This is a genomic window from Clostridium polynesiense, from assembly GCF_000820705.1.
In the GTDB taxonomy this organism is placed as follows: domain Bacteria; phylum Bacillota; class Clostridia; order Clostridiales; family Clostridiaceae; genus Clostridium_AA; species Clostridium_AA polynesiense.
This window is the reverse complement of record NZ_CCXI01000133.1, coordinates 1-109949: the sequence shown is the minus strand read 5'-3', so window position 1 is coordinate 109949 and position 109949 is coordinate 1. Positions and strand designations below refer to the sequence as shown.

The following is a 109949-nucleotide window of genomic DNA, read 5'->3' as shown; positions in this document are numbered from 1 at the left end:
GGTTTATAGAATACCTATAAGGAATTGAAACTATGTTAATTGTTATGCTTCGAGGAGAATCTTTTCTTGTTTATAGAATACCTATAAGGAATTGAAACATATAACTAGTAAGTAATAACCTATAACCACATACGTTTATAGAATACCTATAAGGAATTGAAACAATATTTCACCTTTACACCTCCTAATTACCTATAGCGTTTATAGAATACCTATAAGGAATTGAAACCCCATAGAACCTTCTAAAGCACCGGTTAATACATTAGGTTTATAGAATACCTATAAGGAATTGAAACAAAAGTAATATTAATTATGGTAACATTACTTTTTAAAAGTTTATAGAATACCTATAAGGAATTGAAACGAGGTTGAAAATTTTCTGAATGAAAATAGGTCATTCGTTTATAGAATACCTATAAGGAATTGAAACTTATTCCATGGATAGAAGCAGTTTTAAAGAACTGGGTTTATAGAATACCTATAAGGAATTGAAACTAGATATTTCTGTATTATACATAATGCAGATTTACGTTTATAGAATACCTATAAGGAATTGAAACTAAAACTCTTCTGCACATTTCCTGCAGATTTTTATCCGTTTATAGAATACCTATAAGGAATTGAAACACAAGCAATTGTTCGGGAGTTTCTTCTTTTTCTAAGTTTATAGAATACCTATAAGGAATTGAAACTCTAAATAATCAAAGGTTAATCTCAAACCGTTTTCTTGTTTATAGAATACCTATAAGGAATTGAAACATTTAAACTTTCTGCATATAGCCACCTTGTAGCTAGTTTATAGAATACCTATAAGGAATTGAAACTTTGTTTCTATATTAAAATCTAACAGTAATCCTGTTAGTTTATAGAATACCTATAAGGAATTGAAACAGATAAGCGAAGCTATAGCACGTTATTATTTATCCTTGTTTATAGAATACCTATAAGGAATTGAAACTCTGTAAAACCATCTGCATATCCTACTTCTGCCATTGTTTATAGAATACCTATAAGGAATTGAAACCACCAATTTGAAGTGTCATAAAGTTTTGTACTCATAGTTTATAGAATACCTATAAGGAATTGAAACTCAATTCTCAAAGAACAGAATATATCACAAATTGATAGTTTATAGAATACCTATAAGGAATTGAAACAATACTAACAATCTTAAAACTATCACTTCTTTGGGAAGTTTATAGAATACCTATAAGGAATTGAAACTTTAATTATGAAATGATATACAATATATAAAAAGGGGGTTTATAGAATACCTATAAGGAATTGAAACCCACAATCACAAATACATTCCCATATAACATAATTTCGTTTATAGAATACCTATAAAGAATTGAAACTATCATGACAATCGAAATCTTCCGTTTCTCCTATATGTTTATAGAATACCTATAAGGAATTGAAACGCAAGTATTGAAGCTAAGGTTTGAGCTTTTTCTCTTGTTTATAGAATACCTATAAGGAATTGAAACTAGGGATAACGTGCTGTTACCCCTATACTGAAGCTGGTTTATAGAATACCTATAAGGAATTGAAACACACTTGGTGGTGCAGCCATAGCTTGGCTGTTTAAATGTTTATAGAATACCTATAAGGAATTGAAACTCCACATTTTCTGCCAATTGCGACTCTAAGCTAACGAATTGATAGAATATCTCGATAACGAATTGGAACTTGTGTCGCATTATCTATCTATTATGGATTATTTATTATGGAACAATACTTATAAGGAATTAATACTAAGAGAGTATACTCATACTTTCAAATAAAAACAAAAGTTTGACTATATTATAACTTCAACAGCATAAATTAAATCTGAAAGCAGGTGAAATCTCACCATGAGAAAAAAGCGAATTAACTACTTGGTATAGTTATATTAACTGATAGTATATTGTACCAAGATAAAAATTATATTTACTGTCAGGATAGCTGGACTGCTTTTCTAATTAAAAAATAAAAGAAAAGAGGATCAGTTATGGAGCAAAATAAATTAAATAAAGCATTAATAAAGGACTTTAAGCCATTATTTCCGAAAAACACTTTAGATAACATTCTCAAAGAATTAGAAAAAAGCTTTTTTGAAGCTTTATATGCTGAAGAGTTTTTTCCATATCTCCGTTTTAAAGATGTTGGAGCAGTGGTATATTATGCAAAAATTATTCAGTGGGAATTTCCAAATTTCTCAGTAGACAATTGTTTTCAAGGATTATTTAGGTTAAATGAAGAGTTAAAGGCTAAAGGATATATAGAGAGCATTGAACACAGATTTATTATTGTGTGCAGAAAGCTAAAATAGCCTGAATTTAATCTAAAAATTTCCCCAGAAATATTAAGCCTTATGTATCTACAATAATGTACAATCCTTCGTTGACATTGCAGGGCTTTGGTATTATAATTTAAAATAATGAAAAACTATGATCAGGAGAAGTAGTTGAATTTGCAGCTTTTAGAGAGCGGTCCCCAGGGTGTAAGGACTGCAGTGAGAATTTAGCGAAAATCACCTGGGAGTTGGTGGCTGAAAATTGCAGTAAGCTTACCCGTAGTCCTGCGTTAAGGGATAGAGCATGATGGTGCTTGAAAATAAGCCTTTCTATTTATGATTAAGCTATTATATTAAATTCTATTGATAGTGTTTTATGAAAGGCATCTCTATAGGTGGTATAGCGAACACAACTTCGTCCTGTTGGATGGAGTTTTTTATTTGCAATTAAAAAGATGATAATAATCTCAGGAAAGGGGTTTGAAGATGTATAAAAAAATTGACAATTCCAGAAGCTTTGTTGATATGGAAAAAGACATAGCGCATTTGTGGAAAGAAAGAAATGTTATTGAAAAAAACTTTGATATGAACAAAGGTGAAAAGAACTTCACTTTCTATGACGGTCCTCCAACTGCTAATGGAAAGCCTCACGTAGGTCATGTTCTTACCAGAGTTATGAAGGATATAATTCCAAGATATAAGGTTATGAAGGGGTATCATGTACTTAGAAAAGCAGGCTGGGATACCCAAGGACTTCCTGTTGAACTTGAAATAGAAAAGAAGCTTGGAATTTCAGGAAAGCCTCAAATAGAGGAGTTTGGTGTTGGAAAGTTCGTTGAGGAATGCAAAGGCAGCGTATTTTCATATGTTAATATGTGGAAGGATATGTCTGAAAAGTTAGCTTATTGGGTTGATATGGAAAATCCTTATGTAACTTATAAGGATGATTATCTTGAATCCGTTTGGTGGGCTCTTAAGCAGATGTGGGATAAGGATCTTTTATATAAGGGGCATAAAATAATTCCTTACTGTCCAAGATGCGGAACAGCTTTATCCTCTCACGAAGTAGCTCAGGGTTATAAGGATGTAAAGGAAGCTACTGCAATAGTTAAATTTAAGGTTAAAGGTGAAGAAAATAAATATATACTAGCATGGACAACAACTCCTTGGACACTTCCAAGTAACGTTGCTCTTGCGGTGAATAAAGCCTATGACTATGTAGAGGTTGTACAAAATGGCGAGCATTTTTATCTTGCTAAAAGCCTTTTAAATATTTTAGATGGAGAGTATGAAATAGTTAAAGAGTTCAAAGGAGAGGCTCTTCTTGGAATGGAATATGAGCAGCTTTTCCCATTCTATACTCCGGAAGAAAAAGCATTTTACATCGTTCATGGAGATTTCGTAACTTTAAGCGATGGTACAGGAATAGTCCATATAGCTCCTGCTTATGGTGAAGACGATAATTTAATAGGTAAAAAATATGGTTTGCCTCTTATAAATTTAGTTGACACAGAAGGAAAATTTGTAGATGCAGTTGAGCCTTTTAAAGGAATGTTCGTTAAAAAAGCTGATCCTAAGATTTTAGAATATATGAAGGAAAAAAATCTCCTGTTTAAATCAGAAAAGTTTACACACTCCTATCCTCACTGCTGGAGATGTGATACTGCACTGCTTTATTATCCAAAAGACAGCTGGTTTGTTAAAATGACCTCTTTAAGGGATAAGCTTTTAGAAAATAATAATAAGATTAACTGGTATCCTGACAACGTAAGAACAGGAAGGTTTGGTAAATTCCTTGAAAATGTTATAGATTGGGGTATATCCAGAGACAGATACTGGGGAACACCTCTTCCTATCTGGGAATGTGACTGCGGTCATAGAGAATGTATAGGCAGTAGAGCAGAATTAGAAGAAAAGGGAATCAATGTTCCAAAGGATATAGAGCTTCATAAGCCTTATATAGATGAAGTTAAGCTTACCTGCCCTAAGTGCGGAAAGCCTATGACAAGAACAGGGGAAGTTATCGATGCATGGTTCGATTCCGGTTCAATGCCTTTTGCACAGTGGCATTATCCCTTTGAAAATAAAGAGATATTTGAAGAAAATTTCCCTGCACAGTTTATATCAGAGGCGGTAGATCAGACCAGAGGATGGTTCTACACCCTGCTGGCAATATCTACAGCTATCTTTGATACAAATCCTTTTGAAAACTGCATAGTTTTAGGTCACGTACTGGATAAGCACGGACTTAAAATGTCAAAGCATAAGGGAAATGTTGTGGATCCTTTTGTAGTTCTTGAAAATCAGGGAGCGGATGCAACCAGATGGCACTTCTATACTGCCAGTGCTCCATGGCTGCCAACAAGATTTTCAGAGGATGATGTAGCAGAAGCAGGAAGAAAATTCTTAAGCACCTTATGGAATGTTTACTCCTTCTATGTGCTGTATGCTGAAATAGATAATTTCAACCCATTGGATTATGCTGATTTTAAATCAGAAAATGTTATGGATAAATGGATAATGTCAAGGCTTAACACCTTGATTAAAACAGTGGATGAGGACCTTAATTCCTATAAGATAACTCAGGCAGCTCTTTCTATTGAGGAGTTTACTGATGAGCTTTCCAACTGGTATGTAAGAAGAAACAGATCAAGATATTGGAGCGAAGAGCTTACAGAGGATAAGATAGGTGCTTATGTAACCTTATATAAAGTGCTTACAACCTTAATTAAAGTTGCTGCACCATTTGTTCCTTTTATCACTGAAGAAATATATCAAAACCTTGTGGTTTCTTTAGATAAGGATGCTGTAGAAAGCATACATCTATGCACATGGCCTGAATATAAGGCTGAGCTTGTGGATGAAGCTTTAGAAGCGGAAATGGAAATGGCATCTAAAATAGTTAAGCTTGGAAGAAGTGCAAGAAACGGAGCTAACATCAAGAACAGACAGCCTCTTTCTAAAATGCTTGTAAGCACTAAGTCTCTTCCTGAATATTACGGAGACATAATAAAGGATGAGCTGAATATTAAGGAAATGCAGTTTGGAGCAGACCTTTCAAAATATGTTAACTTTGAAATTAAGCCTAACCTTCCTGTATTGGGAAAAGCTTATGGTAAGCTTATACCTTCAATAAGAGCTGAAATAGCTAAAAAGAATCAGATGGAATTAGCTCAGAAGGTTCAAAATGGCGGAGCTGAGGTTATAAATGTTCAAGGGCAGGAGATAGAGCTTAACGCTCAAAACCTTCTTGTAACCATGCAGGGACTTGAAGGCTATGCTTTCTCCGGTGAAGGAGAGATCGGTATAGTTCTGGATACTACCATCACTGAAGAGCTTAGAGAAGAAGGACATTTAAGAGAAATAATCTCTAAGGTTCAAAATATGAGAAAGGAAAGCGGTTTTGAGGTTTCAGATAAAATCAATCTTTATGCAGCGGGAAATGAAATGCTCATAGGGGTAATGAAGAAGTTTGAAGACTTTATAAAGAAAGAAACCCTTTCTGTAGAAATATTATATAACAGTGAAGCAGATTATACTGAAGCATCTGTTAATGGTGAAAAACTGGATTTAGCAGTAAAAGTTGTAAAATAAAGGTACAAAACTGTTAGGACTTGGTTGTCCTAACAGTTTTGTATTAATTATTATGGGTTATTTTTTATAAGATTTATAATTGTATATTGTAACTAATAATGTTATAGTTTACTTGTAAAGGTATAGTGATTTTTAGTATAATTATGAACAATAGTAAATTAGTATAGGTAGGAGTTGATAAAATGGCGGCTTCAATAAAAGATGTTGCAAAGGAAGCAGGAGTTTCCATAGCAACGGTTTCCAGAGTATTAAATGATATCGATGTAGTAAATGAAGAAACAAAAAAGAAGGTTCAGGATGCAATACAGAAGTTAGGATACAGACCTAATATTGTAGCTCGAAGCCTGAAGACTCAAAGGACAAAAACTATAGGAATTCTTATACCTGATATATCAAGTCAGTTTTATCCTGAAATAGTAAGAGGTGCTGAAGACGTTTCTAACATTTATGATTATAACGTTATACTTTGTAATTCTGACTTAGATGAAGAAAAAGAAAAAGAATACTTAAGAGTGCTAAAGGAAAAAATGGTTGACGGAGTGCTTTATATGAGCTCTTCTTTAAAACCTGAAATAACAGACCTTATAAGAGAGCTGGATCTTAAGACAGTATTAATAGAGTCCAGTGATGAGGAGGGAATATTCCCAAGCGTTACAATAGATAATGTAAAGGCAGGTTATGATGCTGCTAATTATATTATTAAAAAAGGTAATAAGGATATAGCATACATAGGAGCCTCCAAGGATTCCAGCAATGCCTGGGCACAGAGATATAAGGGTTTTGAAAAGGCAATGAAGGAAAATAACTTGGAAATAAATGAGGATATGGTGTATTTCGGAGATTTAAGAACTGAAACAGGCTATAAAGGCATCAGAAAGATTCTTAAAAAGGCCAGCTCCATAGATGCGGTAATCTGTGCTTCAGACGAAGTTGCTATGGGAGCAATAAATACTCTGAGAGAGCATCAGCTTTCCGTACCTCAGGATGTTGATGTCATAGGCTTTAATAATATTTATTCTGCACAGGTTTATTATCCAAATCTTACAACCGTTGCACAGCCTATGTATGATATGGGCTCCATTGCGATGAGAATGCTTATAAAGCTTATAAATCAAAAGACTATTGAACAGGGACACTATGTTTTAGATCATGAAATAATCGAAAGGGATTCCTGTAAATAAGTATTTAAATATGGGAGCCTGCTAAATAAGTATGAATTTTATATATTAGCAAAATTAACAGCTTGACCTTTGGTTCGGGCTGTTTTTATTAGGGGGTACCTGTGGATTATAAATATACAGTAAGATACAGTAAAAGAAAAACCTTAGCTATTAAGATAAGTGCTGAAGAAGGACTAGTGGTTCTGGCTCCTTATAACTGCAGTAAAAAGTATATAGACAAACTTTTAAAAGAAAAGCAGCAGTGGATTGAGAAAAACTATAAGGATATTTATGAACTTAGAACCTCTATAGGTGATAGAGAAAATATAGAGAAAATTATGTTTTTAGGTAAGGTTTATAATATTAAAATAAGATATTCCTCATTAAAAAAGAGTGCTGCAGCTTTAGAAGGAGATACTGTAACTGTGAGATTATTTGGAGCTCTTGAGTTTAATGAAGAAAACAGGATTAAAGCTTTAAGAACAGTCTTAAGAGCTTGGTATGCAGAGGAAGGGTATGAAATATTACAGCAAAAGACCTCTCGCTATGCAGAGCGCCTTGGAGTTAAATTTAATAAAATAACTATAAAGGATGTAAAAACCCGATGGGGAAGCTGTTCTTCCTTAGGAAATATAAACTATAACATAAGGCTTATAATGATGCCTGAAGATGTTGTAGATTATATAGTCCTTCATGAATTAAGCCATCTTGTTTATATGAATCATTCCAAAGAGTTTTGGAAATATGTAGAGAGCTTTATAACTGATTATAAAAGCAGAGAAGAAAAGCTAAAAAGGTTAAGCAGCAGTGTTAAACTTTACTGGAAATTTTAACTCTGCTGATTAACTCAGCAGAAGGCTTCAATATATGACCTTTTCCTCCGTACCGTCCGTTTTAATGGTGTATATATAGGCTTTTTCTGCAGAGACACCATATCCATTTTCAAATCCCTGCATAAATAATCTGTCCTCTATCTTATATAAAGGATTAATAAAAGGAACTTTGTTTTTATTATAGACATTGGATATAAGCTGACTTTTCTTTTCCTTAATGGAATATTTATAAATAGATGTATTCTCTAAGTAATATATAGAGTTTCCATCAGCAATATAATTTAAAAAGTAACCATTTATATTAAGCTTGATAGTTTCCATCTTACCGCTGCCTACATCTATCCTCTGGATAATGGATCTTGCGGCTGTATTACTTTCCTTGTTAAAATATATAAAGCTGCCATCTATCTGAGTTACCATAAATAGTGGGCCTTTGTAGAGATTTCTTGAGGCCTTGCTATTAAGGTCATAAGCAGTTAAATAGCATTCATAATCCTTGCCGGAGGGCTTTGAATAAGTATAATATAAAATTCCTTCCTTTATTTGCAGAAAACCCATAAATCCGGCTACACCAAATTCGTTTTTTTCTATATCTATAACCACCTGAAGATTGTCACCCTCCATGTTCATGGACACCATATTACCAGCGCCCTGATCATAGAAATACAGCCTTGATTTATATATGGTTAAACTGCTGCAGGGGTTGTCATAAAGTATTTTTTCATCACCTCCGGTTTTTAAGGAGCTTCTCAGTTTTTCCCCATAAAAATAATATAATTTATTACCGAAGGGGATTATTCCTGAAGGAGATAAGTTGCTTATCTTCTGCATAGCCGTGCCGGAAGGCCGGCATTTATAAATTCCAGGCTCATTATTGAAATTACTGAAGTATAGGAAATTTTCGTCTGCTGTCAATTTGCCTCCCATTCTTATATTTGCTGAATGATAATCCGGAAGGCTTTCCTCTTCAGAGGAGGTGATTCCTGTAATTGAAGGATCAACTGCAGTTTTTTCAGTGTTAAGGCCGTTTTTTTCTTCTTCTGTTATGGTCAGCTTATTTTCTTCTGAAGCCTCTGATGGATTGCTGTAAGAGCTGCTCTTAAAGGTATAAATACCTAATAAGGATATAAATAAGGCTGCTGCTGCCAATCCGAAAAATATCCTGTAGTTTTTTAAAGACATATATAAACCTCTCTTAGTACATAAATATATTTAAATCTTATACTACCATTATATCATAACTGTAATTATATTACATTTAATGCTATATTAAGTAAAATAAATAGTTGCATTTGCAACTATTTATGATATATAATAATATAGCTGTGTGAAATATACTTATTAAAATGCAATAATTATAGATAATAATATCATGTATATTGTCAATAAATATAATGGATTAAAATCAGGTGTTAAAATTTTAGGAGAAATAAGTGCAGGATAGAATAAGAGGGGATAAATTTGAGTAAAAACTGCGAATCTGTAGGTAAATACATCTCTATATTATATAGATTATCCGGAATGTATCTTTCCAAGGAGTTTAAAAAACTTAATATAGGAAGCGGACAGTATCTGTTTTTAGCCTTTCTCTACAATCATGAAGGGATAAATCAAGAGGAGCTCAGCACATATTTAAGCATAGATAAAGGAACTACGGCTAAGGCTTTAAGGAAGCTTGAGGAGGAAGGTTATATCACTAAGATTCATGATAGAGAAGATAGAAGGGCTTTTAAGCTTTATATCACTCCTAAGGGATATTCTATAAAAGATGAGTTTTTCGGTATATTGCACAGCTGGAACGATAATCTTTTAAAGGTGCTTTCACAGGAGGAGATAGAAACGTTGAAGTCTTTATTAAAACGAATGATAGAAAATGAATATACAGGAGGTAAAGGTTTATGGACAGACACAATAGATTAGGAGAAGAAAAGATAAGCACACTGCTTTTTCAGTTTTCCACTCCTGCCATAGTAGGGATGCTTGTTAATGCCCTTTATAACATAGTGGACAGGATTTATATAGGTAATATTAAAGATATAGGTAAATATGCAATTACAGGGGTAGGGTTGACGCTTCCCATAACTACAATTATCATGGCTTTTGGTATGCTGGTTGGAATAGGTTCTGCTGCAGCGGTATCCATTAGGCTTGGACGCCATAAAAAGGATGAGGCTGAAGAAATATTAGGAAACGCTTTTATATTGCTGCTGATATTAAGTGTGGTGCTTCCTATCGTGGGACTCACTTTCCTGGATAGTATTTTGAATTCTTTTGGAGCAAGTGCAAATACTTTAGTATATGCAAAGGAATATATAACCATAATATTTTTTGGAACTGTTTTTAGCTTAGTAAGCTTTGGGCTTAATCATTCTGTAAGATCTGACGGAAATCCCAAAATGGCTATGATGACCATGCTTATTGGAGCTGTTTTAAATACTATATTAGACCCTATCTTCATATTTGTATTTGATATGGGAGTAAAGGGTGCTGCAATTGCTACTGTTTTATCCCAGGTTGTCACTACTTTGTGGATATTAAAGTACTTTTTAGGCAGTGATAGCATTTTAAAAATTCGAAGGAAGTATTTTAAATTAAAAAAGAGTGTAATTTTAAGTATTTTTGCTATTGGGATGTCTCCCTTCAGCATGCAGCTTGCAGCAAGTGTTGTTCAGATTACCTCAAACAAAGCTTTAAGTACTTACGGAGGAGAGTATGCTATAGGTGTTATGGCTGTTATCTCCAGTATAGCTATGATATTCCTGATGCCTGTATTTGGAATAAATCAGGGCAGCCAGCCTATAATAGGCTTCAACTACGGCGCAAAAAAGTATGATAGAGTTAAGGAAACCGTTAACTATGCATCCTTTGCAGCAACTGTAATAATGATAATAGGTTTTCTGGTGGTAGAGATTTTCCCTGCTCAGGCTATAGGATTATTTAACAGAGATCAGGAAATTGTACAGATGGGGGTTCAGGGTATAAGGATATACTTATGCATGATTCCTGTTATAGGTGTACAGATTATAGGAACAAATTACTTCCAATCCATCGGTAAAGCAAAAATATCCATGTTTTTAAGCTTATTAAGACAGGTGATTTTATTAATTCCTCTTCTTATAATACTGCCTAAGTATTTTGGCCTTACAGGTGTCTGGATGGCAGGACCTATATCGGACTTAGGATCATCTTTAATAACCTATACCTTATTTTTCAAGGATTTAAAGAAGTTAAGGACTGAAGAAGCAGCAGCCTGATTTATAATTTTAACAAATATATGCTTTATATTCACATGGAATTTACCGATATATTAATTGAAACTCGATTACATTAACAATAAAGAATAATTACCTCTTTGTTATTGACATAAAGATATATAGATAATAAAATTATAAACAATATGATAATTTGCTATGACGGAGAGAAAAATATCTATAAATCGTAATGACAGAGAACTGGGTAAGGTGAGAGCCGGGATTAGATGGGATATGTAATGATCACTCCAGAGCATCCTATGGGAAATAATAAAAGTACCATAGGGCGCAGATCTGCGATAAAGACCAGGATTTAATTATCTAAAGGCAGTTTAATCTGCGAACAAGGGTGGTACCGCGACTATTTTCGCCCCTATGAAGTTTTACTTCATAGGGGTATTTTTATTTACCAAAACAGCAATTTTTAAAATATACAGGATTGGTTTTACTAATATAAGGGAAATAATTACAAAGGAGGATACACTAATGAAACGAGACAATTTTGGCACTAAGCTTGGACTTCTTGCAGCAGCTGCAGGATCTGCAGTAGGTTTGGGAAACATATGGAAGTTTCCCTATATCACTGGGAAAAACGGAGGTGGAGCGTTTATTCTGCTTTACTTAGCCTGTGTAGCTCTGCTGGGTATTCCTGTAATGATCGCTGAGTTTTCTTTAGGTCGTAAAACTCAGGTTAACGCCGTTGATGCATATAAAAACCTTCAAAAAAAGGGATTTTGGCATTATGCAGGAGGACTAGCAGTTTTTACACCTTTTATAATACTTTCATTTTATTCAATAATAGCAGGCTGGGTATTATCATATATTTCAGGATCTGTAAGCGGTAAAGTATTGAATGTAGCTCCTGATCAGGTGAGTACATATTTTGGAGAAGTGGTTTCCGGCACTTATACACCGATGTTTTGGACTATTATAGTTATAATTATTACCACCTCTATTGTTATTGCAGGGGTTCAATCAGGACTTGAAAAATACAGTAAGGTGTTAATGCCTGCACTTTTTGTACTTCTTATAGTGCTAATGTTTCGTTCTGTAACATTAGAAGGCAGTGCAAAAGGTTTAGAGTTTCTTTTTAAACCTGATTTTTCTAAGCTCACAATGATTTCTGTACTGGAGGCATTGGGACAAGCATTTTACTCTTTAAGCCTTGGTATGGGTATAATAATAACTTATGGAAGCTACATAAAAAAAGAGGAAAACCTTATATCCTTATCTGCTCAGGTAGCTCTTACTGATACCTTGGTAGCAATATTAGCAGGAGTTGTAATATTTCCAGCAGTATTTGCCTATGGTTTGGAGCCTGCTGCAGGACCATCGCTGTTATTTATAACTTTGCCTAAGGTTTTTCAGGCAATGCCTTTTGGTCAATTTTTCTGCTTTTTATTCTTTGTTCTTATTGCTATAGCAGCAATTACCTCAACAATTTCACTTTTAGAGGTATCTGTAGCATTTGTAACTGAAAAGTTTAATCTTGGCAGGAAAAAGGCTGCTATAATGATAGCTGTAGGAGTATTTATCTTTTCAATACCAAGCAGTTTATCCTTTGGACCTTTATCCCATGTTACTATATTCGGGAAAAGCATCTTTGATGCAGTTGATTTTGTAGCATCCAATATATTTTTACCCTTAGGAGGAATATTCGTTACTTTATTTGTAGGATATGTATGGGGTATTAAGAATGCTTTAATAGAAATAACCAATGATGGAAAAATAGAATTTAAATTACAGAAGATATTTACTTTCTTAATAAAGATAGCAGCGCCTATAGCTATATTTTTAATATTGTTGTTTTCTACAGGTATAATTAAATAGCTTTTATAATAAATAGAGACCCAGAGCCTTCCGGGTCTTTATTTTTATGGAATTAAGTATTTTATGGGTAAATCTGTTGATTTATTAAAGAAAATTTAATTTGTTTAGGAGGAAGCAAAGATATATAATAACCATATAATGGAAAATAATTAAGAGGTGGTGTAAAATGAATTCAAAAAAACTTACAGCACTAATGCTGTCAGTCAGTGTTGCTTTAGGAGCCGGATGCAGCTACAGGGCATTTGCAAAGGGAAATAATATTACAAAGGGAAATAATATTACAAAGGGAATAGAGCTAATAGAGCTGTCCTCCTTTGAAGAAAGTATTTCCCAGGCACCGGCAGATGTAAGCATTGCAAATGAAGAGAGAATAATTGAAATGCTTAAGAAGGAAGGTAAAATTCCTCAAGATGCTGATTATGCTAAAGCCAGAGAAATCTATATGAGCTATCTGAGAAAGGCCGCTGAAGGTAACAAAAGGATTCCTTTAACTAAAATGGAGAAAAACTTAAAAGCAAAGCAGAGTCAGAAGGTGCAAAAGTATAAATTTGAACAAAGCACTCCGGATACTAATCCAAAGAAGGTTAATGTATTAGTGCTTTTAGTAGACTATAAAGACTACAGTCATAACAAAATACAGCCAGAGGAAACTGACATGTTTTATAAAGACTATAATAAAGAACATTATGAAGCAATGATATTCGGTCAAAATGGCTATAAAGGGCCAAAGGGTGAAAATCTTATATCTATGAGGCAGTATTATGAGCAGCAGTCAGGAGGAAGTTTATTGATAGAGGGGAAGGTAGCAGGCTGGTATACTTCCCCTTATACTGCAAAATATTACGGGGAGCAGATAGGTAATTCCCACGATGCAAGGCCTAGAAGTCTTGTAGCTCATGCTCTTCAGCTGGCTTCAAAGGATCCCGGAATTAATTTTGCAGAATTTGATAAAGAGGACAGATATGATTTAGATGAGGACGGAAACTATGATGAGCCCGATGGAATAATAGACCATCTTATGGTAATCCATGCAGGTGTAGGACAGGAAGCGGGTGGAGGCAGCCTAGGCTCTGATGCTATATGGTCTCATAGATGGAATTTAGGCGGAATATACAAAATACCGGGAACTGATTATAAAGCCTTTGATTATACCATGGAGCCTGAAGACGGAGCTGCAGGAGTTTTTTCTCATGAATTTGGTCATGACTTAGGGCTGCCTGATGAATATGACACTCAATACACCAGTGAACTGGGAGAGCCCATATCTAACTGGTCAATTATGTCTTCAGGAAGCTGGGCAGGAATTATACCTGGAACAGAGCCTACAGGTTTCAGCCCTCTTGCAAAGGAGTTTTTCCAGGCTGTATATGGTGGTAATTGGCAGAAGTCTATAAATATTGATTATAATAAAATCACATCTGCAGGTGTAAGGGTGAATTTGAGACAGGCCAGCGAAGAGGGACAAGTTGTTAGAATAAGTCTTCCAGATAAAGCAACCACTATAACTAAGCCTTTTAGCGGAAAGTATGCATACTTCGGGGATAAAGGTAAGGATGGAGCACCTATATTAACCTCTATGACCACAGAAATAGATTTAACTCAATATACTTCCCCTTCATTACAATTTAAGACCTGGTATGATATTGAACAGGGCTGGGATTTTGCATCAGTACAGGTTAAGGTAAAGGGTACTTCCCAATGGACTTATTTAAAAGGGAATATAACCACCACAGAGCATGATCCTGATGCTGCGGTACAGGTTCCCCATGGAATTACCGGTAATTCAGCAGGCTGGGTGGATGGAATATTCGATTTGAGCAGCTTTTCAGGGAAAAATGTAGAGTTAAAATTCGAATATGCTACAGACAGCTACAGTTATGGTGCAGGGTTCTATTTAGATGATATTAAGGTTATATCAGGAGATAAGGAAATATTCTTTGATGACAGTGAAAAAGGGGCTAAATTCCTGCTTAACGGCTTTAAGTTGGATACAGGAATAGCATACACCCCGCATTATTATTTGGTGGAATGGAGAAACCATCATGGTGTAGACAAAGGACTTGCTCATGTTTCCAGCTTAGGACAGCTAATACCTTATGAGCCAGGTATGGTAGTATGGTATGTTGATAACTATTACGGTGACAACTGGACAGGAATCCACCCCGGAGATGGATATCTTGGAATAGTTGATGCGGACCAAAAAAATATAACTTGGACATTTAATGACGTTACCGCTAAGCCCCTTCTTGCAAGCGGAAAGTATCAAATGAGAGACGCAGCTTTCAGCAAAATGAAGGAAGGTGAAATGCTTGTGGATTTTAGTTCTTTATATGGAAGAAAGGCTGTAGACAGCAATAGATTTAATGAACCAAACTTTGACGACAAGAGAAATTATCTAAACAGCGAGATACCATCACTTGGACGAAATATTCCGAAGCTGGGCTTAAAAATTCAAATATCACATCAGGAAAGAGACAACAGTGGTGCTTCGCTGATAATTAAAAAATAGCTTAGAGCTCATTTAAAGGATGTAATACAGGCATAATAAAAGACCATCAGGAGATATTATTTAGAGATATCTCCAGGTGGTCTTAAATTATTCCCTGAGATTTTAAAAGAGCCTCAAGCTCAGTTACCTTTTCGTTAAGCTTAATGAATTTACTTTTTAAATCCTCTTTAGAAAAGCCATCTTTATCGATATTTTGTTCTAAAGCTTCTACAGCCTCTAAAGCTTCTTCAATTTCCTGCTGAGCTAATTTCATCATATCTTCTTTCATAAGCGGTCTCCTTTTTCGGTGTTTAACTTACCTTTCTATGTTATCACGGTAAAAAATCTTATGCAAGGGAGAAAAAGAAAGACCCAAAAAATATCTGCTTCAGCAAAACTTATATAAAAACATATAAAGAATTAAATAGAAGATTAATTCATATATATTTAATAAGCATGGGAAAATGTTTTGAAGAATTGTGTACAAGCCTTCTTATCAAGAGTTATAGAAAAGGAAAAGAGCTTCAGCTATTTAATCATTTTATTTTATGGAGGAAGTATTATGATAAATTATATATGGTTTTTTATGGTTTTTATAGGCATCTGTGCCGGAATGATTTCCGGAAGGGGAGAAGAAATATCAAAGGCTGTAATAGCATCTGCCGGAGGCACTGTAGAATTGATTATAGGCCTTACAGGACTTATGTGCCTTTGGTGCGGAGTTATGAAAATTGCAGAAAAAAGCGGATTAACAGGAAAAATAGCATTGGTTTTAAAGCCAATTTTGAAGCTTCTTTATAAAGATGCATCCAGAAGAGAAAGTGCTTTAGGTGCTATTGTGATGAATCTTACTGCTAACATGATGGGACTTTCCAATGCAGCTACTCCTTTTGGAATTAAAGCAATGGAGGAGCTTCAAAGGCTTAATGTGAATAAGGAGAGGGCCTCTAATGACATGGTGCTTTTTTTGGTAATGAACGCAGCCTGTCTGCAATTGGTTCCAAGCACTGTAATATCCATCAGAGCAGCCAGCGGTTCACAGTCACCTGGAATAATACTTATACCTGCAATTATATCCACCTTCTGTGCAGCTTTAGTAGGAATTATCTGTGCAAAGGTGCTGGAAAAATACTTTTAAATAAAGCTTATAAGGAGAATTGCCGTGTTTTCATATATATTAAAATCCATTATACCTCTTATAATAGTTTTGATAGTGCTTTATGGTATGGTAAAAGGGAAAAAAGTGTATGAGTGGTTTATTGAAGGAGCAAAAGAGGGGTTAGGAGTATGTACCAGAATTTTTCCTTATCTCCTTGCAATGCTTATTGCAGTAAAAGTATTCCGGGAATCCGGAGCTTTAACTTTATTCAATAAGGCACTGTCCCCGGCGGCGGGACTTATAGGCCTTCCCTCAGAGCTTATCCCTTTAGTGCTAATCAAGCCCTTATCCGGCAGCGGAGCTTTAGGAGTATTCACTGAAATTCTTAAGGAATTTGGACCGGACAGCACTGTTGGTTTAACAGCATCAATAATAATGGGAACTACTGAAACCATATTCTATACTCTCACCGTCTACTATGGCTCTGTGGGAATAAAAAAAATAAGACATACCCTTTGGGCTGCGGTGCTGGCAGATGCTGCAGCTATTATTGCTGCGGTTACTATAGTTAGGCTTTTCTTTGCATAATATAATGTTTCCTTGTTATAATGAAGCTTTTTTAAATAAATCTTAATGATTAGATAAGAAATTCTTAATAATATCTTTAGATATAAAGTGCATAATTATTTTTATAAGATAGAACTAAAAGCACTTTAATATCGTCTAATATTATAGAAGGTATTTTAGGGAAGGGAGTGGGTTATAACATGGAGAATAAAAAGGAATATGCAGATAAAGAATTTACCTACATAGCTAAAGGTATATGTTTTGGATCAGCAGCGGGAGTATTAATAGGAGCTATTTTTACCCATCCCGCTTTTGGAATGACATTAGGAGCCGTAGCAGGAGTAGTTGCGGGAGAGATTTACTATTGGTGCCAGGCACGTGACAAGTGACAAAAATATATTATAAAATTGCCGATACTATTATTTATATGATTTAACACAATAAAGAAAGCATTGTTTACATTCCTTTCCCGTAAACAATGCTTTCTTATTTATGTCAATTATAAAATATAATGGTTAGGCTTGTATCTTATTCTTCTCAACCTCTGCAGGGCGGGCGCCTTTTATAGAGTCTACTATAATAGCTATAGCATTATCTCCTGATACGTTGCAGGCAGTTCCAAAGCTGTCCTGAGTGATGTATAAAGCTATCATAAGTGCAAGCTGAGCTTCAGTGAAGCCTAACATTGTCTGAAGTATTCCTAAAGCAGCCATAACAGCACCTCCTGGTACTCCGGGGGCTGCAACCATTGTTACTCCAAGCATAGCTATGAAGCCCATCATCTGAGGCAGTGTAAAGCTTACGTTGTTAAGCATCATAACTGCAATGGCACAGGCTGTTAAGGTTATGGTGCTTCCGGATAAGTGAATGGTAGCGCAGAGTGGTACAACGAACTCTCGTATTCCTTTACTTACACCATTCTTTTCTGCACATTGAAGGTTTACAGGTATGGTAGCAGCTGAAGACTGGGTACCTATAGCTGTAAGATATCCAGGAATCTGATTTTTTAAGCATTGGAATAAATTCTTTTTACCTATAGCAGATGCAACGATAAATTGTACTACTATTATGGTTAAATGCATTGCTATAACGATGAGGAAAACCTTCCAGAAAACAGAAAGCACCCTTCCAACCTCACCTGCATGAGTCATGTTAGCAAATATACCCATAATGTGGAATGGCAATAATGGAACTATAACCTTTGATATAGTTGCCTCCATTATTTTTTGGAATTCTACTGAAGCGGTGTAAAGAGTCTCGCTTTTCCCCTTAAGAGATGCAATGCCAAGGCCCAGTAAAAAAGCAAGGATAAGTGCTGTCATAACAGGCATTAAAGGTGGCATTTCAAGCTTAAACAGGGAAGCTAAAAGCTTGTCCTCAGGATTCACAGCGTTGCTTAAGGATGAAGTTTTAGAAATAAAGGTTGGGAATAAAGATATTGAAACCACATAAGCAAATAAGCCGGCAATAAGAGTAGAAGCATAGGCTATTACTGTGGTTATTCCCAGCATCTTTCCTGCTCCGGCACCAAGATCTGCAATTCCGGAAACTACAAAACCCAGAATGATAAGAGGAATAGCAAATCCTAAAAAGTTACCAAAGATATGGTTGAAAGTTGCGAGGACCTGTACAACAAAGGCAGGTGCAAAGGCACCAAGGAGTATACCGATAATAATAGCTGCAATGAGCTTTGGTATAAGACCAATTTTTTTCATAAATACAACCCCCTTTTATTTAGACTAATAGTCTTAGTAAAATATTAACATTACAGAATAAGTAAAGCAATCATTTGCCTTGATTATAAAATTGTGGAAAATGGAGAAAAACGCAACAAAATGTAATCGTTTTAAGCAGGAGAGAAAAAAACAGCAAATTTAGGTTTTTTTATTATATAAAAGAATAGATAGCTTTCATATAGTCTGTTATAATATATTAGAAGACAAAAATCAAAATTTGTTTTTAATATACATACTTTAAGTTAAAGGAGGAAATAATAATGGGAAGTAAAGCTTTAGAAAAATTCTTGAAAGAAAATCTTGAGGATCTAAGAAGTAAAGGATTATACAACGAAATAAATTCTTTGCAGGGGGCCAATGGACCCATTATAAAAGTAAATGGTAAAGAACTTATCAATCTTTCTTCTAATAACTACCTAGGACTTGCCAATGATCCTAGAATGAAAAAAGCTTCTTTAGAAGCTACAGAAAAATACGGAGTAGGTGCCGGTGCAGTAAGAACTATAAATGGTACCTTAGAAATTCACGACGAATTAGAAAAAAAGCTGGCAGAATTTAAGCACACTGAAGCAGCTATAGCTTTTCAATCAGGCTTTAACTGTAATGCGGGAGCAATTCAGGCTGTAATGAACAAAAAAGATGCGATATTATCCGATGAGCTTAACCATGCTTCTATAATAGATGGCTGCAGATTATCAGGAGCCAAAATAATAAGATATAAGCACAACGATATGAATGACTTAAGGGAAAAGGCAAAGGAAGCCAGAGAAAGCGGTTTATATGAAAAGCTTATGGTAATTTCCGATGGAGTTTTTTCCATGGATGGAGATGTAGTAGATCTTCCAGGAATGGTTAAGGTAGCAGAAGAATTTGATCTTATAACCTATATCGATGATGCTCACGGTTCAGGGGTTATGGGAAAAGGTGCAGGAACCGTTAAACATTTTGGACTATCCCACAAGGTAGATTTTCAAATGGGTACTCTTTCAAAAGCTATTGGTGTAGTAGGAGGATATGTAGCAGGATCTAAGGATCTTATCGACTGGCTTAAAGTTAGAGCAAGGCCATTTTTATTCTCAACCTCACTTACACCAGCAGCAGCCGGTGCTTGTATCGAAGCATTAAGAATTATGACTGAAAGCACAGAACTTCATGACAAGGTATGGGAAAACGGTAATTACATGAAGGAAGGTCTTAAGAAATTAGGATTTAACATAGGAAACAGTGAAACTCCTATAACTCCATGTATAATCGGAGAAGAAAAGCTTACTCAGGAATTCAGCAGAAGACTTATTGAAGAAGGAGTTTACGCAAAATCCATAGTATTCCCAACTGTACCTTTAGGCACAGGCAGGGTAAGAAATATGCCTACAGCAGCTCACACTAAAGAAATGCTTGATAAGGCACTTTCTATATATGAAAAGGTAGGGAAAGAACTTAAGGTAATAAAATAATATCATAATGGGGGGATTTACAATGAAAAGAATACTTGTAACAGGTTCTCTTGGGCAGATAGGCTCAGAATTAGTAAATCATATGAGAAAGATTTATGGTACTGACAATGTAATAGCTACAGACATAAGAAGACCTGAAAATAATGAAGTGGTATTAGGCGGACCTTTCGAGGAATTAGACGTGCTCAACGCATCAAAAATGGCTGAAGTAGCAAAAAAATATGATGTTGATACTATAGTCCATCTGGCAGCGTTGCTGTCTGCAGTAGCAGAAGCAAAGCCTGTTTTAGCCTGGCAGATAAATATGGGAGGGCTTTTTAATGCTCTTGAGGTTGCAAGGGAGCTTAATTGTAAGTTCTTTACCCCAAGCTCCATAGGAGCCTTTGGTGAAAGTACTCCTAAGGATAACACTCCTCAGGATACTATTCAGAGACCAGGTACTATGTACGGTGTTACAAAGGTTTCAGGAGAACTGCTTTGTGATTATTATTTTAAAAAGTTCGGTGTAGACACTAGAGGGGTAAGATTCCCAGGGCTTATATCCTATGTTGCTCCTCCAGGAGGAGGAACCACAGATTATGCAGTAGATATTTACTATAAGGCACTGCAGGAAAAAAGCTATACCTCCTTTATTGCAGAGGGCACTTATATGGATATGATGTATATGCCTGATGCATTAAATGCTATAGTTACACTTTTGGAAGCGGATCCTTCAAAGCTTAAGCACAGAAATGCCTTTAATATAACTGCTATGAGCTTTGAACCATCCCAAATAGCAGGAGAAATCAAAAAGCATATTCCGGAATTTAAGATGAGCTATGATGTGGATCCTGTTAGACAGGCAATAGCGAACTCATGGCCTAATTCCATCGACTGCACTGCAGCTAAAGAGGAATGGGGCTTTAAAGCGCAGTATGATCTGCCATCTATGACTAAAGATATGCTGGAAAAGCTAAAGATAAAGCTTAACATAAAATAATTTGTAAACAGATTGTTCCATTAATGGTGTTCTGGAGGTTATAATTAATTCAGGATGCCATTAATTTTTATTTTATAGTAAGAAATATTTTGTTTGACATTTTAATTTTTAGGTAGAAGGATGAGGATACAAATGGAAGATAGATTTTATGTAGTTAATGGAGAAATTCTTCAGGATGTTATTAAAAAGGTAGTAGAGGTTAAAGAGCTTCTGCATAAAGGCATGGTGAAGGATATAACTGAAGGGGTTAAGACTGTAGGCATAAGCAGAAGTGCTTATTATAAATATAAAGATAAGGTGTTTCCTCTCACAGAAGGAGCCCAAAGCCAAAAGGCTACCATAGCCCTGCTTATCTCCCATGATCCCGGAGTATTGTCCATGGTTTTAGATACCATTGCAGCTAATAATGGGAATGTCCTTACCATAAATCAGGACTTGCCTATAAACAATTCAGCAAATGTTACCATTACCTTAGATATATCCAGTTTAAATACAGATATCAGGAATGTTATGAATATACTTGGGGAAAACCCCCAGGTCTTGAAAACCAAGCTCATAGCCATGCAGTAAGTTTAATATGATTTATGGATATATTAATCTCACAGTGATATAATAATTTAATAGATATTTTTGCTGTAAAAGGTTTAAATACACAGTCCATAATATTATAAAAATGATTTATAAATAGAGGTGAAGAGGATGAATAAAGAAGTCTTTGAGAAAAACAGGGTAAAACTATTAAACAGGATAAAAGAAAATTCTCTAGTGGTTTTATATTCAGGAAAGTCTGTAAAAAAATCTGCTGACGAGCACTACAGGTTTACTCCTAATAGAAACTTTTACTATCTTACAGGTATAGATGAAGAAGATATCCTTCTTATTCTTGCAAAAATAGACGGAGAGTTTGTAGAAAAACTGTTTATTAAGGAACCTAATCCAGAGCTTGAAAGATGGGTGGGAAAAAGCATAAGAAAAGAAGAGGCAGAAAAGATATCAGGCATAAAGGACATAGCTTATGCAGATACCTTTAACGCTGCTCTTCACAGCTACATTTTCAATAATGAAATAAATGACATATATATGGATCTTGAAAGGGACAGTTATGACAGTTTAGAAAGCATAACAGAAAGATATGCTTTGAAGATTAAAAATAAATATCCACAAGTAACTATAAAAAATATATACAACATCATTGCGGAACTTAGAATGGTAAAGTCTGATGAAGAGGTTGAAGAAATCAAAAAAGCAATAGAAATCACCATTAAAGGTGTTCATGCTTTAATGAATAACGCAAAACCCGGAATGAGAGAATGCGAATTGGAGGCATATTTTGATTTTGTGTGCAAATCAAAGGGAGTTACAGACTATGCTTTTAAAACTATAGCGGCATCAGGGGTTAATGCAACTGTACTCCATTATGTAGATAATAACTGTATGATTGAAGATAATGATTTAGTACTGTTTGATTTAGGAGCTCAGCTGAATTATTATAATGCGGATATTACAAGGACTTTCCCTGCTAACGGCAAGTTTACTGAAAGGCAGAAGGAAGTATACAATGCGGTTTTAAGGGTGAATGAAAGAGTAATTGAGGCTATAAAGCCTGGTGTGAGTTACTTAGAACTTAATAAGCAGTCCAGAGAATGGATAGGAGAAGAATGCGTTAAGCTTGGACTTATAAAAGATAAATCCGAAGTATCAAAGTATTACTGGCATGGAATAGGACATAGTCTTGGCATGGATACCCATGATGTAGGAAAAAGGGACATTAAGTTCCAGCCAGGAATGGTTTGGACAGTAGAGCCCGGTATATATATCGAAGAGGAAAAAATAGGGGTTAGGATAGAAGATGATGTTCTTGTAACTTCAGAGGGAACAGTTAATTTAACTGAGGGCATGATAAAATCCGTAGAAGATATCGAAGCCTTCATGAATAGATAATAATATATAATTTAAGCTGTATTTTGGCATGAGAGGTAGCAAAATGGATTTATTTAAAGGAAGATATGGATTTGATAAGTTATCTACAATAATTTTATTAATAGGAGTTCTGCTGCTCTTATGGAGAGGTACCATTGCCTTTGGAATAATTGCTATAGGCTTTGCCTTTTGGAGGGCTTATTCTAAAGATATATTTACAAGAAAAAGCGAGCTTTATAAATTTGAAGGCTGGATAAGCAGAAGCTTTAAAGGTGGGCAGGGAAATGGCGGCTCTGGAAGCTTCAGAGAAACCTTTAGATATTATAAAGAACAGGCGGAAAAGTATATATATCAGAAAAAGAACTATAAAATAGTGAAGTGTGAAAAATGCGGTCAGAAGCTTAGGCTTCCAAGAGGAAAAGGAAAAATCACAGCCACCTGCAGAAGGTGCGGCTATGAATTTAAAATGAAAACTTGATAAATGCATAAAGGGATAATGGACAAAGAACTCTCCGGATTCTATACCATCATCCCTTTTTTGTGTATGTACCGAGAATTTTAGCGGAGAAGATTGTGCATACAATTTAAATCTTAAAAACATTTTTTTGTTTGACCTTAAAATCATTTTAGTATAAAATAATTTTATTGTAAAATGATTTACGTATGATGGAGGGCTAACAAATGAAAGATATGACAAAGGGAAATGAAGGGAAGCTTATATTTAGCTTTGCACTTCCAATGCTTATAGGGAATGTATTTCAGCAGTTATACAACACTGTAGACAGCATAATAGTAGGAAGATATGTAGGGAAAGAAGCGCTGGCAGCGGTAGGTACAAGCTTTCCTATAGTATTTCTTCTCATTTCTTTAATAGCGGGAATTACTATGGGATCTACCATATTGATATCTCAATATTATGGAGCGAAGGATATGGAAAGAGTTAAAAGCACTATAGATACTACTTATATCTTTTTGTTTTTTGCTTCTATTTCCATCACCGTAATAGGTTTAATAAGCAGTACAGCACTTTTAAAGCTTCTTAAAACCCCGGATGAGGTTTTTGTTCAAGCTAAAAATTATCTGAATATAACCTTTATCGGAATGATAGGAATGTTTGGTTATAATTCCATCAGTGCTATACTGAGGGGGCTGGGGGATTCTAAGACACCTTTAAGGTTTCTTATAATATCTACAGTAATTAATACAATACTGGATATAATATTTGTTATACCTTTAAAAATGGGAGTGGAAGGGGCAGCGTGGGCAACTATAATAGCTCAATTTTGTTCTTTTATATTTGGAATCTACCACTTAAATAAAAATCATGAAATATTTAAATTTAGAATCAAAAATATCAAATTCCATAGGGATATTTTTAATCTTTCCATAAAGATAGGAATACCTTCAGGTATACAGCAGGTTCTGTTTTCAGTGGGAATGATGGCTATGCAGAGTTTGATAAACGGATTTGGTGCTGACACCATGGCTGGCTTTAATGCTGCTTCAAAGGTTGACTCCTTTGCTTCCATGCCAGTAATGAATTTTGGTGCCGCTATATCTACCTTTGTAGGTCAGAATATTGGAGCGGGGAAGACAGAACGGATAAAAAAGGGCTATAGGTCAACAATGATAATGGTTATAGGTATTTCTTTGATGACTTCTGTAGTTATCAATATATTCGGTGAACAGCTAATAGGGCTGTTCAATACAGAGCCTGGGGTTATAAAAGAAGGAAAGGCATATATAGTAAGGGTTGCCTCCTTTTATGCTGTGGTTGGAGCTATGTTTATCACTAACGGAGTTATGCGGGGAGCAGGAGATACTATAGTTCCTATGATAACCTCTTTGTTATCCATGCTGGTTATAAGAGTTCCTGTGGCTTATTTCCTTGCAGAAAGGTTAGGCAGTAATGGTATATGGTGGTCAATTCCTGCAGGATGGGTTATCGGAGCTGCTTTAACCCAATTTTATTATCATTCAGGAAGATGGAAAAAGAAGGCTTTAATAAAAATGAAGCCCATAGATAATTAAAAAATTATTGCAATAGCAATCTGGAATAGTATTATAAATTTAAAAGAGGTGTATCAACTGTGGAAACAAAGGAAACCGCAATGAATATTATCGAATTAGCTATGATATTAAAAAAGCTAATAAGGACTGTCCAAGCTAATATAAATAATAGGAGTTTTTCTGAATCTCAATACAGAACTCTTGCAAAGCTTGAAAAAATGGGGAGGTCTCCGCTTAAGAGGTTAAGCGACAGCATGGCGGTTTCCACCTCAAGTCTCTGCATCATGATGAATAAGCTGCACGAGGAAAATTTAGTGAGGAGAGAAACTGATAGTGAGGATAGAAGAAATACGCTGTATGAGCTCACTGAAGAGGGAAGGAAACTTCTTACAAGTGAAAGAGAAATCATGATAAAAGAGCTTACAAGACTTATTAGTTCTTTAGAAGAGGATAAAAAAAGATCTTTAGTTTATAATCTGAAGGAACTGAAGGAAATATTAGGGGATTTAGAAAAAAATTATAATGATTAGTAATAAATATATAAATGTATATTGTTGGTTTTTAGCTTTAGTTTTTCACCGGTTTCGTTTATAATAATATTGTGAAATATTTATCAGAGTTTCTGAGTAGGAGTAATATAATGATTTACGATGAAAAAATAATTCATAATTATGCAGAGAAAGAAAATTTAGAAAAGGGAAAAAATCTCTACAATAGCGGTGCTGTAGAGGACTTTGTGGTGCAGATTTATTCCACTGAAAATACCTCTATAAACAGGTATTACATAGATACATGGGTTAAATCAAAGGAAAGCAAGTCCTTATACAATGTTCAGATAAGTTTTAACGACAGCAGCGGATTTACAGGTTTCTACTGCGACTGCCCCTACTTTAATGAAAGCTACAGAAGAAAAGGAATATGCCCTCACATATCATCAGTGCTCATAAAGTTTTTTAACGAAAAAATTAATCTTGTTACTGAGGAGAGGAGTACCTTTCAAAGCGTAAAGCTAATAAACAAGCTGGATAAGATGCTTTTAAGCAGTGAGGTTAAAAAAGAGAAACTCAATATAAAAATACATTATTATTATTTCACCTCAGGAAGAATTAAAAGTCATGTTGAGGTTAAGATAGGCATTAACAGATTATATATTGTAAAAGATATGGAAAAATTTTTGGAATGTATTGATGGAGGACCACCTTATAACTTATCCAGCACTTTTACTCTTGATTTAGATAATCAGGAATTTAAAGAGGAGGATAAGAAGCTTATAGATTTATTTAAGGATATCTATGAGTTTAATAAAATAAACAGATTAAGTTCTGATTATGACAGAGGAAGGGTAAAGCTTCTGGAGGGAAGAAAGCTGTTTATTCCTTCGAGACAGGTTCAAAATTTCTTTAAGGCAGTCTCTCATATGGAGATTAAAACCACCATTAACAGTACGGAAATAGGTGAGGTATATTTTTATGAAGAGGATCTGCCGCTGGACTTTTCAGTTTATAAAGAGGAAGAAAACATAGTAGTAAATCCAAAAGGGGAACTTCCATTAAGCCTGGATGATGAAAACAACATTTTCTATTATAAGGAAGGTATATATAAGCCTTCAAAGGAACAGGTAAAACTGTATTTAATTCTCCAGGAGGCCATGGGAAATTCAGAAGAACCTTTGTTTAAAATAAAAAGTTCTGAGGGAGAAAAATATGGATCCTATATGCTGCCCCTTTTAAGGAATATTGGAAAAAATATAGAAATAGATAATGAAATTAAAGATGCTTATATAATTGAAAAGCTGAAAGCAAAAGCCTATATAGATAAAAAGGGAAGCAAAATAAAATGCAGCCTTATCTATAGCTACGGTAACGAAGAAATACATGTTCCTGAGGAAGATAGCAGCAAGGATAACTCTGCTCTCATACTCAGAGATAAATTCAAAGAGAAAAATATTGAAAGACTGATTTCAGAGCTTAACTTTAAAAAGGAAAAACAGTGCTTTATGCTTTCAGGAGAGGAAGATATATTTTATTTTCTGAAAAATGGAGTGGTAAAGCTTCAGGAACTATGCGACATATATTACTCAGAGGATTTTAAAACCCTTAAAATATACGATCATTCTAATATTCAGGCAAAATTAAGCATAAATAAAAATAATCTGCTGCAGATAGACTTTTTTATTAAAGATCTAAATAATAAGGATATAGCTGCGCTGTTTAAAGCTATTAAAAATAACAAGAAATACTTTAAACTGAGTAAAGGAAGCTTTATTGATCTTGAAAATAAAGAACTTAAAAAGCTTGTAGATTTTGTTGAAAATATGGGTATAGAAAAGCCGCAGTTAGAGGAAGGTACTGTTATGCTTCCTTTATATAAAGCCTTTGCTGCACAGCAGATTACAAATTTGGAGAACATAACAAATGTAGCTATGGAGGAAGAGTTAGCCCAAGCCTTAAAGGAAATAAAGAGTTTTAAAGGGCTTGAGACATCTGTTCCTGAGGAGCTTGAAGGAGTTTTGAGGGAATATCAGAAGCTTGGATACACCTGGCTTAAGTATATAGCATACATGAAGTTCGGAGGGATATTAGCAGATGAGATGGGGCTTGGAAAAACCCTTCAGTCTATTGCGTTTCTTCTCTCTGAAAAGCATAAAGGTACCTCGCTAATCGTTGCTCCTACTTCCCTTGTTTATAACTGGAAGGAGGAAATAGAAAAGTTTGCACCTTCACTTAAGGCTGTGATAATAAACGGAACACCGGAAGAGCGTGCAGAGCAGATAATGAATCTTAAAAACTGCGATGTGATAATAACCTCCTACGGTTTACTGAAAAAGGATATAGAGATATATAGAGAGCAGAGTTTTTACTGCTTCATACTGGATGAGGCTCAAAATATAAAGAATCCTTATTCACAAAATGCTGTATGCGCCAAAGAAATAATCAGTGAGGTGAGGTTTGCCCTTACAGGCACTCCAATTGAAAATTCCTTATTGGAGCTATGGTCATTATTCGATTTTATAATGCCCGGATATCTTTTAACCTATAATGGATTTATATCAAAGTTTCAAGGACCTATATCTAAAAATAGCCAAGCGGAGGCTTTAAACAAGCTCAACTCCCTTATAAAGCCTTTTATACTCAGAAGGGTTAAAAAGGATGTAGCCTTAGAGCTTCCACCTAAAATCCATCATAAGGTGTATGTTGATATGACCAAAGAGCAGAAGGAGCTATATATGGCATATCTGGCAGCTGCCAGCAGTAAAATCCGTAAAGAAATAAATATAACAGGCTTTGAAAAAAACAGGATTAAAATATTGGGGGCTCTTACAAGGCTTAGGCAGATATGCTGTGATCCCAGATCCTTTGTGGAGAACTATCAGGGGGAAAGTGCAAAGATTCAGATGCTTATAGAGCTTCTTCAGCAGGCGGTAGAGGAAAAACACAAAGTTTTGGTGTTTTCACAGTTTACTTCGGTTTTAAAAAATATAGGAGCAGAGCTTAAAGATATAGATATTGCTTTCTATTATCTGGATGGAAGCACTTCCTCTGAGGAGAGAATAAACCTTGTAAACAGGTTTAATGAAAGTCATACTACCTCTATTTTTCTAATATCACTTAAGGCAGGAGGTACAGGCCTTAATCTAAACAAAGCTGATATAGTTGTCCATTTTGATCCCTGGTGGAACCCGGCAGTAGAGGATCAGGCTTCTGACAGGGCACACCGTATAGGGCAAAAAAATACCGTTGAAGTTATAAAGCTTATAACTAAAGGGACTATAGAAGAAAAGATATACAGGCTTCAGGAAGGAAAAAGAAGAATAATAAGCAGCGTTTTTCAGGAGGAAAAGCGGGGAGGCTTTATAAAGAGTTTTACTGAAAAGGAGCTTTTAGAACTTATAGGCATTTAAAAACTGCAGGGAGGAAATTTATACGCCTCTCTGCAGTTTAATATTAAAGCCACTTTTTTCTTTTGAAATATATTACCTGTATTATTATCAAAATAACCATAAATATTAATGTTAAAGGATATGCTGCCTTTATTTCCAGCTCAGGCATAAACTTAAAGTTCATACCGTATATGCCGGCAATTAAGGTAAGAGGAGCCATAATAGTTGTTATCACCGTTAAAAACTCCATAGTTTCATTCATTTTGTTTGAAATTTTTGAGTTATAAAGATCCAGGTCCGTTGCCAGGGTATCCATTTCAGTTTCTAAAGTTTCGTAAATTTTAAAGGTATTGTCATGAACTGTCTGAATATATTTAGTGGTGAATTTATCTAATAAATTATAATCATAGCTTATAAGGGCATAGGTTACAGTTCTTAAAGAGGTAACTACCCTTTTAAATTTCATTATCCTTTTTCTGAGTTTTAGGATTTTATTTTGAATATCCTTATCTTTATTTCCTATTAAGCTTATTTCTATCTTTTCCACCAGGCCTTCCAAATCCTCCAGAGCAACGAAGTATTCGTCGCAGACACTGTCTAAAATTATGTATAAAATAGTATCTGTGTTTTTATTAAAGGCCGTGGGATGAGAGGACAGATTCTCCCATATACCATCTATAATATTAGACTTTTCGCTTCCTAAGGAAACTATTATTTTATCATTTATAATGAAATGTTTATTCTGCCAATGAATATGTTCCTTTAAATTTCCATCTTTTAATATAATCATATCTATACTGTAAAATTCAGAATGCTTTTCTACTACAGAGCGTCTCCCGTGGATTTCTCTTGTAATGGGAGACTTAGAATAATCGAAAAATTCCTTTATAATAGAATTGTAATCTTCTTTACTTTCATTTTTCGAATAAGTTATATCTACCCACATTAATTCTGAATTCAAATCCTTAAAACTCTTAAGGAACTCTTCAGTATTTCCAAATTTTTTGGTTTCTATTTTATTTGTGTCCTTAACTTTATATAATGCTCTAATCAAAATACCCCCTCCTTAATAATTATTATATTTTATTTATTTCATCAAAGTGTGGATTAAGTTTTAAATATATATAAATTTATTAAAATTATAAAAAAGTAAGAATTATATTAAATTTAATCCGTATATATTAATGGGGTTATAATAAAAGGAAAGAGCTTTACATATATTGTTAATAAATGTAAAATGTAATTATATTAAAAATGTGTGGTGTGAGTAATGAGAAAAACTAAAGGTTTAGATATAGGTATTTATTTTGGCGGAGCTTTTTCTGCAGGGATATTTTTATTTATCGGATTAAAGCAATGTATTTATTATAAGCTGGATTTAATTATACTCTTCAGCATTTCTATGCTTATGATTTTCTGCGGAACAATATTGTTATATTTATATAATAATAAAATTAAAAATTCCTTATATTTTGCATCCATAATAGTGGTGATGCTTTTTATTTGGTGCCATCTTTTTAACATATATTCTGAGTTTAAAATAAGTCCTTTCCCTCTTATAGGCATATTCATGATATTGATTATGAACAGGCTTATTGCTGATTTTAAGGAAAAAAATATAAAGCTTAAACAAGGTGTTTTAAGCATAATATCTATTTCTTTAATAATTTCAGGATATTGCTATTTTATAGGACCCTGCTTCTCCCATGGGCAAATTTTAAAAAACCAGGTGGTAAAGCATCTGAAGAAGAGAGGGGTAGAGGAAAATGTTAAAAGTATTTTATGCTATCCTGACTACACTATTGTAGTTTTTAAAGATGAAGAGGATATAGAGTACAGATATGAATTCAAGAATGGACGGATTGTTCAGAGGGCATTAAATTTAAGTAATCAGCTCAGCGGATATAAAAATATAGAGAATAAAGAAGTAAGAATAATAAATGAATAACTGAACAGCGCTGTCTTCATCTTTTGTATATTATGATATAATTAAAGGAAAATTAGGGAAAAGATATATATTATAATTATAGAAAGGATGAGGAGTAATGTGGAAGGAATTCAGAGAATTTGCTATTAAAGGCAATGTAGTGGATCTTGCTGTGGGGGTTATAATAGGCGGTGCTTTTAATAAGATAGTAACCTCCTTAGTAGAAAATGTACTTTCACCTCTGCTGGGGCTTTTAATCGGTAAGATAAATCTCAAAGATATAGTACTTTCGCCCTTTGGTGTAGAAGTAAAATTAGGATTGTTTTTTCAAAGCATAATAGATTTTTTAATAATGTCTTTTACTATTTTCCTTATAGTTAAATTTATAAACAGATTGAGAAGACCTAAGAAAGAAGAAGAAAGCAGTGAAGAAGAATCCTTTACAAAAGAGGAAGAGCTTTTAATGGAGATAAGAGATCTATTAAAAGGGCAAGTTCATCCTGCGGATAGTGATAAATAAATTTTATATTATATAAAAAGTTCCTATGTATAGCCTTGCAGGTTAATTACATAGGAACTTTAATTTTTTATATTAAGCTTATTTATTTTTAAAATAATTATATTTTATTATCATGTCAGATATATCTAAAGCCTTGAGAAAATGTTCTCCCTCCTCCTTGGAAGGAGTTAAACCTATCAAAGTTCCATCGTTTAATATAGTATAATTTTTATTTGTGTTTAAAAGATTTTTGCCAATACAGCTTTCAATGTAATTTTCTGAGTCAACCCCCATAAGATAAGCTAAAGTAGGCATAATATCAATTTGGCCGGCATTAATATCGAATTTTTCTCCTTTAAGGGAAGGGTTAAAAATTATAAAGGGAACTTTACCGTGAGGAGAATTACCTACCCAGGGGAATTTTAAATTTGTTTCTTTAATCTCATCTTTATAATACAGTTTATAACCGGAGTGGTCCCCTGTAATAACAAGTACTGTATTTTCTAAAAGAGAGGTTTCTTTAAGCTTTTCTATCAGATAGCTTACTATCTTATCTTCATAATGTATTGATCTTAGATATTTTCCAAAGACTGAAGCTTCTATGTCAGCAGGAAGATTAATACAGGTATCCTCCTCGTTTATATAATCAAAATGAGCATGAGAATCCAGTGTTACAACCTGACCAAAGAAAGGAGTTTTCAGCTTTATTATATTTTGAATAAAGCTGTCGATAATGAGGTAATCATTGGTAGAACTATAAGCTTTTTTATATTTTGAAGGAAAGTTTATAAAATTAATATCCAATACCTTATCAAATCCCAGGTTTTTATCTGCAACTTTAAAGTTCCAGTTTCCTCCTCTTTCCCCGTGAAACATCATTGAAGTATAGCCATATTTTTTTAAAAGCTTTGGCAGAGAGTTATAGCTGTTGTAAGGATAATTTAAAAATGTAGCTCCTCCCCTTACAGGTAAAAGTGAAGTGTTTATCATAAAATCTGCATCGGAGCTTACACCTCCATTAATTTGAGAATAAACATTGGGAAAATAAAAACTGTTTTTTAACAGTTTATTTATGTTAGGAGTAATTTCTTCTCCCATAACTTTTTCCTTTATCATAAAGCTTTCAAAGGCTTCAATTTGTAATATTACGAGGTTTTTGCCTTTAAATAACCCCTTTAATGAATTTGTTTTTATATCCTCTTTATTGGCTTTAAGCCATTTTGAAATTTCTTCCTGATCCTTTTCTGTAATTGAGTATTTTAAAGAGGGTGAAAGAACTGATTTATAAACTCTATAACCTATAGGAGAAGCTTCAAACATAGTGCTGTAAGGTTCCCAGTAAGTTGCAAAAGGTTTGAAATTAGCTTTAGAGTTTGGACTACTGAAAATATTATAATTTAAATAGATGGAAAGTGTGGAAAGAATTATTATTATCACTGCAGAGATAATATTTTTTTTATACTCCTTAAAGGAAATGTTCCAGGAGGAGATCTTTTTCCAAAGCAGGAGAAGTATTATTAAATCTAAAACAAATAATATGTCTTTAAGAGAAAAAAATCTGTTTATATGAAAGCTTATATCCATATAAGGAAGTTCTTTAAATAGTAATTTGAAAGAAAAAAATTTCCCTGTCAATCTCATAAAATAAATATCCAGAAGAAATAAAATTGTAACACAAACGTCTGCTGCTATGTAAAATAATGCTTGTCTTTTTTTAATAAATAGTCCTAGAGAAGCTATGATTAATATAAAAGGCAGATGGGTTAAAAGCATAGTTTTATAAGAATAAATGATTGAATATATACCGCTAAGCTTAATTTTGAAGGAGTTATTATATAAAATTGACAGCATTAATAGATTTTTTAAGGACAGGATTGAAGAAAATATGAGGAAAGGGAGGAAGGAATATAAGTAATAATATAAATAAGCCATGATACACCTCGCCATTAAAGGTTATTAATAATAATTTAACATATTTTTAACCTAAAAGACATATATTTCGTATATTAAATTACAAATATTACAATAAATTCTAGTTGTTTAGCAAAAGTATATCATTTAAGGCTTTTAAATAGACATATATTCTTTAATTAAGTATAATTGTCTTTGTATCTTGGCTATAGGTTTATTAAGTAAAAAGCAGAGAGGATTAAATGATGAATAATATAATAGGCATAGCGGTTTCAATACTGTTCGTTTTTTTAATTATAGGAGCATCAACCATTCTGACTAAAAAAAATATCATAAATGGAGAATTAAGCAGGAAGTTTATTCATATAGGCGTTGCAAACTGGTGGATTATAGCTATGATTTTTTTTGACAGCCCTCTTTATGCCTGCATAGTACCTGGGATTTTTGTTGTAATTAATTATATATCTTACAAGAAAAATGTTTTTAAGGTTATGGAAAGAGATGGTTCAAGAAGGGATTTAGGCACTGTGTATTATGCCATTTCATTGTTTATTCTTTCTTTAATCACCTTTAGACAGGGAAGCGCTCCATATATCGGAGCTATAGGAATACTTATTATGGGTTATGGAGACGGATTAGCGGCTATAGTTGGAGGTTGCTTGGGAAAGCGTGAAATAAAGCTTGAAGGCAGTACTAAAACTCTTGAAGGTACTTTTACCATGTTCCTAGTATCTTTTATAGTAAGCTTTATAATACTTTATAATTATCATCCCTTCTCGTTAATCACAGTAAGTCTCGTACTTGGAGCAGCGGCGGCGTTATTAGAGCTTTTCACACCTGAAGGCTTTGATAATATAACAGTTCCACTTGGGACAAGTTTCTTATATATGATTATTTTCGCGTTAATGTAGGAGGAGAGATGAGAAATTTAATAATAGGTTTTGCTTTTTCAATCTTAATAGCAATAGCAGCTTATAAAAAGAGATCTCTTTCAAGGAGCGGAGCTTTAGCTGCTGCTTTGCTGGGTGGATTAATGTATTATTTCGGAGGAGTTTTAGCTGCTGTTTTACTGGTGGGATTCTTTATATCTTCCAGTCTTCTTACCTTTGCAAAAGGTGACAGGAAAAAGGATATTGAAAAATATAATGAAAAAGGCGGAAGAAGGGATGCTCTCCAGGTTTTTGCTAATGGGGGAGTGGGACTTTTATTTGCAGCACTGTATTATTTCACTAAGAACCCTGCCTATATAATAGGTTGTGCTGTTTCCTTCGGAGAAGCTAATGCGGATACCTGGGCTTCTGAAATAGGAGTGCTCAGTAAAAAAACTCCCATATCAATTCTTACAGGAAAAAGAATGGAAAGAGGAATGTCAGGTGGGGTAAGCTTTTTAGGTACACTGGCAGCATTAGGGGGTTCAGCTTTCATAGCTCTGCTTTTTTCGCTTGTGTACATACTGATTTATGGCTTTGATGGAAAAGTACTTTATAGATTTATTATAATACTTCTATTTGGATTTTTAGGTGCTGTGATAGACAGTGTTTTAGGTGCTTCTATACAGGCTCAGTATTATTGTCAGGAAGAAAACACCATTACAGAAAAAAAGGAATTTAGAGGAAAACCAAACAAACTTATAAAGGGATTTGCTCTTTTTAATAATGATGTGGTTAATATATCCAGCAATATACTTAGTTCTATGATGGTATTTTTAATAATATAAAGTTGACAAGAGCTTAGGTATAGAATATTATGATATTATATTAAATGCTTTGAAGAGAAGAGTAGTAAAGTGGAAGGTCTAAAGAGATCCGGATTAGGTGAAAGCCGGAGGCAGGAAGCTTTATGAACATGGTCTCGGAGCAGATTTCCTGAGCTTTAGGGTTAGGGAAATACGGAGGCAGCCGTTATACTGAAGGGTGATGGAAACTGGAAATATTCCGGTAGAGTCACTTATGGAGTTATCTTTTGCGAAAAAGATAAGAAGTAGAGTGGTAGCGCGAATAATACGCCTCTATACGGGAATATTTCCGTATAGAGGCTTTTTTAATTAAGAAATTAAGTCAGGAGGAATAAGAATGTGTAAAAAACCTTATTATATTACCACCCCCCATCTATTATCCGTCAGCAAATCTTCATATAGGTAATACCTATACCACTGTGGCAGCAGATGCAATGGCTAGATTTAAAAGATTAAAGGGTTATGATGTAATGTTCCTTACCGGTACCGATGAGCATGGACAAAAAATTCAGAGAATAGCTGAAGAAAAAGGAGTTACACCTAAAGCTTATGTAGATGAAATAGTGGCAGGTATAAAGGACTTATGGAAGCTCATGAACATAAGCTACGATAAGTTCATTAGGACAACAGACGATTATCATGTGAAAACAGTGCAGGAGATATTCAAAAAGCTCTACGATCAGGGAGATATCTATAAAAGCTCCTACGAAGGCTGGTATTGCACTCCCTGTGAGTCTTTCTGGACAGAAACCCAGCTTGTAGACGGCAAATGCCCTGACTGCGGAAGACCTGTGGAAAAGGCTAAGGAAGAAGCTTACTTCTTTAAAATGAGCAAGTATGCAGATAGGCTAATAGATTACATTGAAAAGCATCCTGATTTTATTCAGCCTGAATCCAGAAAAAATGAAATGGTAAATAACTTTTTAAAACCAGGACTTCAGGATTTATGCGTATCAAGAACCAGCTTTGATTGGGGGATACCTGTAAGCTTTGATGAGGATCATGTAGTTTATGTATGGATAGATGCTCTATCAAACTATATCACAGCTTTAGGCTACGGAAGCGATAATACTGAGCTTTATGAAAAGTACTGGCCTGCGGATGTACACTTAATAGGAAAAGACATATTAAGATTCCATACTATATATTGGCCAATTATGCTTATGGCTTTAGACATACCTCTTCCAAAGCAGGTATTCGGACATGGATGGTTATTAGTGGACGGAGGTAAGATGTCTAAATCCAAAGGCAATGTGGTAGATCCTGTTACACTGGTAGAGCATTTTGGTGTAGACGCGGTAAGGTACTATCTTTTAAGAGAGATTCCTTTCGGTTCTGATGGGCTATTTACCAATGAATTATTTATAAAGAAAATCAATTCTGATTTAGCAAATGATTTGGGGAATCTCTTATCCAGAACCGTAACTATGGTTGAGAAGTATTTTGAAGGGGTAGTTCCTGCTCCTACTGCAAAGGAAGCCATAGATGACGAGCTTATAAATCTGGCTCTTATAACCCCTGTAAAAGTGGAGAAGGCTGTAGATAAGCTTAAGCTGCCTGAGGCATTAGATGCAATCTGGGAACTGGTGGGAAGAGCTAATAAATATATAGATGAAACTACACCATGGATACTTGCTAAGGATGAAAGCAACAAGGAAAGATTGGGAACGGTATTGTATAACCTCATAGAATCTTTAAGGTTTGCTTCAGTGCTTCTTTCTGCTTTCCTTCCTGAAACCAGCGAAAAAATTAATAACCAGATTAACAGCGAGCTAATCTCCTGGGATAGCTTGGCTGCATTTGATGGAACCTCAGCAGGAAAGAAGGTTAAAAGAGGTGATACCCTTTTCCCAAGGATAGATGTAAATGCAAAGATTAAGGAGCTTGAAGAGCTCAGCTCAGCGGGTAAAGAGGAGGAAAAAGCGTCAATGGAGCCTATTAAAGAAGAAATAACCATAGATGATTTTGACAAAATCGATTTAAGGGTGGTAAAAGTTCTAAGCTGTGAGCCTGTTAAAGGAGCCAAAAAGCTTTTAAAACTCAAGGTTGACTTAGGTGGAGAAGAAAGACAGGTAGTTTCCGGAATAGCTCAGTATTATAAGCCGGAAGAATTAGTAGGGAAAAATGTGATTTTAGTTGCCAATCTAAAGCCTGTAAAGCTTAGAGGAGAACTATCTCAGGGAATGATCTTAGCTGCTGCTACAGATGATGATTCAGTGCTTTATGCGGTGGATCCGGGAAATCTCCCTTCAGGAAGTCAGGTAAGATAATAAATTGCAAAAACATGCTTATATAAAATATAGGCATGTTTTTTTTATGAATATATTAACATTATTTTGTAAAAGATAAATTACCGCTAGTTATGTAAAATTCATTTACAGGAAGGTGATTTCATGAGTAAAACTATATTAAGGTGTTTGTTGGGAAGCTTTGCCATAAGTATAGCAGCACTTTTAATAAGTTCCCTTGCGGTTACTCCTGCGGTATTTATTTCAGTCTTTATTCCAAGCGGCTCTAAATTCATTAAATTGTTCTATTTTTTTACTGCTATTTTAATTTTTCTTGGAGCTTTAATATCCTATTATCTTTTAGGAATAAATCTAAAAAAAAGCATTAACTGCTCTAGGGGTATAACTGCCCTTTATCTTATGGCGGTACTGAATCTAATACTTGTATTATTAACCTTTAATCTTGAAAGTGTAAATCCTGCTTTATCAAAGCTTTCATTTAATATATTCCTGCTATTTAATGTTCCGGCAGTAAGCATTCTTTGTTTTCTAAAGGAAGCTTTTTCTTTAAAATACGGAGTTTTTTATTCGCTTTTACCTGCAGTTATAATGTATTTGGGATTAAAGAAGGCTTAAGAGTTTAAAGCGTCCTCTAAGGCATCTGCATCCAGTATGCGGATGTTTTCTTTGTCATATTCGATGATGCCTTCTTCCTTCATCTTTATTAATTCTCGGGATAAGGATGGACGCTCAACTCCCAGCTTTTCTGCCCAATCCTTCTTAGACATATTCAGCCTTATGTTATTGGAGCCTGTATCTTTATAATTTGTATATAAATAGTCGCATATTTTCTGCCTTAAGCTTTTAAGTCCTATCTGCTTCAGTTTAGAGCTTAATGCCACAGCCTTATTGGAAAGGATCCGTAAAATAGTGTTTAAAAAGTCGGCATTTTCCCTGCACAGTCTTTCTACATAAGCTTTAGTTATATGAAGTACTGTACTGTTTTTTTTGCTTATAACATCCATAGGATAAAAGTTCTTATCTCCAAAGAGAAGATTTTCACCAAAGACTTCTCCTTCATTAAGATTAGAAACCGTCAAAACTTTCCCTGAAGGCTCCAGCTTTTGTATTTCCACTTCACCTTGAAGTACTAGACTGAGATTTGTGCACTTATCTCCTTCAGAGTAAATCACATCCTCGGATTCATAGTATGAAATTTTAACAAAGCTGCTTTTTAAAAGTGCTTCAAGGCTCTCTCTGCAAAAGGCCTTGAACAGCTTTGAACCCTGCATTATATTTATATATATATCAATATTATGATTTTTCAAATCTTCACACCTCTTTGAAGGGATTATATATTTTGTAATAAATTGTATTCATATAACAATAATATACAATATAATCATTGAACTGAACAGTACAAATATCTATAATGGTTAAATGAGAATACAGTGTTTTATTAAGGGAAAGGATGAGAAAATTGAAGTATATAATAGGAGCTGCTGTGGGAGCGGTGATAGGATATATAACCAACTGGCTGGCTATAAAGATGCTTTTTAAGCCTTACAATGAAAAGAGGGTGATGGGCATGAAGATTCCCTTTACTCCAGGGCTTATACCAAAGGAACAGAGAAGGATAGCAAAAAGCGTAGGAGATGCTGTAGGGGAACATCTACTCACTGAAGAAACCATAACCAATGCTTTATCTGGCGATACTATGAAGCAGCATATAAGGATTTGGGTTCATGAAAAGATACAGCTGCTTTCACAGGATAGTGAGAAGATAAAAGATGTACTTTCTAAACTTCTTAAGGATTCTTATAATGAATTAAAAACTGCATTAATCATTCATTTTAAGAATTATATAATATCAAAGCTTAGAAGCGAAAAAACAGTAGAGCTTGCTGAAGAAGCAATACATAGAAAGCTGAAGGGTATGCTGAGTAAAAGCAGTGGAGAATTAATACTGTATATTGAGAAAACAGGAGCTTTAGAAAAGCTTGAAAACAACATAGAAGATTTGAAAGATGGTGAGGGTTTTCAACATTTTATTTTAAATATGATAAAAGAAAAAGGGAAGGATTTATCTAAAAGTAAAAAAAGTCTGAAGGATTTAATTCCCAAGGAGCTTTGGCAGGGAATGAATTCCTACATATATAACTCACGGTACAGCATAGCATCAGAAATCAGCATAATGCTTAAACAGCCTGATATGCAGAGGCAGTTAAGCATGTTTTTAGAAGACTCTATAGAAAGCAATTTTAATCCATTAATTGCAAAGTTTATAAGCGTAGATATGATTTTAGGAAAGCTTACAGGGTTTATAGAGGATTACCTTCATAAGGAAGAAGGAGCGGAAAATATCTCCTCTGCAATAATAAGCTTTATGGATAGAGCGGCAGATAAAGATATAGAGGATATATTTAAAGAAATACCTGAAGATACTATGGAAGATATATACTCTCTATTATATGATACCATTAGGGATAAAGCTTTAAGCGGTGAGGTTATACATCAGGGATTAAACCGGATTAAAGAAGACATAAAGGAAAAAGGAAGCTTGGGGGATTTAATTAAAAGTTTTTCAGAAAGCTGGATTGAAGATATAAATGCTTATATTAAAAGCAGCATTAAAGAGCTTCTGTACTCTGAGGAGATAGATAAAGCTGCAGGATATATCGTGGAGGAAACCATAAAGAATTTAGAAATGGTTGAAATAAAATCATTATTTCAGAAGGAGCAGGAGAAAATAGAAGCTTATAGCTTTGATATCATATGTAATGGAGTAAATAGATTTATTGAAAAGGAAGCGCCTTCAATAATAAAGGTCATTGACATACCTGCCATTGTAGAGGATCAGATAAATTCCTTCCAGGTAGATTATGCAGAAAAAATAATATTAGATATTGCTCATAAGGAGCTTAATGCCATCACCTGGCTGGGAGCTCTTTTAGGAGGAATACTGGGGATTTTATCACCGATTTTAGCTAATATATATTAATAACTTATAAGAAGGGATATACAAAAATCATTTAAAGCTTACTTTTAATATTAATTTATTAATAACATATAAAAAAGGGATGTGACAAATCATATATATGATTTGCCATATCCCTTTAAAATTCTATGCAAAAACTACTTTATAATCAAAGCTTATTCAGCTTTAGTTACATTTATAGCCTGCTCTCCTTTAGAGCCTTCAGTTACATCGAATTTAACAGAATCTCCTTCATTAAGAGATTTAAAACCATCTCCATCTATTCCTGAATAGTGAACGAAGATGTCCTTGCCCTCTTCAGTAGTGATAAACCCATAACCTTTTTGGGCATTGAACCATTTAACTTTACCTAACATTTGAATACCTCCATATTACTGTAAATATTTCTTACAAACTATATTCTACCTCAAGAACCATATATTATTCATAACTTTAAGAAAAATAAACAATAATTTCAAAAAGTGTTCACATATACGGGTTTCCAAAGAAAACCTATGTGGTATAATATGAATTATCATATTTAGGGAAAGACTCTGTGAGGTGATTTAATGGAAGAAAATAATCTGCTTATTTTTGACTCTCATGCACATTATGATGATGAGTCCTTTCAGGAGGATAGAGATTCCCTTCTGCCTTATTTAAAAAGTAAAGGCATAGTTGGAATTTTAAATTGCGGATCTACACTTCAGGGAACAAGAGATTCTTATAAGTTAGCAGAAAAATATGACTTTGTATATGCTGCTGTAGGTATCCACCCGGAGGAAGCTTATGAATTAAATGAAGAATCCCTGAAAGAAATAAGAAATATGGCTGAAAATTTTAAGGTCAAGGCTATAGGAGAAATAGGTCTTGATTACTACTGGGAAGAGAATCCTCCAAAGGAGGTTCAGAAAGATGCCTTCAAAGCTCAGATGAAGCTTGCAGAAGAGCTGGATCTTCCGGTGGTTATACATGACAGAGATGCTCATGGAGATACTTTAGAGATAATAAAAGAATTCCCCAAGGTAAAAGGCGTTCTTCACTGCTTTTCAGGCAGTGCTGAATTTGCAATGGAATGTGTTAAACTTGGATATTATATAGGATTTACAGGAGTAGTAACCTTTAAAAATGCACGTAAGGTAATAGAGGCAGCGGAGGCGGTACCTATTGACAGAATATTAGTAGAGACCGATGCTCCTTACATGGCTCCAGTTCCTTATAGAGGGAAAAGAAATCAATCGGATTTTATCCTGCATATAATAGAGAAAATTGCTGACATTAAAGGGAGAACTCCTGAGGAAATCAGCGGTATTACTATTGAAAATACAAAAAGGTTGCTAAATATATAATTATATTGTATTATATAACATATATTTACAGTTATGGTATAAATTAATTAAAAAGTGGTAACAATATTATTGTACTAGGTATATTTACCTTACTTTACTAATATAATTATATATTAGTAAGCTGGGACTTTTTATCTGGTAATCCCCCCAAAAAATAATAAAGACTGTACACTGCTATCATTTATATTTATAGACATTTTCTTATGCACATAGCTGCATTTACTACAGTCTAATTCAATAGCAAGGGTGAAAATTTGACACGATTGTCTAATTTACGATATAATTCAATGGTCACTCTTGCCAGAGGGAGGTAATTCAATGGAAAAATTGAAAAAATATTTCAATAAACATTTTTCCAACGGTCCTAAGGCAACATTTATTATAACATTAATCGCAGCATCATTAGTACTATTTGTCTTCAACATGAGAAAGACTATAGCAGTAAACATAGACGGAGAAGAGAAAACCATAGTAACATATAAAAGGACTGTTGCAGGGGCGTTACAGGATAACGGTATAATTTTAGGTCCGCTAGACAAAGTACACCCGGGTATAGATGCTCTTATACGAGATATCAACGAGGTTGTTATTGAGAGAGCTGTGAATATATCTGTGGAGGTAGATGGAAAGAACCTGAAAATTCTAACCAATGAGGACAGTCTGAAAGAATCACTGGAAAAGGAAGGTATATCTTTAAAAGAAGAAGATAGAGTCCAACCTACGCTTTCAACCAAACCGGAAGAAGGCATGAACGTAGTTATTACTAGAGTCAATACTGAATTCATTAAGACCATTGCAGCAATTGACTACACCACCGAGGTAAAAAAGGATAATGAACTTGAAAAAGGAAAGAGCAAAGTTCTTCAGGAAGGTGTTCCTGGTGAAAAAGAAATAACCACAAAGGTGGTTTATGAAAATGGCAGGGAAGTAAGTAGAGATATGGTAGAAGAAAAGACCATTAAAACCCCTGTGAATAAGGTGGTATCAGAAGGTGCAATGGTTGCTGTAGTTGCGTCTAGAGGAGGAGTTCCAAGCAATGTTAATATAAGTAACACCTCTTTAGGCAAGAAGGTTATTACAGTTAAAGCTACAGCATATTGGGCAGGAGATGACGGCGGCACAGTAACAGCTACAGGTACAGTACCTGTTAGGGTACCCTCAGGATGGAGCACCATAGCCGTAGATCCAAGAGTTATTCCTCTTGGTACAAAAGTTTTTGTAGAAGGTTATGGATACGCCATCGCTCAGGATACAGGCGGAGCTATTAAAGGAAACAGGATCGATGTATTCCTAAGCAACGCCAGCCAGGTTTACTCCTGGGGAGTAAGAACAGTAAATGTTCATATTCTTGGTAAATAACTATTATGAGATAGAGGCAGCAGAATAAGCTGCCTCTATTGTATTTTATCGAAAATATTGACAAATACTTTATAAAAAGATTAAAGTATATAAAGACTTATTTCTGTGGGAAAGGGAGTAATTTTGTTGATCAAAGAAGTCATTGTGGTAGAAGGCAGAGATGATGTAACTGCGGTAAAAAGAGCGGTAGAAGCTGAGTGCATAGCTGTAGGAGGCTTTGGAATAAATGCTAAGGTTATAGAGAGAATTAAGGAAGCTCAAAGAAGAAAAGGGGTTATCATACTTACGGATCCTGATTTTGCCGGGGAAAAAATCAGAAGGATAATTTCTAAAAGGGTTTCTGGAATCAAGCATGCTTACATATCTCAGAAGGAAGGTATTAAAGATGGGGATATAGGTGTAGAAAATGCCTCTCCTGAAGCTATATTGAGAGCTTTGAATAATGCAAAGATTACAGTAGAAGAAAAACAGGAGTTATTTACCCTGCAGGATCTGATTTATTTTGGGCTATCCGGGGATAATAATGCCAAGGAAAGAAGAGACTTTATAGGTAGAGAACTGGGGATAGGATGCTGCAATTCAAGACAGTTTCTCTCCAGATTAAATAATTATGGAATACCAAAGGAAGAATTTAAAGCGGCGTTAAAAAAACTAGAGGAAAAAGAGAAGGGTGAGTAGCTATGGATATAACCACATTAGATTTAGTAAAAAAGTATAATTTTAAATTCAGTAAGAGTTTAGGACAGAATTTCCTTGTAGAGGACTCGGTGCTTAGAGATATAGTAGCAGGCGCGGAGGTTTCTGCTGAGGACCATGTTATAGAAATAGGACCGGGAGTAGGTACTTTAACCAGGGAGCTCTTAAAAAGGGCAAAAAAAGTTACTGCCATAGAGCTTGACTCTGATCTTATATCCATACTCACAAAGGAACTGGGAGACAATGAAAAGTTCACCCTTATTCATAAAGATGCCCTTAAGGTGGATTTTAATGATATAATTGAAGATGGAGAAAGTGTTAAGCTGGTGGCAAACCTTCCATATTATGTCACTACCCCTATAATCACCGGACTTCTTAATAAAGGATACAATTTTAAATCTCTTACTATAATGATACAAAAAGAAGTGGCTGAAAGGATTAATGCTGAACCAAGGACTAAGGAATATGGTGCGCTGACTTTGCTTGTTCAGTATCACTGCAGTACTGAGATAATAAGAAAGGTATCTCCTAACTGCTTTATTCCAAGACCAAAGGTGGATTCCATAGTAATAAGGTTGGATAAGCTTCCTGAACCAAGAGTTCAGGTGGAGGATGAAAAGCTGTTTTTTAGAGTAATAAGGGAGTCCTTTAACATGAGGAGAAAAACACTATCTAATGCGCTAAAAGCTTTAAAGCTTCCTAAGGAAACTTTGGATAAAGCTTTTGAAGAAAGTGATATAGACTCCAGACGAAGGGGAGAAACCCTTTCTATAGAGGAATTTGCTGCACTGGCTAACAGCATATATAAATTGGTACAAAAATAAATTTATATGTGTTTATAATATATGCTTTAGGATAAAGCTCTTTAAAGAGTTTTAAATACAACTATACAGGAATGATATAGAAAAAAGGCTGTGCGGATTATTTCTGTACGGTTTTTTTATGCTTTAAATTAATCATTAATAATTCTAATTTTTATATAACTTAGGAGGGATACACATGAATAATGTGAAGTTGGTGATATTTGATATGGACGGTCTTATGCTGGATACAGAAAGGCTAGCCATAGATGCCAGTCTTAGAGCTGCAAAGGAAAAGGGATATGAAGTAAAAAAGGAATATTTAATTGAAACCATAGGATGTAATGAAAAGGATTCTCTGGTTATTATGAAAGGGCATTTAGGGCAAGATTTTCCTTGGGAAGAGGTTAGAACCCATACCAGAAAATTATTCGAAGAAGCCTTAGACAGGGAGGGAGTCCCTTTAAAGGAGGGTCTTATAGATCTTTTAGATTTTATAGATGAAAAAGGAATAGCAAAGGTAGTAGCTACCTCCACTTCAAGAAACCGTGCGGAAAAACTCCTTGCCAGCGCCGGAATACTTGACAGATTTGATGACATGATATGTGGTGATGAGGTGGAAAAGGGAAAGCCGGAGCCTGAAATTTTTTTGAAAGCCTGCAAAAAAGCAAATGCAGCACCGGAGGAGTCTATTATCTTAGAAGATTCTATAAATGGATTGCTGGCTGCAAGCAGAGCGGGGATAAGATGCGTTTTAATACCTGATCTTATAGAGCCTACAAAAGAAAATGAAGCTTTAGCTTATGCCAAGGTTAAAAATTTATTGGAGGTTATGAAGCTTGAATTTTAATTAAATAATTTATTTATCCATTTATTTGTGCCTGGGAAAAATTAGTCTTTTTTATTTTACTGATTCATATACTATAAAGAATAAATATATGTGGAGGGACTATAACTTGGCACATAGTAAGTTGTATAGAAACTTTTTGATATTACAAGAAGACGAAAAAGGATATTCAGTATCCTCTGACAAGCCTCTATCCGCCTATGCAAAAGTTGAAGGTAAGGGAGATAAGTGTAAAATAACCTTTTATGCTCAAAATTTAAAGAAGGATAATAATTATCATATGTTCCTTATATGCAGCAAGAAGGGTGTTAAGCAGATTATTGATCTGGGCGCAATGAACATAAATGAGCAGGGCAGAGCGGAAATTAGCAGTGAATATAATATGAATGATATAGCCAATACCACTATAGGGGTGGAAAAGATATCCGGAGCAGCTATAGTGAAGCTATCTGGAAGCAATGTAACAGTTGTAATGTACGGATTTATGTCCGGAGAAAAAATACCAGAGGATTGGAAGAAGTTTAATATACTCAATTTACAGCTTCCTAAAGAAACTGCTCCGGAAGCTCCTGCAGGCACTGGGAAAAACTTAAAAGAAGAAGCTCCTATATCAGAGTCTATGGAGGAGCTGCAGAGGACCGATGAACTTACAGGGATTCCGGAAGTTGAAAATATAATAGAGGATCAAGTGAGATCAGAACCTTCAAAGCAGGAGGTAACTGAAGCTCAGGAAGAGCCTGTATCCCTTCCTGATGAAAAAGCGGAGGTGCAAGAAACCTCAACCTCTCCTGAGATAAATGAAGAAGATAAAGAAAAATCTTCCTCTCCTGAAGAAAAGGAAGCTGAGTATCAAACCTCCACCTTTGATGCAAGGAAAGAAAATAAGGAAGAGCAATCCTTCCTCCATGGGAAAGAAGCAGAAGAGGAAGAGACCTCATCTCCTGTTCAAAGTGAAGAAGAACCCATAGATGCTCCAGAAGAAGTTTCTGAAAATAAGCCTGCAATGAGACAGGATAAGAATAATAATGAAGCTGAAAAAATTATAGATGCTTCCAAAGAAGAAAATACTGAGCCTTGTGAATCTGAAAGAATTGGAGAACGTGATGAAAATGTTCACGGATCTTCCTTGGTAGATGAATATTTAAGCAGCTATAACCTGGTTTCAGAGAAACGGGAAGTTAATGAGGATAAGAAGATTAATGAAGCAAGAAGCTTTATGGAAGCAAATGAATTTGAAAAATATGAAAAAATTATAGAAGAAAGTAAGATTGTATTTGACGATAAAGTTAATCCATATGCTGAAAAGGAGGAAGAAAAGGAAAGTCAGTTTATACTAAGAGGAAGTGTAGGTGAATTTTTCGAGTCCGTGGCAGAAGGCTTTGAACCAATTAAGGAGGCCTTCAGGGAGATTAAATACTGTAAGTGGTATAAGATAAATGTTGATAATTTTGATACCTTGTGCAATATCTCAAATTATAATAAATATACCATAGTTTACTATCCAATGATGAATTACTATCCCTATATTAAAAAGTATGGATATTTTACATTAGGGTACAAGTGTGATCCTTCTGGAAAGATGAAATATCTGGTATATGGAATACCTGGAAAGAAGGATAAATCAGAACAGCCTTATGGAGGAAAGTCAGGCTTTGTTACCTGGGTTCCAGATAAGGACATGAAAGATGGTATGGGATTCTGGCTTATGTTTTATGACTTTAAGAATTCTGTCATTGTTGTGCCTATGAAATAATAAATATAGTAGTGCGGTAGAGTAAAATGACTGCACTACTATTTATTATAATATTTACTTACTTTAAAAAGGGGTGCTGTGGATGAAGTTAAAAGTAAACAGAAAGCAGTTAGGAGTAACTCTTATATTAATAGGTCTTATGATAGTCTTATTTTCTTCTCAAAAAATCTTCGAAATCAGGTTTAAAGAAGCTGCTCTTATAAACACAGATATGAGTGTTATGAAGGTCATTAAAGGAATAGAGGGAAAAATTAACTATAAACTTCCGGAAAATTGGGAAGTTAAGGACAGAAAATATCCTGATGATACTATTTTATACCATACTGAATATAAGTCTCCTGACAGCGTTATAAATGGATATATATCGGTTTTTGAAGGAAATGAAGATGTAAATAAAGCTGTGGAAAAGGACAAGAAGCTCCTGCAGTCTATTTATGCTGTAAAAGATTATACAGCCTACAGGATAACCATGAATAAACGGGATGTATTAAAGGTTCAATATGATTTCAAATCTCAAAAGTCGGAAGAATACACAGCTCAGGAATATTATATGAAGTATGAAGACTATACAGTTAAGTTTGCTTTTTATGTGGTAAAAGATAAATACAAAGAAAATATGGTTGTAGCTTTTAACGCAGTGGTAGAAAGTTTCGGGATAAAATAAATCAGAATTTCTTCAAAAACTGCATACTTCGTAAGGTTGCTTAATGATTTTTTAAGTATTATAATTTAATATGACTGATTAAAATAAACAGATTAAATAAAAGAGGCTTAAGCTTCTTTTTTTTGTCAGATTCATTTTGTCTTCTGAAGTTTGTCAGGTGCCAGGCACCTGACAAACTTCAGAAGACAAACTCTAAAAATTAAGGTGAGGCGGAGTATATTATGAGACCAGTATTATTTAGGATTTTTGGCATTGAAGTATACGGATATGGATTAATGATAGCTTTAGGAATAATCTCAGGAATATTATTGTTAAACTATAGGGCTAAGAAAAGAGGCTATAATGAGGATAATATTTTGAATATGGCTTTATTAGCTGTTGCAGGCGGAATATTAGGAGGAAAGCTGCTTTATATAATTACAGATTACAAAGCAGTGCTTCAGAATCCTTCAATGATTATTAAAAATTTTGGTGAAGGTTTTGTAATATACGGAGCTATTATGGGCGGTGGAATTGCAGTTTATTTATACTGCAGAACAAAACATTGGAATATATATAAAATCCTTGACCTTGCTGTACCCAGTGTAGCTATAGGGCAGGGATTCGGCAGGATTGGATGCTTTTTTGCAGGCTGCTGCTATGGGGCGCCTACAAATTCACCTTTAAGTTGTGAATTTCCGGCAGGAGGCTTTGCTCCAGCGGGGATACATCTTCACCCCACCCAGATATATTCTTCTGTTTTTAATTTTCTTTTGGCTTTTTTTCTTTTATGGTATGATAATAAGAAGGAAAGAAAAGGAAGAACCTTTTCGCTATACTTAATCATTTACAGTATAGGAAGATTTTTGATAGAAATAATAAGGAATGATCCTAGAGGAAGCGTAGGTGTCTTCTCAACATCTCAATTTATTGCCATATTTACATTATTATTAGGAATAATAGTATTTTATATTACCAGAAATAAAGGGAGCGAATTAAGCGTTGAAGAAAAATAAACTATTTTTGTTATCCATTATGCTTGTGGCCCTTATACTTAGCGGCTGTGACACCATAGATAAAGCAAGGGTATGGTTAAAACTGAAAAACAACGATTTTGAGTATATAAAGCAGGGAAAAGTAGAAAAAATAGTAATACAAAGCACCAGGGACAGCGGCTTTAGGTTTGTGGTTACGGATAAAAGCACCATAAGGGATTTATATGGACTTTTATCTACAGGCAAGGAAGTGGAGTCAAATGTACCTTTAGATCCAGATTACATCTTTGAATTCCAAGAGTCCTCAGATAAAATTCACAAATTCAATTATGTTGCCGGCCTTAACACTAAGGACGTAGGAAACTTCTATAATGAGGAAAAATCTTATAGGGTTAATAAGAGGCTGGACAATGATATTATAAGAAATATGTATACCTTAAGAAAGCCCAGAGATTTTGATGATATATACTACGGTTCTATTTTAAAATTTATAAATCTGTATGGAAAAAGCTTTAATCCCTCAGGAACAAAAAGTGTTGGCGTTAACCTTAAAGATGATGTAGAAAGTGCAAAGTATATACTATCCCTGGAACTAGAAGATTTTAAATATAATCTGAACAATGCTATGAAGGGTGCAGTTCTTGCCGGAGATAATAAGGAAGAATTTGATATTTTAATTTCTGTAAAAACACAGGGCTATAAAACTTCAATTTATAAGAGTATAATAACATTGTATGATAAAAGCGAAGGTACTGAACTTAAATATTATGTTCTTGGAAAGCATGAAAATAGAGAATGGAACATACAGATATTCGAGTCCAGACCTGAAAAATGGTAAATCTAGAGGTGATAGAATGGGAAATTGTTCAACATGTCCTTCCAGTTCAAAATGTTCTATACAAAACAAGGACAAATGTGGTAAGATGCTGCCTAAATATGGCACCATTAAAAATATAATAGGAGTGATAAGCGGTAAAGGCGGAGTAGGGAAATCCACGGTTACCGGAATAATTGCTTCTAAACTAAGCAAAGCAGGTTACAAAGTAGGGGTGTTAGACGCTGATATCACCGGGCCTTCTATGCCTAGGTTTTTCGGTATAAACTATGAAAGAGCTGATATGATACCTTTAGACGAAAAAGGAACTCAATTTAAGTTTGAACCTGTAGTTTCTGAGCTTGGAATAAAGGTTATTTCCATGAATCTACTTACTCAGGTGGAGGATCAGCCTGTAATTTGGAGAGGACCTGTAATAAACGGCGTATTGAACCAGATGTATACAGATACTGTCTGGGGAGAAATAGATTATCTTTTAGTAGATATGCCTCCTGGTACAGGAGATACAGCATTGACAGTAATGCAGAATTTTCCTATAAATAGTGTAGTGATAGTTTCAACTCCTCAGGACATGGTATCTATGATAGTTAAAAAAGTGGTAACCATGGCTGAAAAACTATCAATTCCAATAAAAGGCGTAGTAGAAAATATGTCATATATCCAGTGCGGCAGTTGTGGAGAAAAGATGAGAGTTTTCAGCAAGAAATCTGCAGCGGAGCATGCTGCATATCTTGATATACCGCTTTTGGCAGAGCTTCCAATAAATCTTGATCTAGCTGAAGCACTTGAAGAAGGAAGAACTGAAAGCTATGCGGCCCTTAATCCAGATTATGATACTTTGGCATCCAGCATTTTAAGATAATACTGAATAAAAATATGCCATAGAGTTATAATAAATATGTTATAAAGCGAAAGGAGGTCCTTGTATGAAAGCAATTGTAGATAAGGATACATGTATAGGCTGTGGACTTTGTCCTGCTATTTCCCCTGAAGTTTTTGACATGCAAGATGATGGCAAAGCAGGTGTAATTGTGGATGAAGTTCCATCAGGAAGTGAAGATTCTGCAAAGGAAGCTGAAAGCAGCTGTCCTGTAAATGCCATTTCTGTTGAATAATATCTTTGGCAAATAATATATACATCTACAATTAATCATATTTCAAAATATATTATTTTATTTAGTAGGATATTTACTGGTTAAGATAAAACTGCTGACTATTAATAGTTATTAATAGTCAGCAGTTTTTGTTTTTTTATACCCATCAGCTGCTTTGTTAATTATTCCTATCCCTCTTCAAAAGTCATATATCTTCTTTTACGGCGATATAATATATTGTTACCATATAAAGTAAGCGCCCCAGGGGTAGTTCCATTATATGGAACTACCCCTGGGGCGCTTACTTTATTTGTCAGGGATATTTGGAGGAGGTTAGTGAAGGTTTGGGAGAAGAAGATAAAAGTAGGGCTGAAATAAATAATACTATTCCAAAGGGAAATAACATCAATGATATAAGTAACATCAATAACATTCCTAATATTCATCAAATAATAAAGTCAGCAGGTGAAAACCTTGAGCTCATTAAAGAGCTTTTAGATAATATCGTTAAGGTTGGAGTGCATTCCAGCAGCAGTAGTAAGAGTACAGAAGCGGAAAGCGGTAGTACCGGAGCTGCAGAAAGCACCTCCGGTTCTGGTACTGTTGTACAGGAAAATACCTTAGATGAGATAAATGATGCCCTATCGAAGAGCGACATATTATTAAGAACTTTAAATTCTATAAAAACTGAGCTGTGCAGGATAAATTTAGACTTTTGTGAAAGAGAGTATTATACAAACTGCATATTGCCGCTGCTCAGTATATTGAATCAGCTGTCTATAGTATCTATTGATCTAGCATCCTCAGTTAACATACTTACCAGTTCATGTATAGTATTCAGAAAAGAGTCCAGGTTGGAGGATACCATTAAACTTGTATACAGCATAAACAAGAAGTGCGGAGAGATTTATGATGTGTTAAGTGGAAGAATAGACGCTCTACTTTATGATGGATGCTGTAACAAATAATTCAATTAAATTTATATCTTTGGTTATTGACAATCTTTGGTAATGTATTTATAATGAATAGCATACGTGAATATAATGCTATGAGGTAGAGGTGCGGATTTTATAAGTATCTTCGCAGAGGTAAGCACAATGAAGCGGAGAAAAAGGGAAATTTCGTCGGAGTGTCACAGTAAATGCTTTCTTACTATGATGCTGGTTCTGTACAGAATATGTATAGTAACTGTCACAAATATATACATTTGTGGAGAGCTATCCTGGAATATGTGTGAAAATGCAGACTCTGGATTAAGCTACCAGAGTTTTTTTGTTTTATTCAGCCTTTTCACCTTGACGCCTCTTGGATATTCACAAAGACAAGGGGGAGAAAAAATGAAAAGACACAAATTACTTATTCCATCACTAGTTGTATTAATGCTGTTTTTATTTCAGGTAGCAGCTTATGCTGCTGCAGCTGCGGATACTGCCGAGGTTAATGCAGGCAGATTAGGTATTCTTACCTTGATTCCTCCACTGGTAGCTATTATTCTTGCCTTTATAACAAAAAATGTTGTCATATCTTTATTTATAGGAGTTCTCAGCGGTTCCTTCCTTATCCAAATTCAAGGGCAGAATTTATTTATGGCTATTTTTCAATCCTTTTTGGATTTTACTCAAAGGGTTCTAAGTGCTTTGTCCGATCCGTGGAATGCCGGTATAATACTTCAGTGCATGAGCATTGGAGGGATAATAGCTCTGGTTACAAAGATGGGAGGAGCAAAAGCAATTGCTGAATCTCTTGCAAAAAAAGCTAAAACACCGGTAAGCGCTCAAATTGTTACCTGGATTTTAGGGCTTTTGGTATTTTTTGATGACTATGCTAACTCTCTTATAGTTGGACCCATAATGCGACCGGTTACTGATAAGATGAAGATTTCAAGAGAAAAGCTTTCCTTTATAATAGATGCTACCGCAGCACCTGTTGCAGGGATAGCTATAATTTCAACATGGATAGGATATGAGCTCAGTCTTATAAAGGATGCCTTTTCATCAAGCCTTGGACAAGAAGTTGATGCTTTTGGACTATTTATTCAAACTATTCCCTACAGATTTTATAACATACTCATCCTTATTTTTATACCTGTAACTGCTATACTACTTAGAGAATTCGGACCTATGCATAAAGCTGAAGTAAGGGCAAGGGTTACAGGAAAACTTTTAAGAGATGGCGCTAAGCCTATGGTATCCGAAGAGGCTACAAATGTTGAAGCAAAGGAGGGTATTAAACTTTCTGTATGGAATGCAATAATTCCCATAGGCGTGCTTATTTTAGGTGCCTTTGCCGGCTTTTATTATAATGGATACAAGGCTATAATGGCGGGAGAAGACCAGATTTTAAAAGCAGCTTTCGCCGCTTCACCTTATTCTTTGAGAGGAATTCAGCAGGCCTTTAGCAATTCGGATGCTTCAGTAGTACTATTTCAGGCTGCTCTTCTTGCAAGTATAGTTGCTATAATAATGGCAGTAAGCAAAAAAATACTTACCTTAAGCGAAGCTATAGATACATGGATATCTGGGATGAAATCCTTAGTGATAACGGGAGTTATACTTATACTTGCATGGTCTTTAAGCGGAGTTATAAAGGATCTTGGTACAGCAAGCTACTTAGTATCTATTTTAAAGTTTGTACTTCCTCCATTTTTGCTACCTACATTAATATTTGTTTTAGCATCTATTATTTCTTTTGCCACAGGAACCTCCTATGGCACTATGGGAATACTTATGCCCTTAACAATACCTCTTGCTCATGCCATATCACCGGATATGAACTATATAATAATGGCTGCAGGAGCGGTACTGACAGGGGCAATATTTGGAGATCATTGCTCACCAATATCTGATACCACAATATTGTCCTCCATGGGAGCTGCCTGTGACCATTTAGACCATACCAAGACACAGATTTATTATTCTTTATCCGTGGCAGCAATCACAATTTTCTTTGGTTATATACCGGTAGGTCTTGGAGTTCCTGTGTATTTGGTGCTTCCTGGTTCAATAATAATGATGATATTATTTATATTAATAGTAGGCAAGCCTGTGGAAAAGAGTGCAGAAAAATATAAGAGTGAGTTAAAAGAAAAGGCTATTTCTTGAGAGACCGGAAGTGAGAAGTAAGAGTATAGAGGATAATAGATAATTGGGATGGTAAATTATTATTTTTAATTAATATAAGAACCCTGGATAAGCTGTTAATAATTAGGCTTCCCAGGGTTTTTTATTACTGTTATTAGGTTTTTGAATAGACTGTTAGTTTGGAGAAACTGCTATGTGCTTTAACCTTTTTATTGGAAGTAGTGCAAATACTGCTAGGGTTATAATAAGTTCAGGAAGAAGATAGCTTCCGTTGTAGATAATGGAATAGATTAATGGATTCTGTCCTCCTGCATAATCAGCAAAGAATACCACTCCGGATAACAGATGGCTTATAAATCTTGCAAAGATTCCTACGGTACAGCCTACATAGGAATTTTTAAAATATCCTGCTACTCCCAAAAGCATAAAGGGAAGAGGATAATCTAAAAGAACCTGAATAGGGTGCATGATGAAAGGACCAGTTATTAAGTTAATCAATCCATAAACGAAACCTGTTAAGAATCCAACTTCAGGACCGTATATCAATGAAATCATGAGGATAGGCACCATACTTGCAAGGGTGACGCTTCCTCCCTGAGGCATTTTATATACGCTTATAGTTCCTAAAACAGTAGATAGTGCTACTGTAAGGGCCATAAATGCCATAAGTCTTGGGGTAAATTTCACCTTCTTGGTTTTTAACAAAACAGCTATAAGTACTATGATAGCAAGCAAAGTTATGATAGTGCTTGGACTCTCCATTATACTTGATAGTTTACCTGGAATATCTTGAAACATTTCCTGCAGTTTTAGAAATGCTTCCGAAAAGCTTTGAAACATATATTAATAAACCTCCTTGTGGTGCGCTGGTTTTCAGAAAAATAAAAAAGCCATATCCTTAAGTAAGGGATATGGCTATTAATTCAAGTAAATAACGCTTCCCTACGCTGGTACTATCCAGATCAGGTAAAAGGGTTAATGATTTCTCATCTCTCAGCCGCTGGCACCCCTAGCACACCTTATTATTTTATACATACATTTTAGCATTTATATCATTTAAAATCAATATAGGGATTTTCTATAAAAAAAGTATTTAATGTAGACTAAAGAGAATACTATCAGTTGAAAACATTATGCTAGAAAAAATCTACTATTTTATTATTTACCATTCTGTCTCTGGCAGCAGAGTTTGTAATTCCTGGAGGAGTAGAAAACGGTATGTTTACATCGTCTCCTATCCTTGTATTCTGAGGAAGGCTGCTTACAGATATATTCATAGTTGTACCGTCTCCAAAGGTTATAAAAGCATCTGTTTTATTCATTTCTGTGACCTTGCCCTTCATTGTAAAAATCCACCTCCGTATTAAGTGAAATAATTACAACTATTGTTAGCCAAAAATTGCACAAATATTCATTATATATCAATAAAGATCCTTATATATTATCTTAAAAACCTCTAGAGCTTCTTCTATTTTAGTCTGAAGAAGAGCTTTTCTGTTTTCAAACTCCTGTTTTCCTTCGCTGGTTAAAGAATATATCTTTTGAAACTTTTTCTCAGGATCATCCCATTGGCCCGTAACCCAGTTAAATTTCTCAAACTTTTTAAGAAGAGGGTATATTCCCCCTGTGCTGGGTACCCACATGCCTTCCGTTCTTTCTCCGATTTTATGGGATATATCATTACCATTAGTAGGGCCTAAACTTAAAATATAAAGCACATATATTGGAAGGAGACCTTTAGTAAAAACCTGACCCACTGCTTCTTTTTCTTTTTTAACTTTTTTTAGGGCTTCAAGTTTTTGCTTATATTCTTCATAAAGTCTCTTTTCTTCAGCTTTTATATTTTTATCATTTAAAAAGCGTTGATTCATGGTCTATTCTTCCTCTTTTATAATAAGACCTATCAACCCAGGTCCGGTGTGAACTCCTAAGGCAGGACCGATCTGAGCCATACCCATGAGGGTGATGTTATCCAACCTTTTCAGTGTTTCAAAAAATCTCCTTGCTTCCTCAGGAGCACCTCCGTGGAGAAGCCAAACTGAACATTTAACTTTGTGTAAATATTCCTTTAAAATTTCTGTTAGCTTTGATAATGCTTGTTTTTTTCCTCTGGTTTTGGAATAATTATGATATATACCATCATCATTAACGTGAATAATAGGTTTAATATTAAGCAGGTCCCCTATGGTTCCTGTAACTTTACCGATTCTTCCGCCTTTTTTCAGATACTCCAAGGTTTCGATAGTAAAATAAGCATGGATTTTCTTTCTTAACCTAGGCAATGCTTCTAAGATATCGTCAAAGCTTTTGCCTTCTTTTATCATATCAGCGCAGGCTAGTGCCATGGCGCCCTGCCCCATGCTAAGGGTTTTGGTATCATAAACAGCACTTATAAGCTTAGGATGATTTTCACACATTAAGCGCATACTGTTGTAGGTCCCTGATAATCCAGAGGAAATCATTAAGGCTATAACGTGGGTATATCCTTTGTTTTCTATTTCCGTTAAAACATCTTCTATTATCTGCATACTAGGCAGAGAGGTAGAGGGAATTTCTTCTTCTAATCTGTCGTATACCTCCTGAGGTTCAACAGTAACTCTATCCAGATATTCTTTATCTTTATATATTATCCTGAAGGGGAGAAGGTAGATGTTGTATCTTTCCAAGGTTTCTTTATCTAGATCACATCCGCTGTCTGTAATTAATGCAATTTTCTCCATATTTTATACCTCCTTAATAAATATAATTTAATTATAGCACAAGTGATAATTCTATCAATAGTGATACATATCACTATTGATACTATTTTATTAAATGTTAATATACATTATAATATAAGTTGGAGGCGATGCACTTGAATGACTTTTCTTTTCTATTTATAATTGCTCTTACGATCCTGTGTTCCTATCTTGCTTTTCGAACAATATCCCTAAAAAAAGAACTTGATGAAATGGAAAGATTAAAAAAAGAAATATATAATTTAGGTGAAAATATGAGTGCTGTAGACAGCAAGGAAGAAGCTTTTGAACTTATTTTGGACTCAGCGTTGAGCATTATAGAAAAGGTTAATAAAGGCAGTATTTTAATGCGGGATGATGACGGACTATTCAGATTCAAAGCCTTTAGAGGTTATCCTGATGACCTTAGGAATATTGTGCTGAAGCTGGAGGAAATATATTTATATAAGTGCAATAAGTTTGACGATACTGCAATCATAACTAATCCGTCTAACTTTAATAGAGGCTTTCTTCATAAGGAAAAATACGATGAATTTAAAAGCTCAGGAGAACTTGATAATATACATTCGGTTTTAAGTTCACCAATAAAGATAGAGGGAGAACTTATAGGAATAATAAATATAGACTCTATGGATTCCTCGGTAACCTTTAATCAGGACGATATTAAGATGATGAAGCATATTAAAAATGAATTAGAGCTGTCTCTTAAAAATTTTTTAGCACAGGAACAATATAGATATAGAGCTTCTCATGATGAACTTACCGATTTATACAATAGAAGGATACTTAAGGATTTTTTGAATAGAGAAATAGCAAAAGCTAATAAGGAAAAAATTTACTCTCAGCTGGTACTTATAGATTTAGATAAATTCAAAAGCATCAATGACACATACGGACATGAAACAGGAGACAAGGCTTTATTGAGGTTTGCTGAAGCTTTAAAGGAAATTTCAGCATCTTCAGATATATGTGCAAGGATGTCCGGTGATGAGTTTGTTATAATATTTTCTGATTTACCTGTAGAGAAAGCGGAAGAAAAGCTTGAGATTCTCAAGGATAAGCTTGCCTCAAGGGAGGAAGAGGTCCCTGGTATTGAATTCAGCTACGGAATTATATCAATAACCCCTGAAACACGGAGTACTGCAGAAAGTCTTTTTAAATCGGCAGATAAAAAAATGTATTATTATAAAAATAAAAAAGGTAAGCATTAAAAATAGGGTTTGTAAAGGCAAATCCTATTTTTAATGCTTATTTTAAATAATTTTTCTGATTTTCAGTGCTTTGATTATAAATAAGGCTAATGAGCCGCCTATTATCGCTGTAACCAGTTGGATAGACCCCATAGCTACGGTTAAATTTTGTGCAGCCTTGGCAGGTATAGGCAGGGCAAGGAAAAAGACTAGCTTGGCAGCAGAAAAAAATAAAAATGAAAATTTTAAAAGAGAACCGCCTAAAATTCCCATATACATTCCCCACTGTCCCTTACGGCTAAAATAGTGGAAAAAAGCTGTAAGAATAATGTTTCCTATAGCTATAAAAGGCAGAAAAGGCCCTAAAAGCGGGTTTAACTGTCCTGTTAAAAATGCTAAAAGAGGAGTAAGAGCAGATACGATAATTGCATAATATAAACCGCAGATATAAGCGGCAAGAATAAGTACACCGTTAACTACGGAACCCACAAAAATCTGGCTGATATTTGGGAATATTCTTCCCAGGGATTGAGCAATTAATGCGATAGTTAAGAAAAAAGCACTGAGAACAATTTTTTTTGTATTATTTTCCTTCATGGTTTTCCCCTCCTGATTTAGTAATAAGCCATATACGATTATACATCAAATGTGCTTAAATCTTCAATCTCCGTTAATCACAACCATATGCTTATTGTCTATTATATGCCACCAGGTATTGCCTTTAGAGAGCACAAGAGGATTTCCGTTATTATCTTCTAATAGAGTTTCTGAAGTTTCTTTGGTTTTTTTCCACTTTATTTTTTTATATCTTCCCTTTGTAATTAAGAAGCCTTCTCCTTCACCTATAAGATTAATATTTAAATGTACTCCATCCTTCTGCAGGGATATATCGGTTTTTTGTATTACTATGTTGTCAGCGCTTATGATCTTTCCACTGTCTCTATCGGCAGAAGCAGTGTCATCCATAGATTTAAAATACTTACCCTCCTTATATATATAAGAGGTGGAGTAGTTTTTATTAGGTTTAATTATAACTTCTTTAGCAGAAGGGAGAGAGGAATTATCCAAATTATCATCGCTGAATTTCAATGAGCAGTGAGGTTCTTTAATATATTTTTTTTCTGTAATTAAGCTTTTGAGCTTTGATGAGGAGGTGTATAAATTATGAGGAGCCTTTCTTGTATTATCCCTCCAATAGGAGTTTCCAAAGGCAAATTCATTCAAGGTCTTTACATCTTGTTTGGATATCATTTCAAGAGCCTCTTCGCTTCCTCCGCAATGAGCGATAGGCAGTGAGTATTCCTTTGCTATATCAACAAAATAAGGTCTAGCACTCCTTATAGGTCCTATAACTTCAGCACTGTTATCGTAATATAGAGCTACAAACCTTGGAATTCCACCTTCAGCCATGGTTTCAAAAACTATAGAAGCCTCTGAAAGCCCGGATTGAGGTCTTGAGGCTTTAGAATTTTCAATTACAGCCATATATGGTATAAGATTATCAGCAGTTAGGTTGACTTCTTTCCCTGTATAGGGAGATATTACATTTTTGCTTTGCACTTCATGGGAAAAGCTGGTTTTATCTTTTTCTCCTTCCATTTCAGAAGTTTCTTTTTCCCTGGAGTTTATATCCTCTTTTTTTGAATTGAATATGCTGCAGCTGCAGAATAAAATTGCTGTAAGCAGCATTATAATCGTTGAAAATTTCTTCATGGTCTCCTCCTTATTTAAATTATTTTATACCTAAGTTATATGCAGGATAATCCTTTGTAATTACTTTTGAATTTTAGTGAGTTCTAAGTAAAAAATTAACAAGGATATAAAAAACACTAAAAAATGAAGATAGTTATACGTAAAATAAACTAGTATCGTTTTTATAAGAAATATAAAATTGTACAAGAAAAGATTGTGAGTTATAATTAACCGGACACAATATATAGTGATAGGGAGGTTGACGAAGTGCTACATGTTGTAAAAAGGGATGGGAGAAAGGTAAAGTTTAATTCTACTAAAATCACTGATGCCATTAAAAAAGCAGGGGAGGAAATAGGAAATAGCTTTAAGGAAAGTGAAGCGGTAGATATAACCCAAAAAGTTATTAGACAGATTGAAAAAGACGATAAAGAAAATATTACAGTAGAAGAGATTCAAAACTATGTAGAAGAAGCACTTAGAGAAAATGATTATAAGGATGTGGCTCATGCTTATGACAGCTACAGGAAGGAAAGAACAAGAGTAAGGGAGATAAAGTCTGACCTGATGAAGGCTATAGAGCTTATTGGTGTAGAAACGGACAGAGATAACGCAAATGTGGGAAATAACTTTAGTTCAAAGCTTCTTAGGATTGCCAGCGAGTCTAATAAGTGGCATAACCTTGCTGCTATGCCTAAACACTTATCAAGAGCTCATGAGGTTGGAGATGTTTATTATCACGATTTAGACAGTTATAATTTGACTACAAATTGTTTACATATACCTACAGGAGAAATTCTTCAGGGAGGTTTTAACACCGGCTATGGAACTATAAACAAGCCTAAAAGGATAGAGTCAGCAGCTGAATTGTCCTGTATACTGCTTCAATCAACTCAGAATGATATGTTCGGAGGCCAATCCCATCCGGACTTTGATAATGATATGGGAGCTTTTGTTGAACCCACAAGACAGGAAATAAAAAATGAATTTTTAGACATGGGATTAGAGGAAAATCAGATTAGAGAACTGGTGGAGAAAAGGCTTAGAAAATCAATTAAACAGGCTATGCAGGGGATAGTATACAACTTAAATACTATGCATTCAAGAGCAGGCTCTCAAGTACCTTTCAGTTCCATCAATTTAGGAATACCAAATTCTCAGGATTCAGCTTTAATATGCGAAATATTCCTAGAGGAGTATGAAAAGGGGTTAGGTATGGGTGAGCAGCCTATATTCCCTAATATTATCTTCAGAGTTAAGGAAGGGGTAAATAGAGAAGAAGGAGATCCTTACCACTATCTCTTCAAGCTTGCCTGCCGTGTAGCAGCAAAAAGGATGAACCCAACCTTTATGAATCTGGATGCAGATTTCAATAAGAGCTACTATGACAGAGGATATCTTCCTGCTACCATGGGATGCAGGACTTATGTAATGTCTAATGTAAACGGGGAACCGGGGGTTAAAGGAAGAGGTAATATTGCTCCTGCAACCATAAATCTTCCAAGACTAGGTATACTTTCTAAAGGAAATGAAGAAAAGTTTTTTAAACTTTTAGAAAATAGACTGAACCTTGCTAAAGAAGCTTTAATGCACAGATATGGTGTATTGAAAAATCTAAAGGTTAAAGACCTTCCTTTTGTTGCCGGTCAGGGGCTGATGAAGGGTTCGGAGAATTTAAGCCCTGAAGATTCCATAGAACCTATATTAAAGCAGGGTACATGGAGTATAGGATTTATAGGTCTTGCGGAAACCCTTAAAGCGCTCACCGGAAAGCATCATGGAGAAGATGATAATTCCAGAAAGCTGGGAGTAAAGATAGTATCCTATATCCGTCAGTTTACAGACAATCTTACTGAAGAAACAAGGCTTAACTGGAGCACTTACGCTACCCCGGCAGAAGGATTAAGCGGAAGATTTATAGCTCAGGATAAAAAGGTTTTTGGGGTGATTGAAGGAGTAACGGATAAAGATTATTACACTAATTCCTACCATATACCTGTAGGCTTTCCTATATCTATAAAGGATAAAATAGATATAGAAGCTCCTTATCATAAGCTCTGCAATGCCGGGCACATAAGCTACGTTGAAGTTGATGATATGCCTGGAGAAGAGGATATAATGGGAATTTTAAACTATGCATACAAGCATACAAATATAAGTTATATAGGGATAAATTTCCATATAAGGTACTGTAAAAGATGCGGAAACTTCCTCCACAGCAATGAAGCTAAATGTTCAAACTGCGGAAGTGATGAGATCCAGGGTATATCGAGAGTTACAGGATATTTAAGCTTGGATGAAAGATTCGGACCTGGAAAAAGTGCTGAAAGAGAAGACAGGATGTCACATACACAAAATAAAAAGAATTACATAGTATAAACTTCAAAAAACAGAGGCCTTTAAATCATCTATGGATACTTATACAGTAAAAAAACTGGAATTAAAAGTATCCAGAAGATGATTTAATTAGCCTCTGTTTTTTATAAATATTTAAAAACATTTTAAATTATATTTAATTTATATATTAAATTATGGTAAAATAAAATGGATATACAAGCTTAATTAGTAAATATTTTGAGTTTTTGGTGTAGGAGGAGTAATTATGTCTAAAAATGCTAAAAACAGAAAGATAGTTATTATATTAATAGCTATGTTTGCTTCAATATGTTTGTTCATAATACACTTTAATATTGTTGCAGGAAAGAATATTAAAATAGGTTGGAAGAATCATTCTATAAATAATGAGATTTCAGCATCCTACGCTTTTTACACAGGAAAAGAATATAGAACTTTAAGATTTGAAGAAGGAGATACTATTACCTTTGAATTCTGCAGCAAAGCAGAAGTAGGAAAGATATCTCTATGTCTATTAGATAGTAGAGGTAAAATTGTAAAGGTTTTTCCTGATTGCTCAAAGGGACGTGAGCTGGTAGTTATAAATAATACTGATTATTATACTATATTGGTAGAAGGACTCACAACCAAAGGGTATTATAAAATATCCTGGGAAAGGTTTGGTGAAAAATTAACGTCCTATTAAAGTATAAAAGTAGATTGATAAATATCCATTTTTTAATATTTCTCCATAGGAGAGTATTTATGATTTAGCTGTGCTGTGATAGAGTTATAGTAAAGGATTATCTTGGAAGCTGAATTCAATGAAATGGAGAGAATAATATTGGAAATTTACTTTAAAAAGGAAATAGGAGATATTATTGATATATTTGATGCCCTATATATGGTAGTAAACATGGAAAAAACAGAAGGAATTGTACCCAGTGATTTAAAGGATCGGGACGAGGAAGTACATAAATATTTAAACAGCATTAAAGTTAAAAGTACACTGAATATGGAAAAGGTGAATTTTTATTATAAAGAGTATCAAACCATCAGAGAGAGTTTTACTATCTTTCGTTTGTTCATAAATTCTTTATATGATAAGAAGAATAAGGAAACAGAGTCTATTAAATACAACTTTACCCAAAAGACTGAAAAAGAAATACTAAAGGGAATTTATTATGAGATTCTAAGATATATTGAAAGCAAATATAATGTGAAAAACTCAGAAAATAAGAAAAATCCATCTAAAGATGATATCGTTGAGATTATAAAGCAGTTGGAAATTCCTGCGGAAGCTAAGTGGAATCTTTTTTTGGTGGTTGATAATCCTGTACTTTACTATGATGATTTCTGTAGGCTAATGGAGCAGTATTTACCTTATCATGAGAAATTCCATAGAAAGATGAAGGAAAGAAAAGAAGAGTTTAATGATTATATAAAGCATGAGCTTAAAAATAGGGGAGAAGAATTCATAAAAGAAATCAAAATTGTTGAAGAACTTAAAAATTTCCAGGACATATATATAAGTACCATTATGATGAGATATGGAAGTATTCTTTATGAGATTAAAGACAATAATTTATACATTAATCTTGGCCTGAGATACAGGGATACCTTAAGAAAATATAGAGGTAAAAGCAAAAGAGAGTATATAATCAGTATAATGAAATCTTTAGGAGATGAAAGCAGATTTAAAATATTAACTTTATTAAAAGAGAAGGCTCTTTATGGTCAGGAGCTTGCTGAGAAAATGGGGCTGACCACTGCAACTATTTCTCATCATATGAATTATCTTCATGGAACCGGACTGGTGACTGTAGATAAGATTGACAATAAAGTTTATTATAAACTGAATGAAGAATCCATACAAAACTTTATAGTTAACTTTAAAGAAGAGTTTAATATAAAGTAAAAGCTGCTTTATTTAGCAGCTTTTATTACTAATGCATAACTTTCGTCCTTTATATAAGGATTTTCTTTAAAGTCTCCATAAAGATTTATATCTTTAAATCCGGCATCCTCTAACATATTTATTAAACTCTCGCTTTGAAGAGGCAGAAGGGGAATGCTGTTTTCATAAATTTTTGTGATTTCATCCTCTACTATGGATAACTTAGTGTTAAAATAAATAATTGATTTATTCTCACTGGAAGCATATTCTCTGGTAAAGGATAATCCCTTTTCTGAGTACTTAATTGTAGGAAGTGATTTAATATTATATTTTAGTATTCTATCGTAGTTGATTATTTGCAAGAGTAGGAAGCCATCTTTTAAAAGCATTTCATGGAGAACTTTAAGAAGCTCTTTTATATGGGTTTCATCTGTAAGATGGACAATAGAATTTCCTATGCAGTAAATAGTATTAAACTTATCATTAAAAACCCTTCTGACGTCCCTCATATCCGCAGCTTTTACCCTTATATCAAGCCTCTTATGCCGAGCTTTTTTCATTAAAGAGTCAATCATTGCATTATCTAGATCTAATCCGTAAACCTCATAGCCCTTTTCTGACAGAGCTAAGGCATAATTTCCACTTCCACAGGCTAAGTCTAAAACTTTGGAACCCCTCGGAGTAAAAGCCTCTATAAAGCTTTGAGCTGCAGGATTCAAGGGGAATACTATGTCATATACTCTGCTTAATTCTTCATAAAATCCCATATCCATTCTCCTTTGAAAATTTGATAGTATTTTCTTTATTATACCCATAAAAGGCTATATGTGCAGTAACCTCTGTTACCGAAATCAAGCTTTTAAAGTATGTAAATATAATAGGCAAGGGAATAAATAAAAGAATGTTGACAAGGGGGTAAAAGGGGATTATTATATTATTGTAATTAGATATATATCTAATTAATAAAATGTTTTAATCTAATTAGATTAAAATTAAGTTATTTGAGATTATAATATAAATTGCTACTAACCCTCATGTAATTCTGCATAGGGGTTATTAACCCGACTAAGTGAGATTTTATGGTACCCCCCTAAAATTCATCAATCGGGTTTTTTTTATTTTAAAAAGCAATGCAGTTATATTAAGGCTATAAATTCATATTTAAAGAACTTTTATTAAATTTAATTATTTAAATATTCAGTAAATAACCCTTAAAATGTAGTATAATCGTGTTATAGATATGTATTTTAACTATATTAATGATTAATGAATATAATATATTTTTCGGCAGCAGGGGGTGGAATAAATGAAAATGTACATAGGAATAACGGAGCAGGAATGGTATGAAAACCTAAAGGACACAGATTTTAATGAGATTAATTTTTGGAAATTAGCAGGGAACTTTAATTTTAAAGCTTTGGATCAAGGTGATATGTTTTTATTTAAGCTCCACAGTCCAAATAATTACATCGTGGGAGGAGGTTTTTTTGAGTTATACGACATACTTCCTTCCTTTACTGTTTGGGATATATTTAAAGAGAAAAATGGAGTTAAAAGCTTAATGGAACTTGAACAGAAAGCAGCGGTATACAGCAGCCTTGCAGTTAGTGATAATAAGCTTAAAAATCTAGGGTGTATAGTGCTTTCTAAACCTTTTTTTCTACAGGAAAGTGACTGGATACCTATACCGGAGGATTGGAATATAAATATAGGTCACGGAAAACTCTACAATACTTTTAAAGGTATGGGAAAAGAACTTTTCATGCAGCTGGAAGAAAAGATTAATATGATGGAGGATAAAGGGACTAAAAAAAGTAAAATTCCCTCAGGCTTTAGTGTAAAAAATAAAAATAACCCGCCAGAGGGAGAAGGTGCGTTTAAGATAAGAATAACAGAGTCATATCATAAGAGTTGTGCTATCACAGGATACAAGGTACTTCCGGCTTTAGAAGCGGGATATATAAAACCTTTAAATTCAGGAGGTACAAATAACCTAGACAATGGAATATTTTTAAGAAAAGATTTATATACATTGTTTAATATGGGGTATATAACTATTGACGATAACTATGAAATACATATAAGCTGCAGGCTTAAAGAAGATTTTTCTGGAGGAAACGCATATTATAAGTATAACGGTAAGACTTTAAGGGTTCTCCCGGATAAATTTTTTGAGCTTCCAAACAAAAGTAATCTGAGATGGCATATGGAAAATGTGTTTTTGAAATAAAAAAGCAGACTATCATATACTTTTGAAAGTTAATAATAGTAATAAAGGTCAGCAGAGATAGCTTAGCTAATCTTGTTGGCCTTTTATTGCGCATGCAACAGTACCTACTATTCAATAAAAATAAAAAAGAATAATTTTTATTTTAAATTAATCTGTATTAACAAGAAGTTAAAAAACTTTGATAATTTAATAAAATTAACAAATTAATAATTAATAAGTATAATAAATGCATTACAAAATCATATTAATGAAATAAGTGTATACTTATTGATAATTTAGAAATATTTAATTCTGTTCCCTCTTGGTATTTTACTGATGATATAATGAGGTCATAGTAAAAAGTTTTCGATATTATATATTAATAAATAATAATTAATAAGAAGTTTGCTTTATTAATTATTAAAGTACAGTCATTATGTAAACGATATCTAAGGTTTTTGTTTAAAGTTTACTGGGTAAATATAAATTATATATAAGCTTCCGAACAATTGTATGGTTAAGTTCACAGAGGATGCCGCGTTTAAAGGAGGGGGATTAAAAGGAAAAGGTATTTATGAGAAAGATTATTATGAGGGGGAAAGAATAGTGATAAAAAGAGTTAATAAACGAGTTTTTTCTTTAATTCTTGTTTCTTTAATGTCTGTTGCAGCTTTATCCGGCTGTGGATCTAAAGCTGATAATAAAGGCGGGAAAGATAATAAAGGAGAAATGGGTACCGTTACAACAGGTAATAAATATAATAATGCTTTTATAGAAGGTGAAAAAAGTACAGAAAAGAATGTATTAAGCACAGTAATTGAGTTTGAACCGCCACCATCAGTACAAGGGAATCCTTATGCTAAGTCAGGTCCTAACTGGTCTTATTTACCTTTAATTTATGACTATTTAGCTGATTACTCACCTTTACCGGAAAGAACCTTTAAACCTTCGCTTTTAGAAAAGTACACTTATGAAGATGGTTTACTGGATATGACACTAAAGCCGGGGTTAAAATGGAGCGATGGCAGTGATCTTACCGCTGAAGATGTGGTTAATACCTTTTATATGTATCTTGGAAGATCACCTATGTGGAACTATATAGAGAAAGTAGACGTAAAAGATAATAATATTAAACTGAAAATGAAAACTAAAAGTGAGCTGGTATTAAATATGGTATTTGCTATTCCAATATCCTCTCCAAGAAAGATATATGGAAAATGGGCGGATAGATATAAGGAAGTAATTGAAAATTATAGGGAAATAGATCCTAGAACAGGAAATTATGTATGGCCAAAGGCTAAGGAAAAGATTACGGAAATTAACAATGATCTGTTGAAATATCTTCCTAACCTCACTGAAATTCCTGTATCCGGTCCTTATTATGCTAAAACTGTAAATACTACAGAAATTTTGTTTGCCGTTAATGAGAATTACAGAATAAAGCCTGAAATTGAGGAAATTAGAGGTTTAAGAGAGGCTAATACACAGACGTATTCCATAGCTGTATTAGACAAGCAGTTTGATATTGAAAATGCTGGCTTAAGTCCTGAATTGCACGAAGAGGTAGTGAAGAAATTCAAAGATGAAATAAGAATGTTCCTTTCACCTGCCTTTGCATCTATAGGATACTCCTTTAATGTAAATAAGTATCCTACAAATATTCCTGAGGTTAGAAAAGCTATCAGCAATGCTATAAACAGAGAAACAATAGCTCCTATTTCTGAACCTGGATCCCTTGTAGGAGATCCTAAAAACTCAGGGCTTTTACCTTCAATAGTTTCCAAGTTTAGTGATGATAATTTTTATAAATCTCTAGATGACCACGGATATAATCTTGAAAAAGCAGAAAAACACTTAAAGTCTATAGGATGGACTAGGAATAAAGATGGGAAATGGGTAGACGATAAAGGTCAGATGCCTGAAATAGAAATTGTTGTTGTAGGCGGCTGGGCAGCCTTTATGATTAGTGGTGAAGCCATAACTACTATGCTTAAGGAATTTGGACTTAATGCTATATTTAGGCCTATGGAGGAAGCGGCAGCTTGGGAATATGCTGATTCAGGGAAGTCTCACATGGTAGCGGATTTCTTTGGAGGAGTATCTACTTATAATCATCCTTATGAATCTTATAACGGCTTAGGGTACTATGGCAAAAGAATGGGAATAACCAGTGAGCCTGGAAAACCACAAATTTTTACAAACCCTGTTACAAAAGAGGAATTTAATTATACAGAAAAAATAGCAGAGCTCTTCAATGCACAGGGAGAAGAAGAGACCAAAAAGGTAACACAAGAATTTATGAAATTCTACAATGATTATGTATTTAATGTATCTCTTATTGAAAAATATAGGGTTACAAGAGTGTATGATACAAAGCTTTCCATGGCAGAAGCGCCAGTAGGCGAGGCTTTGAAGGATTTCTACTGGTCCTCACATTTAAATAATGCAATAGCAAAAATGGTGAGAGATAAAAAGATATATTTTGTAAAATAATCAGATATAATCTAATAATGAACTGATACTAAATTTAAATCCTATTTAGATTTTTATCTAAATAGGATTTGCTTTTTAAAATTAATGTGTATCTTTATATTTAAAATAATACAGATAGTGAACCTTAGTGTATCAATTAAAAATGATAAAATTTGCTATATAAGAAAAATATGATAAACATTAAAGCGAAAAAATACTATATTGGCAATATAATTTTAAAATTAATGTTAATTAATTATAAATTTTCTGTAATATGGACTTTGCTTGTGTAAATGTTTACCATGGTAGTATACAAAATTATAACAAAACTACAATTTAATGAAACTATTGCAGTGACGGAGGATAAAAATGAAGTATATTGTGGGAATTGACGGTGGAGGTACTAAAACCAAGCTTATAGTAATGGATACTGAGGAAAAGGTGCAGTTTTCTTGTATAGGAGGTCCCTGTAATATACTTTCCAGCGGTTATGATACTGTAAAGCAGTCTATAGAAATGGTTTTACAGGAAGGAATTATAGATAACGGATTAAGCTTTGATGATTGTATAGGTATGTGTATAGGAGCAGCAGGTGGAGCCCGTGACAGCGTTAAATCTCAACTTGAAGAGATAGTAAGGAATTTAGGGTATAAAGGGAATTTACAGATTACCCATGATGGAGAAATATCCTTAATAGCTGGATCTAGAGGAGAGGCGGCACTTCTTCTAATTGCAGGAACAGGAGCTATTTGCTATGGGAGAAACAAGCAGGGTGATGCGGTCAGGGTAAGCGGCTGGGGTCATATCATAGGAGATGAAGGCAGTGCCTACAGCCTGGGAATAAAAATTGTTAAAGCAGTGATGAAGGCTTATGACGGCAGAGGAGAAAAAACAGCATTGAAGGAACTCTTGTTTAAAGTATTACAGATTAACAGTGAAGAAGAAGTAATTATGAAAATATACGGAGAACAGAGCAATAAAGAGCACATTGCAGCTTTAGCGGTTCTTATTGAGGACGGATTAAAATTAAAAGATGCTGTTTCTATAAAAATTGCTGATGAAACCATAGATGAACTTGTTTATACGGTTTTACCTGCTGCAAAGAAGCTTGGCTTCATGGACAGCGGAGAAAGTTTCAAAGTTATTATAGATGGAAGTGTGCTTGTAAATAATGACTATATACGAGAAGGATTTACTAAAAAGATTCAAAGTATATTTAAAAACGCTTGTGTATCAATAACTGGACAAGATGCTGCTTCTGGAGCGGCCATTAAAATCTTAAAAGGAATATAGGTGGTTTTATGGATAAAGTTATTCTTGCAATTGATAGAAAAGCTGAAATACAAAGTGTATTAAAAAATAAAAGGATTGGATTAATAACTAATCCTACAGGCATGAATTCAAGGTATGAAAGCACTATAGATGTTTTTAAGGACGAATTGAATTTAAAGGCTTTATATTCTCCGGAGCACGGAGTAAGAGGAGACATTCAGGCAGGTGAAAAGGTAAGCAGTTATGTTGATAAACGCTCAGGAGTACCGGTATTCAGTCTCTATGGAGAAAGTAAAAGGCCTTCTAAAGAGATGCTGGCTGACATAGATGTGATGGTAATAGACATACAGGATGCAGGCTCGAGATTTTATACATATATCTACACAATGGCTTACTGCATGATGGGCTGTAAAGAGCAGGGAAAGGAATTCGTAGTGTTAGACAGGCCTAATCCTATTAACGGTATAGAGGTAGAAGGTGGATTAATAGAGGAAGGTTTTACCTCCTTTATAGGTTTATATCCTATACCTCAAAGATATGGATTAACTATAGGTGAGCTTGCAATGCTTTTCAATGAAGAGTTTGGTATAAACTGCCATCTGACAGTTATCCCAATGGATGGCTGGAGAAGAGAAATGTATTTTGAAGACACCGATCTTCCATGGATAATGCCATCACCTAATATGCCTACTTTAAATACTGCATTGGTATACAATGGAACATGTATCTTTGAAGGAACCAATATTTCAGAAGGAAGAGGCACTACAAAGCCTTTTGAAATAGTAGGAGCACCATGGATAGATGCTCATGAACTTTCCCGAAAAATGAACTTAGAAAATCTTCCTGGGGTAAAGTTTAGACCTGTATACTTCACCCCAACCTTTTCAAAGCACAAAGATGTGATGTGTGGCGGGGTAGAGCTAATAATAAATGACAAAGAAAGCTTCAAGCCAGTTTTAACCGGTGTAACCCTCCTTGAAAAGATTAAATCTTCTGATGAAGAAAAGTTCTGCTTTTTAGAGGCTTATTCGAAAAGTGGACGCCCCATGATAGACTATAATACCGGCAGCAGCTTAATAAGGAAAGGAATTTTAACACCTTTGGAATGCTACAGAAGGTGGCTGGAAGAAACAAAGCACTTTAAAGCTATAAAGGAAAAGTATCATATTTATTGATTTTAATTGTGGTGCCAGGCACCTGACAAGTGACAAATAATTATATAGTTACTATTTAGTTTTAATATAAGAATATTAAGGGGGTTATGTGGGTGGATTTAAAAAGAAAAATAGGTCAGCTTATAGTTGCAGGCTTTGAAGGGACAACGGTAACGGAAGAAATAAGAGAGCTTATAACAAAATATCACGTGGGAAATATAATTTTGTTTGAAAGAAATTGTAAAAATCCAAAGCAGGTTTTTGAACTGACTAAGAAGCTCCAAAAGATAGCCATAGAAAGCAACGGAGTGCCTCTATTTATAAGTATAGATCAAGAAAATGGAATGGTTGCAAGAATGTACAGCGGAGTTACTCATTTTCCGGGAAATATGGCTCAAGGTGCTGCAGACAACCTTGATTACAGCTATAAGATAGGCAGATATACCGGTGAAGGCTTAAATGCTTTAGGAATCAATTTTAATCTTGCTCCCAGTTTAGATGTAAATAATAATCCTAAGAATCCTGTAATAGGAGTGAGAAGTTTTGGAGATATCCCAGAAAAAGTGGCGGATTTAGGATGTGAAACCATTAAGGGAATGCAGGATGCAGGTATAATCGCTACTGCAAAACATTTCCCAGGTCATGGAGATACAGAAGTTGATTCTCACCTTGGATTACCTATTGTAAATCATGGCAAAGAAAGGCTTAGTTCCGTAGAGCTTTATCCCTTTAAAAAAGCTGTAGAAGCAGGGGTAAAAGCTATAATGACAGCTCATATAGTTTTTCCGGCATATGAAAAAGAAAATATTCCAGCTACTCTTTCCAGTAATATTTTAAAAGGTCTTTTGAGGGATGAACTTAAATTTGATGGTTTAATAATTACAGATTGTATGGAAATGAAAGCTATAGATGACAATTTTACTTCTGAGGAGGCTGCTCCTATGGCAGTAAAGGCAGGAGCTGATTTGATTTGCATATCCCATACTTTTGAAAAGCAGGCAGGCTCTATAAAGAGAATATATGAAAAGGTAAATGCCGGTGAAATCCCCATGGAGGTCATTGATGACAGGGTTAACAGAATATTAAAGGCGAAAAGTAATCTTAATTATAAAAATTTCATAGAAAAAGAATATGTAGATATAAAAAACCAGATGGATAAAGAAGAACATTTACTTTTAGCAAAAGAAGCCAGTGAAAAATCCATAACTCTTATGAAAAATGATAAGGTTATACCTTTGAATGGGAAAAATATACTTGTTATATCTCCAAAAGTAAAGGTTATCACCGGAGTTGAAGGAAAAAGAGAGGATTTGAACTTTGGAAAGATTTTAAGGGAATCGTTACCTCAACTAGATATATGTAATTATGAAATACCCATGGAGCCCAGTGATGAGGTAATTGACGGCTTATCAGAGAAATGCGGAGGTTATGACACAGTAATCCTCTGCACCGTTAATGGAAGTATATTTAAAAAGCAGCTTAATTTAGCTAAAAAACTACGAGGGGAAGAAAGAAATATTATACTCATAGTCATGAGAAATCCCTATGATTTTACAGAACTTTCTTGGGTAGACGGATGTCTTATGTCTTATGAATACACTAAGAATTCAGTAAACAGCTTGATAAAGGTATTAAAGGGAGAAATCAAGGCAGAGGGAAGGCTTCCTGTGAATTTACAGTAAAAATTATAAATATTTATTAGTTATGGAGAGGATGAAATAAATGAAAAAGCTGCTTATGACTGTTTTGACAATACTTATATCAGTAGTAGTAGTATTTGTAGTTATTGATGCTATGCCGGGAGATCCGGTAGATATTTTGGCAGGGGAAATTGTAAGAACAGAAAATCTTCCTTATGATCAGGCTTATCAAAGGGCTATAGCTACTTTGAATTATGACCCCAATATGCCTTCTTCAGAGAGATTTGTTCAGTATATGAAGGGAATACTAACAGGTAATTTGGGAACTTCAATGTCTTATAAAAAGCCTGTAATAGAAATAATAAAGGGAGCTCTTCCCTGGACCCTGCTGGTACTTACTATGTCCCTGACTCTTTCTTTCGTGGTAGGTGTGCTGCTTGGGATATATGTCGCCTGGAAACAGAAAAAATCAATTAATGCTGCTTTAACGGTGTATCAATCAATATTTGGATCCATTCCCGATTATATAGTGGCATATCTTCTTGTGTTCCTTTTTGCGGTTACTCTAGGACTGCTGCCTTCAAAGGGAGCCTATAGCTCAGGAGTAAAGCCGGGGTTTAACATGGCTTTTATATTAAATGTGCTTAAGCACACTATACTTCCTGTTATGTCATACTTTATGACTACAGTAGCCACATGGACAATTGCAATGAGAGCTAACTCATTAAATGTCTTAGGAGAAGATTATATCTCTTATGCTAATGTTAGAGGATTATCAAACAGGAGAATACTTGTACACTATTTAGGAAGAAATGCTATTTTACCTATGATAACTACCCTTGCAATCACTTTTGGATTAATGTTCGGAGGTTCACCCCTTATAGAAAATTTATTTCTATATCCCGGTGTAGGGTACTATTTAACCATGGCATTATCAAGAAGAGATTTTCCACTTATGCAGGGAATGTTTTTCATAATCATAATTATGGTTGTACTTTCTAGTTTGTTGGCAGAATTTTTATATAAGGTATTAAATCCGAGACTAAGGGAGAGATAAATATGAGTGAAATGCATCAAAGAGTAGTTATTGAACAAAAAAAATACAAAGTAAGCTACAGTCAAGGTATACAAGCATTTTTTAAGAGTATTTGGGGTAATAAATTATCCAGAATAGGATTCATTATACTGGCAGCATTTTTGTTGATTTCCATATTTGCTCCTATGTTTTTAGAAAGTCCTAAGTCTGATTATATGAACAGGCTTCAGGCTCCTTCCGTAGCGCATCCTTTAGGAACGGATTTTGCAGGCAAGGATACATTGGTGCAGCTTCTTTTAGGCTCCAGAGACGTTCTTCTGGTAGCGGCATATACAGCGGTTTTTGCTATAAGTTTTGCCTGTGTAATAGGAATAGTATCAGGACTCTTTGGCGGTAAAATAGATGAAATATTGATGATGTTTACAAATATCGTCCTAACTATACCAAGCTTCCCGGTAACCATGATATTATCCATGGCTATAGCAATAGATAATCAGCTGACCTTTGGTTTGGTTCTTTCCCTGTGGTCCTGGGCTGGGCTGGCAAAAGCTATCAGATCTCAGGTGCTTATTATAAAACATAAAGAATTTATAGAAGCCAGCAGGATAATGGGATTATCAAATTTCAGAATAATAGTTAACGACATTCTGCCTAATATAGTTTCTTATATTGCGGTTAACTTTATATCCATTATGAAAGGTGCAATATTAGCCAGCGTAGGTTTGATGTATTTAGGCCTTGTACCTTTTAAAGGAAATCATTGGGGGATGATGATAAATATTTCCCTGTCACAAACTGGTGCATTGCTGGGATCCAGCTCAATGGTTTATTTTTTGGCACCGGTGGTAAGTATAGTTCTGTTCCAGCTAGGCTGTTATCTCTTTGCTACTGGCTTAGATGAAGCATTAAATCCGAGATTAAGAGCTTAGGAGGTATAAAATGAAACCGATTTTAGAAATAAAAAATCTTTCTGTAGATTTTAAAGTAAATGATAAAGCATTAAGAGCTGTTGATGATTTATCAATGACTATATATAGAGGAGATATCGTTGGAATAATAGGAGAAAGCGGAAGCGGTAAATCCACATTAGCATCAGGCATATTAAAAACCGTTAGAGCACCAGGTAAAGTATCTCAGGGAGAAATAATATATCATACCCCTGATGGAGAAAAGGTTGATTTATTAAAGCTTAGCAGCAAGGAATATGCAAAATACAGATGGACAAATATTACCACGGTTTTTCAGGCTGCGCAAAATGTACTGAATCCATCTTTAAAAATCAAAGAGCATTTTTTAGAAACTGCATGGGCACACGACAACAGTTTATCTGATGCTGAAATAATGGAAAAAGCTAAAGAATTAATGAAAAGTGTGCGTTTAGAAGAAAGAGTTTTAGAAAGTTACCCTCATCAGCTCAGCGGTGGAATGAAGCAGAGAACCATAATAGCTCTAAGCCTTCTTTTAGAACCGGATTTGCTGATACTTGATGAGCCCACTACTGCATTGGATGTTATTACGCAATGGTACATAATTGACATTTTAAGGAAGATACATGATAAAACAAATATCACCATGATATTTCTTACCCATGATGTATCAATAATAGGTTCCGTTGTAAACAGGTTAGCAGTAATGTATGCAGGACAGTTAGTTGAATATGGGGATGTAGAAAGCTTGTTTTTTGATCCTACCCATCCTTATACCTATGGATTAATGCATGCTATACCATCCTTAAGAGATGATATGTCTAAAAGAAGAGCTATACCTGGGTATCCTCCTAATATGCTGAATCTTCCTCATATGTGCAGATTTACTCCAAGATGTCCTATAGCACAGGCTGGTAAGTGTGAGGGAATAAAAGAAAAGACGGATGTTATGTATAATTCGAAAGATAGTCAGTTTACGAGATGCTATTCATGGGAGAAGGTGAAAGAACTATGAGTTTAATGGAACTAAAAGATATAAGCATGGATTTTAAAGGCAGGGGCAAGGAAAAAATCGGAGCCCTTGTAGGTGTAAATCTTGATATAAAAGAAGGAGAAATAATTGCTGTAGTAGGAGAGAGCGGATGCGGCAAAACAACCTTAGGTAAGATAATAGCAGGAGTTCATGAGCCTACTGAGGGAGAACTTCTTTTTAAAGGTAAAAATATTAAAAGTCTGAACAAAAAGGAATTTAGAGAGTATAGGCTTGGAGTTCAAATGGTGCATCAGGATTCTTATGCAGCCTTAAATCCTAACAAGACTATTTTTCAATCTTTATCTCTTCCTTTATTTCAGCATAAGCTGGCAAAAAATAATGTTGAAGCAGTGAATATACTAACAGAATATTTTGAGGAGGTAGGACTTACTCCTGCAGATCAGTTTTTAGAAAAATATCCTCATCAGCTTAGCGGAGGGCAGAGGCAGAGAATATTGCTGGCAAGAGCTCTTTCTATGAAGCCTAAGCTCATTGTAGCTGACGAGCCTGTTTCAATGGTAGATGTATCCTTAAGGATATCGCTTTTGAATCTTATGACTAAGATGAATGAAAAGTATAAAATCAGTTTTATATATATAACCCATGATTTAGGAACTGCAAGATATATAGCTTCCCATGGGAGGATAGTGGTTATGTACCTTGGAAGAATGATAGAAACTAACCAAATCAGAGAGGCTATAGAAAGTCCTAAACACCCATATTTTCACGCTTTAATCAGTGCTGTTCCTGAAGCTAATCCAAAGCTTAGAAGCGAATTTATAAAGAAGCTTCCTTTAAGATCCCTGGATATGCCAAGCTTGTTGGACTTGCCTACCGGATGTAAATTTCATCCTAGGTGCCCATATTTCGATGACAGATGTATCCAGGAGGAGCCTGTATTAAGGGAATTCAAAGGGGGAAGAGTTGCATGTCATCACGCAGAAAAGGTTCTGGAGATAACAAGCAAAGAGGACTAGATATAAGGGTAATAACAAAGTATTTAAATATAATTGGAGCTATGTCAGGAGCACTTCTCATAATAAGCTTAATATCATTTTTTGCAGCTAGAGATATAGTAGAAGCAAATGTTGTATATCTCATGATTATTATTTTTAACTTATTAATAGTAATAGGAGTATGGATAGTTCCTAAAATACTTTTAAGGTATTTTGAAAAAATAAGCAGCAGAGAAAAGTTAAATAAAGAAAATGAGGGGGGAAAGCAATGAACATTTATAAGATGCAGGAATCTGATTTTCAGGAAGTTTTAAATCTTTGGAATGAAGAAAGGCATAATAATAGATTTCTCCATAAAAAGTTTAACAAGGAAGCTTTTATAAATAAATTTGTCAGCGACGAAAGTTCATTGACTAAAATTAATTATGTTTATAAGGAAAATGAAAAAATAGTAGGATTTATTAATGGCTGCTATAAAAATGAAGGTGATACAGGATATATAACCTTCGTCTTAGTGAAGGAGGAATACTTAAGAAGAGGCATAGGATCAGAGCTTGTTAATAAGCTTGAAGAGCGCTTTAAAAGTGTAGAGAGTATTAAAAAGATGGAAATCACCTTTTTTAATCCTATAAATCTTGAGTGGATTGTACCTGGAACGGCAGACCAGGATCATCCTAATGCTCCGGGACTTGACTTAAGCTCTCCGTCATATATTTTCTTTAAAAATATGCGTTTTAAGGATGTAGTAAATCAAAATTCCTACTACAGGCTTCTAGATGGTTTTGAATACAGCAGTGATATAGCGGAAAGGGAAAAGGCTTTACATGAAAAGGATATACATATAACCTATTACGATAAAAGCAAGCATTACGGTTTTGAAGAACTATTTAGGGATTTAGATAATCCTTTGTGGGAAGAAGCTGTAATGAGTAATGTTGAAAAAGGTGACAGTGCAAATCCTGTACTTATTGTAGAGCACAAAGGGAAAATATGCGGCTTTACAGGTCCTTTAACGGTTCAGGAAAGCAAAAGAGGATACTTTGCAGGGATAGGAATACACTCTGAATACAGAAAGCACGGAGCAGGAAAGGTACTTTTCTCTGCGCTGTGTAAAGGCCTAAAGGACGCAGGAGCAGAATATATGACCTTATTTACCGGAGATAATAATCCGGCGAGAAATATATATGAATCTGCAGGCTTCAAAATTGTAAGAAGCTGGGCAATAATGAGAAAGGAGTTTAAGTAAAATGGCAGATAAAAGAATTGTTATGGCTATAGGAGGCCATGTAGGGGATATGGAATTAACAGCAGGAGGAACACTTGCTACAATGGCTCTTCAGGGTCATAAGATAATTACTGTAGCATTAACTGCAGGAGAAAGAGGTAACCCTCCTACAATGACAGATAAAGAATATAGAGTGCAGAAAATACAGGAAGCGGAGAAATTTGCAGAAATGCTTGGAGGGGAAGCTGTAGTTTTAGAGCACCTGGATGGTGAACTTCCTGATAATAAAGAAGTAAGGCTTCAGGTAGCTGATTTAATCAGAAAATATAAGCCTAATGTTTTAATAACTCACTGGAAAAACAGCATGCACAAGGACCATGCTTTAACCCACAGAATTGTAAATGATGCTCAGTTTTTTGCTGGTCTTCCTGCATTGGAAAGAGAAAATCCCGCTCATTTTGCGGCAGGTCCATACTATGCAGAAAATTGGGAGGATCCAACAGATTTCAAACCTTATGTATATTCACTTATTTCCGACGAAGGTTTTAAACTTTGGTCAGAAGCTATAAATCATCACTGGTTTGCATTAAACAGCAGCTCATACAAATACAAGGAGTATTATTCTCATTTAAAAGCTGCAAGGGGAATTGAAGCTAGGAAAAAATATGCGGAAACCTTTGATATAGACCCAATACAAAAGAGAATAATAAAAGAAGGACTGTAAAAATTGACTAAAAGGTTTATAAAAACTGAGAAAATTTTTGAAGAAGCACAAAAGTGTGGGGTATTCCCAGGAGGTATACTTTCCATAGGAAACTCCACAGAAGAATTATACAGAAACTGTATAGGTTATAAAAGCTTATATCCAGAAAAAGATTTTGTGACGGAAGAAACTTTGTTTGATATGGCTTCATTAACGAAGATAATGTCCACTACCATGGTAGCTTTACGATTTATAGAAGAAGGCCTTATGACCTTAGGAGATACCTTAGAACTGTATTTTACAAATGTACCTGAAGATAAAAAACAGATAACCATACATAACCTTATGACTCACACAGCAGGACTTTCAGCTGTAATGCCTATATACTCTACAGCTTCCTCACCGGAGGGAGCTGCAGATAGCATATTGAAGCATCCCTTAGAATATGTTCCCGGGGAAAAGGTGGTTTACAGCTGTCTGGGATATATTCTTTTGGGTAAAATTCTGGAGATTATAGGCAGTCAGGATTTAGCAGGTTTAAGTTCAAAGTATGTATTTGAACCTTTAAATATGAAAAGTACCGGATATAACCCCAAGTCAGTGAATATAGCCTCCACAGAATTCCTTAAAGATAAAAATCTTTATTTAAAAGGGGTAGTTCATGATGAAAATGCAAGATACCTTGGAGGGATTTCCGGAAATGCAGGAGTGTTTTCTAATATAAAGGACATGAACACTTTTGCACAGATGTTGTCTAATGAAGGAGGGATAAAAGAAAAAAGCTTTATAGGTAAAAATACCTTTCGTATGAGTATTCATAATTATACCAGGGAACTTGAAGAGCAGCGAGGATTAGGCTTCAGTTTAAAAACTATGAAAAGTATAAATCACCCTTCTGGAGATTTATTCTCAGAGGGATCCTTTGGACATACAGGCTTTACTGGAACGTCTCTATGGGTGGATAAGGAAACCGGGATGTATGTAATACTTTTAACAAACAGAGTTCATCCAACCAGAGACAATATAGATATTATAAGGTTTAGAAGATTGCTGCATAATTGCATAATTACGGAATATTTGAGCTGATATTAAGGAGGTAACAACTATGAAAATAAAAATTAAATCGCTAATCGCCGGAGCTATTTCTTTAAGTTTAATGACTACAGTTTTAGCAGGTTGTACACAGGGTTCAAAAGAAGGAACCACGGAATTAAAAAATACTAAGCTTAAGCTTGAGGGGCAGCCGGTTAAAAACGATAAGGTTTTAACTACACTTATAAATGTGCAATCACCGCCGGCTTTTAATGGTAATCCTTATGATGTGGCAGGTCTGGATTGGTCAGTTCAGCCTCTTGTATATGATTATCTTGCAGATTTCTCACCTTTCCCAAGCAACACTTATAAAGAATCTCTTTTAGAAAGCTATAAGCAAGAGGGAAAAGTTCTAACTATGAAGCTTAAAAAGGATCTTAAATGGAGTGATGGAAGTCCGCTTACCTCAGAAGACATTATGACAAACTACTATGTTAACGTAGGTAAGAGTGCTATATGGACCTTTGCAGAGAAAATAGAAAAGATAGATGATCTTACTGTTAGAATTACCTTTGTTAATGAAAGCCCGCTAGCATTAAAATTAGCTTTTGCTTTGCCTATCATGTCTCCCGCTAAGGAGTTCGGCAAATGGGCAGCACAATATAAGGTTATTGCGGATACCCAAAGGGTTTTAAAATCAAATACCAATACATATGATTATACTCCTGAAGGACAAGCCAAGCTTACAGAGATAAATAACGATTTATTAGCATACAAGCCAGACCCAACAAAGGTTATAGCTTCCGGTCCATATGTTATAAGCGGAGTAACTACCTCTGAGGTAACCTTTAAGAAAAATCCTCACTACAGAATAGATGTTAAGATAGAAACCGTAAGAGGTCTGAGACCTGGAAGTGCCGAGGCTTTCTCAACTTCCATACTTGAACAGCAGTATACCATGGAAAACGGTGGATTGAGCCCAGATACTTCTAAACAGGTAGATTCAAGATATAAAGACACTATGAGAAAGATATACATCCCAGAATTATCACAGATAGGTTTTGTTTTTAATACCGCAAAATATCCTGTCAACATTCCTGAAGTTAGAAAAGCTATAACCATGGCTACAAACAGAGAAACCTTGGTAAATATTGCTGAACCGGGAAGTTTCTTAAGCGATACAAGAAACTCCGGATTAATGCCTTCATTGATTAAAAATTATACTAACGAAGGTTTTATAGATACTCTTCCTGATTATAAATATGATACAGATAAAGCAGCTAAGCTTTTAGAGTCTATTGGCTGGAAAAAGAATAATGCTGGAATATGGACCAACGAAAAGGGAGAAGAAGTACCTATTGAAATTGCAACAATAAACTCTTGGCCATCCTTAATGATGACTTCTGAGGCTATGGCTAGTATGCTTTCAGAATTTGGTTTCAAAGTGAACTTTAAGCCTATGGAAGGCGGTACTATATGGAGCTATTTAAGCAGCCCTGATGCTATGATAGGAAGCACTTTCTTAGGGGCAGCAGGAACCTATGCTCATCCTTGGGAAGCCTTTAATAATATATTAACCTCTACAAGAGTAGGATTCCCTAAAATAGAACCGGGACAGGACAGAATCGTTAAAGCACCTACCAGCGGTAAGGAATACAATGTTACTCAGATGCTTAGACAGTTATTTGCATCTAAGGATGAGAAAGAAACTAAGAAATTAACAGAAGAATTAATGACCCTTCTTAATGATATAAGCGTATTTATGCCTGTAATTGAAAAGTCTGCTCCTTTCAGAATATATGATCCTTCTTTAAGTCTTGCAGATGGTAAGGCTGGAGAAATACAAGAGAGTTACTATTATTTCGGAACTATGAATCAGGTATTAAGCAAGCTCATTAAAGACGGAGAAATATATTACGTGGACGAAAAGAAATAACTTTAAAATATACAGCTTAGTTATAAAATAGCTAAGCTGTATATACTTAATAAATTATTTCCGGAAAGGAATTATGAAATGGATAATATTTTAGCCCTAGACATTGGAGGAACCTTTATTAAATATGGACTGTTCTCAAAAAAGGGAGAACAGAAATTTACCGGTAAGGAAGCTACTGAAAAGGAGCCTGAAAGGTTTTTAAAGCAGCTTATAAATATTATAAAAAATATAGAAAGCACTGAAGAATTCGAAGGAGTAACCTTAAGCATCGGAGGCTTTATAGATCCTGCTACCGGAGAAAACACAGATTTCAGCGTAGGTAAGAATTTTACAACCTTTAATTTAAAGGGTGAACTTAAGAAAAGAACAGGTTATAACATATCCATAGAAAATGATGCCAATTGCGCAGCTTTGGCTGAGCTTTGGATGGGCTCAGGCAAAGGAGTTAAGGATTTCATAATGGTTACTTTAGGCACCGGTATAGGAGGAGCAATAGTTACAGAAGGAAGGCTTCTTCGAGGAAAAAGTTTTAAGGCAGGAGAGTTTGGACTTGTATATGTTCTTAAAAATAAATCCTCTGAAGGAGAAAGCTATGAGCCTGCTACAGCTACCGGCACTCTCGTAAAAAGGGTAAGAAAAATATTAGATAAAGAAATAGATGGAGAGTATATATTTAACAACCTGGAGAACGAAATAATTAATAAGGTCTATAAGGAATGGATTAATAAAATTTCTCTGCTTATAGGAGGTTTATGTATATGTATGGATCCTGAAAAGCTTCTTATAGGAGGGGGAGTAAGCTCTCAAAGCAGGCTTATTGAGGATATTGAAAAAGAAGCCCTGAAAATATATCCTCATTTAAAAGGATATACCTCTATAGAAGCCTGCAGCTTAAAGAATAATGCAGGAATGATTGGAGCTGTATACAACTATATCAACGAATATGAGGAAATCATATAAATATTTCGGAGGTGAAGATATAAATGTCATTAAAAATTGTAACCATAGGAGGGGGATCCAGTTATACCCCTGAGCTTGTAGAAGGATTTATTAAAAGGTACCATGAACTTCCAATAGAAGAACTTTGGCTTGTAGATTGTGAAGCGGGAAAAGAAAAGCTTGAAATAGTGGGTAATCTGGCTAAGAGAATGGTAGAAAAAGCAGGAGTACCTATTAAGATATTTTTAACCCTTAATAGGAGAGAAGCTTTAAAGGGTGCTGATTTTGTTACTACTCAGATGAGAGTAGGTCTTCTGGATGCCAGGGTTAAGGATGAGAGAATCCCATTAAGCCATGGACTTCTTGGACAAGAAACTAATGGTGCAGGAGGTCTGTTTAAAGGACTTAGAACTATACCGGTGATTTTAGATATATGCAAAGATATGGAAGAGTTATGTCCTAACGCATGGCTTATTAACTTTACTAATCCTGCAGGTATGGTTACTGAGGCTGTGAACAGATATAGCAGCATAAAGAGAGTTATTGGCTTATGCAATGTACCTATTGATATGCATACAGCTATTGCAAATATATTAAATGCAGATAAGAGCAAGGTAAAGGTAACCTTTGGAGGACTAAATCATATGGTGTTTGCTACCTCTGTATTTTTAGATGGAGAAGATGTTACATCTCAAGTTCTAAGTAAATGGGGAAAACAAAGTATGAATAATATAACTGGAACAGAATGGAACAATGCCTTTGTAAAGGAACTTGGAGTAATTCCTTCCCCTTATCAGAGATATTACTTTATGGCAAAGGAAACCTTAGAAGAAGCAGTTAAGAAGTATGAGGAAAACGGTACCCGAGCAGAAAAAGTAAAAGAAATGGAAGAAGAGCTTTTCGAAATGTATAAGGACACTGAATTAAAGGAAAAGCCAAAGCTTCTGGAAAAAAGAGGAGGCGCTTATTACAGTGATGCAGCCTGCAGTTTAATATCTTCTATTTATAACGATAAAGGAGATATCCAGGTAGTTAATACTGTAAACAGAGGGGCACTTTCAGATTTAGATCCTGATGAAGTAGCAGAAGTCAGCGCTGTAATAACAAAGGAAGGGCCTATTCCAATAACCATAGGCAAACTGCCTAAAGCGGTAAAAGGATTGGTTCAGCAGATTAAATCCTTTGAGGTTGCAGCCTGCGAGGCGGCGGTTACAGGAGATTACAATAAAGCGCTTCTTGCTATGATAATTAATCCTTTAGTAGCTTCCCAAAGATATGGAAATATAGTTTTAGATGAGCTTTTAGAGGCTCATAAGGAATATCTTCCGAATTTTTTTGAAACACGAAAATAAATACTGATTTTAATAAGGTGATAGTTTATGGTATATGATAAGGTTTATGACGTGCTCAAAGAAGAATGTCGTAAACAATTAGTTCATGGAGAAATTAAAGGTGTATCTGCTGCTGAAATTGCAGATAAGCTAGGAATGGTGAGGTCAAATGTGGTAAGGGCTTTCAGACAGCTTATAGATATGAATATGATTTATAAAGTGAATGGAAGACCTGTGCTTTATTACGTAGACTCCAGCGTTATACTATATGAGCTAAAGTCCAAGGATGAAAATATAAGCTTGTCTAATCATATAGACGATTTTCTTACTTCAAGAACAAAAAGGCTTCATTATAAGGGGTACTATGAAGAAGAAATAAAATATAAGCTTATTGATGAAGTAGAAAACTATATAAACAATTATTTTGATGTGTTTCAAAGCAAGCAGAAGGTAGATAAAAAGATAAAGGAACTTGCTGAGGTTAAATATATTATAGGTGTGGATGGCGGAGGTTCAGCGACTGAAGCCATTGCCTACACCTTGGAAGGTGAGGAAATAACCCACGGGATTTCCGGCTTCGGTAATATTGTAATAAATAAAGAGGAAGGACTAAAAAATATAGAAATTGCAATCCTTCAGTGTATGCAGAACCTCAGGCCGAGCAATTGTGTACATATTTATGCAGGCCTTGCCGGGGCTTATACAGGAAATAATAAAGAAGTTATTCAAAAATATTTAGAAATCAGATTTCCTGCTTCAGTAACGGTTATAAGTGATGCGGATTTAGCTTTTAATGCGTTATTAAAAGGAGAAGAAGGGATATTAACCATTGCAGGTACAGGTTCTATTTCCTTTGGAATCCATAACAATGAATACATAAGAGCAGGAGGCTGGGGGAATCTTATAAGCGATAGAGGCAGCGGCTATCATATTGCTATAAATGCATTTAAACAAATAATAGCAGAAAAGGATGCCGGTGCGGCTCCTTCCTACCTAAGCAGGGAAATTATGAGAGCATTAAATATAGAAAGCATCTCTGACGTTATAGATTATGTTCATACAGCAAATAAAAGCAGCATTTCTGCTCTAGTTCCTACTATTGTTAAAGCAGCGGATAAAAATGATAAAAGAGCAGTTTCGCTATTGAGGAAAGCCAGCAGGGATTTAGCGGATCTGACTATTAAGGTTTATAAGAGAATGGGCAGTCCTGATAATGTAAAAATTGCAATCCGAGGCGGTATCCTCACTAAGATACCGGTTATTAAGAGAGACTTTATAAAATACTTAGATAGTGAAATAACTGAATTTACTATTATTGAGGAGGATGTTTCTCCTGCAAAAGGAGCTTACTTTATTTTCTGCAAGGAAGCTTCTCAGAAAAAGCTGAAAAATAAATAAAGGCTGCAAACTACTAATACAAATAAAAATCATAGATAACTGAGATGAAGCTTAGTTATCTATGATTTTATTTTGATAATATTTATATGTTATAGTATATTTCAGCACTGTCTATTTCGCTGTCATCTTCATCCAGTATATAAGAGCCTGCAAGATAGGAGTGTAAAACTGCTTCTATATAGCTTCTGTAGTTTTCATCCTCCTTAGGAAGGGCGATAGCCGCTGAGATTTTTGTGTGATTTTCCGGTGCTATTAAAGCTACAAGTTTACGAATAGCATCATTAAGTTCTTTTCCTTGTAAATCTTCCAGCTCCTTGGGTGAGATATCATTATTATTTAAGTGAACTGACACAATTTTTTTGTTTTTATCTAGTTCAACCTGAATTTTGCCTTGAGAATCCAGTGATATTGTGGCATATACTTTATGTCTGGGAAAGTACAGCCAGCCGGAAATACCGATTATCATGACAAGTACCAAAGCTAAAGCATTTAACTTATAAGTACTGTTAAAGAATAAAAGGGGTTTAGTTTTTTTCTCATATAAGTCTTCCTCTAACACGTAAATTTTATCGCCTATGGCGAGCCCTTTCTTCTTTTTTACCTTAACAACGCTTCCATCATCGGTAATACCAAGGCAGTACTTGCTCTTTGTTTCCATTACTATTACCTTATACATGACGAGTACCTCGATTCTTTTTAAAGCCGTCTGATTAGTAGATAATCTAATTGCAGATTAGTTGTTAAATATATTGTCATCTGTTTAAGGTTCTGCTTTTCCAATGATAACTCTGATATTCAGTTGTAAGGATTATGAGGATAACCTATTAAGTGCTTTTATGCAGCTTCGTTTTGAGCCAGTATATTGACGCTGTCTATTCCCTCAAGTGAAAACATTCTTCTTATGATAAAATTATCCTTTCTTTCCGGAAGTATCGCTTCATATACCAGTTCGAAGGAGTCATCCATAACATTTTTTGCTCTTATATGATTGTTTTCATCCACATGGTCGATAATCTGCTGAAGAAGGTCTAAATCTGCTCTGCTTCCTCTTATAACCACCAGCATAGGCTTTTCGGTTTCTAAATCCTTTCTGCTGGTTAAAATCATAAACACCGCCATGGCAAGGGAACCTGCAATGCCTATAAGATAGGACCCGGTAGCAGATGCAATACCTATTGCCATGCTCCAAAAGATGAAGCCCATATCTCTTGGATCCTTAATATTAGTTCGAAATCTTACTATAGATAAGGAACCCAGCATTCCCAGTGAAAGCGCCAAGTTGGATTGGATTAAATCCATAAACACAGTAGAAATAAATGCTATCATCACTAGGGTTATGGAAAACTTTTTGCTGTAATAAATTTTTGAATGTGAATGCTTATAGGCAGCAGTCATAATAGCTGCCAGCAGAAAAGTAACCGCAAAGCTTATTAATATATCTATCCCTTGGGGACGTTTTACTATCATATTTAATAAATCTTCCATCTGTTTGTTATAACTGCCCATTTTAATTCTCCTTACTTTGCTTGAATTTTTGAAAATTTAACAGGGGTTATGGTTTTTCCGTCGCAAATGAAATCTACTGCAAGAAAGTCTCCCTCTGAAACAAAAATTTCTGTTTTCATGGCTTGGAGCCTTCCAATGATTTTATTTGAAAGGGAATTTGAGTCTTCTTCTTTATTACCTGTTAATATTGCATATTTAGGATTAACTGCACTTAAAAATCCCTGAGAAGAGGCGTCATCCTTTCCGTGATGTCCTGTTTTCAACACATCTGCATCTAAGGCTGTACCAGATTTGAATATATCCATTTCCTCTAAAAACTGAGCATCTCCCATCATTAAAAAGGAATTATCTCCGTAAGTTATTTTAAGCACCATACTGTTATTGTTAGCTTCTGTTGAGTCTAAGCTTATAGGGCCTAATACTTCAGCTTTTACAGGAATTTCACTTTCAGAAAGAATAATCTCATCTCCTGCCTTTACCTTTTTTAAAGTACTGTTATATTTAGAAGCTAGATCTTCTAAATTGGCTTTTTTGTAGGAGACAGTATCCAGTTCAGATACATATATAGAATCAACCTTCATGTCTTCTAATAAATACTGAACGCCTCCTATATGATCCTTATGTCCGTGGCTTAGCAATATTCCATCTAATTTATTTATGCCTTTTTCCTGTAGAAGCTGCTTGATAACGGGATATTTGTCCTTTTTTCCTGTGTCTATCATATAGTTTTTTCCATCAGGGGTTGAAATAAGAAAGGCATCACCCTTTCCCACATTTATAAAAGATACAGACAGATAGTCTTTTTTAGCCACAGGTTTAAATTCCTCCTTGGAAGTGTCTTTGCCTGAGCTGCAGCCAGTAAGCATTAAGATTACTGTGAGCATAATTGTTAAAAGTATTTTTATGTTTTTCATAACAGCCTCCGTATTATGCTACCTTAGTATCTGGAGCAAGAATGTTTATTCCCTGAATGCCTTCTACACTCCATAATTGAGATAGTATTTCTTTTTCTTCAGATTCCTTTAATTTAATTTCATATACCAGTTCAAAGGATTCTTGAGATATATTTTTTGCCATCATCCTGGTCTTACCTTTTATAGAAGACATAAGATCCGTTATTTCATCCATGTCCGCTTTACTTCCCCTTATTACAAGGGTGATAGCATCACGAAAAGATTTTGCTGCGCTGGTTGCCAGCATGAAGGCCGACAATAATAGGGTGCTTACTGTTCCCATTAAGAAGGCACCTGTAGCTGATGATATTCCAATACTGATGCTCCAAAATACAAAGCCAATATCCCTGGGGTCCTTTGTGTTAGTTCTGAACCTGCAAATGGAAAGTGAACCTAGAACGCCTAGGGATAAAAGTACATTGCTTTGAATTAAATTCAGAAGCACTGTAGAAATTAAAGATAGCATTATAAGAGTAGTATTAAATTTTTTATTATAGCTTAAGGAATCATGGCATAAACGATATACAAAATACATAACTGCTGATAAGGCTAAAGCAAAAATCATGCTCAATAAAAAAGACTTAACGGTAGGAGCAGTATTTAATGCTTCTGTTGTATTTATATTTGTAATATACTGAAATAATTTACTCATAAAAAAACCTCCAAATTATTAACAATAATACTGTTTTAATATTTTTCTAGATGATCCGAATTTGCTGGGTGGTTTCATGGATAAGTCGCATCGCTTAAATACCTCCTGCAGCTGTTCAAATAAGAATCTGTCATACTTTATCTCCAAAATTGATTTATCAGGAGATAAGACTTCCTTGAAATTAATATTATTTGAGAATATATCAAAAGAGGAGTCACAGAAACGCAGATGGTTGTCTAAGGTTACTCTAGTATTAAAATTCGGATGAGTATAAGCCCTTCTGTGATACTCAATAAGAGAAACCGGTCTGTAGCATTGAGCACACATAAGTCCATAGCCATACTCAGCTACGGGAGAATCATAATTTAAAAGTACGCTGTAATTTCCCTTTAACAATTCTTTAGCATCACCACTGCTTATGGTAACGCTTTCCTTAAGTTGGTGGTCATAAACCTTTCTTTTCACCTCAAACTTTGCTTTTGTATCTGAAGTGTCGTAGATACGAAGGCGAATCCTCTTTTTTTCTATGGCTCCGTTTACCTTATCCCAATAATCGTTATTGCATATACCATCAAAATAAACGCTCCTTACTCTATAGCCGTTGTAATCTCCGTAGCTGTCCGGGATCAAAAGCTTATCCAAAGCGTTTAGAAGGTAAAGCCTGTCTTCAAGGGAAACCATAAATTTTTTCTCTTTTCTTGCAACGGTCAAAACTGGGGTCCCTTTCCTTCCCATATATTCATCATTCCTTTCTCTTCCCTTCTACTACACAATACCTGGAGTTTTTTTAGTTTGGGTACCTTTTTGGAACAAAAAAAGAATATTCTTTAATTTTTACGACTTTTATGTATTAAAATGTCATAAATATGAACTTGAGAATATATTTTTACTGATTAGTCTATTAACTGAAGGTACAGTGAGAAGGAAGGAAAATTAAGGTATATCTTGAGGTCTTTTGATATAATAAGAGTGTAAATCAAATACAGTAAATAACTGGGCTGGTAAAATAAGAACAAGAGCTGCTGATTAACTATACATACAATTTAATAAAAGTATAAAATGAGGATTAATTATAAAAGAAGGAGAAGAGATATGAAAGGCATGGTACATCACATTGAACTGTATGTAAGGAATTTAAAGGAAAGTATAGAGTTCTGGGACTGGCTTTTAAAGGAGCTGGGATATGAGGAATACCAGAAATGGGATAAAGGGATAAGCTATAAGCTTCAGGACACATACCTTGTGTTGGTACAGGCTGAGGAAAGGTTTTTAGACATACCATACAATAGATGCAGGGCAGGCTTAAATCACCTTGCTTTTCACGGAGGAAGCCCGCTGTTTGTGGATGAAATTACAATGAAGCTGAAGAAAAAAGGCGTTAAAATCCTTTATGAAGATAAACACCCCCATGCAGGGGGAGAAGATCATTATGCTGTGTATTTTGAATCCCCTGAGAGAATGAAGGTGGAGGTAGTGGGAGAATAGAAAGGATTTAAATAACATAAAAGGAGAGATAAACTATGGAAGAAAAATGGTTAAATTGGGCAAAAAGGCTTCAGTCAATAGCACAGGCAGGACTTACCTATTCAAAGGATAAATATGATTTAGAAAGGTTTCAGCAGATACGAGATTTATCCGTAGAAATACTAAATGAATATACTGAAGCAGGCAGTGAAAAGATAAGAGACTTATTTTGTAATGAAACAGGATATCAAACTCCTAAGGTGGATGTAAGGTCTGCTATTTTTAAAGATAATAAAATCTTGCTAGTGAAGGAAAGCATAGACGGCTTATGGTCTCTTCCTGGAGGATGGGCAGAAATGAACCTGTCCATAAAGGAAAATGCTGTTAAAGAAGCTAAAGAGGAGGCTGGAGTAAATATTGTTCCTCTACGGCTCATCGCAGTTCAGGACAGAAGCAGACATAATAAACCTCCTTTTCCATATGGATGTTATAAGGTTTTTGTGCTTTGTGAGCTTATAGACGGTGAGTTTCAAAGTAATATAGAAACAGAGGAAAGCGGATTCTTTTCCCTGGAAAGCCTTCCGCCTTTATCAAGAGGTAGAAACACTGAAAAGCAGATAGAAATGTGCTTTGATTCATTGAAAAGCCCTCATCAGGAAGTTCTGTTTGATTAGTTGTTTCTAACATAAGGAAAAAGTTAAGAAGCATACTTGGTGTTTTTTATCTGTATATGAAAAGATTAATATGAAAAATTGTAGTATAATTACATTAATGGAATTGTTTCTATGGGTGAGGGGGGATTCATTTGCTACAGGGATTTAACGTAGAAAATTTAGTAATACTTTTTGCAGCAGTTTTTATTTTGTACCTTGCTTTTAAATTTTTAAAAGGAATTTTAAAGCTTATAATTACTGTGATTTTAATATTTACAGTGGGAATAAGTCTCTACAATATTTTTATAGTTCAAAAGCCATTAAGCTATGAAATAGACAGGTATAAGACAGACTTAGCATACTTCAAAAGTATGAGCAGCATTAATAAGGAAGCTTTTAATGCACTTAAAGAAATAAAGGAAAATAAAAACATACCTGAAAATGCAGATAAACTTAAGGAATTGGAAAAGCGGGCAGAAGGACTAAATCACAGCAGGGAAAGCAGTTTTATTCACAATGGGTATATAGTAAACTTTAAAAAGCTTACAGCTGCTGCGGAGGCCTACAAAACTGCAGGTGCTTCAATGGAGTACCTTGAAGAATTAAGCGCTATGTCGGATGATATTAATATAAAGCTGAAGGATATACTTTTCCCTAAAGAAAAACATTAAAACAGCAAATTTTAAGTTAAGAATGTAGAAAGGAGAGATTTATATGAAAATATATATAAGTGCTGATATTGAAGGTGTTACAGGGGCGACCAGCTGGAGTGAAGCAGAAAAGAATCATAATGATTACGGAGTTTTTTCCGATCAGATGACAAAAGAGGTTAGAGCTGCCTGTGAAGGTGCCTTTGCCGCAGGGGCTAAAGAGGTTTACGTTAAGGATGCTCATGACAGTGCAAGAAATATAAATATGAATGGATTGCCTGAATATGCTGTACTTCAGAGAGGATGGGCAGGAAATCCTATGTGCATGGTGAGCGGCTTGGATGAAAGTTTTGACGGGGCACTTTTTATAGGGTATCACTCAAGAGGAGGCAGCGGAGACAGCCCTTTAGCCCATACACTGGATACTAATCTTGAATATATTAAAATCAACGGGAGATATGCCAGTGAATTTTTAATCAATGCATATGCTGCGGCACTTTATGGAGTACCGGTGGTGTTTTTAAGTGGAGATAAAGGCTTGACAGAGGAAGTTAATGAGGTAAATAAGAACATTAAAACCCTTGCAGTAAAGGAAGGCATAGGAAACAGTACAATAAACATTCATCCTGACAAGGCTGTACGGCTTATTAAGGAAGAAACTGAATCAGCACTAAAAGGAGATTACAGCTTGAGCAAAATAACTCTTCCTGAGAATTTTGAAATAGAAATTGGTTACGGCAGGCATCAGACTGCTTATAGAAATTCCTTCTATCCCGGTGCTTATCTTGCTTCTCCAAAGGTAATAAACTACAGCACAAAGGATTATTATGAAGTGCTTAGATTATTTCATTTTTTAACATAGACAGGATTAAAGACTTTTAATCAGCACTGGCAAAGCAGGCTGCAGATAAAGGAGAAGTATTAAGAAAAAATGAGCAGTGTTATTATGACTTTAATTATTGGATTTTTATTTGGATATATTGCATTAAAGATTAAAATACCTGCGGGAGCCATGGTGGGAGCCATGTTTTCCATAGCGATATTCAATATTATAACGGGAGATGCAGCTTTATCTCAGGATGTTAAGATATTAACTCAAATGGCTGCAGGAGCTTTTATAGGTTCAGGAATAACCAGTAAGGATATATCGGGCCTTAAAAAAATAATTGTACCGGCAATTTTAATGGTACTGGGAATAGTATTTTTAAATCTTTTTATGGGATATTTAATGCATAAGATAACAGGAATAGATTTAATAACTTCTCTTTTTGCCTGTGCACCGGGAGGAATAGTGGACATGACCCTTGTAAGCAGCGATTTGGGTGCTGACACCCCAAAGGTTGCAGTGCTGCAGCTTGTGAGGTTTATAAGCGTTATGACCATTATACCTGCAGTGGTTAAAATAATTGCTAAAATTCGCAGCAGGAGAAAAAGGGAAGTTTATGATGAGGGTGCTTTAGAAATAGTTAAAAGCAATAGGGATGACAAAAGGGATAGTTTTACATATAAAGAAAAGGCAGCCTGTGTTTTAAGGACCCTGGCTATAGCGTTTGCAGCAGGTATCATAGGATATATAAGTAAAATCCCTGCCGGAGCCCTAACCTTTTCTATGATCTCCGCGGCAGCTTATAATATAACCACCAATAAAGCTTATATGCCTATACCTCTCAGAAGGATTACTCAGATATTGGCAGGAATACTTGTAGGAGAAAGAATGAATTATGGAGATTTAATTGCTCTAAAGGCTGTGATGTTTCCTGCATTACTATTAATCCTAGGAATAATTACAGTAAACTTACTCCTTGCTTTATTTATCAATAGAATCAGCTCTATAGACATTATTACAGCTCTTTTTGCCTGTACTCCCGGCGGAGTGGCAGATATGGCATTGATTGCAGAAGAGCTGGGAGCGGATGGACCTAAGGTCACTGTGCTGCAGCTTTGCAGATATGTTTGTGTTATAGCGTTATTTCCTATAATTATCAAATTTATAATTACATAAATTTATATTACAAACTCGTAGCCTATGCCCCATACTGTCTTTATGTAACGGGGCTTGCTAGGGTTATCCTCTATCTTATTTCTCAAATACTTTATGTACACCATCATACTGTTGTCATCAAAGTCCTGATCGTTCCAGATATATTTGTATATTTCCTCCTTTGAAAATACCCTATTGGGATTCTCCATAAAGAATTTCATTATCTTCATCTCTTTTGATGATAATGCTATTTCTTTATTATTTTTATATAATTTATAGTTATTTATATCGAATTTAAAATCACCTTGAATTATATAATTAGAGCTTAACTCTTCCTTTAAAAGCTCCTTGTGCCTCTTGATAAGAGATTTTATCAAAGCTGAAAGCACAGAAGGGCTGAAGGGCTTGGTTATATAATTGTCTGCACCTATTTCCAGACCTCTTATTATATCCTCATCCTCTTTTTTACCGCTGAGGAACACTATAGGAAGCTGGATGTCATATTTTCTAATTCTTTTAGCCACTTCATAGCCGGAAATATCCTCTAATAAAATATCCAGTATAATCAAATCTACCTTATACTTGGTGAAAATCTCAAAGGCCTCCTTACCTGTGGAAGCTTCATAAACTATCATATTTTCTTCTGTGAATATCTTTTTAATCAATTTTCTTACCGGCTCTTCATCCTCTACTATAAGAAGTTTAGCTGTATCCACGTATATCTCCCCCTGCATAAGTAAAGTGATAAAATATTAACGTTTTCATATTTGATTATATCATATACAATAATAGATAGTAATGGTAATAATGTAAAAACCTTTAAGGGAAAATTATAAGATCAATGTCTTTGGGGGAATAAATTTTGATAAAGAAAACCAAATTGAGAAATAAGATTATTAAGATATCAGTATATTCTTTATTGCTGGTGATAATATTCATACTGAATTTTCAGGTTTATAAGCAGTATAGAGAAATAATAGTAGAAAAGCAGCTTCAAAATATGCTGGGACTTTCCCAGGCCGTTTCAAGAGGAATAAAGCTTTATACCGACAGTATTATAGACAGCATGAGGGTTGTAACCTTAGATGAAAGCTTTAAATACAACTCTATGGAAGAGGGGCAGTCTATTATAAGCAAGGAATATTCAGACAAGCTTAAAGACTTTTATTCGGCAGAAAGAGGAAATATTGATAAATTGTATTTTTTAAACGAGAAGGGCAGCATTATTGCAGAATATCCACAAAGAACCTCTTTTATAAATAACGATTTTTATAAAGAGGTGGAGGCTGCTTCAAAAACAAAGAAGACCTATATAGGAATGGAACAGTACGATGGAAGCAACAATGTTTTTAAATTTAATATATATGAGCCTGTAATCCGTGAGGAAAAGGTTGTGGGGGTTATGGCGGTGACCATAAGCATGGAAACCATTTATGATAAATTAATAAGTCCCACTAAAATAGGAGAAAAAGGCTATGTTATGGTGAAAAATCATGAAGGTATAATAATAATGCATCCGGTAATGGAGCAGGTAGGTATGGATGTTATCGATACAAGAAAGCAGCTCCACCCTAACCTGGATTTCAAGGAGCTTGAAAATCTTATTGAACATCAGCTTAATAAGGAGGAAGGAACGGCGGTATACGACTCCTATTGGTGGGGGGACAAGATGCTTAAAAAGGTTACCAAGCTAAATGCATATACCCCTTTGGACATAGGAAACAGATTTTGGGTTATAGCAACTACTATGTCTTATAATGAGATACAGGGACCAATAACGGAATTTTTATTTAAGGTTCTTGGAATCACCGGCCTGATGGCTGTGATAGTTTATATGTTTATATATGATTTGATAAAAACAAAAAAATATAAAGAAGAGCTTATAAAAGAAACGGAATATCTTAAAAACCTCAATGAACTTTCGGAGCAGCTTCGAAAGAAGGAGGGGGAACTTTATCATTCCAATAAACTTAATATGATAGGAACTCTTGCAGGAGGGATCGCCCATGATATAAACAATCTTATGACTCCCATCCTTGGATATTCAGAATTTATACTTATGAGAATGCCTAAGGATAACGAATATTTTGAAGAAGTTGAAGAAATATATAAAGCTTCAGTAAAAGGAAAAGAATTAACGCAGCAGATATTATCCTTTACAAGAAGCGAAAAGGTAAAATCCAAGGTAGAAGCAGTGAATATTAAGGAGAGCGTAATGGAATCTATAACACTGGTTAAGTCAGTGCTTCCTAAGAAGATAACCATAAATGAGAAGCTTGAGGACTGTGGATACATAATGGCTAACTTCACACAGATACATCAAATAATTTTTAATCTCTGCACTAATGCCTACCAGGCAGTGGATAAAAGACAGGGTGTAATAAATATAACCTTAAGAAAGCTGGAACTTCAGGAGATAGAAAGTCTTAATAAAAAGCTCAGCAGAGAAAAGAGTTATTTAGAGCTTACAATTCAGGATAACGGACGAGGGATGGAGGAAGAGGTTAAATCCAGGATATTTGATCCCTTCTATACCACTAAAGCAAGAGGAGAAGGAACAGGACTAGGGCTATTTGTAGTGCACAATATTCTGGAAAAGTACGGAGGAAGCATAGAGGTTTACAGCAAGCCGGGAGAAGGCAGCAGCTTTAAAATATATCTTCCTTTGGCCTCTGAAGATGAAATGCAAGAATCTGTTTCTGCTGAATTAGAAGAAAATTTCCATGTGACTAAAAAGAAGATTCTCATAGTAGATGACAATAAAAATATTTTAAAGCTTTTGAAGAAGGAACTGTCTTTTAAAGGTTATGAAATAATAACTGAAACAGATAGTAAAAAGGCACTGGCAGCATTTGAAAGTCAGTATGACAGCATAGACCTGGTAATAACAGATTACATTATGCCAAAATATAATGGAATTGAACTTGCAGAAAAAATGAAAAATATCAAAAGCAGTATAGGTATAGTTTTATTGACAGGATACATCGAAGAGGGTGAAAAAATAAACCTTTCGGAGGATATTATAGATGCACATATATCCAAGCCTATTGCATTGGAAGAACTTTTAAGGGTGATACAGAAAATATTTAAAAAAAGCTTATAATTAAAAAGTTCTTAAAATATTTTAATGCTATTTTAAGAACTTTTTAAGATTTGAAAAAAAGAACACTAAAAAAACACTGTTTATAGGCAAAAAAGGAAAAACTTTATTGCTATGGAAATACCCCCTATTTATAATTAAGATAGTTAGCTAACTATTAGAATTTTCCATTTTAAAACGTTTACAAACAATATGGAAGGGTGTTTTATTATGTTAACTTTTTTAGGTTACGGTATAGTAATTACTTTTATGATAGTAATAATGGCAAAAAAGATGTCAGCCATGACTTCTCTTATACTTATACCAGTAGTGTTCGCTGCAATAGGGGGATTTGGATTAAAAGATATAGGTAAGTTCTGTAAGGCTGGTATCGGAAGCGTAGCGCCTACAGCGGCAATGCTCCTTTTTGCAATAATGTTCTTTGGATTAATGATAAATGCAGGATTATTTGATCCTCTTGTAAACTGGGCTATAAAGAAGACTAAGGGAGACCCAGTTAGAATACTAGTGGCAACTGCGATATTAGCGGCTGTTATTTCTTTAGACGGAGACGGAACTACAACAACTATGATCTGCTGTACAGCTTTAGTTCCAATTTATAAAAAGCTTGATCTTAAACTTCTTTATCTTGCAACTATAATAATACTTCAAAATTCCATTATGAATCTTCTTCCATGGGGAGGACCAACAGCTAGAGTTATGTCAGCCCTTAAACTTGATGGAGGAGAAATATTAAGACCTTTGGTTCCAGGTATGATAATTGCAGCTATATATGTAGTTGGAGTTGCCTATATACTTGGAAGAAAAGAGCGTAAGAGACTTGGTCATAAATTCGTTGATGAGACTGCAATAGCAGAAATTGCAGCAGCATCACAAGCTGAACTTTCAGAAGAAGATGCTGCTTTAAAGAGACCAAAGCTTATATGGGTAAATTTAATCTTAACTTTATTGGTTGTTTTCTTACTGGTAGAAGGAACACTTCCAGCAGTGGTTATTTTTGAAATCGGTACAGCTCTGGCACTGATAATTAATTATAAATCATTAAAATTACAAAGAGAGCTTATTGAAAATCATGCAGGAAGCGCTATACAGGTTATTATAATGGTGCTTGCAGCAGGTATATTTATGGGAATATTAACAGGTTCAGGTATGGCCGAGGCTATTGCACTCAGCATGACTAAACTAATACCTGAAGGACTGGCAGCAAGATTCCCTCTTATCACTGCTATTATAAGCATACCTGGTACATTCCTGCTGTCAAATGATGCTTTCTACTATGGAGTACTTCCTATATTAGCAGAAACCGGTGCAGCTTATGGTTTTACATCACTTCAAATCGGTGTTGCTTCAGTTATGGGACAAGCATTCCACCTATTAAGTCCATTGGTAGCATTTATATACTTGTTACTCCAGTTAACAGAAGTGGACATGGGAGAATGGCAGAGATTTTCTGCTAAATGGGCAATAGGAGTATTTGTAATATTCGTTGGTGCAGCAGTAGCTACAGGAGCTTTTCCTCTATAGTAAAGTTTTAACTTGTTCATATTATTACTGTTATGTGAGGTGAAAAAGTTCCTTAGGGGACTTTTTTACCTCTTTGCTTAACTGGAAAAATTTACACCTGAGTATAGATAAGATTTTAAAAAGGATAAATAATTTTAAATCAGGAGGGAATAAACATCCATGGAATATATGGACAAGATTTCAAAAAAAATCAGTTTTAATGAGGATAAGCCTCTTAAGGAAATACTTTATGAATGCCTTAAGGATAATATTATAAAAGGTGTTATACCTGTGGGTCAGAGAATAGTAGAAAAATCTCTGGCGGATAAACTCAATATAAGCAGAACTCCGGTGAGAGAAGCTTTAAAAAGGCTGGAGCAGGAGGAAATAGTAGAATATGTCCACGGAAAAGGGATTATTGTAAAAAATATTACGGAAGAAGAAGTTGTGGAAATATATAAGATAAGAAAAAATCTGGAGGTATTGGCGGCTGTAAATGCCATGGAAAATATTTCAAAGGAAGAGATAGAAAATATTGAAAGACTTCTGAATTTAACTGAAGAGAAGGATAAACAGGGAGATATTAAGGAAGTTATCAGACTCTTTGCAAAGTTTAACCAAAAAATATATGAAGCCAGCAGAATGAAACGGCTCACCTCGATGATTACCAAATTAAAGGAATACCATGAAAGGTTCAGAGATATTTCTATGGCTGAAAACTCCAGAAGGGAAAAAGGTCTTATTGAGCATAGAGAAATCCTAAAAGCCATAGGGGAAAAGGATTATGAGCGGATTGAAGATATGATATCCAGGCATTTGGATAAATCCATGTGCCTAGTGTTAAAAGAACTAAGGGAACAGAAAAAGATCCTCAGTGCAGACAAAAATGATAAGGAAAATGTGAAAAATGGAATATGAAATCATAGAAAAACGAATGTTCCTTGATGATATAGAGGATAGAAAAGCCTTAGAGCTGCTTTTAACTGAGGAAGGAATAAAACTTGATAAAAACCTGGAGTATACCGTAGGAATATATTCTGGTGAAAGGCTTATAGGCACAGGTTCTTTTTTTAAGAACACTTTAAGATGCCTGGCGGTAAGCAGAGAATACCAGGGACTGGGACTTATGAACAGGATAGCTTCTCATCTGATGAACGAAGAATATCAAAGAGGGTATACACATATATTCTTATACACTAAAGGCGGTGCGGCTGAGACCTTTAAAGACATGGGCTTTTATGAGATAGAAAGAATTAAAGATGTACTGGTGTTTATGGAAAACAGGAAAAATGGAATAAGGGAATATGCAGAAGGGCTATATGCGGATAAAGTTGTCGGTGACAGCATAGCTTCCATTGTAGTTAATGCAAATCCTTTTACTTTGGGACATCAGTATTTAATAGAAAAAGCTGCATCAGAAAATGATGTGCTTCATGTCTTTGTAGTTTCGGAAGAGGCCTCTGTGGTTCCTGCTTCCGTAAGGTATGAACTGGTTAAGCAGGGAACAAAGCATCTTAAAAATGTAGTCCTTCATAAGTCAGGTGACTATATTATATCTCATGCCAGCTTCCCCTCCTATTTCATAAAGGAGGAGGAGAGTGTGGTAAGGCTTCATGCAGAGCTGGATATCAGAATATTTGCTGACTATATTGCTAAATCCTTAGGGATAAGAAGGAGATATGTAGGTGAGGAACCCTTTGATGAGGTTACTAGAACCTATAATGAAGTTATGAAGGAAAGCCTTGAAGAAAGAGGTATAGAATGCATAATAATCCCCAGATTTTTAAAGTATGGTGAAGCGGTAAGTGCTTCAAGGGTAAGAAGATATATAAGGGAAAATAACCTGGAAAGCATAAAAGACTTGGTACCTTATACTACCTATGACTATTTTAAGTCACGGGAAGGAAAGGCTTTAATTGAAAAAATAAAGAAGAATCATGGAAGACATTAGGAGGGGAAGAAAATGAAAGCTGTAAAAAGCTCAATGGCAGGGACTTTAGAGTCCAGTGATATTCAAATTACCATCGAGCCCATGAATAATCAGGGCATTGTTATAGAATTAAAAAGTTCCGTAGAAAAGCAGTTTGGAAAGCAGATAAGAAGCACTATAACTGAAACTTTAGAAGGTTTAAAAATGAATGGGGTTAAAGTGATTGCTATAGATAAAGGAGCACTGGATTGTACAATAAAGGCCAGGGTTCAGTGTGCAGCTTACAGAGCTGCAGAAATACAACAGGGTTATGATTGGGAGGGGATTGAGTAATGGAACGTTTAAGAAGGACTATGATGTTCGTTCCGGGAAGCAATCCTGGAATGGTAAAGGAAGCATATATATATAAAGCTGACTGCATAATGTTTGATCTTGAAGATGCTGTAGCTTTGTCAGAAAAGGATTCAGCAAGATTTTTAGTATACAATGCCTTAAAGAGCGTAGATTACGGCAGCACAGAGCTTGTAGTCAGGATAAATGCTTTAGATACGCCTTACGGAAGAGAAGATATAGAAGCAATGGTGAGGGCGGGAGTTCATGTGATAAGACTTCCAAAGACAGAAAAGAAAGAAGATATATTAGAAGTGGAAAGAGAGATAGAAAAAGTGGAGAAAAGCTGCGGCAGGGAAGTTGGAAGTACTAAAATGATGGCAGCAATCGAAAGCCCTTTAGGCATTATTAATGCTTATGACATAGCCTCTTCAAGCTCAAGACTCATAGCAATGGCTTTAGGAGCAGAGGATTTCGTAACCAATATGAAAACCAGGAGATATCCTAACGGTCAGGAACTCTTTGCAGCAAGAAGCCAAATCATTCTTGCAGCAAGGGCTGCAGGGATTTATGCCATAGACACTGTATATACCGAGGTGGATAATGAACAGGGCTTCAGAGAGGAAGTTGAACTTATAAAGCAGCTTGGCTTCGATGGAAAATCTGTTATAAATCCAAGGCAGATCAAGCCTGTGCATGAAATATATACTCCTTCAGATAAAGAGATTAAAAAATCCGTAGATATTATAAGAGCAGCAAGAGAGGCAGAAGAAAGAGGATTGGGAGTTATAGCCTTAAATGGAAAGATGATAGACAAACCTATTATAGATAGAGCAGAGAGATTACTGCAGCTGGCAGAGGCTGCAGGAGTGTATAAGGAGGGCATATAAATGAAAAACAGCATAGGAAGAGAGATTCCGGAAGAAGTATTAAATGGAAAGCCTCTATTTCAAGGCGCCTTTTCCAGAATGGGAGAAGTTAAAAGGACAGCTCCCAGAGTTATGCCCGGAAAGCCTCAGGATAGCAAGCTTTTAGAAAGCTTAGAAGAAGCGGTAATGAAAAGCGGATTAAAAGATGGCATGACTATTTCCTTTCACCACCATTTTAGGGAAGGGGATTATATATTAAATAAGGTAGTAGATATTATTGCGGACATGGGTATAAAGAATCTTACCCTGGCTTCCAGCTCATTAGGAAGCATCTATAAAAAGTTGATTCCCCATATAAAAAATGGAGTGATTACAAAGATAACCACCAGCGGTTTAAGAGGAGATCTTGGCGATGAAATATCCAGGGGACTAATGAAGGAACCGGTGATAATAAGATCCCATGGAGGGAGGGCAAGAGCTATTGAAAGCGGTGAAATAGAAATAGATGTAGCATTTTTAGGAGCTCCTTCCTGCGATGAATATGGTAATGCCAGCGGTACAGGAGGAAAAGCAAACTGTGGCTCCTTGGGTTATTCTATGGTAGATGCCGATTATGCACATAAGGTGATCATGATTACTGATTGCATAGTACCTTTCCCTAATATGCCTGCCAGCATTCCTCAGAATAAGGTGGATTATGTGGTTAAGGTAGAGGAAATAGGAAACCCTTCAGGAATTGTATCCGGTGCTACCAGATACACAAAAAATCCTAAGGAACTGCTTATAGCGGAATTTGCCAGTAAGGTTATTACTAAATCTCCTTATTTTAAAGATAATTTTTCACTGCAGACAGGGACCGGAGGTTCCACTCTTGCAGTAAGCAGGTTTATAAGAGATGAAATGTTAAAAAAGAATATTAAAGCAAGCTTTGCCCTCGGTGGAATAACAAAACAGATGATAGAAATGCATGAAGAAGGACTGATTAAAAATATTTTCGATGTACAGGATTTTGATTTAACAGCAGTAGAGTCTATTTCCAGAAGTCCTATGCATCATGAAATAGATGCCTCCTTCTATGCTAATCCCCACAACAAGGGATGCATAGCAAATAACCTTGATGTAGTAGTGCTATCAGCCTTAGAAATAGATACAGACTTCAACGTAAATGTAATGACAGGTTCCGATGGAGTATTGAGAGGTGCTTCAGGAGGACACTGTGATACAGCAGCCTGTGCTAAATTGACTGTAATAGTATCTCCCCTTGTAAGAGGAAGGATTCCCTGCGTGGTGGAGGAGGTAAATACCGTTATCACTCCAGGAGAAAGCATAGACGTTTTGGTTACAGAGATAGGTATTGCAATAAATCCTTTAAGACAGGATTTAATGGAGATTTATAAAAATGGAGATATACCTGTATTCACCATAGAAGAGCTTAAGGAAAAAGCCTTGAGCATTGTAGGGATACCAGAAAAAATTCAGTATGAGGATGATGTGGTGGCACTGGTAGAATACAGAGACGGAAGCATAATAGATGTAGTTAGAAAAGTGAAATAAAGGAGGTTTTTAAGTGAGTATATACTTTCAAGGTCTAGAACAGAGTCTTGAGGACATATTAAAGAGCAGGGAAGAAAGATCAAGACATCAAAGAAATCTTATAGAAGGGTTTGGCAAAACTTTATTATCCTTTAAATTAAATATCCCCGGACCGGTAAAGAATAACTCACTTATAAAATCTGTTTTTCATGAAGGGATTAAGGAAATAAAGAGTTCTATCGAAAAGTTAAAGGTAAATATTATATTGGAAGAAACGGTTTATAAAAACAGCGGACCTGAGTTTTATGCTGTGGCTGATATGAAGGCTGATGAATTAAAGTTTTCAGCAGTTAGAATAGAAGAAAACCATCCTTTAGGAAGAGTCTTTGATTTTGATATATGGGACAATACAGGAAAGCAGCTTTCCAGAAGTGATTTAGGTTTTCAGGGAAGAAGGTGCTTCCTCTGTGAGGAGGAGGCCTTTAACTGTGCAAGAAGCAGAAAACACAGTATAGAAGAAATGATAAGCAGCATTGAAAGCAGAGCTTTAAAATATTTTGGAGAAAACTCTAATAAACAGGCTCTGCTACCACTTACCAAGGAGTGATTAATGGTGGATAAAGTAAAGATAACTGAAACAGCATTAAGGGATGGACATCAATCTCTTATTGCTACCAGATTAAGTACGGAAGAAATAATACCTATTTTAGAAAAAATGGATGAGGCAGGATACTATTCACTGGAGATTTGGGGTGGAGCTACCTTTGACGCCTCTTTAAGATTTCTTAAGGAGGATCCCTGGGAAAGACTGAGAAAAATAAGAAGGGTGGTTAAGAAAACTAAGCTTCAAATGCTTCTGAGAGGGCAGAATCTTCTAGGTTATAAGCATTATGCTGATGATGTTGTGGAGGCTTTCATAGAAAAATCTATAGAAAATGGAATAGACATAATAAGGGTATTTGATGCTTTAAATGATGTGAGAAACCTGGAAACCTCTATTAGAGCTGTTAAGAAATTCGGTGGTCATTGCCAGTGCGCCTTAAGTTATACTATAAGCCCTGTACATACTACAGATTATTATATAAACCTGGCAAAGAAAATGCAGGAATTAGGGGCCCATTCTATATGTATTAAGGATATGGCGGGGATATTAACTCCCTATACAGCTTATGAATTAGTTTCGGAGCTTAAAAAGGTTATAGATATTCCTATAGAGCTTCACACCCATAGTACCAGCGGAATTGCATCCATGACTTATCTTAAAGCGGTGGAAGCGGGAGTAGACATAATAGATACAGCTATATCACCTTTTGGAGAAGGAACTTCTCAGCCATCAACTGAATCTCTTGCGGTTACCCTGAGCCAGGGAAGCAGAGGCACTGATTTAAATTTGGATCTGTTAAATGACATTGCGGAATATTTCAAGCCTATAAAAGAAAAGTACAGAGAAAATGGAATATTAAATCCTAAAGTTATGGATGTAGAGCCTAAGACTCTTACTTATCAGGTTCCCGGAGGCATGCTTTCAAATCTTTTATCCCAGCTTAAGCAGCAGGGGGCGCTAGACAAATATGAAGAAGTGCTTAGAGAAATACCAAGAGTAAGGGAGGATTTAGGTTATCCGCCTTTAGTTACCCCTTTAAGTCAGATGGTTGGAACTCAGGCGGTATTTAATGTGCTTTCAGGTCAGAGATATAAAATGGTGCCCAAGGAGATAAAGGAATATGTAAAAGGATTGTATGGAAAATCACCTGCACCTATTAAAGAAGAAATAAGAAGTAAGATTATAGGGGATGAGGAAGTCATAACCGTAAGACCTGCAGATTTAATAAAACCTGAAATAGAAAAGGCTAGGGACGAGATTGGAGAAATAGCAGAATCCTTTGAAGATGTGCTTTCTTATATTTTATTTCCTCAGGTGGCAAAGAGCTTTTTTGAATACAGGACAAAAGGAGAGCATCTCACTGAAGAGGTTGAGACTAAGGAAGATAAGGGTGTAATGCACTATATTACTGTAACTATGTAGAATAAGGATGGTGAAAAAGTGGGATTTTTAAGCAGCTTAAGCAGGCTTTTCAATAAAGAAGAAATAGATGATAAGCCTGAAGAAATATCTATATTAAAAAAGGAAGAATATGAGATAGATGAAGAGGATAGGCTGGTGGTTGCTCTGGCGGCTTCTATCATGGCAGGAAAGGATAAGCCTGATTCCTATTTTCACATTTCAAAGATGACCAGAATAAAATAACGGATTTATCAGCTTGGAAGGAGATAAATAATGAAAAAATATATTATAAAGCTAAATGGAAAAACCTATGAAGTAGAAATGGAAGAGGTAACGGCAGAGCAAAGTGCAGCTTTGGAGAATGAGAAAGCATCATCAGTAAAGAATACTGAAGCAGCTCCTCAAAAGGGAGAAGTAAACGGATCAGGATTAGTTATGGATGCTCCTATGCCTGGCAACATCATAGAGGTTTCTGTAAAGCAAGGCGACAGAGTTAAAAAGGGAGACCTGCTTGTAATATTAGAAGCTATGAAGATGGAAAATGAAATAGTATCGCCGGTAGATGGAACTGTGGTTAATATAGGTGTAACTAAAGGACAAACTGTAAACCCTGGGGATACACTTGTGGAGATAGCTTAATAGGCTCAGGAGGGAGAATTGTATATGGAAATATTAATACAAGGGATTGCATCACTTACCATGAAGCAGATTATAATGTGGATTATAGGTGGAATTTTAATTTATTTAGCTATAGAAAAGGAATATGAACCGGCTCTGCTTTTGCCTATGGGATTTGGAGCCATGCTGGTAAACTTCCCGGGAACAGGAGTGCTTACACAGATTATTGGAGGAACCAAGGTAGAAGGAATATTAGACTTCCTATTTGCCGGTGGTATAGCTACTGAAATGTTTCCTCTTTTAATATTCATAGGTATTGGAGCGATGATAGACTTCGGGCCTCTTCTGCAAAACCCATTCATGCTGCTTTTCGGAGCTGCTGCTCAATTTGGGATATTCTTTACCATATGCGTTGCAGGACTTTTTGGCGGCTTCAACATAAGAGAGGCGGCCTCCATTGGAATTATAGGGGCAGCAGACGGACCTACTTCAATTTTTGTAACCAGCCAGCTGGCAAAGAATCTTATAGGACCAGTTACTATTGCAGCTTATTCCTATATGGCTCTTGTACCTATAATTCAGCCTTTTGCCATAAAGCTGGTAACTACTAAAAAAGAGCGTCAAATAAAAATGAAATATGAAGCTGCAGGGGTATCTAAAGCTACTAAAATTTTGTTTCCTATAGTGATTACCATAGTTGCAGGATTAATAGCTCCTATATCTCTTCCATTAATCGGTTTTTTAATGTTTGGTAATTTATTAAGAGAATGCGGTGTGTTGGACAGATTGTCCAGTACAGCTCAAAATGAGCTGGTTAATATAGTTACCATACTTCTTGGCATAACTATAGCAACTAAAATGACCGGGGAGGAGTTTATTCAATTTAAAACCCTTCTCATCATAGGCTTTGGACTTATTGCTTTCATTTTTGATACCATCGGAGGAGTTGTTTTTGCTAAAATAATCAATATATTTAAAAAGGCAGCAGGAAAGCCCCTTATAAATCCTATGATAGGAGCAGCAGGAATATCTGCTTTCCCAATGTCTGCAAGGGTTATACAGAAGATGGCTCAGAAGGAGGATCCTCAAAACTTTGTGCTTATGTATGCTGTAGGAGCTAATGTGGCAGGGCAGATAGCCTCTGTTATAGCCGGAGGACTTATCCTTGCTTACTTTGTTTAAAACTAATTTTACTACTTTAGAAATGAGGAATCAAAATGAATATAAACAATAATCTCCCTGTATTCTATGAAGGCTTAAAGATAATGGTCTTCGGCATGACAGGAATCTTTCTTGTACTTTCCCTGCTATTTGCAGCCATAAAAGCTTTATTGAAAATTTTTCCAAGTGCCAGGCACCTGACAAGTGACAAAAGTCATGGAAATAAATAATAATTTGGGTTTTATATGGTAAAATATTCATTTGTATAGTATAATTCAAATTAATAAGCAGAATAATAGAATATATTTCTGATAAAGGAATGAATGCTATTATGAGAAAAAATGAATTTAAGGAATTTACCATAAAAGACTGTATAAAGTCAAATATAGTTTCATCAGTTATATTTGCAGGAATGTTAGTGGGGTTATATTTTATCAGCAGTTTAATAATTAAAGCGGCCAGATATAGAGCTGTGGTTCAAGGAAAAGACAGCGGATGGTCATTTTTAGGAGTATTAATTTTAGGAATTCTTATAATAGGGTTAATAATGATAATTTATTCCTCTTTAATCCCTATGTTTATAAATATCTATCCTAAATTTATGGATAATTTAAAGTCTCTTATATTGATATCAGCAATAAATATATTTTTTTCCTATACGGTATATAGAGCTTTAGGAAAAAAATTATCCTTGATTTATGCTGTGTTTTCTTTAGGAGGAATGGTTACAGTTTTGTTGGTAAGATATAACAGCATAAAGAATGCAAAAGGTGAATAAATATATATTGAATTAAATATTGAGGATTGTTACTGGTAAAGCAGGCAAGACCTAAAAGTTCGGGGAAATATCTTTGTATAGGATAAATCCGTTCTTTTAGGTCTTTTATTATATAAAGGCTTATATTGAAGTCAATGCATAATAAAAATATTAAAGGAGTGTTATGCGGATGAACAGAGAGCAAGAGCTTTTAAACAGGGCACATAAGGAAATTAACGAAAATAAGAAGCTGGTAGAGAAAGACTGCTTTAGGCAGAAATATCATATTCAGCCTCCTGTAGGATTTTTAAATGACCCTAATGGCTTTATTGAATTCAATGGAGAGTATCACGTTTTTTATCAATTCAACCCTTTTTATCCTGGGGAAAAGATGGTGTATTGGGCTCATGTAAAAAGCAGAGATCTGATTAACTGGGAGGAGCTTCCCATAGCTTTAGCTCCTAGTGAGTGGTACGAAAAAAATGGCTGCTATTCAGGATCAGCAGTAAAGAATAAAGGTGTTTTGACTCTTATGTATACAGGTAATGTACTGGACGAGGAAAGGAACAGAGAAGCATATCAGTGCTTGGCTGAAAGTACTGATGGTGTGAAGTTTATTAAACACAGCAGCAATCCTGTTATAGATAAGCAGCCCTCAGGATTTACAGCTCATTTCAGAGACCCTAAGCTGTGGCAAAAGAATGGTTTGTGGTATATGGTGATAGGTGCACAAACGGATAAAGAAGAAGGAAGGGTACTTTTATATAAATCCAGGGATTTATTGAATTGGGATTTTGTAGGGGCAACTGCAGGAAGCAATATGGAAGGCTTAGAGGATTTCGGCTATATGTGGGAATGCCCTAATTTATTCAATATGGAAGATAAGGATATATTAATCTGCTGCCCTCAGGGGGTAGAGCCTCAGGGGTTATTATACAATAATCTCTTTCAATGCGGATATCTGGCGGGAAAGCTGGATTACAGCAGCGGTGTGCTGAAGCATAAAGGATTTACAGAAATGGACAGAGGCTTTGAATTTTATGCTCCTCAAATTACCGAGGACAGTAAAAACAGAGTTCTATTAATAGGATGGATGGGAATGCCGGGAGATGTACATCCCACTGAAAAATTCAGATGGATGCACTGCTTGACAATACCACGAGAGCTGAAGCTGATAGGGGAAAAGCTCCATCAAAGTCCTGTAGAGGAATTGAAAAGTTTGAGAAAGGAGGAAATCGCTTATAATCATGTAACTATCACAGATGAGGAAATTCAGCTGGAGAATATATCAGGAAATAACTTCGAGCTGGAAATAATAATTGAGGAGATAGATGCTGAAGAGTTCGGAATAAAGCTCAGAACCTCCAAAAGTAAAGATGAATACACACTTTTGAATTACAGCAGAGACAAAAAACTCATTATCCTAGATAGAAATAAAAGTGGAAAAAATCTTAAGGGTATCAGGGGCTGCAGACTTTCTAATGAACTTAAGAGCTTGAGAATATTTTCAGATAATTCCTCTGTTGAAATATTTGTTAATAATGGCGAGGAAGTATTTACCAGCAGGGTGTTTCCTGATATGCTGAGTACAGATATTTGGTTTTTATCCAATAATGGAAGGGTAAACATAAAATCCGTAAGAAAATGGGAGATATAAAAGCGATGAAAGGATGGGGAAATCATTGCATAATAAGGTGATGTCAGGATGTGATGGGGTTGAGGGTAAAGAAGGTATTTAACAACAATGCTTTATTAGTAGAGGATAATGGAGCTGAAAAAATTGTAATGGGATCGGGCATTGGTTTTCAGAAAAAAGTAAAAGATATAGTGCCCATAGAAAGAATTGAAAAAATATTTGAACCTAAAGAAGAAAAGGAATACGAGGCTTTTAAAAAGATACTGGAAACCATACCTACTGAGCACATAAGAATTGCAGAAAAAATAATTAACTATGCAGAAGAAAAGCTTGAAACAAGGCTTAAAGAACATATCCATATAGTGCTTGCGGATCATATTTCCTTTGCTTTAGAAAGGATTTCTTCAGGATTAAATATTAAAAACAAGCTTCTTAATGAGATTGCACTATTATATAAAAAGGAATTTGAAATTGGTAAATGGGCTGTAGAAATAATCAATGAGGAGCTTAGTACAAAGCTTCCCATAGATGAGGCTGGATATATTGCTCTTCACATTCACGCCGTATATACCAACAGCACTTTGGAGGAATCTATAGATGCAGCTAAAATAATAAGAGACATGATAGATATAATCCAGGGTGAAATGAATATAGATATAGATAAAGACATATTATCTTATGAAAGGCTTGTTACTCATCTCCGCTTTGCACTTCAAAGGAAAGAGGACAATAAGGAATTTCATGATTTGGATTTAGAACTTATACTTATGATTAAGGAAAAATATACACAATCCTATGCTTGTGCAGTTAAAATAAGAGATTTTTTAAAGGATTCTTATAATATTTATTTTGATGAAACAGAGTTATGCTATATATCTCTTCACATTGAAAGAATAAGAAAAAAACCTTAATATTACCTTGGAAATACTAAAGATTCAAGAAAATCCTTACTGTTGGATTTATTTTTACCTAGGTTAAATATAATTAAATGTTCACATATTATTTATTGATATAATATGGAAAATATGATATCATTTTCATATAAAATAAATATTCGGATTGTTACTGGTAATGCAGGCAAGACCAAAAATATCAAAGAGCGTTCTTTGAATTTTTGGTCTTTTTTTATTTATCAGTACAGTTATTAAGAACTTATTATTAAAGGTAAATCATTAAAAAATATTATAAGGGAGGTAATAGGTTATGACGTCAAGAGAATTAGCTGAAAAAATACTTCAGAACGTAGGAGGAAAGGAAAATATTGATGCAGTTACTCACTGTGCCACAAGATTAAGATTAACTTTAAAGGATAATAAAAAAGCAGATACTGAAGCGATTAAAAATCTGGATAAGGTAGTTACTGCCTTGGTAAGAAGCGAACAGTTTCAGGTAATACTTGGAGTGGGATTAGTTGATGAAGTATATAAGGAAATGATTGAGCTGATGGGCGGTTTTGAAACTAATACCACTGAGAAAAAAGCATATCCTAAAGGTATTAAAGGAGTTATGAAAAGGTTATCTAATATATTTGTTCCTTTAATACCGGCACTGGTAGGCGGCGGTATGCTAATGGGAGTGAATCACCTTTTAAAAACCTTCGGTGTTGTAAGTGAGACCAATGAGATTTCCCAGCTTTTAGGACTGTTTTCAAGTTCACCCTTTGTGTTCTTATATATACTGGTAGGATATACAGCAGCAAAAGAATTTGGAGGAACACCTATTTTAGGA

The 109949-nt window shown here is 34.9% G+C and carries 101 protein-coding genes, 1 pseudogene, 1 CRISPR repeat array, 2 riboswitches and 3 other annotated features; of the genes and pseudogenes, 82 read left to right on the top strand and 20 right to left on the bottom strand.

The window, feature by feature from the left end; all coding sequences use genetic code 11:
• Position 1: 1 nt before the first annotated feature.
• Positions 2-1623: direct repeats of the CRISPR family, unit length 30 nt; unit sequence GTTTATAGAATACCTATAAGGAATTGAAAC.
• A 370-nt stretch (positions 1624-1993) separates the two neighbouring features.
• From TA89_RS13560 to TA89_RS13545, 4 genes are all read left to right on the top strand, one after another.
• Positions 1994-2314: a hypothetical protein gene (locus TA89_RS13560; RefSeq protein WP_242850147.1), complete on the top strand. Its 321-nt coding sequence runs from the start codon at positions 1994-1996 to the stop codon at positions 2312-2314.
• Positions 2315-2423: 109 nt separating this feature from the next.
• Positions 2424-2704 (top strand) — a binding site (T-box leader).
• A 60-nt stretch (positions 2705-2764) separates the two neighbouring features.
• Positions 2765-5872: an isoleucine--tRNA ligase gene (gene ileS, locus TA89_RS13555; RefSeq protein ID WP_040214115.1), complete on the top strand. Its 3108-nt coding sequence runs from the start codon at positions 2765-2767 to the stop codon at positions 5870-5872.
• 182 nt (positions 5873-6054) lie between these two features.
• The gene (locus tag TA89_RS13550) at positions 6055-7053 is read left to right on the top strand and encodes a LacI family DNA-binding transcriptional regulator (RefSeq protein WP_040214114.1); all 999 of its coding nucleotides are present in this window, start codon (positions 6055-6057) and stop codon (positions 7051-7053) included.
• A 101-nt stretch (positions 7054-7154) separates the two neighbouring features.
• The gene (locus TA89_RS13545) at positions 7155-7865 is read left to right on the top strand and encodes a M48 family metallopeptidase (RefSeq protein WP_040214113.1); all 711 of its coding nucleotides are present in this window, start codon (positions 7155-7157) and stop codon (positions 7863-7865) included.
• Positions 7866-7892: 27 nt separating this feature from the next.
• Here the strand turns inward: TA89_RS13545 and TA89_RS13540 are convergent, their stop codons facing one another.
• Entirely contained in the window at positions 7893-9047 is a 1155-nt protein-coding gene (locus tag TA89_RS13540; protein ID WP_040214110.1) for a DUF5050 domain-containing protein, read from the bottom strand.
• A gap of 279 nt (positions 9048-9326) precedes the next feature.
• Between TA89_RS13540 and TA89_RS13535 the strand changes: the two genes are divergently transcribed.
• The 4 genes from TA89_RS13535 to TA89_RS13520 all read left to right on the top strand — a co-directional run bounded on the left by TA89_RS13535 (position 9327) and on the right by TA89_RS13520 (position 15455).
• Positions 9327-9785 (top strand): MarR family winged helix-turn-helix transcriptional regulator, encoded by a 459-nt coding sequence (locus TA89_RS13535; RefSeq protein ID WP_052447509.1) that lies wholly within the window; start codon positions 9327-9329, stop codon positions 9783-9785.
• Positions 9764-11119, top strand: a complete 1356-nt coding sequence (locus tag TA89_RS13530; protein ID WP_040214108.1) for an MATE family efflux transporter — start codon at positions 9764-9766, stop codon at positions 11117-11119. Before TA89_RS13535 ends, TA89_RS13530 begins: the two co-directional genes overlap by 22 nt.
• A 147-nt stretch (positions 11120-11266) precedes the next feature.
• Positions 11267-11494 (top strand) — a binding site (T-box leader).
• A gap of 108 nt (positions 11495-11602) precedes the next feature.
• A complete protein-coding gene (locus TA89_RS13525; protein ID WP_040214135.1) occupies positions 11603-12946 on the top strand; it encodes a sodium-dependent transporter in 1344 nt (447 codons plus the stop codon).
• Between the two features lie 166 nt (positions 12947-13112).
• Complete coding sequence (locus TA89_RS13520; RefSeq protein ID WP_052447508.1) at positions 13113-15455, top strand: immune inhibitor A domain-containing protein; 2343 nt, start codon at positions 13113-13115, stop codon at positions 15453-15455.
• 82 nt (positions 15456-15537) lie between these two features.
• Here the strand turns inward: TA89_RS13520 and TA89_RS13515 are convergent, their stop codons facing one another.
• Positions 15538-15723: a hypothetical protein gene (locus tag TA89_RS13515; RefSeq protein WP_040214105.1), complete on the bottom strand. Its 186-nt coding sequence runs from the start codon at positions 15721-15723 to the stop codon at positions 15538-15540.
• Positions 15724-15996: 273 nt separating this feature from the next.
• Here TA89_RS13515 and TA89_RS13510 point away from each other — a divergent pair, with 273 nt between their 5' ends.
• The 3 genes from TA89_RS13510 (at position 15997) to TA89_RS13500 (ending at position 17489) form a co-directional block, all read left to right on the top strand.
• Positions 15997-16572 (top strand): nucleoside recognition domain-containing protein, encoded by a 576-nt coding sequence (locus TA89_RS13510; RefSeq protein WP_040214104.1) that lies wholly within the window; start codon positions 15997-15999, stop codon positions 16570-16572.
• A gap of 24 nt (positions 16573-16596) precedes the next feature.
• Positions 16597-17121, top strand: coding sequence for a spore maturation protein (locus tag TA89_RS13505; protein WP_040214103.1), 525 nt, complete (start codon positions 16597-16599; stop codon positions 17119-17121).
• A 179-nt stretch (positions 17122-17300) separates the two neighbouring features.
• The gene (locus TA89_RS13500) at positions 17301-17489 is read left to right on the top strand and encodes a hypothetical protein (RefSeq protein ID WP_040214101.1); all 189 of its coding nucleotides are present in this window, start codon (positions 17301-17303) and stop codon (positions 17487-17489) included.
• Between the two features lie 126 nt (positions 17490-17615).
• Here TA89_RS13500 and TA89_RS13495 read toward each other — a convergent pair whose 3' ends face one another.
• The gene (locus tag TA89_RS13495; protein WP_040214099.1) at positions 17616-18815 is read right to left on the bottom strand and encodes a dicarboxylate/amino acid:cation symporter; all 1200 of its coding nucleotides are present in this window, start codon (positions 18813-18815) and stop codon (positions 17616-17618) included.
• 281 nt (positions 18816-19096) lie between these two features.
• Between TA89_RS13495 and TA89_RS13490 the strand changes: the two genes are divergently transcribed.
• From TA89_RS13490 to TA89_RS13455, 8 genes are all read left to right on the top strand, one after another.
• Entirely contained in the window at positions 19097-20290 is a 1194-nt protein-coding gene (locus TA89_RS13490; protein ID WP_040214098.1) for a glycine C-acetyltransferase, read from the top strand.
• Positions 20291-20312: 22 nt separating this feature from the next.
• On the top strand, positions 20313-21269 hold the full coding sequence (locus tag TA89_RS13485; RefSeq protein WP_040214097.1) for an L-threonine 3-dehydrogenase: 957 nt from the start codon (positions 20313-20315) through the stop codon (positions 21267-21269).
• A 132-nt stretch (positions 21270-21401) separates the two neighbouring features.
• Positions 21402-21839, top strand: coding sequence for an ACT domain-containing protein (locus tag TA89_RS13480; RefSeq protein ID WP_052447507.1), 438 nt, complete (start codon positions 21402-21404; stop codon positions 21837-21839).
• A gap of 129 nt (positions 21840-21968) precedes the next feature.
• A complete protein-coding gene (locus TA89_RS13475) occupies positions 21969-23210 on the top strand; it encodes an aminopeptidase P family protein (protein WP_040214095.1) in 1242 nt (413 codons plus the stop codon).
• Positions 23211-23253: 43 nt separating this feature from the next.
• Positions 23254-23667 carry a hypothetical protein gene (locus TA89_RS13470; RefSeq protein WP_040214094.1) on the top strand — a complete coding sequence of 138 codons (414 nt, stop codon included), beginning with the start codon at positions 23254-23256 and terminating at the stop codon, positions 23665-23667.
• Positions 23668-23870: 203 nt separating this feature from the next.
• The gene (locus TA89_RS13465) at positions 23871-25220 is read left to right on the top strand and encodes an MATE family efflux transporter (RefSeq protein WP_040214093.1); all 1350 of its coding nucleotides are present in this window, start codon (positions 23871-23873) and stop codon (positions 25218-25220) included.
• Positions 25221-25279: 59 nt separating this feature from the next.
• Positions 25280-25729: a MarR family winged helix-turn-helix transcriptional regulator gene (locus TA89_RS17790; protein WP_052447506.1), complete on the top strand. Its 450-nt coding sequence runs from the start codon at positions 25280-25282 to the stop codon at positions 25727-25729.
• A 110-nt stretch (positions 25730-25839) separates the two neighbouring features.
• Positions 25840-29100 (top strand): SNF2 helicase associated domain-containing protein, encoded by a 3261-nt coding sequence (locus tag TA89_RS13455; protein ID WP_040214091.1) that lies wholly within the window; start codon positions 25840-25842, stop codon positions 29098-29100.
• A 43-nt stretch (positions 29101-29143) separates the two neighbouring features.
• On the opposite strand, the gene corA is transcribed toward TA89_RS13455, so the two are convergent.
• Entirely contained in the window at positions 29144-30133 is a 990-nt protein-coding gene (gene corA, locus TA89_RS13450; protein WP_040214089.1) for a magnesium/cobalt transporter CorA, read from the bottom strand.
• Positions 30134-30349: 216 nt separating this feature from the next.
• Between corA and TA89_RS13445 the strand changes: the two genes are divergently transcribed.
• Both TA89_RS13445 and mscL read left to right on the top strand, forming a co-directional pair.
• Positions 30350-31027 (top strand): hypothetical protein, encoded by a 678-nt coding sequence (locus TA89_RS13445; protein WP_040214088.1) that lies wholly within the window; start codon positions 30350-30352, stop codon positions 31025-31027.
• A 97-nt stretch (positions 31028-31124) separates the two neighbouring features.
• Positions 31125-31526 carry a large conductance mechanosensitive channel protein MscL gene (gene mscL / locus TA89_RS13440; RefSeq protein WP_040214086.1) on the top strand — a complete coding sequence of 134 codons (402 nt, stop codon included), beginning with the start codon at positions 31125-31127 and terminating at the stop codon, positions 31524-31526.
• A 78-nt stretch (positions 31527-31604) separates the two neighbouring features.
• Here the strand turns inward: mscL and TA89_RS13435 are convergent, their stop codons facing one another.
• Positions 31605-33278, bottom strand: coding sequence for an LTA synthase family protein (locus TA89_RS13435; protein ID WP_187119310.1), 1674 nt, complete (start codon positions 33276-33278; stop codon positions 31605-31607).
• A gap of 380 nt (positions 33279-33658) precedes the next feature.
• Between TA89_RS13435 and TA89_RS13430 the strand changes: the two genes are divergently transcribed.
• The 4 genes and pseudogenes from TA89_RS13430 (at position 33659) to TA89_RS13415 (ending at position 38015) form a co-directional block, all read left to right on the top strand.
• Entirely contained in the window at positions 33659-34327 is a 669-nt protein-coding gene (locus TA89_RS13430) for a diacylglycerol/polyprenol kinase family protein (protein ID WP_147590136.1), read from the top strand.
• A gap of 8 nt (positions 34328-34335) precedes the next feature.
• Entirely contained in the window at positions 34336-35133 is a 798-nt protein-coding gene (locus TA89_RS13425) for a DUF92 domain-containing protein (RefSeq protein WP_040214081.1), read from the top strand.
• Between the two features lie 40 nt (positions 35134-35173).
• Positions 35174-35429 (top strand) — a binding site (T-box leader).
• Between the two features lie 59 nt (positions 35430-35488).
• Positions 35489-37421, top strand: a pseudogene (metG, locus tag TA89_RS13420) (methionine--tRNA ligase).
• A gap of 123 nt (positions 37422-37544) precedes the next feature.
• Positions 37545-38015 (top strand): hypothetical protein, encoded by a 471-nt coding sequence (locus TA89_RS13415; protein WP_040214079.1) that lies wholly within the window; start codon positions 37545-37547, stop codon positions 38013-38015.
• On the opposite strand, the gene TA89_RS13410 is transcribed toward TA89_RS13415, so the two are convergent.
• Positions 38012-38707 (bottom strand): Crp/Fnr family transcriptional regulator, encoded by a 696-nt coding sequence (locus TA89_RS13410; protein ID WP_242850146.1) that lies wholly within the window; start codon positions 38705-38707, stop codon positions 38012-38014. The genes TA89_RS13415 and TA89_RS13410 overlap by 4 nt on opposite strands.
• A 152-nt stretch (positions 38708-38859) precedes the next feature.
• On the opposite strand from TA89_RS13410, the gene TA89_RS13405 reads away from it, so the two are divergent.
• Positions 38860-40380 carry a DUF445 family protein gene (locus tag TA89_RS13405; protein WP_040214077.1) on the top strand — a complete coding sequence of 507 codons (1521 nt, stop codon included), beginning with the start codon at positions 38860-38862 and terminating at the stop codon, positions 40378-40380.
• Positions 40381-40532: 152 nt separating this feature from the next.
• Here the strand turns inward: TA89_RS13405 and TA89_RS13400 are convergent, their stop codons facing one another.
• Positions 40533-40733, bottom strand: a complete 201-nt coding sequence (locus TA89_RS13400) for a cold-shock protein (RefSeq protein ID WP_040214074.1) — start codon at positions 40731-40733, stop codon at positions 40533-40535.
• A gap of 192 nt (positions 40734-40925) precedes the next feature.
• Here TA89_RS13400 and TA89_RS13395 point away from each other — a divergent pair, with 192 nt between their 5' ends.
• From TA89_RS13395 to TA89_RS13335, 13 genes are all read left to right on the top strand, one after another.
• On the top strand, positions 40926-41705 hold the full coding sequence (locus TA89_RS13395) for a TatD family hydrolase (protein ID WP_040214072.1): 780 nt from the start codon (positions 40926-40928) through the stop codon (positions 41703-41705).
• Between the two features lie 318 nt (positions 41706-42023).
• On the top strand, positions 42024-43064 hold the full coding sequence (locus tag TA89_RS13390; protein ID WP_040214071.1) for a 3D domain-containing protein: 1041 nt from the start codon (positions 42024-42026) through the stop codon (positions 43062-43064).
• 126 nt (positions 43065-43190) lie between these two features.
• Positions 43191-43742, top strand: a complete 552-nt coding sequence (gene rnmV, locus TA89_RS13385; protein ID WP_040214069.1) for a ribonuclease M5 — start codon at positions 43191-43193, stop codon at positions 43740-43742.
• Between the two features lie 2 nt (positions 43743-43744).
• Positions 43745-44584 carry a 16S rRNA (adenine(1518)-N(6)/adenine(1519)-N(6))-dimethyltransferase RsmA gene (gene rsmA / locus TA89_RS13380; RefSeq protein ID WP_040214068.1) on the top strand — a complete coding sequence of 280 codons (840 nt, stop codon included), beginning with the start codon at positions 43745-43747 and terminating at the stop codon, positions 44582-44584.
• Between the two features lie 175 nt (positions 44585-44759).
• Positions 44760-45410 carry an HAD family hydrolase gene (locus TA89_RS13375; protein WP_040214066.1) on the top strand — a complete coding sequence of 217 codons (651 nt, stop codon included), beginning with the start codon at positions 44760-44762 and terminating at the stop codon, positions 45408-45410.
• Between the two features lie 106 nt (positions 45411-45516).
• The gene (locus tag TA89_RS13370; RefSeq protein WP_040214065.1) at positions 45517-47160 is read left to right on the top strand and encodes a hypothetical protein; all 1644 of its coding nucleotides are present in this window, start codon (positions 45517-45519) and stop codon (positions 47158-47160) included.
• 82 nt (positions 47161-47242) lie between these two features.
• Positions 47243-47824 carry a hypothetical protein gene (locus tag TA89_RS13365; RefSeq protein ID WP_040214064.1) on the top strand — a complete coding sequence of 194 codons (582 nt, stop codon included), beginning with the start codon at positions 47243-47245 and terminating at the stop codon, positions 47822-47824.
• A gap of 221 nt (positions 47825-48045) precedes the next feature.
• Complete coding sequence (locus TA89_RS13360) at positions 48046-48819, top strand: prolipoprotein diacylglyceryl transferase (RefSeq protein ID WP_040214061.1); 774 nt, start codon at positions 48046-48048, stop codon at positions 48817-48819.
• Entirely contained in the window at positions 48806-49636 is an 831-nt protein-coding gene (locus tag TA89_RS13355) for a YhfM domain-containing protein (RefSeq protein ID WP_040214058.1), read from the top strand. The genes TA89_RS13360 and TA89_RS13355 overlap by 14 nt, the downstream gene beginning before the upstream one ends.
• 16 nt (positions 49637-49652) lie before the next feature.
• Entirely contained in the window at positions 49653-50495 is an 843-nt protein-coding gene (locus TA89_RS13350) for an Mrp/NBP35 family ATP-binding protein (protein WP_040214056.1), read from the top strand.
• Between the two features lie 64 nt (positions 50496-50559).
• On the top strand, positions 50560-50748 hold the full coding sequence (locus TA89_RS13345; protein WP_040214054.1) for a ferredoxin: 189 nt from the start codon (positions 50560-50562) through the stop codon (positions 50746-50748).
• 302 nt (positions 50749-51050) lie between these two features.
• The gene (locus TA89_RS17785) at positions 51051-51695 is read left to right on the top strand and encodes a hypothetical protein (protein WP_147590135.1); all 645 of its coding nucleotides are present in this window, start codon (positions 51051-51053) and stop codon (positions 51693-51695) included.
• A gap of 78 nt (positions 51696-51773) precedes the next feature.
• Positions 51774-51955, top strand: a riboswitch (Lysine riboswitch).
• A 109-nt stretch (positions 51956-52064) separates the two neighbouring features.
• The gene (locus TA89_RS13335) at positions 52065-53828 is read left to right on the top strand and encodes a Na+/H+ antiporter NhaC family protein (RefSeq protein ID WP_040214052.1); all 1764 of its coding nucleotides are present in this window, start codon (positions 52065-52067) and stop codon (positions 53826-53828) included.
• 153 nt (positions 53829-53981) lie between these two features.
• On the opposite strand, the gene thiT is transcribed toward TA89_RS13335, so the two are convergent.
• The 4 genes from thiT to TA89_RS13315 form a co-directional block, all read right to left on the bottom strand.
• Entirely contained in the window at positions 53982-54647 is a 666-nt protein-coding gene (thiT, locus tag TA89_RS13330; protein WP_040214051.1) for an energy-coupled thiamine transporter ThiT, read from the bottom strand.
• 82 nt (positions 54648-54729) lie between these two features.
• A riboswitch (TPP riboswitch) is annotated at positions 54730-54828 on the bottom strand.
• Between the two features lie 115 nt (positions 54829-54943).
• A complete protein-coding gene (locus TA89_RS13325) occupies positions 54944-55150 on the bottom strand; it encodes a hypothetical protein (protein ID WP_040214049.1) in 207 nt (68 codons plus the stop codon).
• Positions 55151-55228: 78 nt separating this feature from the next.
• Positions 55229-55678, bottom strand: a complete 450-nt coding sequence (locus TA89_RS13320) for a PadR family transcriptional regulator (protein ID WP_040214047.1) — start codon at positions 55676-55678, stop codon at positions 55229-55231.
• A 3-nt stretch (positions 55679-55681) separates the two neighbouring features.
• Positions 55682-56527: a DegV family protein gene (locus tag TA89_RS13315; protein WP_040214046.1), complete on the bottom strand. Its 846-nt coding sequence runs from the start codon at positions 56525-56527 to the stop codon at positions 55682-55684.
• Positions 56528-56661: 134 nt separating this feature from the next.
• On the opposite strand from TA89_RS13315, the gene TA89_RS13310 reads away from it, so the two are divergent.
• On the top strand, positions 56662-57756 hold the full coding sequence (locus TA89_RS13310; RefSeq protein ID WP_040214045.1) for a sensor domain-containing diguanylate cyclase: 1095 nt from the start codon (positions 56662-56664) through the stop codon (positions 57754-57756).
• Positions 57757-57798: 42 nt separating this feature from the next.
• On the opposite strand, the gene TA89_RS13305 is transcribed toward TA89_RS13310, so the two are convergent.
• Both TA89_RS13305 and TA89_RS13300 read right to left on the bottom strand, forming a co-directional pair.
• A complete protein-coding gene (locus tag TA89_RS13305) occupies positions 57799-58332 on the bottom strand; it encodes an ECF transporter S component (protein WP_040214044.1) in 534 nt (177 codons plus the stop codon).
• Positions 58333-58395: 63 nt separating this feature from the next.
• Entirely contained in the window at positions 58396-59448 is a 1053-nt protein-coding gene (locus TA89_RS13300) for a DUF3048 domain-containing protein (RefSeq protein ID WP_040214043.1), read from the bottom strand.
• Between the two features lie 246 nt (positions 59449-59694).
• On the opposite strand from TA89_RS13300, the gene nrdD reads away from it, so the two are divergent.
• The 3 genes from nrdD (at position 59695) to TA89_RS13285 (ending at position 63679) form a co-directional block, all read left to right on the top strand.
• Positions 59695-61806, top strand: coding sequence for an anaerobic ribonucleoside-triphosphate reductase (nrdD, locus tag TA89_RS13295; protein WP_040214042.1), 2112 nt, complete (start codon positions 59695-59697; stop codon positions 61804-61806).
• A gap of 223 nt (positions 61807-62029) precedes the next feature.
• The gene (locus tag TA89_RS13290) at positions 62030-62467 is read left to right on the top strand and encodes a hypothetical protein (RefSeq protein WP_040214039.1); all 438 of its coding nucleotides are present in this window, start codon (positions 62030-62032) and stop codon (positions 62465-62467) included.
• A 138-nt stretch (positions 62468-62605) separates the two neighbouring features.
• Complete coding sequence (locus TA89_RS13285) at positions 62606-63679, top strand: ArsR/SmtB family transcription factor (RefSeq protein ID WP_040214037.1); 1074 nt, start codon at positions 62606-62608, stop codon at positions 63677-63679.
• Between the two features lie 8 nt (positions 63680-63687).
• On the opposite strand, the gene TA89_RS13280 is transcribed toward TA89_RS13285, so the two are convergent.
• Positions 63688-64473, bottom strand: a complete 786-nt coding sequence (locus TA89_RS13280) for a class I SAM-dependent methyltransferase (RefSeq protein ID WP_082023948.1) — start codon at positions 64471-64473, stop codon at positions 63688-63690.
• Between the two features lie 491 nt (positions 64474-64964).
• Here TA89_RS13280 and TA89_RS13275 point away from each other — a divergent pair, with 491 nt between their 5' ends.
• The 17 genes from TA89_RS13275 to TA89_RS13195 all read left to right on the top strand — a co-directional run bounded on the left by TA89_RS13275 (position 64965) and on the right by TA89_RS13195 (position 84920).
• The gene (locus TA89_RS13275) at positions 64965-65888 is read left to right on the top strand and encodes an HNH endonuclease (RefSeq protein ID WP_040214035.1); all 924 of its coding nucleotides are present in this window, start codon (positions 64965-64967) and stop codon (positions 65886-65888) included.
• Positions 65889-66473: 585 nt separating this feature from the next.
• Positions 66474-68360 carry an ABC transporter substrate-binding protein gene (locus TA89_RS13270; RefSeq protein ID WP_187119309.1) on the top strand — a complete coding sequence of 629 codons (1887 nt, stop codon included), beginning with the start codon at positions 66474-66476 and terminating at the stop codon, positions 68358-68360.
• Positions 68361-68708: 348 nt separating this feature from the next.
• A complete protein-coding gene (locus TA89_RS13265; protein ID WP_040214033.1) occupies positions 68709-69632 on the top strand; it encodes a BadF/BadG/BcrA/BcrD ATPase family protein in 924 nt (307 codons plus the stop codon).
• 8 nt (positions 69633-69640) lie between these two features.
• The gene (locus TA89_RS13260) at positions 69641-70786 is read left to right on the top strand and encodes an exo-beta-N-acetylmuramidase NamZ family protein (RefSeq protein ID WP_040214031.1); all 1146 of its coding nucleotides are present in this window, start codon (positions 69641-69643) and stop codon (positions 70784-70786) included.
• A 92-nt stretch (positions 70787-70878) separates the two neighbouring features.
• Positions 70879-72447, top strand: coding sequence for a glycoside hydrolase family 3 protein (locus TA89_RS13255; RefSeq protein ID WP_052447504.1), 1569 nt, complete (start codon positions 70879-70881; stop codon positions 72445-72447).
• 40 nt (positions 72448-72487) lie between these two features.
• Positions 72488-73462: an ABC transporter permease gene (locus TA89_RS13250; RefSeq protein ID WP_040214027.1), complete on the top strand. Its 975-nt coding sequence runs from the start codon at positions 72488-72490 to the stop codon at positions 73460-73462.
• Positions 73463-73464: 2 nt separating this feature from the next.
• Positions 73465-74370 carry an ABC transporter permease gene (locus TA89_RS13245; RefSeq protein WP_082023947.1) on the top strand — a complete coding sequence of 302 codons (906 nt, stop codon included), beginning with the start codon at positions 73465-73467 and terminating at the stop codon, positions 74368-74370.
• Between the two features lie 10 nt (positions 74371-74380).
• A complete protein-coding gene (locus tag TA89_RS13240; protein WP_040214026.1) occupies positions 74381-75382 on the top strand; it encodes an ABC transporter ATP-binding protein in 1002 nt (333 codons plus the stop codon).
• Complete coding sequence (locus TA89_RS13235; protein ID WP_040214025.1) at positions 75379-76377, top strand: ABC transporter ATP-binding protein; 999 nt, start codon at positions 75379-75381, stop codon at positions 76375-76377. The genes TA89_RS13240 and TA89_RS13235 overlap by 4 nt, the downstream gene beginning before the upstream one ends.
• Positions 76329-76628 (top strand): hypothetical protein, encoded by a 300-nt coding sequence (locus tag TA89_RS13230; RefSeq protein ID WP_040214024.1) that lies wholly within the window; start codon positions 76329-76331, stop codon positions 76626-76628. The genes TA89_RS13235 and TA89_RS13230 overlap by 49 nt, the downstream gene beginning before the upstream one ends.
• On the top strand, positions 76625-77602 hold the full coding sequence (locus tag TA89_RS13225) for a GNAT family N-acetyltransferase (protein ID WP_040214023.1): 978 nt from the start codon (positions 76625-76627) through the stop codon (positions 77600-77602). Before TA89_RS13230 ends, TA89_RS13225 begins: the two co-directional genes overlap by 4 nt.
• A 1-nt stretch (position 77603) precedes the next feature.
• Positions 77604-78305: a PIG-L deacetylase family protein gene (locus tag TA89_RS13220; RefSeq protein ID WP_040214021.1), complete on the top strand. Its 702-nt coding sequence runs from the start codon at positions 77604-77606 to the stop codon at positions 78303-78305.
• Positions 78306-78308: 3 nt separating this feature from the next.
• Positions 78309-79370, top strand: a complete 1062-nt coding sequence (locus TA89_RS13215; RefSeq protein ID WP_040214020.1) for a serine hydrolase domain-containing protein — start codon at positions 78309-78311, stop codon at positions 79368-79370.
• Between the two features lie 19 nt (positions 79371-79389).
• Positions 79390-81252, top strand: coding sequence for an ABC transporter substrate-binding protein (locus TA89_RS13210; RefSeq protein WP_040214018.1), 1863 nt, complete (start codon positions 79390-79392; stop codon positions 81250-81252).
• A 78-nt stretch (positions 81253-81330) separates the two neighbouring features.
• A complete protein-coding gene (locus TA89_RS13205) occupies positions 81331-82212 on the top strand; it encodes an ROK family protein (protein ID WP_040214017.1) in 882 nt (293 codons plus the stop codon).
• A gap of 23 nt (positions 82213-82235) precedes the next feature.
• Positions 82236-83543, top strand: coding sequence for a 6-phospho-beta-glucosidase (locus TA89_RS13200; RefSeq protein ID WP_040214015.1), 1308 nt, complete (start codon positions 82236-82238; stop codon positions 83541-83543).
• A gap of 27 nt (positions 83544-83570) precedes the next feature.
• Entirely contained in the window at positions 83571-84920 is a 1350-nt protein-coding gene (locus TA89_RS13195; RefSeq protein WP_052447503.1) for an N-acetylglucosamine kinase, read from the top strand.
• An 82-nt stretch (positions 84921-85002) separates the two neighbouring features.
• Here the strand turns inward: TA89_RS13195 and TA89_RS13190 are convergent, their stop codons facing one another.
• From TA89_RS13190 to TA89_RS13170, 5 genes are all read right to left on the bottom strand, one after another.
• Positions 85003-85596 (bottom strand): anti-sigma factor domain-containing protein, encoded by a 594-nt coding sequence (locus tag TA89_RS13190; protein WP_040214014.1) that lies wholly within the window; start codon positions 85594-85596, stop codon positions 85003-85005.
• Between the two features lie 158 nt (positions 85597-85754).
• Entirely contained in the window at positions 85755-86426 is a 672-nt protein-coding gene (locus TA89_RS13185) for a DUF4956 domain-containing protein (protein WP_242850145.1), read from the bottom strand.
• Between the two features lie 11 nt (positions 86427-86437).
• Complete coding sequence (locus TA89_RS13180) at positions 86438-87340, bottom strand: ComEC/Rec2 family competence protein (protein WP_040214013.1); 903 nt, start codon at positions 87338-87340, stop codon at positions 86438-86440.
• A gap of 13 nt (positions 87341-87353) precedes the next feature.
• On the bottom strand, positions 87354-88031 hold the full coding sequence (locus TA89_RS13175) for a DUF4956 domain-containing protein (protein ID WP_052447502.1): 678 nt from the start codon (positions 88029-88031) through the stop codon (positions 87354-87356).
• A gap of 18 nt (positions 88032-88049) precedes the next feature.
• Positions 88050-88766 (bottom strand): polyphosphate polymerase domain-containing protein, encoded by a 717-nt coding sequence (locus tag TA89_RS13170; RefSeq protein WP_040214010.1) that lies wholly within the window; start codon positions 88764-88766, stop codon positions 88050-88052.
• Between the two features lie 357 nt (positions 88767-89123).
• Between TA89_RS13170 and TA89_RS13165 the strand changes: the two genes are divergently transcribed.
• The 5 genes from TA89_RS13165 to TA89_RS13145 all read left to right on the top strand — a co-directional run bounded on the left by TA89_RS13165 (position 89124) and on the right by TA89_RS13145 (position 92800).
• The gene (locus TA89_RS13165) at positions 89124-89516 is read left to right on the top strand and encodes a VOC family protein (RefSeq protein ID WP_040214008.1); all 393 of its coding nucleotides are present in this window, start codon (positions 89124-89126) and stop codon (positions 89514-89516) included.
• Positions 89517-89551: 35 nt separating this feature from the next.
• The gene (locus TA89_RS13160; RefSeq protein WP_040214007.1) at positions 89552-90169 is read left to right on the top strand and encodes an NUDIX hydrolase N-terminal domain-containing protein; all 618 of its coding nucleotides are present in this window, start codon (positions 89552-89554) and stop codon (positions 90167-90169) included.
• 131 nt (positions 90170-90300) lie between these two features.
• Positions 90301-90819 carry a hypothetical protein gene (locus tag TA89_RS13155; RefSeq protein WP_040214006.1) on the top strand — a complete coding sequence of 173 codons (519 nt, stop codon included), beginning with the start codon at positions 90301-90303 and terminating at the stop codon, positions 90817-90819.
• A 43-nt stretch (positions 90820-90862) separates the two neighbouring features.
• Complete coding sequence (locus TA89_RS13150) at positions 90863-91660, top strand: M55 family metallopeptidase (protein WP_040214005.1); 798 nt, start codon at positions 90863-90865, stop codon at positions 91658-91660.
• Positions 91661-91729: 69 nt separating this feature from the next.
• Positions 91730-92800 (top strand): AbrB family transcriptional regulator, encoded by a 1071-nt coding sequence (locus tag TA89_RS13145; protein ID WP_040214003.1) that lies wholly within the window; start codon positions 91730-91732, stop codon positions 92798-92800.
• 2 nt (positions 92801-92802) lie between these two features.
• On the opposite strand, the gene TA89_RS13140 is transcribed toward TA89_RS13145, so the two are convergent.
• Positions 92803-93495 carry a response regulator transcription factor gene (locus tag TA89_RS13140; RefSeq protein ID WP_040214002.1) on the bottom strand — a complete coding sequence of 231 codons (693 nt, stop codon included), beginning with the start codon at positions 93493-93495 and terminating at the stop codon, positions 92803-92805.
• A 146-nt stretch (positions 93496-93641) separates the two neighbouring features.
• Between TA89_RS13140 and TA89_RS13135 the strand changes: the two genes are divergently transcribed.
• From TA89_RS13135 to TA89_RS13060, 17 genes are all read left to right on the top strand, one after another.
• On the top strand, positions 93642-95882 hold the full coding sequence (locus TA89_RS13135; RefSeq protein ID WP_242850144.1) for an ATP-binding protein: 2241 nt from the start codon (positions 93642-93644) through the stop codon (positions 95880-95882).
• A 207-nt stretch (positions 95883-96089) separates the two neighbouring features.
• Positions 96090-97403 carry a CitMHS family transporter gene (locus TA89_RS13130; protein ID WP_082023946.1) on the top strand — a complete coding sequence of 438 codons (1314 nt, stop codon included), beginning with the start codon at positions 96090-96092 and terminating at the stop codon, positions 97401-97403.
• 159 nt (positions 97404-97562) lie between these two features.
• Positions 97563-98300 (top strand): GntR family transcriptional regulator, encoded by a 738-nt coding sequence (locus TA89_RS13125; protein ID WP_040213999.1) that lies wholly within the window; start codon positions 97563-97565, stop codon positions 98298-98300.
• A complete protein-coding gene (gene citC, locus TA89_RS13120) occupies positions 98290-99333 on the top strand; it encodes a [citrate (pro-3S)-lyase] ligase (RefSeq protein ID WP_197073456.1) in 1044 nt (347 codons plus the stop codon). Before TA89_RS13125 ends, citC begins: the two co-directional genes overlap by 11 nt.
• A 12-nt stretch (positions 99334-99345) precedes the next feature.
• Positions 99346-99645: a citrate lyase acyl carrier protein gene (gene citD, locus TA89_RS13115; RefSeq protein WP_040213997.1), complete on the top strand. Its 300-nt coding sequence runs from the start codon at positions 99346-99348 to the stop codon at positions 99643-99645.
• Positions 99645-100532, top strand: a complete 888-nt coding sequence (citE, locus tag TA89_RS18350; RefSeq protein ID WP_040213996.1) for a citrate (pro-3S)-lyase subunit beta — start codon at positions 99645-99647, stop codon at positions 100530-100532. The genes citD and citE overlap by 1 nt, the downstream gene beginning before the upstream one ends.
• On the top strand, positions 100533-102065 hold the full coding sequence (gene citF / locus TA89_RS18345; RefSeq protein ID WP_040213995.1) for a citrate lyase subunit alpha: 1533 nt from the start codon (positions 100533-100535) through the stop codon (positions 102063-102065).
• Between the two features lie 13 nt (positions 102066-102078).
• The gene (citX, locus tag TA89_RS13100) at positions 102079-102651 is read left to right on the top strand and encodes a citrate lyase holo-[acyl-carrier protein] synthase (RefSeq protein ID WP_052447501.1); all 573 of its coding nucleotides are present in this window, start codon (positions 102079-102081) and stop codon (positions 102649-102651) included.
• 3 nt (positions 102652-102654) lie between these two features.
• The gene (locus TA89_RS13095; protein WP_479723476.1) at positions 102655-104070 is read left to right on the top strand and encodes an oxaloacetate decarboxylase subunit alpha; all 1416 of its coding nucleotides are present in this window, start codon (positions 102655-102657) and stop codon (positions 104068-104070) included.
• Between the two features lie 18 nt (positions 104071-104088).
• Positions 104089-104292 carry a hypothetical protein gene (locus tag TA89_RS13090; protein ID WP_040213994.1) on the top strand — a complete coding sequence of 68 codons (204 nt, stop codon included), beginning with the start codon at positions 104089-104091 and terminating at the stop codon, positions 104290-104292.
• A gap of 30 nt (positions 104293-104322) precedes the next feature.
• Positions 104323-104688 (top strand): biotin/lipoyl-containing protein, encoded by a 366-nt coding sequence (locus tag TA89_RS13085; RefSeq protein ID WP_040213993.1) that lies wholly within the window; start codon positions 104323-104325, stop codon positions 104686-104688.
• 24 nt (positions 104689-104712) lie between these two features.
• On the top strand, positions 104713-105849 hold the full coding sequence (locus TA89_RS13080) for a sodium ion-translocating decarboxylase subunit beta (RefSeq protein ID WP_040213992.1): 1137 nt from the start codon (positions 104713-104715) through the stop codon (positions 105847-105849).
• A 35-nt stretch (positions 105850-105884) separates the two neighbouring features.
• Positions 105885-106058, top strand: a complete 174-nt coding sequence (locus TA89_RS18340) for an OadG family protein (protein ID WP_147590133.1) — start codon at positions 105885-105887, stop codon at positions 106056-106058.
• Between the two features lie 101 nt (positions 106059-106159).
• Positions 106160-106606, top strand: coding sequence for a hypothetical protein (locus TA89_RS13075; RefSeq protein ID WP_040213990.1), 447 nt, complete (start codon positions 106160-106162; stop codon positions 106604-106606).
• A 169-nt stretch (positions 106607-106775) separates the two neighbouring features.
• The gene (locus tag TA89_RS13070; protein WP_040213988.1) at positions 106776-108242 is read left to right on the top strand and encodes a glycoside hydrolase family 32 protein; all 1467 of its coding nucleotides are present in this window, start codon (positions 106776-106778) and stop codon (positions 108240-108242) included.
• A gap of 59 nt (positions 108243-108301) precedes the next feature.
• Positions 108302-109132, top strand: coding sequence for a PRD domain-containing protein (locus TA89_RS13065; RefSeq protein WP_197073455.1), 831 nt, complete (start codon positions 108302-108304; stop codon positions 109130-109132).
• A 292-nt stretch (positions 109133-109424) separates the two neighbouring features.
• Positions 109425-109949 (top strand): PTS transporter subunit EIIB (locus tag TA89_RS13060; RefSeq protein ID WP_040213987.1); only part of this gene is annotated, 525 nt, incomplete at its 3' end.

What these genes read in the sequence shown, in the direction of transcription:
- TA89_RS13495 (WP_040214099.1), bottom strand. Translation starts at nt 18,815, where the DNA reads ATGAAAAAAATTGGTCTTATACCAAAGCTCATTGCAGCTATTATTATC.
- TA89_RS13415 (WP_040214079.1), top strand. Translation starts at nt 37,545, where the DNA reads ATGAGTAAAACTATATTAAGGTGTTTGTTGGGAAGCTTTGCCATAAGT.
- citE (WP_040213996.1), top strand. Translation starts at nt 99,645, where the DNA reads ATGGAACGTTTAAGAAGGACTATGATGTTCGTTCCGGGAAGCAATCCT.
- citD (WP_040213997.1), top strand. Translation starts at nt 99,346, where the DNA reads ATGAAAGCTGTAAAAAGCTCAATGGCAGGGACTTTAGAGTCCAGTGAT.
- TA89_RS13145 (WP_040214003.1), top strand. Translation starts at nt 91,730, where the DNA reads ATGAGCAGTGTTATTATGACTTTAATTATTGGATTTTTATTTGGATAT.
- TA89_RS13335 (WP_040214052.1), top strand. Translation starts at nt 52,065, where the DNA reads ATGAAAAGACACAAATTACTTATTCCATCACTAGTTGTATTAATGCTG.
- TA89_RS13240 (WP_040214026.1), top strand. Translation starts at nt 74,381, where the DNA reads ATGAAACCGATTTTAGAAATAAAAAATCTTTCTGTAGATTTTAAAGTA.
- TA89_RS13190 (WP_040214014.1), bottom strand. Translation starts at nt 85,596, where the DNA reads ATGTATAAGGTAATAGTAATGGAAACAAAGAGCAAGTACTGCCTTGGT.
- TA89_RS13160 (WP_040214007.1), top strand. Translation starts at nt 89,552, where the DNA reads ATGGAAGAAAAATGGTTAAATTGGGCAAAAAGGCTTCAGTCAATAGCA.
- TA89_RS13475 (WP_040214095.1), top strand. Translation starts at nt 21,969, where the DNA reads ATGAATAAAGAAGTCTTTGAGAAAAACAGGGTAAAACTATTAAACAGG.
- TA89_RS13200 (WP_040214015.1), top strand. Translation starts at nt 82,236, where the DNA reads ATGTCATTAAAAATTGTAACCATAGGAGGGGGATCCAGTTATACCCCT.
- TA89_RS13170 (WP_040214010.1), bottom strand. Translation starts at nt 88,766, where the DNA reads ATGGGAAGGAAAGGGACCCCAGTTTTGACCGTTGCAAGAAAAGAGAAA.
- TA89_RS13315 (WP_040214046.1), bottom strand. Translation starts at nt 56,527, where the DNA reads ATGGAGAAAATTGCATTAATTACAGACAGCGGATGTGATCTAGATAAA.
- TA89_RS13305 (WP_040214044.1), bottom strand. Translation starts at nt 58,332, where the DNA reads ATGAAGGAAAATAATACAAAAAAAATTGTTCTCAGTGCTTTTTTCTTA.
- TA89_RS13230 (WP_040214024.1), top strand. Translation starts at nt 76,329, where the DNA reads ATGTCATCACGCAGAAAAGGTTCTGGAGATAACAAGCAAAGAGGACTA.
- citF (WP_040213995.1), top strand. Translation starts at nt 100,533, where the DNA reads ATGAAAAACAGCATAGGAAGAGAGATTCCGGAAGAAGTATTAAATGGA.
- TA89_RS13465 (WP_040214093.1), top strand. Translation starts at nt 23,871, where the DNA reads ATGAAAGATATGACAAAGGGAAATGAAGGGAAGCTTATATTTAGCTTT.
- TA89_RS13075 (WP_040213990.1), top strand. Translation starts at nt 106,160, where the DNA reads ATGAGAAAAAATGAATTTAAGGAATTTACCATAAAAGACTGTATAAAG.
- TA89_RS13250 (WP_040214027.1), top strand. Translation starts at nt 72,488, where the DNA reads ATGAAAAAGCTGCTTATGACTGTTTTGACAATACTTATATCAGTAGTA.
- TA89_RS13445 (WP_040214088.1), top strand. Translation starts at nt 30,350, where the DNA reads ATGAGAAAAACTAAAGGTTTAGATATAGGTATTTATTTTGGCGGAGCT.
- mscL (WP_040214086.1), top strand. Translation starts at nt 31,125, where the DNA reads ATGTGGAAGGAATTCAGAGAATTTGCTATTAAAGGCAATGTAGTGGAT.
- TA89_RS13180 (WP_040214013.1), bottom strand. Translation starts at nt 87,340, where the DNA reads ATGAAAAACATAAAAATACTTTTAACAATTATGCTCACAGTAATCTTA.
- TA89_RS13165 (WP_040214008.1), top strand. Translation starts at nt 89,124, where the DNA reads ATGAAAGGCATGGTACATCACATTGAACTGTATGTAAGGAATTTAAAG.
- TA89_RS13520 (WP_052447508.1), top strand. Translation starts at nt 13,113, where the DNA reads ATGAATTCAAAAAAACTTACAGCACTAATGCTGTCAGTCAGTGTTGCT.
- TA89_RS13490 (WP_040214098.1), top strand. Translation starts at nt 19,097, where the DNA reads ATGGGAAGTAAAGCTTTAGAAAAATTCTTGAAAGAAAATCTTGAGGAT.
- TA89_RS13290 (WP_040214039.1), top strand. Translation starts at nt 62,030, where the DNA reads ATGTCTAAAAATGCTAAAAACAGAAAGATAGTTATTATATTAATAGCT.
- TA89_RS13265 (WP_040214033.1), top strand. Translation starts at nt 68,709, where the DNA reads ATGAAGTATATTGTGGGAATTGACGGTGGAGGTACTAAAACCAAGCTT.
- TA89_RS13235 (WP_040214025.1), top strand. Translation starts at nt 75,379, where the DNA reads ATGAGTTTAATGGAACTAAAAGATATAAGCATGGATTTTAAAGGCAGG.
- TA89_RS13390 (WP_040214071.1), top strand. Translation starts at nt 42,024, where the DNA reads ATGGAAAAATTGAAAAAATATTTCAATAAACATTTTTCCAACGGTCCT.
- TA89_RS13275 (WP_040214035.1), top strand. Translation starts at nt 64,965, where the DNA reads ATGAAAATGTACATAGGAATAACGGAGCAGGAATGGTATGAAAACCTA.
- rsmA (WP_040214068.1), top strand. Translation starts at nt 43,745, where the DNA reads ATGGATATAACCACATTAGATTTAGTAAAAAAGTATAATTTTAAATTC.
- TA89_RS13095 (WP_479723476.1), top strand. Translation starts at nt 102,655, where the DNA reads ATGGTGGATAAAGTAAAGATAACTGAAACAGCATTAAGGGATGGACAT.
- TA89_RS13540 (WP_040214110.1), bottom strand. Translation starts at nt 9,047, where the DNA reads ATGTCTTTAAAAAACTACAGGATATTTTTCGGATTGGCAGCAGCAGCC.
- citC (WP_197073456.1), top strand. Translation starts at nt 98,290, where the DNA reads ATGGAATATGAAATCATAGAAAAACGAATGTTCCTTGATGATATAGAG.
- TA89_RS13125 (WP_040213999.1), top strand. Translation starts at nt 97,563, where the DNA reads ATGGAATATATGGACAAGATTTCAAAAAAAATCAGTTTTAATGAGGAT.
- TA89_RS13210 (WP_040214018.1), top strand. Translation starts at nt 79,390, where the DNA reads ATGAAAATAAAAATTAAATCGCTAATCGCCGGAGCTATTTCTTTAAGT.
- TA89_RS13150 (WP_040214005.1), top strand. Translation starts at nt 90,863, where the DNA reads ATGAAAATATATATAAGTGCTGATATTGAAGGTGTTACAGGGGCGACC.
- TA89_RS13395 (WP_040214072.1), top strand. Translation starts at nt 40,926, where the DNA reads ATGGAAGAAAATAATCTGCTTATTTTTGACTCTCATGCACATTATGAT.
- thiT (WP_040214051.1), bottom strand. Translation starts at nt 54,647, where the DNA reads ATGTTTCAAAGCTTTTCGGAAGCATTTCTAAAACTGCAGGAAATGTTT.
- TA89_RS13560 (WP_242850147.1), top strand. Translation starts at nt 1,994, where the DNA reads ATGGAGCAAAATAAATTAAATAAAGCATTAATAAAGGACTTTAAGCCA.
- TA89_RS13500 (WP_040214101.1), top strand. Translation starts at nt 17,301, where the DNA reads ATGGAGAATAAAAAGGAATATGCAGATAAAGAATTTACCTACATAGCT.
- TA89_RS13280 (WP_082023948.1), bottom strand. Translation starts at nt 64,473, where the DNA reads ATGGGTATAATAAAGAAAATACTATCAAATTTTCAAAGGAGAATGGAT.
- TA89_RS13185 (WP_242850145.1), bottom strand. Translation starts at nt 86,426, where the DNA reads ATGGGCAGTTATAACAAACAGATGGAAGATTTATTAAATATGATAGTA.
- TA89_RS13530 (WP_040214108.1), top strand. Translation starts at nt 9,764, where the DNA reads ATGGACAGACACAATAGATTAGGAGAAGAAAAGATAAGCACACTGCTT.
- TA89_RS13195 (WP_052447503.1), top strand. Translation starts at nt 83,571, where the DNA reads ATGGTATATGATAAGGTTTATGACGTGCTCAAAGAAGAATGTCGTAAA.
- TA89_RS13220 (WP_040214021.1), top strand. Translation starts at nt 77,604, where the DNA reads ATGGCAGATAAAAGAATTGTTATGGCTATAGGAGGCCATGTAGGGGAT.
- TA89_RS13480 (WP_052447507.1), top strand. Translation starts at nt 21,402, where the DNA reads ATGGAAGATAGATTTTATGTAGTTAATGGAGAAATTCTTCAGGATGTT.
- TA89_RS13425 (WP_040214081.1), top strand. Translation starts at nt 34,336, where the DNA reads ATGAGAAATTTAATAATAGGTTTTGCTTTTTCAATCTTAATAGCAATA.
- TA89_RS13080 (WP_040213992.1), top strand. Translation starts at nt 104,713, where the DNA reads ATGGAAATATTAATACAAGGGATTGCATCACTTACCATGAAGCAGATT.
- TA89_RS13345 (WP_040214054.1), top strand. Translation starts at nt 50,560, where the DNA reads ATGAAAGCAATTGTAGATAAGGATACATGTATAGGCTGTGGACTTTGT.
- TA89_RS13510 (WP_040214104.1), top strand. Translation starts at nt 15,997, where the DNA reads ATGATAAATTATATATGGTTTTTTATGGTTTTTATAGGCATCTGTGCC.
- TA89_RS13085 (WP_040213993.1), top strand. Translation starts at nt 104,323, where the DNA reads ATGAAAAAATATATTATAAAGCTAAATGGAAAAACCTATGAAGTAGAA.
- TA89_RS13455 (WP_040214091.1), top strand. Translation starts at nt 25,840, where the DNA reads ATGATTTACGATGAAAAAATAATTCATAATTATGCAGAGAAAGAAAAT.
- TA89_RS13365 (WP_040214064.1), top strand. Translation starts at nt 47,243, where the DNA reads ATGAAGTTAAAAGTAAACAGAAAGCAGTTAGGAGTAACTCTTATATTA.
- TA89_RS13225 (WP_040214023.1), top strand. Translation starts at nt 76,625, where the DNA reads ATGAACATTTATAAGATGCAGGAATCTGATTTTCAGGAAGTTTTAAAT.
- TA89_RS13350 (WP_040214056.1), top strand. Translation starts at nt 49,653, where the DNA reads ATGGGAAATTGTTCAACATGTCCTTCCAGTTCAAAATGTTCTATACAA.
- TA89_RS13130 (WP_082023946.1), top strand. Translation starts at nt 96,090, where the DNA reads ATGTTAACTTTTTTAGGTTACGGTATAGTAATTACTTTTATGATAGTA.
- TA89_RS13070 (WP_040213988.1), top strand. Translation starts at nt 106,776, where the DNA reads ATGAACAGAGAGCAAGAGCTTTTAAACAGGGCACATAAGGAAATTAAC.
- TA89_RS13300 (WP_040214043.1), bottom strand. Translation starts at nt 59,448, where the DNA reads ATGAAGAAATTTTCAACGATTATAATGCTGCTTACAGCAATTTTATTC.
- TA89_RS13205 (WP_040214017.1), top strand. Translation starts at nt 81,331, where the DNA reads ATGGATAATATTTTAGCCCTAGACATTGGAGGAACCTTTATTAAATAT.
- TA89_RS13515 (WP_040214105.1), bottom strand. Translation starts at nt 15,723, where the DNA reads ATGAAAGAAGATATGATGAAATTAGCTCAGCAGGAAATTGAAGAAGCT.
- TA89_RS13485 (WP_040214097.1), top strand. Translation starts at nt 20,313, where the DNA reads ATGAAAAGAATACTTGTAACAGGTTCTCTTGGGCAGATAGGCTCAGAA.
- TA89_RS13260 (WP_040214031.1), top strand. Translation starts at nt 69,641, where the DNA reads ATGGATAAAGTTATTCTTGCAATTGATAGAAAAGCTGAAATACAAAGT.
- TA89_RS13360 (WP_040214061.1), top strand. Translation starts at nt 48,046, where the DNA reads ATGAGACCAGTATTATTTAGGATTTTTGGCATTGAAGTATACGGATAT.
- TA89_RS13430 (WP_147590136.1), top strand. Translation starts at nt 33,659, where the DNA reads ATGATGAATAATATAATAGGCATAGCGGTTTCAATACTGTTCGTTTTT.
- TA89_RS13470 (WP_040214094.1), top strand. Translation starts at nt 23,254, where the DNA reads ATGGATTTATTTAAAGGAAGATATGGATTTGATAAGTTATCTACAATA.
- TA89_RS13435 (WP_187119310.1), bottom strand. Translation starts at nt 33,278, where the DNA reads ATGCTTTTAACCCATCTGCCTTTTATATTAATCATAGCTTCTCTAGGA.
- TA89_RS13325 (WP_040214049.1), bottom strand. Translation starts at nt 55,150, where the DNA reads ATGAAGGGCAAGGTCACAGAAATGAATAAAACAGATGCTTTTATAACC.
- TA89_RS13400 (WP_040214074.1), bottom strand. Translation starts at nt 40,733, where the DNA reads ATGTTAGGTAAAGTTAAATGGTTCAATGCCCAAAAAGGTTATGGGTTT.
- TA89_RS13525 (WP_040214135.1), top strand. Translation starts at nt 11,603, where the DNA reads ATGAAACGAGACAATTTTGGCACTAAGCTTGGACTTCTTGCAGCAGCT.
- TA89_RS13175 (WP_052447502.1), bottom strand. Translation starts at nt 88,031, where the DNA reads ATGAGTAAATTATTTCAGTATATTACAAATATAAATACAACAGAAGCA.
- TA89_RS13375 (WP_040214066.1), top strand. Translation starts at nt 44,760, where the DNA reads ATGAATAATGTGAAGTTGGTGATATTTGATATGGACGGTCTTATGCTG.
- TA89_RS13245 (WP_082023947.1), top strand. Translation starts at nt 73,465, where the DNA reads ATGAGTGAAATGCATCAAAGAGTAGTTATTGAACAAAAAAAATACAAA.
- TA89_RS13550 (WP_040214114.1), top strand. Translation starts at nt 6,055, where the DNA reads ATGGCGGCTTCAATAAAAGATGTTGCAAAGGAAGCAGGAGTTTCCATA.
- ileS (WP_040214115.1), top strand. Translation starts at nt 2,765, where the DNA reads ATGTATAAAAAAATTGACAATTCCAGAAGCTTTGTTGATATGGAAAAA.
- TA89_RS13320 (WP_040214047.1), bottom strand. Translation starts at nt 55,678, where the DNA reads ATGAATCAACGCTTTTTAAATGATAAAAATATAAAAGCTGAAGAAAAG.
- TA89_RS18340 (WP_147590133.1), top strand. Translation starts at nt 105,885, where the DNA reads ATGAATATAAACAATAATCTCCCTGTATTCTATGAAGGCTTAAAGATA.